This is a genomic window from Mesorhizobium sp. M0174 (genome assembly GCF_040322275.1).
In the GTDB taxonomy this organism is placed as follows: domain Bacteria; phylum Pseudomonadota; class Alphaproteobacteria; order Rhizobiales; family Rhizobiaceae; genus Mesorhizobium.
The window spans coordinates 1-101,525 of record NZ_JAMYTB010000016.1; the positions used below are offsets into that span (position 1 = coordinate 1).

Annotated in this window: 96 protein-coding genes and 11 pseudogenes; 34 read left to right on the forward strand and 73 right to left on the reverse strand. The window is 60.6% G+C overall.

Going from position 1 to position 101,525, the window contains the following annotated elements; all coding sequences use genetic code 11:
• Positions 1-278 precede the first annotated feature (278 nt).
• Positions 279-614 carry a DUF6455 family protein gene (locus NKJ13_RS23860; RefSeq protein WP_352778573.1) on the reverse strand — a complete coding sequence of 112 codons (336 nt, stop codon included), beginning with the start codon at positions 612-614 and terminating at the stop codon, positions 279-281.
• Positions 615-682: 68 nt separating this feature from the next.
• Positions 683-1,504: a universal stress protein gene (locus NKJ13_RS23865; RefSeq protein ID WP_352778576.1), complete on the reverse strand. Its 822-nt coding sequence runs from the start codon at positions 1,502-1,504 to the stop codon at positions 683-685.
• A 273-nt stretch (positions 1,505-1,777) separates the two neighbouring features.
• On the opposite strand from NKJ13_RS23865, the gene NKJ13_RS23870 reads away from it, so the two are divergent.
• The 7 genes and pseudogenes from NKJ13_RS23870 (at position 1,778) to NKJ13_RS23900 (ending at position 7,861) form a co-directional block, all read left to right on the forward strand.
• Positions 1,778-3,265: a PAS domain S-box protein gene (locus tag NKJ13_RS23870; protein ID WP_352778681.1), complete on the forward strand. Its 1,488-nt coding sequence runs from the start codon at positions 1,778-1,780 to the stop codon at positions 3,263-3,265.
• Complete coding sequence (fixJ, locus tag NKJ13_RS23875) at positions 3,255-3,869, forward strand: response regulator FixJ (RefSeq protein WP_352778578.1); 615 nt, start codon at positions 3,255-3,257, stop codon at positions 3,867-3,869. Before NKJ13_RS23870 ends, fixJ begins: the two co-directional genes overlap by 11 nt.
• A gap of 497 nt (positions 3,870-4,366) precedes the next feature.
• Positions 4,367-4,813 carry a pyridoxamine 5'-phosphate oxidase family protein gene (locus NKJ13_RS23880; RefSeq protein ID WP_352778682.1) on the forward strand — a complete coding sequence of 149 codons (447 nt, stop codon included), beginning with the start codon at positions 4,367-4,369 and terminating at the stop codon, positions 4,811-4,813.
• Positions 4,814-4,974: 161 nt separating this feature from the next.
• A complete protein-coding gene (gene trxC / locus NKJ13_RS23885; RefSeq protein WP_352778580.1) occupies positions 4,975-5,424 on the forward strand; it encodes a thioredoxin TrxC in 450 nt (149 codons plus the stop codon).
• A gap of 12 nt (positions 5,425-5,436) precedes the next feature.
• Positions 5,437-6,036: pseudogene (locus tag NKJ13_RS23890) on the forward strand (DUF4010 domain-containing protein); the annotation flags it as partial.
• A 206-nt stretch (positions 6,037-6,242) separates the two neighbouring features.
• A complete protein-coding gene (locus NKJ13_RS23895) occupies positions 6,243-6,833 on the forward strand; it encodes an NAD(P)H-dependent oxidoreductase (protein WP_352778581.1) in 591 nt (196 codons plus the stop codon).
• Between the two features lie 380 nt (positions 6,834-7,213).
• Complete coding sequence (locus NKJ13_RS23900) at positions 7,214-7,861, forward strand: helix-turn-helix domain-containing protein (protein WP_352778583.1); 648 nt, start codon at positions 7,214-7,216, stop codon at positions 7,859-7,861.
• A 234-nt stretch (positions 7,862-8,095) separates the two neighbouring features.
• On the opposite strand, the gene NKJ13_RS31635 is transcribed toward NKJ13_RS23900, so the two are convergent.
• Positions 8,096-8,746 carry a hypothetical protein gene (locus NKJ13_RS31635; protein ID WP_502901940.1) on the reverse strand — a complete coding sequence of 217 codons (651 nt, stop codon included), beginning with the start codon at positions 8,744-8,746 and terminating at the stop codon, positions 8,096-8,098.
• A 14-nt stretch (positions 8,747-8,760) separates the two neighbouring features.
• A complete protein-coding gene (locus tag NKJ13_RS31640; protein WP_502901941.1) occupies positions 8,761-8,937 on the reverse strand; it encodes a hypothetical protein in 177 nt (58 codons plus the stop codon).
• Positions 8,938-9,412: 475 nt separating this feature from the next.
• Here NKJ13_RS31640 and NKJ13_RS23910 point away from each other — a divergent pair, with 475 nt between their 5' ends.
• Together NKJ13_RS23910 and NKJ13_RS23915 are read left to right on the forward strand one after the other, a co-directional pair.
• Positions 9,413-9,748: a helix-turn-helix domain-containing protein gene (locus NKJ13_RS23910; protein ID WP_352778585.1), complete on the forward strand. Its 336-nt coding sequence runs from the start codon at positions 9,413-9,415 to the stop codon at positions 9,746-9,748.
• On the forward strand, positions 9,741-10,988 hold the full coding sequence (locus NKJ13_RS23915; protein WP_352778587.1) for a type II toxin-antitoxin system HipA family toxin: 1,248 nt from the start codon (positions 9,741-9,743) through the stop codon (positions 10,986-10,988). The genes NKJ13_RS23910 and NKJ13_RS23915 overlap by 8 nt, the downstream gene beginning before the upstream one ends.
• Here NKJ13_RS23915 and NKJ13_RS23920 read toward each other — a convergent pair.
• Together NKJ13_RS23920 and NKJ13_RS23925 are read right to left on the reverse strand one after the other, a co-directional pair.
• Positions 10,985-11,884 (reverse strand): LysR family transcriptional regulator, encoded by a 900-nt coding sequence (locus tag NKJ13_RS23920; protein ID WP_352778589.1) that lies wholly within the window; start codon positions 11,882-11,884, stop codon positions 10,985-10,987. The genes NKJ13_RS23915 and NKJ13_RS23920 overlap by 4 nt on opposite strands.
• 223 nt (positions 11,885-12,107) lie before the next feature.
• Positions 12,108-13,103: a class I SAM-dependent methyltransferase gene (locus tag NKJ13_RS23925; protein ID WP_352778591.1), complete on the reverse strand. Its 996-nt coding sequence runs from the start codon at positions 13,101-13,103 to the stop codon at positions 12,108-12,110.
• Between the two features lie 372 nt (positions 13,104-13,475).
• Here NKJ13_RS23925 and NKJ13_RS23930 point away from each other — a divergent pair, with 372 nt between their 5' ends.
• The 3 genes from NKJ13_RS23930 (at position 13,476) to NKJ13_RS23940 (ending at position 16,970) form a co-directional block, all read left to right on the forward strand.
• Positions 13,476-14,267, forward strand: coding sequence for a helix-turn-helix domain-containing protein (locus NKJ13_RS23930; RefSeq protein WP_352778593.1), 792 nt, complete (start codon positions 13,476-13,478; stop codon positions 14,265-14,267).
• A gap of 104 nt (positions 14,268-14,371) precedes the next feature.
• The gene (locus tag NKJ13_RS23935; RefSeq protein ID WP_352778595.1) at positions 14,372-15,571 is read left to right on the forward strand and encodes an MFS transporter; all 1,200 of its coding nucleotides are present in this window, start codon (positions 14,372-14,374) and stop codon (positions 15,569-15,571) included.
• A 1-nt stretch (position 15,572) separates the two neighbouring features.
• Positions 15,573-16,970, forward strand: a complete 1,398-nt coding sequence (locus tag NKJ13_RS23940) for a hypothetical protein (protein ID WP_352778597.1) — start codon at positions 15,573-15,575, stop codon at positions 16,968-16,970.
• 155 nt (positions 16,971-17,125) lie between these two features.
• Here the strand turns inward: NKJ13_RS23940 and NKJ13_RS23945 are convergent, their stop codons facing one another.
• From NKJ13_RS23945 to NKJ13_RS23955, 3 genes are all read right to left on the reverse strand, one after another.
• On the reverse strand, positions 17,126-18,532 hold the full coding sequence (locus tag NKJ13_RS23945; protein WP_352778599.1) for an argonaute/piwi family protein: 1,407 nt from the start codon (positions 18,530-18,532) through the stop codon (positions 17,126-17,128).
• 41 nt (positions 18,533-18,573) lie between these two features.
• Positions 18,574-20,394: an SIR2 family protein gene (locus NKJ13_RS23950; RefSeq protein ID WP_352778601.1), complete on the reverse strand. Its 1,821-nt coding sequence runs from the start codon at positions 20,392-20,394 to the stop codon at positions 18,574-18,576.
• 136 nt (positions 20,395-20,530) lie between these two features.
• Positions 20,531-22,354: a retron Ec67 family RNA-directed DNA polymerase/endonuclease gene (locus NKJ13_RS23955; RefSeq protein ID WP_352778604.1), complete on the reverse strand. Its 1,824-nt coding sequence runs from the start codon at positions 22,352-22,354 to the stop codon at positions 20,531-20,533.
• A gap of 641 nt (positions 22,355-22,995) precedes the next feature.
• Here NKJ13_RS23955 and NKJ13_RS23960 point away from each other — a divergent pair.
• Positions 22,996-23,409: pseudogene (locus tag NKJ13_RS23960) on the forward strand (hypothetical protein); the annotation flags it as partial.
• A gap of 78 nt (positions 23,410-23,487) precedes the next feature.
• On the opposite strand, the gene NKJ13_RS23965 reads toward NKJ13_RS23960, so the two are convergent.
• Together NKJ13_RS23965 and ligD are read right to left on the reverse strand one after the other, a co-directional pair.
• Entirely contained in the window at positions 23,488-25,101 is a 1,614-nt protein-coding gene (locus NKJ13_RS23965) for a DNA polymerase/3'-5' exonuclease PolX (RefSeq protein WP_352778606.1), read from the reverse strand.
• Positions 25,102-25,197: 96 nt separating this feature from the next.
• Complete coding sequence (gene ligD, locus NKJ13_RS23970; protein ID WP_352778608.1) at positions 25,198-27,093, reverse strand: DNA ligase D; 1,896 nt, start codon at positions 27,091-27,093, stop codon at positions 25,198-25,200.
• 456 nt (positions 27,094-27,549) lie between these two features.
• Here ligD and NKJ13_RS23975 point away from each other — a divergent pair.
• The 5 genes and pseudogenes from NKJ13_RS23975 to NKJ13_RS23995 all read left to right on the forward strand — a co-directional run.
• Positions 27,550-27,753, forward strand: a pseudogene (locus NKJ13_RS23975) (winged helix-turn-helix domain-containing protein); the annotation flags it as partial.
• Positions 27,754-27,927: 174 nt separating this feature from the next.
• Entirely contained in the window at positions 27,928-29,082 is a 1,155-nt protein-coding gene (locus tag NKJ13_RS23980) for a hypothetical protein (RefSeq protein ID WP_352778695.1), read from the forward strand.
• Entirely contained in the window at positions 29,072-29,689 is a 618-nt protein-coding gene (locus NKJ13_RS23985) for a class I SAM-dependent methyltransferase (RefSeq protein ID WP_352778610.1), read from the forward strand. Before NKJ13_RS23980 ends, NKJ13_RS23985 begins: the two co-directional genes overlap by 11 nt.
• Positions 29,690-29,844: 155 nt before the next feature.
• Entirely contained in the window at positions 29,845-30,543 is a 699-nt protein-coding gene (locus tag NKJ13_RS23990; RefSeq protein ID WP_352778612.1) for an SIR2 family protein, read from the forward strand.
• Positions 30,540-31,184, forward strand: a complete 645-nt coding sequence (locus NKJ13_RS23995) for a non-canonical purine NTP pyrophosphatase (RefSeq protein ID WP_352778614.1) — start codon at positions 30,540-30,542, stop codon at positions 31,182-31,184. Before NKJ13_RS23990 ends, NKJ13_RS23995 begins: the two co-directional genes overlap by 4 nt.
• Before the next feature lie 135 nt (positions 31,185-31,319).
• Here the strand turns inward: NKJ13_RS23995 and NKJ13_RS24000 are convergent, their stop codons facing one another.
• On the reverse strand, positions 31,320-32,420 hold the full coding sequence (locus NKJ13_RS24000; protein ID WP_352778615.1) for a GTP pyrophosphokinase: 1,101 nt from the start codon (positions 32,418-32,420) through the stop codon (positions 31,320-31,322).
• A 566-nt stretch (positions 32,421-32,986) separates the two neighbouring features.
• On the opposite strand from NKJ13_RS24000, the gene NKJ13_RS24005 reads away from it, so the two are divergent.
• On the forward strand, positions 32,987-33,490 hold the full coding sequence (locus NKJ13_RS24005) for a helix-turn-helix domain-containing protein (RefSeq protein ID WP_352778618.1): 504 nt from the start codon (positions 32,987-32,989) through the stop codon (positions 33,488-33,490).
• 15 nt (positions 33,491-33,505) lie between these two features.
• Here the strand turns inward: NKJ13_RS24005 and NKJ13_RS24010 are convergent, their stop codons facing one another.
• The 5 genes from NKJ13_RS24010 to NKJ13_RS24030 all read right to left on the reverse strand — a co-directional run bounded on the left by NKJ13_RS24010 (position 33,506) and on the right by NKJ13_RS24030 (position 37,727).
• On the reverse strand, positions 33,506-34,759 hold the full coding sequence (locus NKJ13_RS24010; protein ID WP_352778620.1) for a CapA family protein: 1,254 nt from the start codon (positions 34,757-34,759) through the stop codon (positions 33,506-33,508).
• Between the two features lie 78 nt (positions 34,760-34,837).
• Positions 34,838-35,668 carry a transporter substrate-binding domain-containing protein gene (locus NKJ13_RS24015; protein ID WP_352778684.1) on the reverse strand — a complete coding sequence of 277 codons (831 nt, stop codon included), beginning with the start codon at positions 35,666-35,668 and terminating at the stop codon, positions 34,838-34,840.
• Between the two features lie 68 nt (positions 35,669-35,736).
• Positions 35,737-36,486 (reverse strand): ABC transporter permease, encoded by a 750-nt coding sequence (locus NKJ13_RS24020; RefSeq protein ID WP_352778622.1) that lies wholly within the window; start codon positions 36,484-36,486, stop codon positions 35,737-35,739.
• A gap of 10 nt (positions 36,487-36,496) precedes the next feature.
• A complete protein-coding gene (locus tag NKJ13_RS24025; RefSeq protein WP_352778624.1) occupies positions 36,497-37,156 on the reverse strand; it encodes an ABC transporter permease subunit in 660 nt (219 codons plus the stop codon).
• 352 nt (positions 37,157-37,508) lie between these two features.
• Positions 37,509-37,727 (reverse strand): helix-turn-helix domain-containing protein, encoded by a 219-nt coding sequence (locus NKJ13_RS24030; RefSeq protein WP_352648079.1) that lies wholly within the window; start codon positions 37,725-37,727, stop codon positions 37,509-37,511.
• Positions 37,728-37,959: 232 nt separating this feature from the next.
• Here NKJ13_RS24030 and NKJ13_RS24035 point away from each other — a divergent pair, with 232 nt between their 5' ends.
• Complete coding sequence (locus NKJ13_RS24035; protein ID WP_352778626.1) at positions 37,960-38,931, forward strand: LysR family transcriptional regulator; 972 nt, start codon at positions 37,960-37,962, stop codon at positions 38,929-38,931.
• A 30-nt stretch (positions 38,932-38,961) separates the two neighbouring features.
• Here the strand turns inward: NKJ13_RS24035 and NKJ13_RS24040 are convergent, their stop codons facing one another.
• From NKJ13_RS24040 to trbB, 11 genes and pseudogenes are all read right to left on the reverse strand, one after another.
• Positions 38,962-39,186 (reverse strand): DUF2274 domain-containing protein, encoded by a 225-nt coding sequence (locus NKJ13_RS24040; RefSeq protein ID WP_352778627.1) that lies wholly within the window; start codon positions 39,184-39,186, stop codon positions 38,962-38,964.
• Position 39,187: 1 nt separating this feature from the next.
• Positions 39,188-40,342 carry a TraB/TrbI/VirB10 family type IV secretion system protein gene (locus NKJ13_RS24045; protein WP_352778629.1) on the reverse strand — a complete coding sequence of 385 codons (1,155 nt, stop codon included), beginning with the start codon at positions 40,340-40,342 and terminating at the stop codon, positions 39,188-39,190.
• Positions 40,339-41,394, reverse strand: a complete 1,056-nt coding sequence (gene trbG / locus NKJ13_RS24050) for a P-type conjugative transfer protein TrbG (protein WP_352778631.1) — start codon at positions 41,392-41,394, stop codon at positions 40,339-40,341. The genes NKJ13_RS24045 and trbG (NKJ13_RS24050) overlap by 4 nt, the downstream gene beginning before the upstream one ends.
• Positions 41,391-42,080: a conjugal transfer protein TrbF gene (gene trbF, locus NKJ13_RS24055; protein ID WP_352778633.1), complete on the reverse strand. Its 690-nt coding sequence runs from the start codon at positions 42,078-42,080 to the stop codon at positions 41,391-41,393. Before trbF (NKJ13_RS24055) ends, trbG (NKJ13_RS24050) begins: the two co-directional genes overlap by 4 nt.
• A gap of 4 nt (positions 42,081-42,084) precedes the next feature.
• Entirely contained in the window at positions 42,085-43,434 is a 1,350-nt protein-coding gene (gene trbL, locus NKJ13_RS24060; RefSeq protein ID WP_352778635.1) for a P-type conjugative transfer protein TrbL, read from the reverse strand.
• Between the two features lie 2 nt (positions 43,435-43,436).
• Positions 43,437-43,762, reverse strand: a pseudogene (trbK-alt, locus tag NKJ13_RS24065) (putative entry exclusion protein TrbK-alt).
• Between the two features lie 11 nt (positions 43,763-43,773).
• Positions 43,774-44,532, reverse strand: a complete 759-nt coding sequence (trbJ, locus tag NKJ13_RS24070; RefSeq protein WP_352778637.1) for a P-type conjugative transfer protein TrbJ — start codon at positions 44,530-44,532, stop codon at positions 43,774-43,776.
• On the reverse strand, positions 44,529-46,976 hold the full coding sequence (gene trbE, locus NKJ13_RS24075; protein WP_352778639.1) for a conjugal transfer protein TrbE: 2,448 nt from the start codon (positions 46,974-46,976) through the stop codon (positions 44,529-44,531). The genes trbJ (NKJ13_RS24070) and trbE (NKJ13_RS24075) overlap by 4 nt, the downstream gene beginning before the upstream one ends.
• Positions 46,977-46,986: 10 nt before the next feature.
• Complete coding sequence (locus tag NKJ13_RS24080; RefSeq protein ID WP_352479122.1) at positions 46,987-47,268, reverse strand: VirB3 family type IV secretion system protein; 282 nt, start codon at positions 47,266-47,268, stop codon at positions 46,987-46,989.
• Entirely contained in the window at positions 47,268-47,600 is a 333-nt protein-coding gene (locus NKJ13_RS24085) for a TrbC/VirB2 family type IV secretion system protein (RefSeq protein WP_352479121.1), read from the reverse strand. Before NKJ13_RS24085 ends, NKJ13_RS24080 begins: the two co-directional genes overlap by 1 nt.
• Positions 47,597-48,580, reverse strand: coding sequence for a P-type conjugative transfer ATPase TrbB (trbB, locus tag NKJ13_RS24090; protein ID WP_352778641.1), 984 nt, complete (start codon positions 48,578-48,580; stop codon positions 47,597-47,599). Before trbB ends, NKJ13_RS24085 begins: the two co-directional genes overlap by 4 nt.
• Before the next feature lie 440 nt (positions 48,581-49,020).
• On the opposite strand from trbB, the gene NKJ13_RS24095 reads away from it, so the two are divergent.
• Positions 49,021-49,356 carry a hypothetical protein gene (locus NKJ13_RS24095; protein ID WP_352778643.1) on the forward strand — a complete coding sequence of 112 codons (336 nt, stop codon included), beginning with the start codon at positions 49,021-49,023 and terminating at the stop codon, positions 49,354-49,356.
• A 198-nt stretch (positions 49,357-49,554) separates the two neighbouring features.
• On the opposite strand, the gene NKJ13_RS24100 is transcribed toward NKJ13_RS24095, so the two are convergent.
• From NKJ13_RS24100 to NKJ13_RS24160, 13 genes and pseudogenes are all read right to left on the reverse strand, one after another.
• On the reverse strand, positions 49,555-49,998 hold the full coding sequence (locus NKJ13_RS24100) for a CopG family transcriptional regulator (RefSeq protein WP_352778646.1): 444 nt from the start codon (positions 49,996-49,998) through the stop codon (positions 49,555-49,557).
• A 4-nt stretch (positions 49,999-50,002) separates the two neighbouring features.
• Positions 50,003-51,988: a conjugal transfer protein TraG gene (locus NKJ13_RS24105; protein WP_352778647.1), complete on the reverse strand. Its 1,986-nt coding sequence runs from the start codon at positions 51,986-51,988 to the stop codon at positions 50,003-50,005.
• A 22-nt stretch (positions 51,989-52,010) separates the two neighbouring features.
• Positions 52,011-53,750 carry a relaxase/mobilization nuclease domain-containing protein gene (locus tag NKJ13_RS24110; RefSeq protein WP_352778649.1) on the reverse strand — a complete coding sequence of 580 codons (1,740 nt, stop codon included), beginning with the start codon at positions 53,748-53,750 and terminating at the stop codon, positions 52,011-52,013.
• Positions 53,751-53,993: 243 nt separating this feature from the next.
• Entirely contained in the window at positions 53,994-54,731 is a 738-nt protein-coding gene (locus tag NKJ13_RS24115; RefSeq protein ID WP_352778686.1) for a lytic transglycosylase domain-containing protein, read from the reverse strand.
• Positions 54,732-54,734: 3 nt separating this feature from the next.
• Positions 54,735-55,070: a DUF736 domain-containing protein gene (locus NKJ13_RS24120; RefSeq protein ID WP_352479115.1), complete on the reverse strand. Its 336-nt coding sequence runs from the start codon at positions 55,068-55,070 to the stop codon at positions 54,735-54,737.
• A 91-nt stretch (positions 55,071-55,161) separates the two neighbouring features.
• On the reverse strand, positions 55,162-55,686 hold the full coding sequence (locus NKJ13_RS24125) for a S26 family signal peptidase (protein ID WP_352778651.1): 525 nt from the start codon (positions 55,684-55,686) through the stop codon (positions 55,162-55,164).
• Positions 55,683-56,201, reverse strand: coding sequence for a DUF2840 domain-containing protein (locus NKJ13_RS24130; RefSeq protein ID WP_352778688.1), 519 nt, complete (start codon positions 56,199-56,201; stop codon positions 55,683-55,685). Before NKJ13_RS24130 ends, NKJ13_RS24125 begins: the two co-directional genes overlap by 4 nt.
• Positions 56,202-56,293: 92 nt before the next feature.
• Entirely contained in the window at positions 56,294-56,575 is a 282-nt protein-coding gene (locus NKJ13_RS24135; RefSeq protein WP_352479114.1) for a helix-turn-helix transcriptional regulator, read from the reverse strand.
• A gap of 124 nt (positions 56,576-56,699) precedes the next feature.
• Positions 56,700-57,188, reverse strand: coding sequence for a DUF2285 domain-containing protein (locus NKJ13_RS24140; protein ID WP_352648042.1), 489 nt, complete (start codon positions 57,186-57,188; stop codon positions 56,700-56,702).
• Positions 57,124-57,462, reverse strand: coding sequence for a transcriptional regulator domain-containing protein (locus NKJ13_RS24145; RefSeq protein ID WP_352648040.1), 339 nt, complete (start codon positions 57,460-57,462; stop codon positions 57,124-57,126). The genes NKJ13_RS24140 and NKJ13_RS24145 overlap by 65 nt, the downstream gene beginning before the upstream one ends.
• A gap of 122 nt (positions 57,463-57,584) precedes the next feature.
• The gene (locus NKJ13_RS24150) at positions 57,585-57,845 is read right to left on the reverse strand and encodes a DNA -binding domain-containing protein (RefSeq protein ID WP_352648038.1); all 261 of its coding nucleotides are present in this window, start codon (positions 57,843-57,845) and stop codon (positions 57,585-57,587) included.
• A 182-nt stretch (positions 57,846-58,027) separates the two neighbouring features.
• Positions 58,028-58,354: a DUF736 domain-containing protein gene (locus tag NKJ13_RS24155; RefSeq protein ID WP_352479110.1), complete on the reverse strand. Its 327-nt coding sequence runs from the start codon at positions 58,352-58,354 to the stop codon at positions 58,028-58,030.
• 669 nt (positions 58,355-59,023) lie between these two features.
• Positions 59,024-59,327, reverse strand: a pseudogene (locus NKJ13_RS24160) (arginase family protein); the annotation flags it as partial.
• Between NKJ13_RS24160 and NKJ13_RS24165 the strand changes: the two are divergent.
• Positions 59,295-59,665: pseudogene (locus NKJ13_RS24165) on the forward strand (Lrp/AsnC family transcriptional regulator); the annotation flags it as partial. The pseudogenes NKJ13_RS24160 and NKJ13_RS24165 sit on opposite strands and share 33 nt — an antisense overlap.
• A 188-nt stretch (positions 59,666-59,853) precedes the next feature.
• Here NKJ13_RS24165 and NKJ13_RS24170 read toward each other — a convergent pair.
• From NKJ13_RS24170 to NKJ13_RS24200, 7 genes and pseudogenes are all read right to left on the reverse strand, one after another.
• On the reverse strand, positions 59,854-60,021 hold the full coding sequence (locus NKJ13_RS24170) for a hypothetical protein (protein ID WP_352648036.1): 168 nt from the start codon (positions 60,019-60,021) through the stop codon (positions 59,854-59,856).
• A gap of 354 nt (positions 60,022-60,375) precedes the next feature.
• A complete protein-coding gene (locus tag NKJ13_RS24175; protein ID WP_352778690.1) occupies positions 60,376-61,305 on the reverse strand; it encodes a DUF2493 domain-containing protein in 930 nt (309 codons plus the stop codon).
• Between the two features lie 346 nt (positions 61,306-61,651).
• The gene (locus NKJ13_RS24180; protein ID WP_352778653.1) at positions 61,652-62,704 is read right to left on the reverse strand and encodes a DUF7146 domain-containing protein; all 1,053 of its coding nucleotides are present in this window, start codon (positions 62,702-62,704) and stop codon (positions 61,652-61,654) included.
• 71 nt (positions 62,705-62,775) lie between these two features.
• Positions 62,776-64,887, reverse strand: coding sequence for a ParB/RepB/Spo0J family partition protein (locus tag NKJ13_RS24185; protein ID WP_352778655.1), 2,112 nt, complete (start codon positions 64,885-64,887; stop codon positions 62,776-62,778).
• A gap of 505 nt (positions 64,888-65,392) precedes the next feature.
• A pseudogene (locus NKJ13_RS31645) lies at positions 65,393-65,797 on the reverse strand (PHP domain-containing protein); the annotation flags it as partial.
• Positions 65,700-67,223, reverse strand: coding sequence for a DUF6504 family protein (locus NKJ13_RS24195; protein ID WP_352778658.1), 1,524 nt, complete (start codon positions 67,221-67,223; stop codon positions 65,700-65,702). The gene NKJ13_RS24195 and the pseudogene NKJ13_RS31645, both read right to left, overlap by 98 nt.
• On the reverse strand, positions 67,135-67,899 hold the full coding sequence (locus NKJ13_RS24200) for an ImuA family protein (protein WP_352756667.1): 765 nt from the start codon (positions 67,897-67,899) through the stop codon (positions 67,135-67,137). The genes NKJ13_RS24195 and NKJ13_RS24200 overlap by 89 nt, the downstream gene beginning before the upstream one ends.
• 624 nt (positions 67,900-68,523) lie before the next feature.
• Between NKJ13_RS24200 and NKJ13_RS24205 the strand changes: the two genes are divergently transcribed.
• The 7 genes from NKJ13_RS24205 to NKJ13_RS24235 all read left to right on the forward strand — a co-directional run bounded on the left by NKJ13_RS24205 (position 68,524) and on the right by NKJ13_RS24235 (position 72,224).
• Positions 68,524-69,003 carry a hypothetical protein gene (locus NKJ13_RS24205; RefSeq protein ID WP_352778659.1) on the forward strand — a complete coding sequence of 160 codons (480 nt, stop codon included), beginning with the start codon at positions 68,524-68,526 and terminating at the stop codon, positions 69,001-69,003.
• 117 nt (positions 69,004-69,120) lie between these two features.
• Positions 69,121-69,318 carry a hypothetical protein gene (locus tag NKJ13_RS24210; protein ID WP_352778661.1) on the forward strand — a complete coding sequence of 66 codons (198 nt, stop codon included), beginning with the start codon at positions 69,121-69,123 and terminating at the stop codon, positions 69,316-69,318.
• Positions 69,319-69,579: a hypothetical protein gene (locus tag NKJ13_RS24215; protein ID WP_352778663.1), complete on the forward strand. Its 261-nt coding sequence runs from the start codon at positions 69,319-69,321 to the stop codon at positions 69,577-69,579.
• Between the two features lie 3 nt (positions 69,580-69,582).
• A complete protein-coding gene (locus NKJ13_RS24220) occupies positions 69,583-69,834 on the forward strand; it encodes a hypothetical protein (RefSeq protein WP_352778664.1) in 252 nt (83 codons plus the stop codon).
• Between the two features lie 631 nt (positions 69,835-70,465).
• Complete coding sequence (locus tag NKJ13_RS24225; protein ID WP_352778691.1) at positions 70,466-70,717, forward strand: hypothetical protein; 252 nt, start codon at positions 70,466-70,468, stop codon at positions 70,715-70,717.
• 65 nt (positions 70,718-70,782) lie between these two features.
• Positions 70,783-71,034 (forward strand): helix-turn-helix domain-containing protein, encoded by a 252-nt coding sequence (locus NKJ13_RS24230; protein ID WP_352778666.1) that lies wholly within the window; start codon positions 70,783-70,785, stop codon positions 71,032-71,034.
• Positions 71,034-72,224, forward strand: a complete 1,191-nt coding sequence (locus tag NKJ13_RS24235) for a tyrosine-type recombinase/integrase (RefSeq protein WP_352778668.1) — start codon at positions 71,034-71,036, stop codon at positions 72,222-72,224. The genes NKJ13_RS24230 and NKJ13_RS24235 overlap by 1 nt, the downstream gene beginning before the upstream one ends.
• 708 nt (positions 72,225-72,932) lie before the next feature.
• On the opposite strand, the gene NKJ13_RS24240 is transcribed toward NKJ13_RS24235, so the two are convergent.
• The 6 genes and pseudogenes from NKJ13_RS24240 to NKJ13_RS24265 form a co-directional block, all read right to left on the reverse strand.
• Positions 72,933-75,134, reverse strand: coding sequence for a xanthine dehydrogenase family protein molybdopterin-binding subunit (locus NKJ13_RS24240; RefSeq protein WP_352778670.1), 2,202 nt, complete (start codon positions 75,132-75,134; stop codon positions 72,933-72,935).
• 3 nt (positions 75,135-75,137) lie between these two features.
• Positions 75,138-75,596: a (2Fe-2S)-binding protein gene (locus NKJ13_RS24245; RefSeq protein WP_352739852.1), complete on the reverse strand. Its 459-nt coding sequence runs from the start codon at positions 75,594-75,596 to the stop codon at positions 75,138-75,140.
• A gap of 237 nt (positions 75,597-75,833) precedes the next feature.
• Positions 75,834-76,142: pseudogene (locus tag NKJ13_RS24250) on the reverse strand (DUF4917 family protein); the annotation flags it as partial.
• A 637-nt stretch (positions 76,143-76,779) separates the two neighbouring features.
• Positions 76,780-78,195: a mannose-1-phosphate guanylyltransferase/mannose-6-phosphate isomerase gene (locus tag NKJ13_RS24255; protein WP_352778672.1), complete on the reverse strand. Its 1,416-nt coding sequence runs from the start codon at positions 78,193-78,195 to the stop codon at positions 76,780-76,782.
• A 242-nt stretch (positions 78,196-78,437) separates the two neighbouring features.
• Positions 78,438-79,427 carry a nodulation protein NodZ gene (locus NKJ13_RS24260; RefSeq protein ID WP_023680057.1) on the reverse strand — a complete coding sequence of 330 codons (990 nt, stop codon included), beginning with the start codon at positions 79,425-79,427 and terminating at the stop codon, positions 78,438-78,440.
• A 393-nt stretch (positions 79,428-79,820) separates the two neighbouring features.
• Complete coding sequence (locus NKJ13_RS24265; RefSeq protein WP_156937465.1) at positions 79,821-80,183, reverse strand: hypothetical protein; 363 nt, start codon at positions 80,181-80,183, stop codon at positions 79,821-79,823.
• Positions 80,184-80,227: 44 nt separating this feature from the next.
• On the opposite strand from NKJ13_RS24265, the gene NKJ13_RS24270 reads away from it, so the two are divergent.
• From NKJ13_RS24270 to gmd, 3 genes and pseudogenes are all read left to right on the forward strand, one after another.
• Positions 80,228-80,701 (forward strand): hypothetical protein, encoded by a 474-nt coding sequence (locus tag NKJ13_RS24270; protein ID WP_352467054.1) that lies wholly within the window; start codon positions 80,228-80,230, stop codon positions 80,699-80,701.
• A 370-nt stretch (positions 80,702-81,071) separates the two neighbouring features.
• Positions 81,072-81,375: pseudogene (locus NKJ13_RS24275) on the forward strand (nodulation factor ABC transporter ATP-binding protein NodI); the annotation flags it as partial.
• A 141-nt stretch (positions 81,376-81,516) separates the two neighbouring features.
• Entirely contained in the window at positions 81,517-82,587 is a 1,071-nt protein-coding gene (gmd, locus tag NKJ13_RS24280; protein ID WP_352489769.1) for a GDP-mannose 4,6-dehydratase, read from the forward strand.
• 124 nt (positions 82,588-82,711) lie between these two features.
• Here the strand turns inward: gmd and NKJ13_RS24285 are convergent.
• Positions 82,712-82,990, reverse strand: a pseudogene (locus NKJ13_RS24285) (integrase core domain-containing protein); the annotation flags it as partial.
• Positions 82,991-83,911: 921 nt separating this feature from the next.
• Between NKJ13_RS24285 and NKJ13_RS24290 the strand changes: the two are divergent.
• Entirely contained in the window at positions 83,912-84,184 is a 273-nt protein-coding gene (locus NKJ13_RS24290; protein WP_023680062.1) for a hypothetical protein, read from the forward strand.
• Positions 84,185-84,307: 123 nt separating this feature from the next.
• Positions 84,308-85,006, forward strand: a complete 699-nt coding sequence (locus NKJ13_RS24295; RefSeq protein ID WP_352509248.1) for a thermonuclease family protein — start codon at positions 84,308-84,310, stop codon at positions 85,004-85,006.
• Here the strand turns inward: NKJ13_RS24295 and NKJ13_RS24300 are convergent.
• From NKJ13_RS24300 to NKJ13_RS24390, 18 genes and pseudogenes are all read right to left on the reverse strand, one after another.
• Positions 85,003-85,125 carry a hypothetical protein gene (locus tag NKJ13_RS24300; RefSeq protein ID WP_502900516.1) on the reverse strand — a complete coding sequence of 41 codons (123 nt, stop codon included), beginning with the start codon at positions 85,123-85,125 and terminating at the stop codon, positions 85,003-85,005. The two genes, NKJ13_RS24295 and NKJ13_RS24300, sit on opposite strands and share 4 nt — an antisense overlap.
• 386 nt (positions 85,126-85,511) lie before the next feature.
• The gene (locus NKJ13_RS24310) at positions 85,512-86,546 is read right to left on the reverse strand and encodes a toll/interleukin-1 receptor domain-containing protein (protein WP_352509250.1); all 1,035 of its coding nucleotides are present in this window, start codon (positions 86,544-86,546) and stop codon (positions 85,512-85,514) included.
• Between the two features lie 91 nt (positions 86,547-86,637).
• Positions 86,638-87,744, reverse strand: a complete 1,107-nt coding sequence (locus NKJ13_RS24315) for a hypothetical protein (protein WP_352509253.1) — start codon at positions 87,742-87,744, stop codon at positions 86,638-86,640.
• A gap of 382 nt (positions 87,745-88,126) precedes the next feature.
• Complete coding sequence (locus tag NKJ13_RS24320; RefSeq protein WP_352509255.1) at positions 88,127-88,498, reverse strand: hypothetical protein; 372 nt, start codon at positions 88,496-88,498, stop codon at positions 88,127-88,129.
• Positions 88,476-88,942: pseudogene (locus NKJ13_RS24325) on the reverse strand (DUF4238 domain-containing protein). Before NKJ13_RS24325 ends, NKJ13_RS24320 begins: the two are co-directional and overlap by 23 nt.
• A gap of 65 nt (positions 88,943-89,007) precedes the next feature.
• Positions 89,008-90,885 carry a coiled-coil domain-containing protein gene (locus NKJ13_RS24330; protein WP_352778675.1) on the reverse strand — a complete coding sequence of 626 codons (1,878 nt, stop codon included), beginning with the start codon at positions 90,883-90,885 and terminating at the stop codon, positions 89,008-89,010.
• A gap of 1 nt (position 90,886) precedes the next feature.
• Positions 90,887-91,372, reverse strand: coding sequence for an ABC-three component system middle component 2 (locus tag NKJ13_RS24335; protein ID WP_199202885.1), 486 nt, complete (start codon positions 91,370-91,372; stop codon positions 90,887-90,889).
• Positions 91,369-92,373, reverse strand: a complete 1,005-nt coding sequence (locus tag NKJ13_RS24340) for an ABC-three component system protein (RefSeq protein ID WP_352509259.1) — start codon at positions 92,371-92,373, stop codon at positions 91,369-91,371. The genes NKJ13_RS24335 and NKJ13_RS24340 overlap by 4 nt, the downstream gene beginning before the upstream one ends.
• Before the next feature lie 387 nt (positions 92,374-92,760).
• Complete coding sequence (locus NKJ13_RS24345; RefSeq protein WP_023680069.1) at positions 92,761-93,033, reverse strand: DUF2274 domain-containing protein; 273 nt, start codon at positions 93,031-93,033, stop codon at positions 92,761-92,763.
• Between the two features lie 11 nt (positions 93,034-93,044).
• Positions 93,045-94,262, reverse strand: a complete 1,218-nt coding sequence (locus tag NKJ13_RS24350; protein ID WP_352778676.1) for a TraB/TrbI/VirB10 family type IV secretion system protein — start codon at positions 94,260-94,262, stop codon at positions 93,045-93,047.
• 10 nt (positions 94,263-94,272) lie between these two features.
• On the reverse strand, positions 94,273-95,301 hold the full coding sequence (gene trbG / locus NKJ13_RS24355; protein WP_352509261.1) for a P-type conjugative transfer protein TrbG: 1,029 nt from the start codon (positions 95,299-95,301) through the stop codon (positions 94,273-94,275).
• Complete coding sequence (trbF, locus tag NKJ13_RS24360; protein ID WP_352509262.1) at positions 95,291-96,022, reverse strand: conjugal transfer protein TrbF; 732 nt, start codon at positions 96,020-96,022, stop codon at positions 95,291-95,293. Before trbF (NKJ13_RS24360) ends, trbG (NKJ13_RS24355) begins: the two co-directional genes overlap by 11 nt.
• A complete protein-coding gene (gene trbL / locus NKJ13_RS24365) occupies positions 96,023-97,345 on the reverse strand; it encodes a P-type conjugative transfer protein TrbL (RefSeq protein ID WP_352509264.1) in 1,323 nt (440 codons plus the stop codon). It lies immediately after the preceding gene.
• Between the two features lie 36 nt (positions 97,346-97,381).
• On the reverse strand, positions 97,382-98,107 hold the full coding sequence (trbJ, locus tag NKJ13_RS24370; protein ID WP_352473678.1) for a P-type conjugative transfer protein TrbJ: 726 nt from the start codon (positions 98,105-98,107) through the stop codon (positions 97,382-97,384).
• On the reverse strand, positions 98,104-100,554 hold the full coding sequence (gene trbE, locus NKJ13_RS24375; protein ID WP_352516140.1) for a conjugal transfer protein TrbE: 2,451 nt from the start codon (positions 100,552-100,554) through the stop codon (positions 98,104-98,106). Before trbE (NKJ13_RS24375) ends, trbJ (NKJ13_RS24370) begins: the two co-directional genes overlap by 4 nt.
• Entirely contained in the window at positions 100,548-100,820 is a 273-nt protein-coding gene (locus NKJ13_RS24380) for a VirB3 family type IV secretion system protein (RefSeq protein ID WP_023680309.1), read from the reverse strand. Before NKJ13_RS24380 ends, trbE (NKJ13_RS24375) begins: the two co-directional genes overlap by 7 nt.
• Complete coding sequence (locus NKJ13_RS24385; protein WP_023680310.1) at positions 100,820-101,128, reverse strand: TrbC/VirB2 family type IV secretion system protein; 309 nt, start codon at positions 101,126-101,128, stop codon at positions 100,820-100,822. Before NKJ13_RS24385 ends, NKJ13_RS24380 begins: the two co-directional genes overlap by 1 nt.
• 11 nt (positions 101,129-101,139) lie before the next feature.
• A partial coding sequence (locus NKJ13_RS24390; protein WP_352778679.1) for an ATPase, T2SS/T4P/T4SS family occupies positions 101,140-101,525 on the reverse strand: 386 nt, incomplete at its 5' end.

The window sequence follows — 101,525 nt, forward strand, 5'->3', positions numbered from 1 at the left end:
CGAATAGGGCTTGGGCATGGCAAATCACCTCCTTAAGGAAGTGAATCACAAACCCGACGTTAGCGGAATCCTTCGCGATTCAACCTGAATGTCCGACGCTCTACCCGTTGAAACTGATGAAGATCAGGGCGCGGATGAGGGATGAAGACGTGATGCTGGGCGCATCGCTGGCCGAGGCGCCGTGAATGACAATCTCTTATGCGTCTCGTCTTGGTTTACCGTCATGAGGCGGCAGCACGCCGTTAGTGACGCAAACTGCCGTTTGGCCGGGGACGCTCCTATCGCTGACCGGCCGCATGCTGCAGCCGCGCGATCAGGTCGCGATTGCGGCAATAGTCTGGCGGATCGTCGGCTTGCTGCTGCTCGTCGAGCCAGGTCGAGCATTCGTCCTGGTGCCCGCAGGCGCGGCAGCGGTCCACCGCCCGATTGGTGATGGCTACATTGTCTGGAACGATCTTCAATTGTTTATCGACGCCCACCTTCCGCATCATGCGGCTCATCAAGGCGGTCCTGGCGTCAACTGAGATCAGGTAGTCGAGAAAAGTCATGTCGGTCACTCCCGTTTCCCGCAATATCATTGTCATCTCGGCGACCGCTGCATTGATCTTGGTCAACGGGCTATCTGCGGACGACGATCCTCGCGTGAATGCCGCAACTGGCGGACTTGCGATGCGGCTGGGGGTCAATACGACATGAAGCGGTTGATGCTGCTCTCTTCGATCAGCGTGCGCGTGACCCCACCGAACGCCCATTCGCGCAGGCGGCTGTGGCCATATGCGCCGGAAACGATCAGGTCGGCGTTGATTGAGCGCGCAAATGCCAACAGATGCTCACCGTCAGCGTCACCACGGATGAACTCGGTCCGCGCCATGATGCCGTGATGCTCAAGAAAGACTGCGACATCTGCGAGGCTGTCGCGAATGCCGTCGTCGCGCTCGCTGTCGATTGTGGCGATGACGACGTCGTTGGCTTTGGCCAGGAAGGGCAATGCGTCGGTCAGCGCCCGTCGCGCCTCCCTGGTGTCCTTCCAGGCGACCAGCACGGTTTTTGCCATAACATGTTCGATATGGCTTGCAGCGGCGAGTACTGGCCGGCCTGTGCCGAGCACAAGGCTACCGATATCAGCGGCGCGATAGACATCTTCTCCTTTGTCGCCGCTGTCGCCGCCGGTCACGATGAGGTCGGCCGCGCGGGCCGAAACGCTGAGGAAGCGCGCCGGGCTGCTGACGGCTTGCCCCCATTCGCTTGAGATCGAGGTAGGAACCAGCCTCTCGAAGTCGGCGCGCAGTTCGGCCAGCCGTCTTTCGATTTCCGTTCGCTGGATCTGCATGATCTCGCCTTCGTAGACCATACCGTCGCCAGTCGCGACCAGAGGCGGGACATCCGCAGCCGCGAGGCCGATAAGGTGAGCGCCGAAGCTTTCAGCAAGTTCAACCCCGAGGCTCACCATGGCCGCAGGAGGTGCATCGATGGCGAGGTTCACGGCAATTGATTTGTAGGACACTGGAGGCGCCTTTCGCTGGAGCAGCTGGATGCAGCATGAGGTGCATTGGCCTGCGGCGCCTCGATACGCGTCAAAGTGCATGACCAACCGGCTTGATCGCGACTATTTGGCATCATGGTTTTGCGTGTGCAGAAAGCGCGATGAATGATAACTAGACTGCGTTGCGGGTCCCCGATCAAAGGACTTGATTTGGACGACAGACAAACACGTGACTTGTCGACCGACGTTCGCGGCCAGGGGCAGACCACGGCCGAACACGACCGGCTGGCCCAGATGTTCGAGCAAGCCCCCGGTTTCATGACATTGATGCGTGAGCCGGGTCATGTCTTTGAGTTGACCAATGCCGCCTATCAGCGCCTGATCGGCCAAAGGCAAGTGATAGGAAAGTCGGTACGCGAGGCCCTGCCCGAGCTTGAAGGCCAGGGTTTCTACGAACTGCTGGACCAGGTGTACGAAACGGGCGAACCCTACAGAGGTCAGGGCGTGAAGGTCGCCCTTCGCAACAGCCATGACGAGCCGGTCGAAGAGCGCATCCTCGATTTCGTATATCAGCCCATCAAGGCCGACGACGGTCGCGTCACGGCTATTTTCGTCGAAGGCACCGATGTAAGCGAGCTTTCCTTTGCGAACGCCGCCCTCCGGTTGCGCGAAGACCATTTGCGTTCGATCCTGGCCACGGTGCCCGATGCAATGGTCGTCATCGATGAACAAGGCCTTATTCAATCCTTCAGCACGGCTGCTGAAACGCTGTTTGGTTACCAGTCGAGCGAAGTCATCGGTCAGAACGTCAATCTGCTGATGCCGTCGCCCTACCGCGAAGAGCATGACGCTTATCTGCACCGCTATCTATCGACCGGTGAGCGCCGCATCATCGGGCTCGGCCGCATCGTCACTGGAATGCGTAAGGATGGCTCAACCTTTCCGATGGAACTTGCCGTCGGTGAAATGCATCCTGGGACCGGCCGCTTCTTTACCGGCTTCTGCCGGGACTTGACCGAACGCTACAGAGCGGAAGCGAGAATACAGGAGCAGCAGCAGGAGCTTCTCCACATGGCGCGGTTTACCGCGCTGGGCGAAATGGCTTCGACACTGGCGCATGAGATCAATCAACCCCTCACGGCAATCACGAACTACCTCAAAGGCAGCCGCCGGCTTCTCGCAAAAAGCACAGAAGAGAACGCGCCGATGTTGAGGGAGGCCGTGGAAAAGGCAGCGGAACAGGCCTTGAGGGCCGGAGACGTCATTCGCCATCTTCGGGACTTCGTCGCAAGAGGCGAGAGCGAGCGTCAGGTCGAACGCCTTCCCACACTGATCGAGGAAGCCTCGTCCCTGGCCCTGGTCGGTGCAAGAGAAATTGATGTCCGCGTTACCTACAAACTCGATCCCGCCGCCGAACTGGTCTTGACCGACCGCATCCAGATTCAGCAGGTTCTGCTCAATCTGATGCGCAACGCGATAGAGGCCATGCAAGGCGTGCCACGCCGTGAGTTGCAAGTCATAACCGTGGCCCGCGACGACGGCATGGCAGAGGTAAGCGTGATCGACACAGGTATTGGTCTCGCGCCGGAAGTCTCCGCCCAGCTTTTCCAGCCATTTGTCACCACCAAAAAACAGGGCATGGGCGTCGGCCTCTCAATTTGCCGTACCATTGTCGAGTCGCATGGTGGCCACATCTGGGCCGAGGCAATGCCGACTGGAGGAACTGCGTTCCGGTTCACCTTGCGCATCGTGGAGAGAGAAGAGGTCGCCAATGGCCGGTAACCGTCTTGTGCACGTGGTCGACGATGACGTGGACGTTCGCAAATCGCTTGGTTTTCTCCTGGCGACGGCTGATTTCGCCGTGCGCCTGTATGAATCGGCGACAGCCCTTCTGGCTAACGCGACGAGCCATCTCGACGGCTGCATTGTGACGGACGTGCGCATGCCGGGCATTGACGGCATCGAGTTCCTGCGACAACTCCGGACCCGCGGGCATACGCTTCCGGTCATCGTTATGACGGGTCATGCCGATGTGGCGCTCGCTGTTCAGGCGATGAAGGAAGGTGCCGCCGACTTCATCGAAAAGCCGTTTGATGACGAGGTCTTGATCGAAGCGATCCGCTCCGCATTGGACAATCGTAATCGGGCGGAGGCAACACACCCACAAAGCGTGGAAATCCGCGATCGTCTGGCGGCCCTGTCGGAGCGAGAGCGACAAGTGCTGGACGGCCTTGTGTCCGGCCTGCCGAACAAGACGATTGCCTACGATCTTGGCATCAGCCCGCGCACAGTCGAGATCCATCGCGCCAATGTCATGAGCAAGATGGCCGCGAGCAGTCTGTCGCATCTCGTGCGCATGGCGTTGGTTGTGGAATCCAAACCTTAAAGCGCGTCACGGAGTGACGTCCCGTCGTTTAGCGGAACGCTATCCCGCACCCAGTCTCGCCAGTGGGTCGGGTGAACGTCGATGCGTACGCGGGTGGCGGCGTTCTTCCAGCCTTCTCGCTCCTTTATGCAAGGAAAGATAAGCGCATGTTCGCCGTCCTCGTCGAGGACGGCCAGTTCGAGTTCACGATCGAACGGAGCGCTTGAGATAGGCTTCCACATCATCCTCTATGATGGGTGGGAGCAGCAGGCCTCGCCTTGATCTGGATCATTTTCCGAATCCCCGCTCCGGCATGAACGCTGATAACTGATATGAGCGGCCATGCGAGTCACCGGCGAGCCCAGCCATGGTTGTCGATTCGTCTGTCGGCCGACCGACTTCCTTGATCGTGATCAATGACCTCTCTCGCGACAGGTTTACGATCCGCGATGCCGGATATCAGAGTCGGTGTAGCACCGACGCCGCCGTGCAGTCACGAAAAACAGGAGATCGCGCCGTTGCTGATCCGCACGCTTTCTGCTTTGGAATGTACAAAATTGCTGACGGCCAATCGGGTCGGTCACTTGGCATGCGCCAAGGATGGACAGCCCTACGTCGTGCCATTCTACTATGCCCACGCCGACAATCACCTTTATGCATTTTCCATGCCGGGCAAAAAGGTCGACTGGATGCGTGCCAATCCGCTGGTGTCCGTCCAGGTCGACGAACGCGGCCAAGGGCGGGCATGGAGAAGCGTGGTTGTCGATGGTGTCTATGAAGAACTGCCTGACCGGATCGGCTACAAGGTTCAGCGCGACCATGCGTGGTCGGTGTTGAGCAAACACGTCGACTGGTGGGAGCCTGGCGCTCTGAAGCCGGTTACGCCTCCTGTTTCGGACAGCACTCCGCATGTTTTCTTCAGGATCATTGTCAAGGAGGCGTCGGGTCGGGAAGCAAAGGAATAGCGTGCTTTCCCGTCCGAACACTGCGGGCACAGCCGCTGCGGATTGTGCCGGCAATCCGTTTTCATGCTAATCGTCCATCGCGCAAAAAAGATGGAAGTGCTGGCCAGCTTGGGGATAGGCATTCTCTGCGCACGTAGAAATGATACCAGTGGTGAAGGGCGATGGCGCAGGAAACTCTGGTGGTTTGCAGCAAATGCGGCGGGATCAATCGACTGCCGCCAGCGCGCGACGCTAAAAACGCAAAATGCGGAAAGTGCGGGAAAAAGCTGTTCTCAGGTCACCCCGAGGACGTCGACGCACGAACCTTCGATCGTCAGCTCAAGCGAGGCAGCCTTCCCGTTGTCGTGGATGTCTGGGCGCCATGGTGCGGCCCCTGCAAGATGATGGCGCCCGCATATGAAGCGGCAGCAAACGAACTGGAACCGCATGTTCGGCTGATCAAGCTCAACTCCGACAATGAGCAGGCCGTTTCAGCCAGGCTCGGCATTCGCGGCATCCCGACCATGATCCTGTTCTACGGCGGACATGAGGTTGCGCGCACATCCGGCGCAATGACGGCGGGGCAGATCGTCAGGTGGATCCGCGACCACCTGCCGATGGCCGGCGCCTGAAGTCCTCAAATCGTGGATCCGCTCATCGCCCGGCTCGGACTTGCACTGACCATAGGCTTGCTCATCGGACTGGAGCGCGGCTGGCGGGAATGGGACGCGCCCGATCGGTAGTAGCAGCCCTTTGCGTATTCACGCTCGGTGCATTGTCCGTCGCTGGCGATTACCGCGCCGCTTCGGCAGAGAGGAGCAGCACGCGCGGCCATCCTTGCTAGTCGCGAAATCCTGCACGCCCTCCTGAAGCGGCTGACCTGGATCGAGCTTCGTTCCGCGCTGATCCTAAGGGTGGCTTCAACCCATGGGAAGTCTGGTTCCTCACGGTTCTGATGGCGTCGATATCGTTCGCTGGCTATGTCGCCCTTTCGCGCCCTGTGGACCACCCGCGGCCTGCTTGTCAGCTCGCCCGCCGGCGCGATCGTCTCTTCCACCGCCGTAACCCTGACGCTGGCCCGCAACGCCGTGTTGGGAGGCAATCCTCTGCCGCTCGTTGGCGCGGCGTCGCTGGCCGCAATGGTTTCTTTGCTAGGCGTCTGCGCCGTGGTTCTGATCGTCGAGCCAAGCTTGATCGCTTCGGTTGGCATTCCCGCAATTGCCGCGGCGCTCTCCTTAGGCTCGTCGCCGCAATCGCCGGCACGGCACGATGTTGTTGCCCTCGACCTTCGGATAGCGCCGAGAACTAGCCTCTTTGATGCCGATCAAGGGCCAAAACGGACAGCCGCTTTATGAAACTCCGCGAAGGAGTACGCCATGATCAGCTTGAAGCGTCTCACCCCGAAATTCCGGCACGTCCGGTTGCTGCCAAGCCACCTCGGAGGTAACTCATGCCGCGGCGCATCTTGATTGTTGTCGGCCATCCCGATCCATCGCCGCACCGGCTCTGCCGTAGTCTCGCCAAGGCCTATGCCGAGGGTGCGGAACTGGCGGGGCATGTCGTCCGCCGGGTCGACCTCGCGGCACTCGATTTTCCAATGCTTCGGACGGTGGAGGAGTTCGAGCACGGCGCGATTCCCGACAGCCTAAAGGACGCCGCTGAAGCGATAGTCTGGGCGGAGCACATTGTATTTGTGTTTCCGCTGTGGCTCGGGACCGTGCCGGCTCTGCTCAAGGCTTTTCTGGAACAGGTGATGCGGCCGGGAACTGCCTTTACCTACCCTGACAAGGGTGGCGGCTTGCCCAGGAAACTGCTCCGCGGCCGCTCCGCTCGCGTCGTGGTCACGATGGGCATGCCTTCCGTTGTTTACCGGCTCTGGTTCCTCGGCCACGGCATTGCCGCCATGCGGCGCAGCATCCTTTATTTTGCCGGCATTAGCCCGGTACGCGAGACGTTGTTCGGCATGGTCGCGGGCGCCAGCGATACAACGCGGACAAAGTGGATCAAACAAATGCGCAAGCTCGGTGGGCTAGCCCTTTAGCCAATCAGGCACGGCAAAGTCGGCCGTGGTCGTCCAGGCAATGAGTGCAGATCGCTCAAGCCGCGCGACTTCACCGGGCGTTGTCCGGCCGCGGCAGCTCGGAGCAGTTTTTGTTGGGGGCCAAACAAGGTATCGGCCGGGCACCTACCTGACGGTGACCTCGGTGGAGCGCCCACGATGATACTGTCTCACCTCCGCTCACCCCAATTCGCGTGCTGGAACCATCGAGGCCGCGTCGGACGAGACACTATCAACTAAGCCTTTCCCCAGCCGCAGCATCACCTCTCCAGTGATACGTAGTTTCCCGTAGGGACATAACCGAATTTCGCGGCCTGCGAATTCGCGCGATTGCTGTGTTACGGATCAACCGGGAAACAGCCATGCACGCCCCATCGACCTCCAGAATTTCACTGCCGTCGCACCCCGTACAGTCGAGCCTGACTACAGCATTCGATCCGACGCCGCTAAAGCCGGTCAGCTTCTTTCCCTCCGGTTCGGAAATTTATGCGCAAGGTGAAAAGGCCGGCGCCTTCTATCAGGTCGAGTTTGGCGCCGTGCGAGTTTACCGCCTGCTTGCAGACGGTCGCAGGCAGATAAGCGCCTTCCATCTGGCCGGAGAGACATTCGGTTTCGAAGCCGACACCACCCATCATTTCTTCGCCGAAGCCATCAACGCCACGGGTGTCCGCGTCTTCCGCTTTGCCACTGGTGCGGATATCTCCCGCCAGCTGCTCCCGCTGGCTCTCAAGGGCCTGACGAGAGCGCAGGAACATCTCTTGGTCCTCGGCCGCCAAAATGCCATCGAACGCGTCGCCGCGTTCCTGGTCGACATGGGGGAGCGGCAGGGCGGGTTGCGGCAGATCGAACTGCCGATGTCGCGCATGGATATCGGCGATTATCTCGGCCTCACCATCGAGACCGTGTCGCGAGTTTTCACCCGGCTGAAGGACAACGGCATCATCCGCCTGCTCAATCTGCGCAGCATCGAGATCATCAAGCACGACGCGCTTCATGCGATGAGCGAGTGAGGCTACTTGGTCACTTGCCGCGCGTGGCAGACCGTAAGCGTTGCCGCTTCAAGCCCAAACGGTTGCGGAAGGGTCAGCCATAATACACAGGGACGGGATTTCAGTTCGAGCACACTGACATACCGACTTGCGGGGACCACCGCGGAAACTGGATGGTTGTCTTTGAGCCCGACGAATTGGATCTTTACATCGAGCATTGGGCACCAACCATCAGAAGTGAGCCGACCACCTGGATCAGCGCTGATGATTTTTTCGCCCGGCGGCAGCGTCCGTCGATCTTGTCGATCCTTCTACCCAGGCCAGGGTGCGGCTATGAACGCAAATGCGTTCTCTGGCTGAGGATTTGGATGACGGCAGCGGCATCGAATGTTCCCGGCAGTGCGGCAGCGCTTGGAGGATCGCCGGCGCGCGCGTAGACGTGGCCCAGTTCGAAGGTGATGACGCCACCGCCGATGAAAACGACCGCGCGGGCAGCACCGGGTCGATCAGCACATCGTATCTCAGATGCTCGGCGCCTGCCGCTGCCGCAGCAACGGGCCTCGCCGCGATTGCAAGCCTGAAGCTGCCGCTGCCATTGGCGCGCGCGCATTCCGAGGCGCCGCAGCGAGTGCTCATGACGAGGCCATCAAGCGTCGAAAACCCCATCGTCGTGGCGACGCTTCGTCCAGCGTCCATGGCGCACAGGCTGGCACCGCTGCCGAGATGGGCGAGGATCGCCCGGCCGCCGGCGGCCGGGCCGCAACGCTTGCGCAGCTTCGAAGCGATGTGGCTGTAGGAAAGGCCGTGAAAACCATAGTAAACATGCCCGCCTTGGTCAGCGCGCGTGGGAGGCCATAGATCTTGGCGAGCCGCGGTCGGGCCGAATGGAATCCCGTGTCGAAGCATCCGACCGGAAGCACTCACGGCAGGAGGTCGGCGGCCAGAGCGACGATCTCGACATTGATCCTTTGATGGATGGGCGCCAGCGGCTCCAGCAGGCGCAGTCGTCCTGAAGCCGGTTCGAGGCCGTCTCGTGCGGACCGACGATGCAGTTCTTCGCGGCCTCGTTCAGCTCCATCCCAGAAGAACTTGCCCATCACCGCGTCGACTCGGCCTTGACCGAGCCTGGCGGTTCGACTGCAACTGCATGGTCGTGCAGCGCGGGCAGATCAAGGGACCGACCCAGCAGGCCGCCATTGGCATGCGAGTTGGGCCCCTTCGCCGCGCGGCTTGCGGCGCGGTGGCACGGATCGCTTCTCCGCTTGCCATCTTTGGCGTCACGACGACGAGTCCGGCTTTGATCCACCGCAAATGTCTTTCCAATGGATGATAAGCGCGCCGATGCCCCGCGGATATCTCTCGTCAGTTGCTGCCCGACGCGATCACACGAACACCGCCCTGTATTTGGCCAGAACGGAATTCAAGCGAGCGCACAATCACCGCGCACGTGCTGGAATTGCTCCCGCCGCCCGCAAGCAGATTGCGCACTGGTAAGTTGTTTTTGAACCTGATTGGAAAAATTGTAGTCTTCGTGCTACATATTGACGTAATTTGTAGCGCGAAGGTATCAAAATGCCCACTCCCCACAACCCGCCAGCCGCCGTCAGACGCGCCCTGCGCAAGCTGGGAGCGGATATCCATGACGCGCGGCGGCGGCGGCGGCTTCCAATGGCGGTGGTGGCCGAGCGGGCCTTCACCTCGCGCTCGACATTGCAACGGGTCGAAGCTGGCGACACGAATGTCAGCATCGGCATATATGCCGGCGTTCTTCAGGCGCTCGGCCTGCTCGATGGCCTGAGCCAGATCGCTGATATCGCCAACGACACTGTCGGTCAGACGCTGGCGAGCGCCGATCTACCAAGGCACACGCACCTCAGGCGGCCGGCCAGGACGTCTCGCGATGGCTGACTTTGAGGTCCATATCGATCTTGGCGGCCACACCCGCCCTGTCGGCCTGGCGAGAAGCAATCGGGTCCGCGGTGCGGAAACGATCCTCTTCGAGTATGACGCTGCATGGCTCGACGACCCGGACCGGTTTTCCCTGGAGCCGGCTCTGGCTCTCACCCGTGGCGCCTTTGCTCCGCCTGCCGGGCTGGCTACGTTTGGCTCAATCGGCGACTCGGCGCCTGATACCTGGGGGCGACGCCTCATGCAGCGCGCCGAGCGGCGTCTCGCTGAACGTGAGAAACGTGCCGTTCGCTCTCTCACCGAGAGCGATTATCTTCTCGGCGTGGCGGATCAGACACGACTTGGCGCGCTCCGCTTCCGGTTGGTCGGCACCGAGCTATACCTGGCGCCGATCCGTGACGGGGTCCCTGCCCTCATCGAACTCGGCCGGCTGCTGCAAATCACCGAGCGAATTCTACGCGATGAGGAGACCGACGAAGATCTGCAAATGATCTTCGCACCAGGTTCTTCCCTAGGCGGAGCGCGGCCGAAGGCCTCGGTTATTGACCAACATGGCCACCTCGCGATCGCCAAGTTTCCAAAAGAGACGGACGACTACAGCATTGAGACCTGGGAGGAGATCGCGTTACGCCTGGCTGGCCAGGCAGGCATCGCCACGCCACGACACGAACTGATCGAAGTTGCCGGCAAGCCTGTGATGCTCTCGACGCGTTTCGACCGTAAAGCCGCGATCCGCGTTCCATTCCTGTCCGCCATGGCGATGATGGGTGCCCGGGACGGCGAGCGCGGCAGCTACCCTGAGATCGTCGATGTGCTCACCCAACATGGCGCGCAAGGAAAGACCGACGCGCGTGCCCTCTATCGCCGTGTCGCCTTCAACGTGCTGATTTCCAACGTCGACGATCACCTGCGCAATCACGGCTTCCTTTGGCTGGGAAAGGCAGGATGGTCGCTATCGCCTGCCTACGATCTCAATCCGGTCCCGACGGATCTCAAGCCGCGGGTTCTGACGACCAACATCGACCTTGATGAAGGCACGTGTTCGCTTGATCTTCTGGAGACCGCCGCCGGGTTCTTCGCGCTGACGCTCCCGCAGGCGCGAACGATCATCAAGGAGGTCGCCGTGGTGACGTCGACCTGGCGCGATGTTGCCAAGGCCGTGGGGGCGCGACCGGCGGAGATCAACCGGATGGCGAGCGCTTTCGAGCATGCCGATCTCAAAAGGGCTCTGGCGCTCTAGGCGCGTGCCGCGCGTTCCGGCCTTCGACTTGCTGCAGCCATGTTCCTGGCGAGCCCGACCAGGCGCAGGACAGCCCGCTTTGGATTCGATTCGAGCCAAACGCCCCTGATCGGGCTGACGCTGTTTTTCCCGCCAAGCGGTTTCCACAGGGCGGAATCGATGGCAGCGGTCCTGGCATAGCTCGCCTCGGCCAAAGTGACGCCTTGCCCCAGCTGCACCTGAAAGATGACGGTAGCCTGGTTGGCGCGGCATGTTTGAACGGCCGGGCCGCCGTCGGCCGTGATGCGTTCGAGCAAGCGCAGATCCAACGGCGGTCCGTCCAACCCGACCGGAACGAGCAGGCACATATCGGCAAGGTCAGCCCAGGTGAGGAAGGGCTTCTCGGCAAGACCATGAGACGACGGCAGGAGCACGAAGAGACGTTCTTGCCAAAACACTTCGCTGCTGCAGAATCCAGCCGAGCCAATATCGTGCGTGAATACGATGTCGAAGTGCCTGCGGCGAATGGCTGCCAGACATTGCCCGGATGGGACATCTTCAATGGTCAGGCTGACGTCCGGGTACTTGTCTCCGAAACGATCGATGAGGCGCTTAAGGAACTTACCTCCTTTCACCCAGCACAATCCAATCCGGAGCGTCTTGGCATCGTTGTTATCGCGGACCCGCTCAGCGAAGGCTTCCAGCAGCCCCTCGTAGTGAGCGCGCACAATTTCGATCCAGGTTCGGCCGGTCTCGGTCAAACGAACGCCGCGCACATTGCGTTCGAAGAGCTGCATTTCCAGAAGCTGTTCGAGCTTGACGACGTTGCGACTGACCGAGGATTCCTGCACCCTCAGGACTCTCGCCGCCTGACGCAGGCTGCCATGATCCATCGCCGCAAAGGCGTATGTCAGCAACTGGATGGCGTTCCCGTTCCGCGTCATGGCGCTTGAACTTCGTGGATATTTTCGCGGATGAGGCCTGCCTCACTACGAGGCGATCGGATCTGTTCACCGCAAGAGGTCGCGCTCTGCAGATCAACAGCCTCGTCCGGCAGCGCAGCAACTCGAAGGCAGGGCGAAGCGACAGGCACCGGTGATTGCATCGAAGCCTTGCGGCAATGGGCATCGCGTTGCGTCGTCAGAGCGCGACCTCTTTCATCACGATCGTCGAAGCCGGGAATATGCCGGCCTCATAGACGTATTCGTGCGGAATGGCGGGGCCTGGCATCTGTGACACGTATAGATCGAGATTTTCCTTGCTGTTGCTCGCCGCGAGACTGCAGAAATTGCCGCTGTTCCACGTCATGACGCAATGCTTGAACTGCGCGCGTACGGCGCGAGCCATCTCCTCCAAAGTGGCCTCGTTGTTGAACATGGTCCCCAATACGGCGGTCTTCTTTCTGTCAATCTCCTCCTGGGGGAAGTACCGCGCTTTGAAACCGTAGTCCTTCTGGTACTCGCGACGTTGGTAATCGCCTTCATCGACTGCCCGGAACTTCTCGACGAACACGAAGATGCCACCCTTCTTGAGGTGCTGGGTCACGAACTCGACCTGCTTCAGTCTGTTGGGCGAGTACATCTGAAAGGTCGTGTCCTCCAGGATAAGGTCGAAGCCTTGCGTGAACTTTGCCAGCCGCTGGTCGGATCCGAGAACGTCCTTGGTCAACCGGTGGAACGGCCCGATGAAGAACTCGGCATGGGGCGGTTCGCCATAGGCCATGAAGGATTTGTAGTTCTCGGGATTCGGGCTGCACGACAGCGAGACAATCTGCCCGCCGGAGAATTCGGACAGCGTCCTGGCCATCGTTCCTTCCGCCGTTCCAAGGCTGTATAGCGACAGCGGCGCGCCACGGGACCGGGCATATTTCAGCACCGCGTAGGCCATCCGGCACTCCTCTTCCAATCTGTAAGGAATGCTGCCGTGATAGTGCTGGTCAAAGAAGCCTTGCCGATTGGCGTGCAGATTTACCAGATCGCGCAGGAGTTCATCGCCAGGGAGAAGCCGGGCGTCGGCCACCGGCTTGCGGACGGGCATCCCGCTTTTGCCCGCGGCCGTTGAAGCAAAAAAGCCAGCAAGCTCATTGATCCGCGGACCTTGATCGCATTCGGCCAGGAAATCGTCGAGACCGCGCATTGGAATATGCCTCCCGCACCATTGCTTTGGTGAGATGCCAAGAGCTCGATGCGGAAACGCCACTAGTTTAAGAGAGGCCTAATGTTTCAAGCTTGTTCGAATCTTGGCGAGGCACTGGTAGGCTGGGAAAATACGGGCGGCTTTCATGCGATTGCCGTTTTTTACTAAAGTGACATCTTCGACCAATCCTGAGTTAGTTGTGATTTGTCCAGCAACCCATGGTTATGCACAACACGAGAGGGGCGGACTGCTTTTGGTACAAAGGTTGCTCTCTGCGTGGATACTCTTTGCCTCGACCCAAAAAAGTTACGCCGCTCACAGTATCAAACGTTTGCACACCAACATGAGAGTTGGGGAAACGTGCGGGCGGACTTGATCAAGAGGACTGGTCTGGGGCGCCAGGAAACGGGCATCTCCTTCCCGGGTCATATGTTTCTGATGAACCTGAAAGGCGTGGCGAGCCGCGGGGAAGACTTCATCGACGGGCGTCGTATCTCCTTTTCGCCCCGGCGCGCCGGTTCAATCATCCACATGCCTGCAGGCAGTGATTGGACGGGGTGGGACGAGGGAGATCCGACAGCCGCCTACTTGCTGGTATCCATTGAGAAGGGGTTCGCTGACGAAGCGTTGGGGGGCATGGCGTGCCATCGTTCTGGCGATCTGCCCCCTTCGATCGGATTTCGCGACACCACCGTCGAGATGGCTTTGCAGCGGATCGTCATCGAACTTAAGCAGCCCGACCGGATCAGCGTGACAATGGTTGAGAGCCAGGCCATGCAACTGCTCGTTCAAATGGTCAGGCTGAACGGCAGCCATCATGAGCCGGCAAAAGGCGGCTTGTCGTCCTTCGATCTCAGACGTGCCATCGCGATGATCGAATCCTCGCCCGACGAAATACCGTCTCTGGCTGCCCTGGCAAAAGAGGTCGGGGTGAGCCGGTTCCATTTCAGCAGGGCCTTCAAGCAGTCGACGGGCATGACGCCCCATGCGTTCATCGCACAGCGTCGTCTGGACCGCTCAGCCGAGATGCTGCGATCGACCAACATGTCCGCGACAGAGATCGCGCTGGAATGCGGGTTCGGCAGCTCAAGCCATTTCACGATCGCTTTCAAGCGGGCCTTCGGCCTCAGTCCGATCGATTTTCGACGCCGGTGCAGGATTTGAATCAACACCTCCGCTCTTTGGAGCAATATCTGAAAAACCGAGCATGATTGTTAAGCGGGATTCCCCGAAAAGGCTATGACGAGGGGCCATTGGATGGACCGCCCGTGTCAGATGCAATTCGAATTGCCAGCGATAAAAGACCGGGCACCCAGACACGGGTGATGCTTGGGTTTCTGGCCAGTACCTTCTCGGCTGCTGTCGGCCGCAACGGCTATTACATCGCTTCCGCCTGGACACTCGTCGAAGCCGGCCGGGGCAGCGCAGGCGTTGCGATACTGCTGGCGATCGTCAGTGTCGCGGAATTCGTCACGAGCCCTCTGGCGGGCCTGGCTTCGGATCGCTTCGACCGACGACAGCTGAACATTGCGGCGGACCTTGGCCGCTTTGCCATCGTGCTCGGCACAGCTTGCGCGCTTTCCTACCTGGACGTGTTTGTAACCCTTTGCCTGTCGGCCGTCGCCTTTGCATTTTGCGACCGGATCGCGCTGACTGCTTCGCAGGCCATGATCCCGCTCCTGGCGCGTGGCACCGATCTTGTGAACACAAATTCCGCCGTCTTTTTCATCATGCAGTTCGGCAGTCTCGGAGCCGCATTGCTTGCCGGACCCTTGCTGGACGGGCATCCCCCTGCCCCGGCTTTCGCCGTACTTGCCTTGTTCTTCCTGGTTTCGGCGGGCTCGCTCTCCACCGTGCCGCCAAGCTCGGCGCCGCAGCGCGCCACGGCGACCAGAGGTCTGGCGCCAAACGTCGATAACGACCTGTGTCGTCTCTTTGCCGCCTACGCGCTTCTCTATGGAGGCGCAGTGCTCGTCACGGCAATGGCATCGAGCTTCGTGTTCGAAGAGCAGAGGGGGACTGCGGCGGATTTTGGTCACCTAGAGACGGCATGGTCGGCAGGTTCCCTGATCGGCGCAGTTCTTCTCATCAGGCTGACACGAGGGATAAGTGCTCCTATACTTCATCTCATGCTTTTGGGCTCAACCGCGCTCGCGCTGATGTCGTTGATAGCTCTGCGCGCGCCGTGGACACTTATTTGCTTCACCATGCTCGGGTGTCTCTACAATCTGGGCCGCGTGAGCATTGAGGTCACATTGCAGTCGTCTGTCCCCAATAGTGTGTTGGGCAGGGCAAAAGGCGCCATGCACGGTCTCGCCGTCGCGCTGGGCTTGCTGATGTTCTGCATCATTACCGGTTTGGGCGGCAATGTCTCTCCTTCGACGATTTTCTTCAGTTTCGGAGTGGCGCTCCTTATCAGCATTCCCGCATTGAGCCTCGGCATCGCGCAGCGAAAGGGTGAATCGTGAGGTGGACGAGCTAGCAGCAGACGCAGACGCCAAGCAGGCCGTGCTCGGTGCGTTCGCCGCGCTCTACCCGTGGATGCGATCCCATTATTCCCGCCCAGTCCGGGACTATGCGTCTCGCGTGTTCAAGGCGCCAGCTCTGAAGTCTGAACCGGAAGTTCGCAGCCGCTCGCTTGCCAAACTGCTGGGCACGATCAGGAACGCTGGAGAGCGGAACGGACTGTCGATCGAAGCCGTCGCACAAATCTGCCGGGAGTTCGAAAAACGCCGCGTGTTGCAGACCGGTCCACATTTGTTTCTGCTCCTGGAGCCGGAAGCCTATTACACACATGTCTTCAGCCTGCTGGGCCTCTCGGCGCAGGCTTGCTCGACCTACGTTTCCTATGCCGTCTCAACGGTAAGCCTCGTTGAGAGGCCGCGCAAAGGGCCAGGCTGGTTCAACGTTGACGGAGTGCCGACGAACGTCTTCGGTCTCAGCCGAAGCCGGATGATTGGATACAGCCTTCTGACCGGGCCGGGATCCTACCGGTTTGAGCTGATGCCGACGGAGCCGAACGCGGGAGACGCCCTCACTCAGCTTCGCGGCCTTCTGCCACGGACGCCGTTCGAGCGGCCGGCGCATGCCATCAAGGCAGCCAACCTGATGCTCTGGCCGAAACTGTTTGGAAGCAGCTTTGCCTTCCTGCAGATCGACGACGAGGATGTTGCCGATTTGGTGGCGGACCATCTTTCAGACGCAGGCTCCTGGCTGCGGACAAGGCTGCTGGAACACCCCAAGATCGCATCCAACATCCTTACTGGTCTCGATGGGCTGGCCGCCGGTCCATGGAGCGGCTGGCTAGCACGCGGTACCGATTTTTTCTGGTTCTACGAAAACGGCAAACGCCTGCCGCTGCGGTTGGTTGGCGGAGACCTCGTCCAGCCCGCGACCGGAATGAAGGTGGCCCGCTTCACGGTGCCCGACATTGTCGAACGGCTGGCAGACCGCAGCCTCATCCCCAATCTTCTGCTGATGTTTCTCGTTCTGTCGATCCTGCCTGGCGTGCGAGCGCTGGGAGGCAGTTATCAGCCGCTTTACTACCCCTTGATGCGCTACGTCATCTGCATGGCGCTTGAGGACGCAGGCGTGGATGAGGATCTTCGGCGGGCTCTGGCAGCCGACGACGTGCCGGGAGCTTGGGGACATCGAGTCATCGAGTGCTATGATGATCCCTTCAAACAGTTCCTGGATGGCGAAACCGGCGTGACAAGGGGCCTCCTCGACCGCTTCGGCGATACTCCCTTTGCCAAGGCATGTGGAAGCATGACCAGCTTCGTGACGGACCCGTCGTGGCAGGAACTTCACAGGCGGCTACGGCAAGGAATGGTGGCGCCTACCGATGCGGAATGGGCCTTTGCCTGAATTGACTCTTGCTTGTTCACACCACTTTACGACGTTCCCATTCTCATCACAAATTGGGTCGCCCGCTGCTAAGCCAGAGTTCTGACGGTTAGCAGAAGCCATCCGAGGCCGATACGCTCGCGCCGGTTCCTGGATAGGCGCATATCACGGCGCGGTCACATGAACAGGCGATACGGATAGACATTTCGCGGCAAGTCAGCGACGTTCGCTATCGTGCGGGCCAGTTTCTGCGAATAGCGAATGCTTACCGGCACAGGGTCGTAGAGCGCGTCGTTGTTCCAATCCATCTTCGTAAGGGCCAACGCCTCGTGGGCTATGAGTTCAAGCGGCCCACTCCCGGCATGACGGATCAGCTGCAGTGGCCGGGGAATGCTCTTCTTGCCCTGATAGTAGTCGCCCTTGGTCGAAACATCGGGAGCATTTCCCGCCACCCATACCAAGGCGGAATTGCCCGTGCGGACCACCATTGTCCCGCGCGGCACGGGAAATCCCGACGGCTTTGACGGAGGCTTCTCCGCGCCCGACTTGATCAGCCAGACGCCGCGCCAGCACGATGCCGAACTGACCTCGATACACTCTACTTCCGCCACACCGGCGAGCGCATCGAATGCGCCTTCGATCTCGCCTTCCTTGAACGCGGTCGTCTTATGAATAACCATGCGTCTTGGCAGGTTGCCGCCGTTGCGGCCTTGATAGAGCTCCAGGCTGCGGGCGAGGACGGCGCGCATGTCGTCGCGGCTGAGAAAGGGGTTTCTGCGGGCTTCGGTGACGTCCGCCACCGGGTCCCGCGCCTCGAACGCAACGAACTGCATGCCGCCGCCGTCCATGTCGAAGACCTGCGAACAGCACGTCACATAATGTGCGTCTTGCTGATCGCCGCGTAGGGCATAGGCCAACCCGATGTAGGCGGTGTCGGCCGGTACGCCTTTTAGCGGCGCCAGCTTCCACGGCGTGCCCGCAGCCTTAACGTACAGTGCGGTCGAAAGACGCCACGCCAGCGATGCCTTGTAGCTGAAGGTGAAGACGCGGTCGTTCAGGACCTGAGTCGGAATATTATACTTGGCGCCTAAGGCCTTCAGCACGTCGTGTGCGTCAAAGAATTTTCCGCGTGTCGCCGTGTCCCAGCTGTCGGGAAAGTGGACCAGCACAACTTCGAACTCATTGCGAACGGCGTCGAGGCGGCGGAGCGCGGCATCCATGGCAAGGTAGAGGCGATGCTGTGCGTCGCCGTCGCCCGGCAATTGGTCTAGGCGTTCAGGCCACTTGATGTGCGCGCTTGCGGGCGCGGCCTCAAGAGCCACGCGGAACAGGCGCTCGAAACCTGGATATTCCGGCACATATTCCGTTCGGTCGGTAGCCCGATGCACGTCGCGCAAAAGCTTCATTAGGTCGCCGCGACGATGGAAAGCACCCCCCGGGCCGACTGTTGCGATGCGCACACGAGAGGTATAGCCGCTGAAGGAGCCCTTCGAATATGGCCCATAATTCACGAGTCCCCGCAGCGGGTGGACATCGACTTGAGTGGGTTCGGATGGCGAAAAGGACAGATCCGGCTCGTCCAACAGGGTGAATGGCGGCAGCTCGGTCAGGGCTGAGTTCGCCATCATTTGCTCCTGTCGAAGTAGGTGTGGTGGTGCGACGGCCGGCTGTACCCTGTAATGGGTGACACCTTGAACACGGCATCAATGCCCGTGCCGTCTTCGAGCCCGAAGGCGCTTCGCGCCGTCCCTCCTGTTTCGGTAAGAAGCTGCGCCCAGGCTCCAATAATGCTGGCCCAGCTCTTGTTAAAGCGCGGAGCCCAGCGTTCGCGACGCCAGTCTCCGGCGGGATCACCCCGGAGTTCGACCTGTATACCTACTTCAGCCGGGGCCTGGTTGGCGGAGAAATCCTCGGAGCCAACCGATTGGGGAGTGTCCTGACGGGGTAGCTGGACGAACGTGTAGGGCTCGAAGCCACACCACCACCTGCCGTCCACCTGTTCCAGTTTGAGGTGGACACCCTCCCGAAAGGGGAAACCAAGCCCGGGCACTGCGCCGACGAGATTAGTGCCGTACGCGTCGCGCAACCGCGATAGGGTTTGTTGCTGGCGCCGCGTTCGCTCAGGATCGTCGCCGTCGCGCGGTGTGGCGACGACGAGCGAATGACCTGAACGCCTGTAGCGCGGGATTAGCGGGCGCTGTCGGGCCAGAGATCGCACGAGTGTGTCGTACAGCAAGCCCATGGCCCAGCTATCGGCGGCCGGATCGAGGTCGATCGTTCCAGCGAGCGATGGGCCGAGCGGAGCCAAGGCGTCCACGAGCTCCTGATCCCGCCCAAACACCGCCAACTCCCTCCCCAACGCGGCCGCCGTCGCTCGATAACCTTTCGCCTTGAAGATCTCTCGCACCTCTGCCGACGTGGTTGCGCGGGTCAGCATGATGCGCCTCGCCGCCGTCGGCATCGATTGGAGCAGAATTGCCGAATAGCGCAGTACCGGGAATGCCCGGGCCTTGGCATTCGGAATCTGGACGGGTACGAGGCGCGGCGTAGGTCGCCCTTCCATCACGTGATCGTAGAGCGCGTGCGGCAGATCCGTTATCTTGACAATCTCGGCGACCAACTCGTCGAACGTCGTGCATTCGATAACCGAAACGTCGACCCCTGCCGTCTGCGCGCGATCCAGAAATTCGGTGACGGCTGGGAGCAGGCGGCTCGCTGATGAGGCAACCCAATAGAGTCCGTTCGGGAACGGAGAGGGTGCAGCCAGGACGTCGTTCAGCGCCTCTAGGATCGAGGTGTCGCGCCCGCTGTAACCGACGAACAGCATTCCGAACCGCTTTCCAGCCTCCACCAGCACGTGTCGCATGCGGGCGTCCTGCTGCTCCAGCTCTGATCCGGTGTTCTTGATCGCGATCGACTGGTAGTCCCCATGAAGTTTCGCGATTAGCGGCCAGTCGGATTCGTCGAGGCAACGCGTCGCACGGTCGGCAGAATCGATCGCCGCCACAGTGGGCCGTCTCTGGTCTGCGGTCGGCAGGATTGCGTTCGCGGTGAGTGCCGCGTCTTCCGCAAGCGGGTCAAAATTGGTCGTGAAGATGCAGTCGGTCTTGCCCGCCGCCATCAGGCTGGCAAGCACCTTGTGCCCGAAGCATGGCACACCCTTAGCGATCGCATCCGCAATATACTGTCGACGGTGGCGAGGCTGGGGATAGACCGCCTCGAAAGCGGCGGCATATTCCATGGGATCTCCGTCCGGCGGCAGCCGCGACGTCCGGCGAAAGAAATTATCGATCCGCTCAATCCAGATGGGGTCGGCCGTATCGATTTCCCGTTTTGAAAGGTTTGTCTCGCGACAGAAGATTCGGGCCTTGAAGTCACGGATCATCGCATAGCCGGTAGGAATCCCGGATGCCGCCGACGCGCCGGCGCCGAGAAACCATGCCACCGTATTCGGTCGTAGGGCGAAGGCTGTCGCGAACTGAGCGAGGGACATGGTTGGGACAGAACTGATTGGGTGCTCCTTCGACGGTGTGGGAGTTATGCTACTCGATTTGACAGGAGTTTGGCAGCCGCCGCCAAGATCAGTCGGCGATTAGATTGCTGTTAATTGCTACTTTGCGCCCAGCAACGGACAGTCTGGAAACGGCCCCAGTTCTGCCTGCGGTCGGTGCAGACGGGATAACCGATCCGACCCTCTTCTTATAGTCCTCAATCACCTCGACAACAGCGTTCAGCACCGGTTCAAATCCGCCGAAGTTGATGGTGGCCTTGTTCACGGCTACCACCTTGCTCGCGAAAGTCTTTTTGGAGATGTGAGTCGCCCCGTCCGTTTCTTTCAGCTTTATATCGAATTTCTTACCCTCGTAGGGCTTGTCCAGCAGGGCTTGTTCGAAGAGTTTCTCAATGGGGGTATCGGCCCCTCCAATCTTCGGAATGGGTATCACGTAGAGGTTGGACTCCAAGAAGTACCAACTGTCCGATCCATCGACCTTCTTTTTCGTGACGTGCTGTACGTGCTTAAATAGGTCTTTCGAGCCTTCGTCCGAATCGACCACCATGATGACAGGATGTTTGCCGCCACTCTTGAAGCCCTTAATGCGGGCCGAATACATCCTTGCCAGTTTAGTAAGATCGCCGCAGCCTCCGCCCAACTGCTGAACAGCGGCCGAGCTACGGGTGTATTTGAAGAGTTTGATTTTCAGTTCGCCCGCTGGACTGGTGAGGGCTGGATACTTGCCTGCGAGATTGTGAAGCGCGGACTTGATGTAGATATTGTCCGTGACGCCTTCACAGAGAACGACAGGTCGTTCAGCGCCGTATAGGTCGGCATAATTCAGGAAGCGCTCAAAGAGCTTGAAACTCGCCCACACCTTCTGTGGAGGCGCCTTGGTCTGCTCGTCCTTTTCGTCGGGAACCTGACGTACCTTCGGTCCTCGCCCGCGGACTTGGTGGATAAAGGCCAGTCGTCCACGGAGCTTGGCAAGCGAGAAAGGCCGTTTGGTCCCATTGACCTTCACGTGGCATGAGCCGTCCATAAACAGGTGATGGCACATAGCCGCGACGGTCGCATAATAGTCCGAAGCGATGTTGACCTTCTGGTTGACGACAACCCCGGTCACATCCTGCCGCGAGTAATAGTACTGCATACGCGTTTTGGCGTGATTTAGCTCGAATCCAGCCCGAGCTATCGTCTTCACAAGCTTGGGGCCGGCCTCCCAGAGGTTGATGCTGCCATTCACACGGCGTCCGATTGCTGACGGGAAGAGCTGTTCGCTGGTCGAGAACGTAATGTCGTCCGCATAGCGTGTGTAGGTGCAGTGGTTTTGCCTCGCCAGCTCATTAAGGCGAATGTCCATGACGCTGGCGATCAAATTGGAGATGACAGGCGAGCACGGGCTCCCTTGGGGCAGCTGGTTGTCGAAAGATGCAATCTGCGTTAGGACGGCCGCGACCTTGCGCTTGAGCGCAAAGTCCTTGTGCTTAGTGAAAAAGCCGAAGACCCGCCCAAAATTGATCGCTGGAAAGAAGTCCTTGAGATCGGCGTTAAAGACGTATCGCTGATCCCGGTGATTTTCGCCGTTGGTGATGATGGAGAGCTTTTTCTTGAATCCATGGGCGAGAATGCAATTGCGTTTCTTGACCCGGCTCGCCTCTAGCTCCTGTTCGATCAGCAGCAAATCCTTAGCAAGACGCTTTTGAACAGCCTTCAAGGTCTTGTGCGGGGCACGAATGATCCGGTCGCCGCCCGATTTTTTGGGGACGGTAAACTCATCGTATTTGGAAGCATCGCTGAGTTTATACAGGGCATAGGAGATGTGCGCCGGTTTGAGGTCGAGAATTCGCGCAACATCGGTCAGAGTGTCCGCTTTTTTGTACTGCTCCAGTTTAAGCGAAACGATTGTCATGGGAGGGGCGGCTTGCGGATACTCCTATGCGATGTAGCATAATGGACCATAACGTATCGCCCTCGTCGCATTCTCCGGGAAGCACTAGACCCGTCTTGCTTTCACCTGTGAGGAACCCCCACAGAAAAATCTATCCGCAAGCCGTCGTTCAAAGATCAGATCGGAAATGGTGACGCAAGGGGGTGCGACCCCAGTCCACAAGTAGTTAAGAATCTCCGGCGAGAACGCGACTGTGAGGCACGGCTAAAGTATCGAAAGCGCTATTTCTTAGTAGCTCGGAGAACAGTCGGAATGCGGCGGTAAGCCGACAGCAAGTGTGGCTCATCTCAGCGTCAGCTTCTTGGGCAAAGGCAATGTCTGCCTAGCGACCAAATTGCCGTGGACTTCTGTTGCCGAAACTTTGACTTTTGCGTCTGCTTTCGGAAAACCACAAACAGGCTAGCGGCGCCCGAGACGGGGGTCGAAAAAGTTAACAAGGCAAATTTTGCCTTAGAGGGGGACCAGAATGGCATCTGTGGACGCCCCTTCGGACGCAAGCGATTTTTTTGGCGGTAGGCACGATGTCGGATGCTGCCATCTGTCCGGCCTCCTGATGCAGGTCTGAGGGCGCCGAGAATGATGTGCAGGTGGTATTCGGGATCGTATCCAAAGCACTGCAGAATATCGAAGGCCTGCGCGTAATCCCCCGTGAAATCGAGGACATTCTGACGATCTCGACGGCCGAACGGCACCGCTGGTTGAAAGATGGTCGCTTGCAGAGCGCCGGGACGAAAACGGTGAAACTCCGCGGGCGGGCAAGGAACATCACCTTTCACGTGTTCGACCCGCAGCACGTGGAGGATGTGCTTGACCGCGACCTGGTTACGGTCTGGCGCGAACAGGACGCAGCGACAGCTGCAGAGAATAGGCGGCGAGCCGCGGGGAAGGCCGCTATGAAACGTGCTCAAAGAAGCGGCCGCGGAACTGCAGCTTCAGCTGGCTATGGCCCCGATGAGAACTCGCACTCCAGTTTGCGCGGCTGGGAAGATTTTGAGAATGACGGACTCCTGCGCTGATAGGCCGGGCACAAGCAGGTTAGGACGTTTGCCTGCGCCGTGCGAGTTGCGCAAGGAGGGCCGTCAAACGCATCGCGTTCAGGACCCGCTTCGCAGGGACACCGCCCTTGCGCGCCATCTCGACGCCCAATGCATGTGGTCGAGCTCGCGGATCGAATGAGCGTCCGGATTGATGCTGAAGATGCAGCCCTGATCGAGTGCCTTTTGATGCCAGCGCCAGTCGAGGTCGAGTCGCCACGGATGTGCGTTGATTTCGACAGCGACGCCGTGTTTCGCACACGCTTTGAGGACTTTGTCGACGTCGAGATCATAACCGGGCCGGCGCAACAGCTGGCGACCGGTCATGTGCCCGAGGATTGTCGTCCGAGGATTTCCGATCGCCTCAATGATACGCTCCGTCTGTTCCTTCTTGGGCAACTTGAAGCGGCTGTGCACGCTCACGACGACGAAATCGAACTGCTCCAAGATATGATTCGGGTAATCGAGCGAGCCATCTGCCAGGATGTCCGCCTCGATGCCCTTCAGTATGCGAAATTTTCCATTGTATGCCTTGTTCAGCCGGTCAGCTTCGTGGTGCTGTTCAGCAATCTCCTGCAACGAAAGGCCGCCTGCGTAGTGAGCGGACTGCGAATGATCGGCGACACCATAGTATTCGAAACCGCGCTTGCGCGTGGCTTCAGCCATTGCCTCAAGCGTTTCGGTGCCATCGGATGCGGTCGTGTGAGAATGCAGGACGCCATGCAGATCTTCATCCCGAATGAGGGCGGGTAGCTTCTGCTTTGCCGCTCGCTCAATCTCGCCCCTGCCTTCGCGCAATTCAGGCTCGATAAACTGCAAGTCTAGAGCTTGGTAGATTTCTTCTTCTGTCGCTGACGCGATCAGCTTTCTCCGGCGATGAAGCCCGTCGGCGTTTAGGGTGAATCCCTTGTCGGCCGCGAACGTCTTCAGTTGCTCAAGGTGGTCTGCCGAACCGGTTGCTTCGAGCAGGCTCGCGCCAAAGTGCTTCCTGTCCGTGACAACAAGCCTGAGGGTCGTATCCTCGATTCCAGTCGATTTTCTGCCCTGCGCTACCAGGGCGAAGTCGGAGACGAGTTCGCAACCGCGCCGGAAGTCACCTGCAATTTCGACGCGCGAAAGCTCTGGATGCTCTTGCTTCACCGATATGACCGCATGTTCGAGAAGGGCGGCGGCCTTGTGCAGGTGAAGTTGCGTTTCGCCGCTTCGCACAATGGCCAGGTTCTGCAGGAGCTTTGTCTGAAGCGCGGCGCCGAGGCCTTTGACTGGGCGTATGCGGTCTTCTCTTGCTGCGGCCTCGAGCTCCGCCAGCGAGTTCACGCCGAGCGCCTGATGAAGCTTCAGTATCTTATCAGGACGAAGCCCGGGTATGGCAAACAGCTCCATCACGCCCGTTGGAACATCCTCGCGCAGCTTCTCAAGGCTCGGGTGCGTGCCGGTTTGGTAAAGCTTGGTCACGATGTCTGCGATCGCGTCACCGATCCCCGGGATCTTGGTGAGGGCGCGGGCGGCGATGATCCGATCAAGCGGCTGCGACAGCGCCGTCAGACTGTCTGCCGCGCGCAAGTATGCCTTTATGCGATAGGGATTGTCGCCGCGCATAGACGCCCGTTGTGCGTATTCCCTCAAAAGACTGGCGACGGTCCTCGGATTGATTTTTGCCATGGCTTCAGCCAAACGGAGGCCGATCTCCGCAGGTTCCAATCAGGCAAGGCCATGAGCGCCGCGTTGCCCTTTAAATCCCGGCTTTACTGCCTCTTCCCGCGTCGGACGCTACAGATTGGGCAAGGATTGGTCAGCGCGACCCCATCCAGCCAGAGCTTTGGAGGCTGCGCGTTTCTCTAATTCAGGAGCATCGCCCACGTGGAAATGAGAGGGCGCATCTATTGTCTTCATCTCCGCCCACGTGATCGGTGCCGCGACAGGAGCGCCCGGACGTGATCTTGCGCTGTAGGGCATGATCGCGGTCGCCCCGCGCTGATTGCGTAGATAGTCCACAAAGATGCGACCCTTGCGGCGCGCCTTTGACAACACGGCCGTGAAATGGGCCGGATCGCTCCGGGCGACCGCCTGCGCCAGGCGAGACGCGAAGTCCTTCACCTCTGGCCACTCCGCGTCAGGGGTGAGCGGCGCGATGACGTGCACTCCTTTGCCTCCTGTCAGCATCGGGAAAGTCGTAAGTCCCAACGATTTGAGGATAGCGCGGAACTGAAAGGCAGCGGCGCGGACGGCCTCAAAATCGAGGCCTTCATCGGGGTCGAGGTCGAACACGAGGCGGTCGGCCTTTTCGACATCCTCGATCCGAGCTCCCCATCCATGCAGCTCAATCGTTCCCATCTGGACGCAAGTCATCAGCCCGTCGGCATCGTCGACATAGAGATATGGTTCCTCGTGCCCGTCCTTCTCCGTGATGCCGACGTGGTGGACTTTGTCGCCAAAGCTGCCGGCGTCGTGTTTCTGGAAGAAGCACTTCTTCGCGCGGCCCTGTGGGCATCGAACCAGACTGATCGGCCGGCTGCCAACCCAAGGAAGCATGATCGCCGCGACCGCTGCGTAATGGTCGGCGAGCTGTCCCTTGGTGATGTTGGACTCCGGATAGATGACGCGGTCACGGTTACTTATCGCGATGGCGGTTGTCGCAGACGCGGCGAGATCGCCTGCATGACGTTCCGTCTCGAGCACGACCGCCTCCGGCTTCTTGTCTTCGCGGAGACCAAGATAGCTCGGATGTCGTAACGTCCCTTCATTTGTCATTTCGGTGAAGGCAATCTCAGCGACCAGTTTCGGACGGAGCCAGTGTGCGCCGCGCACTTCGGCGCGGGGTGCGTCGACGGTCGCAGCCTTCTGCTCAAGCGGCGCCATGATCTTCAAGAGACGAAGAAGTTCAGCGGTATCGAAGCCGGTGCCGACTTTCCCGGCGTAACGCAGCTTGCCGCCGTCATGAACGCCAAGGATCAAGGACCGAAACGCGCGGACCTTGTCGGACGGCGTCCAGCCGACAATCACAAATTCCTGCCGCCTGATGCATTTGATCTTCAGCCAGCTTGCGCCGCGGGCCGCCACATAACTCGAATCCGCGAGCTTTGAGATGACGCCCTCAAGGCCGGCTGCGCAGAAGCGATCGAGCAGTTCTTCTCCGCGGCCGAGGATATGGTCGGAGTAACGAAGGACCGGATTTTCCGCAGGCAAGATCGCCTCCAGCTTCGCCTTGCGCTCAAGAAGAGAAAGCCTTGTCAGATCCTCGCCGTCGAGCTGCAGCAGATCGAACGCATAAAAGTCGATAGTCGCCGGGGCACCCTTCAATGCATTCTGAAGCGCCTGGAAGTTAGATCTTCCTTCCGCATCGACAATCACGGCCTCGCCGTCAATCAGGGCGGAGCGCACCTTCAGCTTGCGAGCCTCGGAGAGGATCGAGGGAAAACGGCTAGACCAGTCCAGACCAGACCGTGTGTAGGCTCGCGCGTCGCCACCGCCGACGGCAACGAGAATACGATAGCCGTCGTATTTCATCTCATGGATCCAACGATCGCCGGCAGGGACCGTGTCCAGGAGCGTTGCGAGCTGGATCGGCCGGAAAGCGGGCGGCGCTATGACCTCGTCACGAGCGGGCGACTTCGCTTGACTAGCGGTCGACCCATTGATTGCCTTATGCGACGTTGGCTTGACCACTCTGACCTAAACCATACTCGGAGACGAAATAGCGTTATCCGTCCAACGCGCGACTACTTCTTTAGTTTCGCTGCAGGCCGTATTGAGCTTTTCGCGATCATTGCCGACCCGCTTGATCAGCGCCTCGGCCTGAGGCCTTGCTTCCTACCTCCGGCCCTTCCATTTCCCGATTTGCGCGCACAGCTGACTGGCAATAATCAAGAGCAGGAACGTGCCCTCAAATGCCGCCGTAGCGTATCCGCTTTCTGCCATCCCGATACTGCGGGGGTGGTTCCGCTTAGAGGGCGACGCCAAACACCACGGAAATGAACGTGCCGACTTGAAAAAAACCTGATGCGACGAGGTAGTCGAGAATTTCGGTGGATTGCGTTCGTCGTTAGTGTTTGTGCACGTCAAAATTGCTATTAATAATCGCAGTTTCGGGGACGATGTGCGCGCTTGGAAGATGTAACTTACTTGTGGGTCGCGGAGACCGTTCTTCGGAAACACGGACGCCCCCTGAAGGCGCGTGCCCTCGTAAACTATGGGATTGACGACGGACTCTTTCCGGCAACAGGACTTAGCCGTACCCCTCAGAAGTCGATGCAGGCTCGCCTAAGCATCGACATCCTAAATAACACCACGTCGATCTTCGTCCGGACAAGCCGGGGACGGTTCTTTCTCAGAGATTTGCTCCCATCGAATCGCGCGGACGAACCGACGGAATTGCAGGTCTACACTGCAGAACGACATGCACCGAGGCCTTCCGCTGAGATGGTTCTGTGCGTGCCCCGTCGAGTGTGTGAGCGCTTTCTTGATTTTCAGGGCATAGGGCACATCGGCGTGGAAAATCCCTTGGAAAACCTGCGGGATGATCAGTTTGAATACATTGCCCGAGCGCTGGCGGAGACCGATGACGCCGCAAAACAAGTTATTACGTACACGATCATCCAGCACCAGTCGAAAATCTTGTCGTTTCGAAGGGGTCTCTACAATCGGGCGGCCAACTTCTTACGAGGTGCCCACTGCGTTGGCTTCGGGGGACATGTCAACGAAGCCGACCGTGACCTCTTTTCCCGACATGATCTGGGCATACGTCAGAACGCAGCCAGAGAAATTTCGGAGGAGCTGCTCCTGCCGAACGGGCGACCCCAGATCGATCCGGCTTCCTTACAGTTCTTAGGGATACTCAACGACGACTCGTCCGACGTCGGGGTACGGCATATGGCAGTCGTGCTGCGTTATTGGGTAGAAGACTGGTCGAATTGGCGTTCCGTCACTAGGGGCGAAGCTTCTATAAACAAGTTGCGTTGGCTCGACACGGCCGGCGAGACGATCAATCTCTCCGAGTTCGAATACTGGTCCCAGTTGGTCATTAGATCGTTCTTCGCGAGTTCGATGAGGATGGTGCCTAGTTACAAAATCCAACGAAAGTTGATCTTTCGGGAGCCACATGTCCTTTGCGTCGTGGGCTCGATAGGCTCCGGGAAATCCGCTACCGGCCGTATGTTTGCCGAGCAGTTCGGATACGAGACGGTGAATTCGGGCGCTATTCTGGCAGGTTTGTTGGGCATTCCTCCCATACCCGAAACCACGCGTGCGGAATTTCAGAAAAGGGCGGAAGAATTCATTTCCGATCCCGACGGTCCTTTAAGGCTTGGTGCGGCTCTCGCAACAGCCGCCAGCGTCTCCAGGGCTGAACGGGTTCTCATAGACGGAATCCGACATCCGGAAACGCTTGAGGCGCTCAGGTCGAACGCGAAGAAGCCGGTCGCACTTCTTTATGTCTACACCCCACCGGACGTAGCATATGAAATGTACCGCGACCGGGAAGGACACGAGGAGCAATCGATTACCTTCGCCGACTTTATAAAACTCTACACCGCGCCCGTCGAAAGCCGGATTCGGTACCTGGTTGGCGATGCCGATATCATCACGTTCAATTGGCTCGGCTTGCAAGCGTACGAGCGCGCTATCTCGAGCTTAGTGGAGGAACTCCATGCTGACTGAAGTCGATGGAGGGTATGATCAGGGCTACCGGGCAGTGGAGAATTTCTGGGGCACAGCACCCGCGAGCTTGGTCGCTGCCTTTCTTCGCACCCAGAATCCAGCCGGCTTTCGCGTTCTTGACGTGGGCGCAGGTGAGGGAAAGAACTCCGCCGCTTTCACGTTGGCCGGGGCATGTGTCGATGCTCTCGAATGTTCTGCCGCAGCGATTCAGAACGGACGCAAGTTGTTTCAGGGCGAACCCGTCAACTGGATCCAAGCGGACGCGATGGAGTATGCGTACCCATCATGCTCCTACGACATCATTATCTGCTACGGGCTGATCCACTGCCTTCCAACGGAAGCCGCAGCTCGCGAGCTAATACTCAAGCTTCAAAACTCCCTCAAGCGGGGAGGCACGATCTTCGTTGTGGCCTTTAACAACGGCAGTCATGATCTTTCGGCGCATCCAGGATTCAAGCCGTTGTTATTAAGCCACGATTGGTTCATTCAGCAGTTCGAAGGCTGGCGGATCGACGTCGCATCAGACTCGATACTTTTCGAGACCCACCCTCATAACAAGATCCCACATCATCATTCCTTGACCCGGTTGAGTGCGGTGAAACCATGACGGCCACTGCTCTTAAGGCAACCGTTCCAGCCGAATTAGTTAAACTCTATCGCCAGGGAAGAGTTATACCATTCGTTGGCGCAGGCGCTTCCATGTCATTGGAATGGAAGTCTCCAGACGGGCTTGTCAGGTGTCGCGGCCCGTCATGGAGCGAAATGGTCGACGAAGCCTGCCGTCTGCTCGGCTACGAAGACCCAGAGCTTCTCCGCTATCGCGGAACCGACCTCCAGATCCTTGAGTTCTTCGAGCAGAAGCGGGGAAATTTTGCGCCGTTGACTAACTGGCTCGTGAGGCGGCTCGATGTTCCGGACGATGCGATCAAGCACTCTCAGATCCATGCAGCGCTGGCCTCGCTGATCAATTCGGCAAGGTTCTACACGACCAACTACGATGACCTGGTGGAGCGTTCGCTCAAGCTTGCAGGGCGAGACGTAAAAGTCATCGCTAGCGAGAGGGACATGGGAATGGGAGACAGGATGGTCGAGGTTGTAAAGTTTCACGGCGACTTCGACAATCCTGACGCGATGGTGTTCTCTGAAGGCCACTATTATAAGCGGCTGAGACTGGACGGCCCGCTCGATCTCAAGCTACGTTCCGACCTCTTGAATCGCGTCGCCCTGTTCGTCGGATACAGTTTCAGGGATCTCAACATCGGCTTCCTTTTCGACATGTTGAACGAGATGCTGAAATCGCTTCCGGGTAGCGACACCGGGAAGCGCGCGTATATAGTGGTCAATAATCCGTCTGACTTCGAATATACGCTTTTTAGAAAGCGTAACATGGAGATCATCCCGACATATGGAGATGATCGCACTGCGAGCTTGGCCGACGTCCTAGAACAGATCGCATCATGAGAAGGCGAACCATATATTATGCCACGCGCAGCACCTTCAAGAACGAAGAGCTCGATATAATTTCGCGTGAGCAGACGTTTGTAGACCCCAGAAGGATGGATCGGAGCATCGGCGAGCTGATTGAATTTAAGGTCTCCCGCATTCCCACGGAGGAACCCCTCGAGATCGATCTCAGCGCAATGGTCCGGCACAAGGCGAGATCTGCATACAGGGCCATCTTAGCCCCCTGTATCGTCGAACATGCCGGCCTTATTCTCGAAAAGAACCAGCACGGAGGCTTTCCTGGCGGGCTGACGCAGCCGATGTGGGACGCTCTTGAGCCGGAGGGCTTTCTCGCACGAACCGGGTGCGCAGGCGAGCGCGCCGTTGCGCGTGCCGTCGTCGGTTATTGCGACGGGAAACAGACTTATACGTTCGTAGGTGAGACGACTGGGACTATCGCACGCGCGCCCCGGGGATCGCGGGAGTTTTACTGGGACGTCGTTTTCTGCCCCGACAACGGCGGCGGGATGACCTACGCCGAGATGAGCGATCAGCCTGACGGCCTCCAAAAGAAACTTGCCATGTCGCAGTCTACGAAAGCCATCAGCGCTTTCGCAAGCTTTCTAGCGACACAGAACGGTAACGGCCTCTTTGATTGAGTTGAACCTAGGGGCGCGCCGTCGCTGTCTTTCCGAGACCTGAGATCGTAAGCGGAATAACTGCTATTCGCACATATTTCCCAGAAGCAAAAGCTCGCTTGCGGCCCGCAGCAGACGTGGCTCAGGGTAAGTCGGCTATCCTTCGTTTTGCGGATCATCGGACGCACGCCAAGTGTCGAAATTCTCGCGCGCGACGTTAGTCAACATTCCGGCGAACGCGTCGGGATCAGCAGCGTACAGCGCGTGCCGCATCTCTGTGAACGCATTGAACTTGTCGCTCCGGCCGCTCTCCAAGAGGTGGGCCTTGTAGCGCCTCACGAGCCCAATCCTCGATCGAAGATAGTAGTTGAATTTGCCTCGGCTGATCTTGGGCTGCCGCTCGATTACCTCTGCGGTGAAGCCGTCGAGTCTACTGGGCTCGAAGTCTACATCGGGGAAGAAGTGGCGAGCGATACGCAGTAGCCTAAAGGCGTTTAGGGGAGCGTATTGCCCGCGCTCGATGTCATCATTCGACCTAGGCAGCTCGGCGAGGGCGCCGTCCGGGGCAGGTTCCGTGACTTCCGCCTCGGGCTCTGCATCGGCCTTCTCTATTTCGCTTGCCGTTGCGTCGCGAACCTGGCGGAACTCGCGGTCAGCAAGCTCAAATAAGGCGGCAAGCGTGTTGATACGACGCTTCAGCGAGGCGGGGATCGATTTCTTGTATTTGATCTTGTGGTCGAGCGTGCTCCACGAATCCTGGATAATCGTTCGGATTTGGAGTTCAAAGCGATATGGAGCGAACAACTGATATTCGGGCATCGCGGCGCGAGCGCCGTCGAGCCTGAGGTCGAGGTGCAGGCCCTTGTAGCCGAACGAGTTCTCGGTCCTCTCAATCTCGGCCGTCTTGTCGGTCACGTCGATCACGTTGAAGTGCTCACGGACCAGTTCGCCCACCGGCTCGATCTCGTCGTCGTACAGGCATACGAGGCGCAAGCCGATCAGGTCGGTGATGCTATCCTTGATTTCGTAGGCCGTTTGGCTCTTTTCGAGAGCTTCCAGATACTTGCGTGTGAATTTCTTGATCGATTCCTCGCGATCCTTGATGCGACCGGTGGCCGCCACCACCTGATCGCCGTGGGCGAGTAGCGAACTCAGGAGCGTTAGGAATGCTCTTTTTGCCTGCTCAAGGCGCTGAGCAGTGTCGTTGTAGTAGTCGCGGAATGCGGCCTTTTCGGCCTCGAAATCGAGTGATGACATGCTGATTGCCCCCCGGCCGTATCAAAGCTCGAAGCGAGCCGCGAGCCAAGCACTTTCTAGAAACCCTGGAGCGAACTCGGCCAGTGTGTCCGCCTTCTGAATGCTACAATCGAAACCGGACAGTCAGGAAGCGGCCCCCAAGCAGGCGTAAGTCGGTTGCTGCCCCCCACTCAACGCGTTTATGACGAGCTCGCTGACTGACAGGCAAGCGTAAGGATCTATGAGCCAACGCCCCCTCACCTTTCGACCGGCGAGCATGCATCCGCTTTTGTTATGGCCGCCTCAATAGCCCGCAAAGTACTGCACCACCGCGTTCAGCGACACAGTTGCTTTGCCAGCAAGCTCCTGCTGCGACTAACCAAGCAAAGGCAGCGGCGACTCGAATCTGTAGTGAATTGACCACCCCCCACAATGGCAGGCGGATACCTTTTCGCCATGTATTCCCTCTACATTACACATTATAAGGCGTATTAGAGGCTGTTGATGTCAGATAGCGCCCGACACAAGAAGCCGCAGCCGACAGACTCCTTGTTCGAGGATAACCCCGTGGGGCACCGAAAGCATTGTTGAAATCGAAACGCTCCGACTTCGTCCAGACCTGTGCAACGCCTGATAGCGAGGGGAGCCCTCACCCCGCCGATCAGCATGTCGGAAAACAGATCGCGACGGTCCGCGTCCAGTCGGACGTCTCGCAGGCACAGCTCGCCCGGTCGATAGGCATCAGCTTCCAGCAGCTTCAGAAATACGAGAACGCCAGGAACCGCGTCAGCGCATCCATGCTCTACGAGATCGCCAGCTCATTGGGCGTCCCCGTAAGTCGCTTCTTCGAGGGTTTGCCCGGTAATGACCAGAATCGCGTGGAAGCGAGGCCGCTGCCCGTTGATGAACGTCTGGACTTTATCGCCAGCGCGGAAGGCCGGCGCCTGATCGAAGGGCTGATGAAACTTCCTCCCCGGGTGCGTGGCCGGGTCTCAGCCCTGATCACCGCTTTCGGCGAAGAACTCGCACCGGCCGACGCGAACAGCGAAACGGCTGGCGAATACTCGCCGGCCCAGCGCAAGACGGCCTGACAGCCATCGGACTTGTCAGCCGTACTTTCGTGCAGCGGGCATAATGATGCGGCCGGTGCACCCTGATACCGCGATATCGGTACCGAAAACCCGCGAACGGGCTGCAAATCCATCAAGAATATCTCGCGCTGAGTTCCCGGTTGCGGCCGTGGGAACCAGTCTGCCCGTTGGCGATCCGATAGACTGAGCGTCCACGCCAATGACAACAGGGAGAAGCTCTACACCTTGAAGGCCTCCGCTCACGTCATAGCGGCATGCGGCGACGATGCTTTGCCAGACTTCCGGCGGGTCCCATTCGTTCTCGTCGGCATGCACGTGGAAAAGGAAGTTGCCGAGGCCGTAGAAGATCGGCGCGCCGTTGTAGATTTCCAGCGCCTGAAGCACGGGGGCACCGTGGCTGACGAAGAGCTCCGCGCCGGCGTCGATGGAGGACCGGGCGAAGGTCCGCACCCAACGCGGCACGTCCTGCCAACCTGGTTCCCAATGGTGATGGTGCAGATAGGCGACAACGAAATCGCCTTGTGCCGCTGCCTGCCGGATAGCGGACAAATGGATCGTCGCGCTCTGAGAGTCGACTTCGACGATGCGACCGAAGCTGGCAGCTTGCGCAAACACCGTGCCGTAGAAATTGATCTCTTTGCCGCTCGCGACCTCCGGCGGATCTTCCGGCTGCGCATAGTTAGCGAGCTCGAAGGGGGAACTTTGCAGATGCTCTCCAAGTCTCGCCAGCCTGCGGAAATGTCCGTCCGGCACTCCGAACTTTCGGACGGTCTTCAGCCGGTTGACGCCAGCACGCGCCGGACGAAAAGCGGTAGCATTCTCTGCATACATGTTGGCCGGCCCTGGGCCTGCATCGATGGCAAGAAGCGTGACGTCGCGCGCCCCAAGCCGGCGGCGACCCGGTTTGGCTGCGTCCGCCTCGTCCGCCCCAATCCCGGCGTGGAGGAAACAACGCGCTTCCACCTCTTCCAGTGTATTGAGCACGCCGCTCGGGCCGAGGTCGAAAGCGTGGTTGTTTGCCAGGGCAAGCGCGTTGAAGCCGATTGCCTGCAACGCATCCAACACTTCGACTTTGGAATAGCCGAAGTACTTGCCCTTGGTCGGCCAACCGCCGTGCTTGCCGAGGATCGTCGACTCGAAGTTGGTGAATACGAGGTCGCCCTGCCCCAGGAAGCGGACGATTTCGGCGAACCGTTCGTCCTGGATATTGCGGATATCGTGCTGGATGAGGGATTGGCCGGTTACGACCGCGCAAAAATGGTCTTTCATGGGAGCTCGCCTTTTGGATTTGGATGTCGGGCGCCGGGACGCGGTCAGCGCCACACGTTGTCGAAGCCGGTGGCGCCGCTATTTCGCGACGGCTGGTGCGATGTCGGTCTTGAACCATTTGATACTCAGCGCCGTGAGCGTCCCATCCTTGGTGGCCGCGTCGATGGCCGCGTTGAACTTGGCGAGCAATTCGGTATCGCCTTTGCGCATGCCGGCGCCGACACCAGGGCCCCATAGGCCGCCCTTCAGTTCCGGGCCGAAGAACACCGCGATCGACCCAGCCGGCGTCTCCAGGAAATCCCGCCATGTGAAAAAGTCGGCAAGCCCGCCGTCGACCCGTCCGGCGGCGAGGTCGAGCTTCAGATTGTCCAGGCTGTCATAGCTGCGGATGGTCACGACATCGCCGAAGAGATCTTTTAGCACCGCCTCCGAGTTCGACGAACGCAGGACCCCGATGGCCTTGCCGCTCAGTGTCGTTCTAACGTGCTCGATGGCCGCTTTTTCCTTTTCCCCGACTGTCGAGAGGTTGACCCTCTGCTTGGTGTCGCCGGCGTCGAGCCCCAGTTCCTTGCGCACGACGAACTGGTTAAAGCCGCCGGCATAGGGAACCGAGAACGCGATCGACTGCTTGCGCTTCTCGGTGATCGCCATGCCCGACATGATGACGTCGAACTTGCCGACGACCAGGGCCGGAATTATGCCGTCCCAGTCCTGCGCAACAAAGCTGCATTTGATGTTGATGCGGCGACACAGCTCGCGTCCGACATCGACGTCGTAGCCATAGAGCTCGCCATTGGCATCGGTTCCGTCCCATGGCGGCGAAGCCCCTTCGGTGGCAATCGATAGCGCGCGCTCGCCCTCGGCCCGGACGGGGAAGACTGATATAAATGATGCGAGCAAAACAGTCATGGCAAAGGGTATGCGCATAAGGCACCTCTTTCGTTTTGGTTGGTGGGAATGCAGCGAAAGCTGCACGGTCACGGCGTGGGTGTCGTGATCTCGGGTTCGCATAGCGCTGGCTTTGGTCGCAGCCTGCGTCGTGCGCCAGGAGGGCGGTCGGTCGAGAGCCGCCGTTCCAGAAACTGAGTTAATTTCACCGCAACCGACGTAAGCGACAGATAGATCGCACCGGCGATGATGAAGATTTCGAAAGGGGCGAAGGTGGCCGACACCATCTGCCTCGCCATGCCGGTGATCTCCAGAAGGGTTACGGTGCTTGCCAGAGACGAACCCTTGATCATGCCCACGACTTCGTTCCCGTAAGCCGGCAGCGAGATCCTGAACGCGATCGGAAAGGTGACAAGGCGGGCGGTTTGCAGGCGTTTCAGGCCGAGAGCCGCGGCGGCCTCGATAAGACCCTTGGGCACGGACTGCAGACCTCGACACAGGATCTCAGTCGTATGCGCCGCGCTGTTCAGCGAGAATGTAAACAGGGCGCACCAGAAAGGATCCCGCAGGACCACCCAAAAGACGCTTGCCCGTACCGCCTCGATCTGGCTTAGGCCATAGTAGAGCAGGAAGAGTTGAACGAGCATGGGTGTGCCGCGAAAGACATAGGTGTAGCCCAGCACCGCGAGCGACAGGCTAGGACGCGCGAAGGCGCGGATGAACGCCAGCGGCACCGACAATAGAAATCCCGCCATCAGCGACAGCGCGGTCAGCGTCAAGGTGAGCCCCACGCCAGAGGAGAGCACCACCACTGAATCGAGCATCAACCGGAGGTTCACGGCGGCTCCCCTAGCGACCGAAAGCGGGGTAACGCCGCTCGGCGAACCGGATCGACACCAGCGTCATTGTTGTGAGGGTGAGATAGAGCGCTGACGCTGCGAGATAGAAGGTCAGCGGTGCGCGCAGGGATCCGGCACCGATAAAGGCAACGCGCATGATGTCGGTCAGGCCGACAATGGACACCAGAGCGGTATCCTTGAAAAGCGAAATCCAGAGATTGCCATAAGCTGGCAGTGCCAGCCGCAGCATCTGCGGACCGATGATGAACGCCCAACGCTGCCAAGCATTCAGCCCCAGCGACTTCGCCGCTTCGGTCTGCCCCGCCGGCACGGCGGCAATCGCACCCCGGAACACTTCGGTCGCATAACCACTGAACACGACCGAGAGCGCGATCACCCCTGCGGTGAACGCATTCACCTCCACGTAGCGGCCGGCCACCATGCTGGCGAACGTGGTGCCTCCAAAGTAGATGAGCAGGATAATCACAAGCTCCGGGACACCACGGACCACAGTCGTGTAGGCCGTCACAACCCTGCTTAGCCGCGGGGCCGCCGCACCTTTGAAGATGGCCAGCAGCAGCCCGAATGCTGTTCCCAAGGAACCGCTGAGAAGTGCAAGGCTCAGGGTTACCACGAAGGCAGCAGCAAACTGAAAAGCAAAACCGCCCATTGGATTCGTCCATTGGTTGCACTTCGCAATGTACGGCGCGTTTTCGGCGCAATACTTTCGGTGGATGGCCTACGGTTGCAGAATCGCCTTAGGGATTGGCCGCAATTAAATTCTCGGATTTGGCCTAAACTATCGGCTATTTCGTTTTGCTCAATCTATAATTTAAAAAATTTTTGCCATAACGAACGATTATACACGCCCTCACTCGGTTACTCCGGCAAAACTAGGTTGGCAGAATTGAGCCCCGCTCTGCGCGAATCTTGGCGCTCTAGCCTCTGAAAAGTTCGGATGACCGGCTGACTTCGCCAAGCCCATTCCGAAGGCGAACGAGCCCCCTCGCGGCAAGGGTCAATCAGAGATCATCATCAGGCTTGACGAGTTCGATGTGGCCGACGCCGAGGGCTTGAGCCAGTTCATAAAGGGTGATCACAGTCGGATTCCTCCGACCCCTTTCTAGGCCGCTGAGATATTGCTGACTGAAGCCGGAACGCGCCTCAACTTCTTCCTGGGTCAGACCCTTCTCTCGACGCAGGCGGGCGAAGTTCCGGCCGACCAATTTGCGCATATCCATGCGCTGGAAGATCGCGGCTTACATACTTTGAGTTTATCAACTATAATATGTAAACGGCTGATCTGAGGAGGATTTGCATCGCCTCGGTACCAAGGTCCGAGAAGGTATCTTCTCAGAAATTGCGCGCCATTTCATGTCCAAGGCCGGCCGCATAAATGGGGTCTCTGCTCCGTCTGCCCATTCAATCCACTTCGGGGCTGACATAACCGCTTTCAAGAGGGGTTCGGAAAGGATGGAGTTGCTGCAAGGCGGCCTGAAGCTCAGGCAGTTACAGGTCTTCCGCGAAGTGCTGCGGACCGGTTCTACAAGGCGGGCGGCGATGGCCCTCGGGATAAGCCAGCCTGCGGTCAGCCAGCATGTGAAGCAGCTCGAGGCAACACTTGGCATCAGACTCTTCAAAAGGTCCTCGAACCGTATCGTTCCGTTGCAGGAAGCCTGGGAACTGCTGCGAAACGTTGATCTCGCCATAACGTCCCTGGATCGACTGGAATCGTCGATCTTCGCGATGAAGAACGATGAAAAGCAGCGGATTGCCATTGCCGCGCCCTCCGTCTTCGGTTTCGTGACCCTGCCCAAAGTTGTGGCGATCATTCACTCGCAGACCGCGTCCAATGTCCGATCGATTTCGGGAAGCTACGATCAGATCGGGGAGCACATACTTGCCGGGCGGGCGGATCTCGGGATCTCAAGGCTGCCCCTCGATCCGCGCCTGTTTGAATGGGCGCCGCTGGGCTCGGCACGCAACGTATGCATCTTTCATCCCGATCATCGTTTCGCAAGGCAGGCGCGCATCGAGGCCCAGGACCTCGCAGGCGAAACAATCGTCGATATCGATCCTCAATTTGCCGCCCATCAAATGAACTTCAATGCCTTGCGCTTCGCCGGCGTCGAACCAGACATACTGGTGGAATTCGACTGCAACGGTCACGAAGCGGGGTATGTTTCGGCGGGCCTTGGTATCTCCATCACCAACGAGATCATCGCGCGCGAGTATGCGGCGTTTCGCCTGGGCGTAAAACCGGTCGAGCCGTCCGCCATCTATCACTACGTTGCGATCTGGCAGAAGGGCAGGACCTTCACCAACGCATTGAATGTTTCGCTTGAAGCGATCATCTCAGTCTTTGCCGCGATGTCTCCCGAAGCGGCGTCGCGTTCAAAAACAACTTCAGCCTCTGTTCCGGAAACAGTGGCCCCGCTGATGTAGGCGATCCCCTGCTTTGCGTCTTGGCCGGAATCAGATCTTGCGCTCCTGCTTCGCCCTGGCAAAGCCTCGATCCGTCGCAATGAAACGCTCAAGCATTGGCACGATCAGGCGCAGAGGGTCGGCCAATGCCTGACCCGATTCATGCCCGAGTATCTCGGCATATCTGGACAGGTCGCGATGCAGTCGCGCCGGCAATTCGAGCGTGACTTTAACCGGCTTGTCATCGGAAATCGGCCCGAGTTTCAGCTTGGCCATCTCAACCTCCATAGGGTTCGAGAACGAGATCGCGGGTGACGACCACGCGCACGGTAAAGCCCGGCCTTATTGTCAGCGTCGGCGCGATATTGAGCTGGCGCTGAACGATTTGCTGGCCGACCTGGCTGAGGCTGTCGGAGGCACCGCTGCGAAGAGCCCGCAGGATGTCGCTCTCCTGGCCTGAAGAGCCCGCCTCCGCCCCGACACTCAGAATGGTGGTGAGCGCAGCCGCCTTGAACAATTCAGCCCAATGGTAGTCGAGGCCGTCCTCAAGGCCGGCATAGCCTTGGGCATCAGCACCAGGCTGTCGCTCAAGAACGATGGAGCGGCCGTTTGGAAAGATCAGTCTACTCCAGACCAGCAGCACACGGCGCTGGCCGAAGCCGATCCCATTGTCGTACTGGCCAATGACCCGCGTGCCTTGTGGAATCAAAAGCGTCCTTCCGGTCGGACTGTCATAGATGCTCTCCGTCACCTGCGCGGTGATCTGACCGGGCAGATCGGAGCGGATGCCGGTTATGAGTGCGGCGGGGATGACGGCCCCGGCCTGAAGCACAAAGGGCGACGCGGGAGGCATGACATGATCCGGCGCTACGGTGCGCCGATCGGCGGCCGCATTGAGGAAGGCCAGCTGACGATCCTGCGCAGCCGACTGGCCGGGCTGATCGGCAATGTCAGGGCCAGCCATGTTTTGGGAACCTGCTCCTCCAAGCGTTTCGGCCACCGCCGAGGCCGCCCGATCTGTCTGGAAGAAAACACGGGACGTTCGGGCAGCCTCGTCTTCTGCCCGCCGACGTTGCTCAGCCTCGTCGACCGTGGCGGGTGCGATGGTCGGCGGCACCACCGGCTGCCCCTTGTTCTGGGCATCGAGCATCGGCCGACCAAGATCACCTGGCAAAGGCGGCCCAAGAACGGGGCCGGTGTAGTCGCGCGGCAGGCTGGCCAGTCCGTCGGCGGGTTGCCTGTTGGAAGTCGAGTAGAGCTCGTCGCCACGCGGGCCTGTTTCACTCGTCTGAAGCGCGTAGATCAGCGCGCCGCCGACGCCAAGCGATCCGACCAGGCTGATGCCAGCGAGCACCTTGCGCGACAGGCGGGTTACGCGCGGCGGCTCAGCGCGAAGCTGCATGGGTGCAGCACCGGGTTCGTTCTCGTTCACGACTCCTCTCCTCCCCTTTGCCGGAGTGCGCTTGTGTCGCTCGGCGTTGGACTGACGCTTGACGTCCTAGTTACCCTCCTGGTCCCGTCGGTGCGGACGAGCCTGACGGTCTGCTGCCGCTTGCCGCTGCCAAGCCGCAATTCGGCCGCGCCGAAGAGACGGTCGACGATCAGCGTGTTCTGGTAAACGCGGCTGTTGGCGATCTCAGCCTCACCGTCCGGGCCGATGACGAAGATGGGCGGCATCTCGCCTTGCACGATCCCGCGTGGAAACTCGACATAGACGCGCCTGCCGTCGTCATAGACGCTGACCGGCCTCCAAGGCGGCGTGTCGCCTGTAAGGCCGTAGCGGTAATTGCGTGCGCTAACGTCGGGAATAACCGGCGTCGCGGGGATCGGCCGCGATTGTCCGGCCGGCGGCGCGGGATAGGCCCAGGCCACGGCGGGCATATACGGCTTCTCGCCCGATCGCAGCTCGATCATGTAGCTACGCCGGTCGGTGGTGATGACGAGATTGGTGCTGATGTCTGGGCGCGAAGGCTTGACCAGCACATGAACGCGCCGGGTGACCCCCGCTCCGCTTTCAGTGTCGCCGATGATCCAGCGCGCGGTGTCGCCAGCCGCGATCGGACCTTCACCAGTCAGGCTTTCGCCAGGCTCGAGCGCAATGTCCGTTATCTGTCCGGGGGCGGCATAGACCTGATAAAGTGCTCCGTCACTCCAAGGGTATATCTGAATGGCGTTGTAATAGCCTTCTCGCCGTGGCTGGACCCGCGCGGCCGCGTTGGCGTTCTCGATGCGTGCCGCCGGGGTGCCACCGGCCGCGCCACCATGTGCCGGGACCCAGCCCGGTGGAACGTGTAACGATTTGGGCTTCTCATCGGGAGTGGCAGCCGGAGCAGCTGGCAAAGGCGGCACGGAGGCATCGTAGCGGATCTGCGGCGGTTTCTGAGATGTGGCGCAGCCGCCGAGGACGGAACCAGAAAGCAACACCGCAACAAGGGCGGACCACCCAGACGGACATGTTGCGACACCATGCAAAGGTCCATTCATTGGTTCATCTCCCGCGACCAGTTGATGGCGTTGACGTAGATGCCAAGCGGATTTGCCCGAAGCCGGTCGACGTCGCGAGGCGGCTGGATCACGGTTGTCAGGATGGCGGTCCATCGTTCGGTGGTGGAGAGCTGTCCGTTTTCATAGTGGCGCTCCGCCCAGGCGACGCGAAAGGAATCCGCAGAGGCGCGAATGACCGACGAGACATCGACCGAGACTTGCTGCTTGCCGACCCTCGAGAAGGGGTCATTGATGCGGGCATACTCGTTGAGCGCCGCGGCCCCCTCGTCAGTGGTCCACTCATAAGCGCGCAGCCAGTTTTGGCGCACGACAATTGGATCGGCCGGGATTGAGCGGACCTGTTCGATGAAGCGGGCGAGATGCCAGGCCACTTGCGGGTCGGTCGGCTTATAGTCCGAATTGGCGGGCGCGAGTGCCTGCGCCTGTCCGAGCGTGTCGACCTGCACCACCCAAGGGACTACGGTCCCTCGCAATAACTGCGACACAAGCGCGGCGGCCATGCCGGCCGATAGGATCAGCGATCCGAAGGCCATATAGCGCCAGTTTCTGGCCTGCACGCGAGCCGCGCCGATGCGTTCGTCCCAGACCTGCGCGGCCTTCTGGTACGGAGTCTCGGGTTGAGGTGTCTTGCCGTAATGGACGGCCGGCCGTCGAAAAATGTTCATGGGGTCAATTGCCTTCGGAGAGAGAAACGGAACTGCCGCTGCCGTGGGCATCGCCAGCGCGGACGGCGTGGGCCGCGGTCTGCACGCCGTGCGACAGGCGCTGGGACCGCTGCATGCGTTTGGCCCAGTCAGGGGTATTGTGTGCCGGCTCGCCCAGCCCGGCGGCGCGGGAGACGGAAGGGCCGCTTGCGCGTTCGGCATTGCCTGCGACCGTTCCCGCTGTCGCGGTTTCACCGATCCCCGCCGTGGCGGACCGTGGACCAGCGGCGGAGGTCGATTGGACAGATTCACTGGCACGTGCGGCGGCACGCCTGAGCGGCGAGTCATTTTGCGAAACACCTGCGCTTGCGAGGCCGCCCAAGCCGGAAATGGCAGCCGTGGCACCACCTTGGCCAGACAGGCCTGCATGCGAGCCGCCGCCACGCGCGGTGGAGGTCCCTGCGGACAAAGCTGCCGACCCGCCGCGTGCCGCCAGGCTTGCGGCGGCGCCGGTGGCAAGCACCATGCCGCCTGCTGCGAGACCTGTGCCGACGGCGGCACCCGCACCGAGCTGCGGCCCGCCGGAGACGATGCCGTTGGCAATGCCCGGGCCGAAGATGCCGAGACCGAGGAGTGACAAGGCAGCCAGCACGATCGCCATGGCCTGATCGATGGTGGGGTTTTCGCCACCAAAGCCTTGAGTGAACTCGCCGAACAGCGTCGAGCCGATCCCGATCACCACAGCCAGCACCAGCACCTTGATGCCCGACGAGATGACGTTGCCGAGCACGCGCTCGGCCATGAAGGCTGTCTTGCCGAAGAGGCCGAAGGGGATCAGCACAAATCCGGCGAGCGTCGACAGCTTGAATTCGATCAGCGTGACGAAGAGCTGCACCGCGAGGATGAAGAAGGCGAGCAGGACCAGCGCCCAGGCAAACAGCAGACAGACGATCTGGATGAAATTTTCGAAGAAGGAGACCCAGCCCATCAGACCGGAGATGGATTCAAGCAACGGTCGTCCTGCGTCGAGCCCGGTTTGTGCCACTTTGCCGGGTCGCAGCAGATCCTGAGCCGAAAACCCTGTGCCACTCGCCTTCAGGCCAAGACCGGAGAAGCTCTCGAAGACGATGCGGGCAAGGCTGTTCCAGTTGGAAATCAGGTAGGCGAAGACGCCAACGAACAGCGTCTTCTTGACGAGGCGCGCCAGGATGTCGTCATCGGCCCCCCAGCTCCAGAAGAGAGCGGCGAGCGTCACGTCGATTACGATCAAGGTGGTGGCGATGAAGGCGACCTCGCCGCCAAGCAGGCCGAAACCGCTGTCGATATAGCGGGTGAAAGTACCAAGGAATTGGTCGATGATGCCGGTGCTGCCCATGCCTATCGCGCCTCCGGCTTAGTCGGCGCTGGCGACTGCGGCGTGAGCGGCTCGGAGGTCAAGCTCCCAGATCGTGCCTTGAACCCGAGGAAGCGATCGCGCTGCTCTGCCCACAAGCGCATGCAATCGTTGTCACGCAAGGCAGCCTCCCCGAGCCCCTGGCAGTGGCGAAGACTCTTACGCAGTGGATCCGGCGCCTTCAGTGCCGGCACGGCAGCTGCCGTGCCGACGGACTTTCCTGCTTCCGGGTCACCTCCAGCGCGGTCGCCGTTACGGCGAGCGTGACGAAGATGACGGCGACGATGCGCGCCACAATCTTGCCGTCCATGGTCCCAAGCCTCAGCGGTTGAACATCTGGGCATTGCCGGCCTGGTAGCCGGAGCCTGGGGTCAGGAAGCGGCGGCGCTGTTCGCGACCCTGTTCGGCGGCCGCGGCACGTTCCGCATCGGTCAATGCCTGAGCGCGGCCGTTGGCGGCGACAACGGCCGTGAGGTCGGCGAGCTGCTGGGCCTGCAGCGCGAGGAGTTGGTTACCTGCTTGCGCCGCCTGCAGCGCTCCTGTCGCGGATTGGCTTGAACTGACCAGGGCCGCCATTTGCGTGCGATTGGTCTCGATGTTTCCGACGACGCCTGCCTGGACGCGCATCGCATCCTGAAGACCGCCAACCGTGTTGCGCCAGCGCGAGCGCGCATCGGCAACGAGCGCCTCATCCGAGGCCGAGAGCGAGACGCTGCCGTATTTCTGCTGGAACATCTGGTCGACCTTCTGGACGTTGAAGGCGATGTTCTGCGCCTGGTTGAGTAGCTGCTGAGTGCGCTGCACCGACTGCTGCAATTGCTGAAGCGATGAGAACGGCAAGCTTGCGAGGTTGCGGCCCTGGTTGATCAGCATCTGCGCCTGATTTTGCAACGAAGTGATCTGGTTGGTGATCTGCTGGAGCGATCTAGCTGCCGTCAGCACATTCTGCGTGTAGTTCGATGGATCAAACACGATCAAGGCATGCGCTGGAGTCGCCACCAACGGCGCGACCATCAGCGGCGACGCAACCATGACGGCGGCAAACAGAAGGGCGCGCGAGCGATAAAGACAGGTGTTCATGATCGAGGTTCCTTTTCGGCTCCGGGGATGAGGTTTGGAATGAGATCGGCGGCCCAGCCAACGTTTCGCGCACGCAACCAAGCGGCGAGAAAGTCGTCGCGACCGTATTCGGCATCGATGCTGGCGATGAGGGCCTGGTCCGTCTTGGACGACGCGGCGCAGAGCGCGAGGCCGATCTCGGACAGGCCAAGTTCGAAGAGGCGGTTGCCGCGCCGGGACTGGCAGTAATAGTCGCGCTTGGGTGTCGCGCGTGCCAGGATTTCTATCTGGCGGTCGTTGAGTCCGAAGCGGCGATAGATGGCCGTGATCTGCGGCTCGATCGCGCGCTCGTTCGGCAACAGCAGCCGGGTTGGGCAGCTCTCGATGATCGCAGGTGCGATTGCCGAATTGTCGATATCGGACAAGGACTGGGTCGCAAAGACAACGCTGGCATTCTTCTTGCGCAGCGTCTTCAGCCACTCGCGCAGCTGGCCCGCGAAGCCCTCATCATCGAGCGCCAGCCAACCTTCGTCGATGATGAGCAGCGTCGGCCGTCCGTCGAGGCGGTCACCGATGCGATGGAACAGATAAGACAGCACGGCTGGCGCGGCTCCCGTGCCGATCAGGCCCTCGATTTCGAACGCCTGGACGGATGCCGCGCCAAGATGTTCGGTTTCCGCGTCGAGCAGTCGGCCATAGGGGCCACCAATGCAGTATGAGCGCAGAGCCTGCTTTAAGGCCCTCGCCTGCAACAGCACGCTCAGGCCGGTGATGGTACGCTCGGCGATCGGCGCCGAGGCAAGCGATGTCAGCGCGGTCCAGATATGCTCCTTGGCATCGGGGGTAATGGGAACGGCTTCGCGCGCCAGGATCGCAACAATCCAGTCAGCCGCCCAGGCGCGCTCATAGGTATCGTGGATGCGGGCGAGCGGCTGCAGGGAGACGGAGGCCTGCGCGCCTTCGGTGAGCCCCCCACCGAGATCGTGCCAGTCACCGCCCATGGCCAGTGTCGCGGCGCGGATCGAGCCGCCAAAGTCGAAGGTGAAGACCTGGCTTTGCGGGTAGCGGCGGAACTGCAAGGCCATCAGCGCGAGCAGCACGGACTTGCCGGCGCCGGTGGGGCCGACCACCAAAGTGTGGCCGACGTCGCCGACGTGCAGAGACAACCGGAACGGGGTCGAGCCTTCGGTCTTGCCATAGAGCAAGGGCGGGCCACCGAAATGCTCGTCCCGTTCCGGCCCCGCCCACATGGCAGAGAGGGGAATCATGTGGGCGAGATTGAGCGTCGACAGGGGCGGCTGGCGGACGTTGGCGTAGGCATGTCCAGGCAATGAGCCCAACCAGGCGTCGACGGCGTTGACAGTTTCGACCACGGCCGTGAAGTCGCGACCCTGGATGACCTTTTCGGCAAGCCGCAGTTTCTCGTCGGCTGCTCGCGGATCGGCATCCCAGACCACGATGGTGGCGGTCACATAGGCCATGCCCGACATATCGGCGCCGAGTTCCTGCAAGGCCATGTCGGCGTCGGCAGCCTTGTTGGAGGCGTCCGTGTCCATAAGCACGGACGCCTCGTTGGTCATGACCTCCTTCAGCATCGCTGCGATGCTCTTGCGCTTGGCGAACCATTGCCGCCGGATCTTGGTCAGCAGCTTCGCGGCGTCGACCTTGTCGAGAAGGATGGCGCGTGTGGTCCACCGATACGGAAAAGCCAGTCGGTTGAGATCGTCGAGCAGGCCTGGGGTCGTCACGGTCGGAAAGCCGACAATGGTCAGCACCCGAAGATGCTGGTCACCGAGGCGTGGTTCGAGCCCACCTGTCAGGGGCGTGTCCGCGAGCAGTGCATCGAGATAGACCGGACACTCCGGGATGCGCACGCGATGACGCTTCGTTGAAACGGTCGAATGCAGATATGTCAGCGTCTGGCTGTCGTCGAGCCAATGGCATTCCGGCATGAAGCCATCGAGCAGCTGGAGCACGCGCTCGCTGCGGTCGACAAAGGCGCGCAGGACTTCCTGCGAATCCACGCCGGACTGTTCGCGCCCCTCGTAAAGCCACCCTTCCGTGCGCGCTGCTTCCTCGGCAGGCGGCAAATAAACGAGGGTGAGGAAGTAGCTCGATACGAAATGGATGCCGCCCTCCTCGAAGTCGGCCTTGCGCTCAGCATCGACCAGACCTGACGCCGGATCCGGAAACTGGCTTTCGGGATAGGTTGCCGCCTCGTGCCGTTGAGCCTCGACGAAGATGCACCAGCCCGAGCCAAGGCGACGGAAGGCGTTGTTGATGCGCGAGGCGACCGCGACCAGTTCGGCCGCGACGGCGGAGTCGAGATCAGGCCCGCGAAACTTCGCAGTCCGCTGCAAGCTGCCATCCTTGTTGAGCACGACGCCCTGTGCGACAAGGGCAGCCCAGGGTAGATAGTCGGCGAGGCGGCTGGCGCTGCGGCGAAATTCGGCAAGATTCATCATCGCGGCGTCCTCAAACCGACAGGTGACCGGGCATGCGCAGATGCCGGCGGCCAACTTCGAAAAAGAGTGGATCGCGTCTGGCGGCCCATACCGCAGTGGCGTGGCCAAGCGCCCAGATGACGAGACCGACCAGCCAGAGGCGCAGGCCGAGGCCGACCGCGCCGGCGAGGGTGCCGTTCAGGATCGCAATGGAGCGCGGTGCGCCCCCGAGCAGAATGTGCTCGGTTAGCGCCTTGTGCACGGGCACGGCCCATCCCGGAATTGCGTCGAGCTGTTCGAAAGCGGTTGCCATCAGATCAATGCTCCGCCGCCAAACGAGAAGAACGACAGGAAGAAGCTGGACGCCGCGAAGGCGATCGACAAACCAAAGACAATCTGGATCAACCGCCGAAAACCGCCCGAAGTATCGCCGAAGGCAAGCGTGAGGCCCGTCACGATGATGATGATGACGGCTATGATCTTGGAGACAGGACCCTCGATTGATTGCAGGATCTTTTCGAGTGGCTGTTCCCACGGCATCGATGAGCCAGACGCATGGGCGGCCGGAGCGACGATGACACTGATGGCTAGGGTTGTGGCGGTGGCAACGGCATTGCGGTAGGCGCGTGAAATGACGGCGGTCATGAATTGTCTCCTGTGACGGTAGGTTCGGCTTGAATGATGCGATAATCGCCGTCGGGGCCGAGACCCTCGACGCGTGCGAGTTCGGCAAGCCGCCGGGCTGAGCCGCGTCCGGCGAGCACCGCGATGAGGTCGATGGTTTCGGCAATCAGCGCGCGGGGTACGGTGATGACGGCTTCCTGGATGAGTTGCTCGAGACGGCGTAGCGCACCAAGGGCGGAACCGGCATGGATGGTGCCGATGCCGCCGGGGTGGCCTGTGCCCCAAGCCTTGAGCAGGTCGAGAGCCTCCGGGCCGCGGACTTCGCCGATCGGGATGCGATCGGGCCGCAGGCGCAGCGACGAGCGAACGAGGTCCGAGAGCGTGGCGACACCGTCCTTGGTCCGCATGGCGACAAGGTTAGGGGCCGCGCATTGCAGTTCGCGCGTGTCCTCGATGATGACGACGCGATCAGATCCTTTAGCGACCTCGGCGAGCAAGGCGTTGGTGAGCGTCGTCTTGCCCGTGGATGTTCCGCCGGCAACGATGATGTTGGCACGGCTGGCGACGGCGGCGCGCAACGTTGCTGCCTGTTCCGTCGTCATGATGCCTGCCGCCACGTAGTGCGTGAGCGTGAAGACGGCGACGGCAGGTTTCCGGATTGCGAAGGCTGGCGCGGCGACGACGGGCGGCAGCAGCCCTTCGAACCGCTCTCCAGTTTCTGGTAACTCCGCCGACACGCGTGGCGAGCGGCCGTGCACTTCCGCGCCGACATGATGGGCGACCAGTCGCACAATGCGCTCGCCGTCGGCGACTGAGATCATCTCGTCAGTCTCGGCCAGGCCTTCCGCGAACCGATCGACCCAGATCCGGCCGTCCGGATTCAACATCACTTCGACGATTTTGGGATCGTCCAGGAATTGGCCGATGGCAGGCCCTAGCGCCGTTCGCAGCATACGCGAGCTGCGCGCTCGTCCTTCGGTCTCGTTGTGCGAAGCAGCCATTTTGTCCCCGTTTCGGTCGGGAACAATTCAGACGGTCCCCGGTCGGGGATGATTAAGAGAGTGGTATTTTGCGCCGCTGCAACAAGTATATCGGCGCGTCGTAGTATGGCGTGTAAATACAGGAGAACGGCGGGCTGCCCTTGCCTCATTCGGCAACGACCCGGTGATCGTCCTAGGGAATCGCAGGTGCCGATGTGCGATGGGCGAAAGCAGCATGGCCGAGGTCTGGAAGCAGTTGGACAAAGTCGGACCAACCGCGATCGCTTCAACCATAATGGCTGTAAGGCCGCTGTGAGGTCATCCATCCTGACATGAATGCGCGAACCGTTGTGTTACGGTGCCATGGTGCTTAGGAGACCTGATCTAGCCTGCCCGGATGGAAGAGGAGGTTCGCCACGATCAACCGCCGCGTCCTGCTCACCCGTTCGGGCAGCGCCGTCTTGGCCTCGACTGTTGGGACAAAGGCCCTCGCCGCAGACCCGCCACGTGGGGACAGAGAGCCGTCCAACCAGCTGGGAGCGCTGATTGAGGCGCACAAGAAAGCATACACAGCCTTCGGCAAGGCCGTCCGCGAAACGGGCGGCAACAGCCAGGATCGTGACAGAGCTAGCCGAACGGAGGAAACGGCGCTGCTGGCTATCTGTGCCTATGCTGCAGTCAGGGAAAGCGATCGCTTGTCCAAAGCCGGATATCTTCTAGAGATCGAGGCGCGTGGTGAGCTTGACCTGCCTGAGCATGTGCAGGCTCTTCTCCGCTCGACGATGTGGAACGGATAGGGAAGCCTGGGGCGACTAGATCACTCGAAGAGCGCCGGCTGACGTCGTTTCGGAGCGTTTCCTGCACGAGTTCGCAGCTGACCTTCTGGCCTCATTTGAGGTCCCTCAAGCCGGCGCGGTCGACGGCTGACGACTCCTCTCTCGCATTTGAATACCTGCACCAGCGCTGGCGAGAGGCGGCAGGGCGAATGCCAAACGCTAAGACTGCGTTGCAACGTCGTCACCGGGATTCATGTCTTCGGAAATCTCGTGCACCAGTTTCGGTCCCTTCGCCAGGCGCCTGCCCAGGGCCGTGACGAAGGAATCGTACCGTTCGGCGGCCTTGGCGCGCGCAGCCTGCGCGGCGGGCTCCGGCAAGGCCGGCGTTGTCGCGAGCCAGAAGCGGACGAACACGGCCAGGGTCTCGACTGCGATGCCGATATCGCGTTCCTGCCGTGCCAGGCGCCGATCGACCTGGTCGAGGCGTTTGGCAATTGCCGCCTCGCGACGCTCATCAGCATCCGGCGAGAGGAACGAGGCGATCGCGGCCTCCGCGATCATGGATTGGGGCTGATCGCGCCGCGCCGCATAGTCGCCAAGCATCGCCATGATCCTCTGGTCGAGATAGACGGAGATCTGCACTTTCCTTTTGCGAGCCGTCATGCGCTTACAGCTCCATTCCATCATCGGGGTCGAGTGAGACCTGCCGCGCCATGCCCTGCATGAGCCGGGCCAGGCGTCGATTGCGGATGGCATCATCGTCCCCGTCGTCGGCGGGCTCGATCTCGAACTCATTGTCGATTGAGACTGCTTTTTCCACGGCCCCTGCCCGCTCGAGCTCGGGTTGCAGGCGTCGCACTGATTCCGATGGATCCCCATCGCTGTTTCCGCTCACAGCGGAAGCATCGGCGAGCTCAGGTCGGGTCGATGGCGGCAGCTGGCTCCAGTCGCCACGATCGGTTGCTGCAGTCCTATCCAACTCTGGCGTCGGCAGGATGCGCTCGCGAAAGCGCGCATCTTCGTAGTAGCGCACCTTCTTCGCCCTGATTGGCGGCGCCCCCGCCACCATCACGATCTCATCGGCTGGCGGAAGCTGCATGATCTCGCCGGGGGTGAGGAGCTGGCGTGCGGTCTCCTGGCGCGACACCATGAGATGTCCGAGCCAGGGCGAGAGCCGATGGCCGGCATAGTTCTTCATTGCACGCATCTCGGTTGCCGTGCCGAGCGCGTCCGAGACCCGCTTGGCGGTCCTTTCATCGTTGGTGGCGAAGCTGACGCGCACGTGACAGTTGTCGAGGATGGAGTTGTTTGGACCGTAAGCCTTCTCGATCTGATTGAGCGACTGCGCGATGAGAAAGCCCTTCAGTCCATACCCGGCCATGAAGGCAAGCGCGCTCTCGAAGAAGTCGAGGCGGCCAAGGGCGGGAAACTCGTCCAGCATCAACAGCAGCCGGTGGCGGTTTGACTTTGTGTGGAGATCCTCAGTGAGACGACGGCCGATCTGATTGAGGATAAGGCGAATGAGCGGTTTGGTGCGACTGATGTCCGAAGGCGGAACGACGAGATACAGCGTTGCCGGTCGCTTCCCGCCGACGATGTCGGCGATGCGCCAGTCGCAATGGCGGGTCGCCTCGGCGACGACCGGATCGCGATAGAGACCGAGGAAGGACATCGCTGTGGAAAGGACGCCTGAGCGTTCGTTGTCGGATTTGTTGAGCAGTTCGCGCGCCGCACTGGCGATGACCGGATGCGGGCCAGCCCCTCCGAGATGCGCGGTCTTCATCATGGTCGCAAGCGTCGATTCGATCGGGCGCTTTGGATCGGAGAGGAAGGCGGCGACGCCGGCGAGCGTCTTGTCCTGCTCTGCATAGAGAACATGGAGGATCGCTCCGACCAGCAGCGCGTGACTTGTCTTTTCCCAATGATTGCGCTTCTCCAGGCTGCCTTCCGGGTCGACCAGAATGTCGGCGATGTTCTGGGCGTCTCGGACCTCCCATTCGCCGCGGCGGACTTCCAGAAGCGGGTTGTAGGCGGACGATTGCGAGTTGGTCGGATCGAAGAGCAGCACGCGGCCGTGCAGAGCGCGGAAGCCGGCGGTGAGTTGCCAGTTTTCTCCCTTGATGTCGTGAACGATTGCCGAGCCCGGCCAGGCAAGCAGGGAGGGCACCACCAGGCCGACGCCTTTCCCCGATCGGGTTGGGGCGAAGCACAGCACATGCTCAGGACCATCGTGGCGCAGATAGTGGCGGTCATAGCGACCCAGCACCACCCCATCGCTGCCGAGGAGACCCGCAGCCTCCACCTCCCGCCGGTCGGCCCAGCGCGCCGAGCCATAGGTCTGCACGTTCTTGACTTCGCGCGCCCGCCACACCGACATGCCGATCGCGACGATGATCGAAAGGAACCCGCCGGACACGGCAATCAAGCCGCCCTCCAGGAAGATATCCGGAGCGTAGGCGTCATAAAAATACCACCACCACAACAGCGCCGGTGGATAATAGACCGGCAGCCCGCCGACATCGAACCAGGGCGGGCCAAGCTGCGCCTGGAACCCAAGCTTCCATGCGGTCCATTGCGTCGCAGCCCATACTGTTAGCAGGACGATCAGGAAAACAGTGAGGATCTGACCCCAGAGGATTTTGGTGGCCGACATCGCTTGATCCTTTCTTTAACTATCACAGGCCGAGAGCCCGCTTGCGGCCAAAGCTCCACTCGACCCCTCCACCATCGCGGGCAACGCCGGAGACATGTTGGCCGAGATGCTTTTCGAGAGAGGGTGTCCAGGGAACCAGCTGGAAACCGAGTCCATCATCGATCATGGCGAAGCGGCCGGAGGCGAGCGTGAAACGTTGGCGATAGGTGCCGGCCACATAGCCACCGCCTGTAACTGGGTTGAAGGGCTTCCCTGTGTCGATCGCGAGCTTGTCGCCGATCGTCTCCAGTTCCTTGCGGCGGAGCGTGTCGAGCAGGTTACTCGTGAAGACGACCCGCCTTCCCTGCCGCTCTGCCAGCCCCCGACTGACAAGGTGTTCGGCGCGCCGGGTCAAGGCATCGCGGACCTCGGCACCGAAACCGGTCTCGGCTAGGGCCACAGGCTCGCGAGCGATGGCCTGGCGGTCGAGCCAAGTCGCACCTGACGCAACAATTTGTTCATCGACGGCAAAATCGGAGCGCACGGCGAGCGCTGCCCGACGCAGGCCGCGCGCATCATCGAAATGGCGCAGCTCGACGATGGATCCCGGCGCGCTGTCGCCAGCAGATTCCAGGTCGGACAGTTTGATGTGATGGGTGCGTCCGTCGACTCCGTCAACCACGGCATAGGCTGTGCCGATCAGCTCGTCGTCGAGCCCACGGTCGACCAGCCGGCCGACAACGGGCGTGTCGAGGCGTTCTGCTGCCAGGACGTAACTGGCCGGACCGCGCTCGATGTGTTGCGCGCTGAGCGCGCGGTGCATGCGCTTGATGATGTCGCCGCGCTCTCCGAGTTCGCGCAATGTCGTCTCGGCCTTGTCGTCGATCAGCCATTGGCCGGGGCCAAGCTGATCGGCGAGACCGAGTGTTTCAAGCTTGCGCAGGCGGCCGACCTTCATCGCATGGAAAGCGTCCGGTTGCCTGTCGGCCTGTGGGGCAAGATCGATGAAGCCGGTGTGGCGGGCATCGCGAGCGAGTTGGCGGTCAAGTTGCGTCCACCGCTCGGACTCGACCTGACGTTCGAGCGCGCGGCGGATATCGAGATCAGTGCGCAGCCCCAATTCCTGGGTGATGAGGTCGCGCGCCCGGTCGCGCATCCCTTGCCTAATGTAATCCCGCGAGATGACCAGATCCTGGCCATCGTCACGAACCCCACGCACGATCAGGTGGACATGCGGATGCGCGGTGTTCCAGTGATCGACCCCAACCCATTCGAGCCGCGTGGCAAGATCCTTCTCCATCTGCCCGACAAGATCGCGGGCAAAGGACTTGAGGTCCGTCATGTCGAGAGCGTCGTCGGGCGAAACGATGAAGCGGAAATGGTGCCGATCCTCCGCGGTGCGCGCGGCGAAGGCCGCAGCATCTGCATCTTCCGTCCTCGGCCCAAACAGCCGACCCTTCTCCCCGTCCCGGGTTACCCCCTCGCGTCGCAGGTAGCCGAGGTGTGCGCCAAGCACGCCAGCGCGCACGGAATGGCGGACAACGCGAGCTTTGACCACCGCGCCGCGCGACCGCGATGTGATGAAGCGATTGGCTTGGATGCTCGCACGCTGACCGTGACCAAAACGGGAGCGGTTGCTGGACACAATCCTGCCCGAGCGCGAGATGCCGCCGCCGGCCTTTTTCGCCGCGGCTAGCGCCTGGGCGATGAACGGCCTGGCCTGCTGGGCGCGCGTCGAGCGCATCCGGCCAGGGCGGATGCGGAACTCGCGCTCATTGTCCATGGCGATATTCCGCAACGTTGAAAAGAGCAGGCAAATACAATGATTTGATGTTGCCGCACACATTGCCCCGAATGTGGACAATGTGCACAAGGCGCCAGAAGATCGAGCAGAAACAACTACCCAACCGAGGCGCAATGTGCGCGCTTTTATCTTGCCATCGCTCGGTTGTGTGCGCGGTCTCCAGCCCTGGCGCCCGCCATGGCGCGCTAGAGTCCGCATCAGCACCAAAGATGGTGTACCGGTTCATGGCTCAGCCCTCTCGCCCGCTTGCGTCACGAACAGGCCGGCCGACCGAGGTGCGGCATTGGATGTGGCCGAGTCTTCGACCGTCCGGGAATCTGCTGCAGGCTTTCCTGCCGGCAGCAGGGCGAAAAGCGGTGCTGTCCTCCATCCTGATGACTTAGGGCGCGCCGGGCCAGTCGCTGTCGTAGCAGTGTCGCTGCCAATGGCGGACGCGACGGCTGTCACATAGGCGTGCGTTTCCCGCGGCAGAGGCCGACCCTGCAATGATGCCTCATAGCGCCCCGGGCCTGCATTGTAGGCAGCAATCCACCCGGGCGATCCATAGCGATCCAGGAGTTCGCGGATGTAAGCGGATCCCGCGACGATGTTGTCGCGCGCATCGTATGGATTGCTGCCGAGCCGATATCGAACCCGCAGTTCGGCCCAGGTTGCCGGTACGATCTGCATCAGGCCCATGGCGCCTTTTGGCGAGGTGGCGCGTTGGTCGCCAGCACTTTCCGCGCAAAGGACCGCACGGATCCAGGCGGGCGGAAGCCTAAAACGCCTCGCCGCGTCCGCGATATGGGCCTCGTAGTTGCGCGCCGCCGGCGTGCCGGCTGTGGCACTCTTCGCCACTGCAATCGTAGTACCGGCGGATAGCACGCAGAGCCCGGCAAGCAGGACGAGCGCGTTGGGCCAACCGACGCGAAGCAATGCTGAAGGGTCTAGATGGTTCGTCGACCGACGGCGCGCGGACATCACTCAATCCTTCTCTGCGCGGTCACGCGGACGCGACCACATCAATGCCCAGGAGGTTTTGTCCTCGCCGTCCTGAAACAGGTTGGCGCGAATGGGCTGCGCGAAGGTCGGGTCGTCAATTTGCAGCGACACGAACTCACCGGCCTTTTCGCCGGAGCGTTTCCAACCGGCGCCGATCGCAGGGCCGTCTTCGCCGCCGGCGTGCACGCGATAGTCGGGCGCGTTTTCGACGTCGCTCGCTTCGGCCTCGACGATTGCGATGTCGAGGTCGAGTCTGAGCGTACGGATGCGCCCGCAGTAGCCAGTCTGATTGCGCGTGAATTGTCCGATCTGTGGCATGTACTTTGTCCTTTCGAGGATGTTCGGCGGTGATGTCGGGGACGACCTGAAAGGGCCGTCGGTGGCGCGCTCACCGCGCTCGCGCGCGCCATTAAAAGCGGCCGTCGCCTTGCTCGTCGGTCCACAGCGGGACCGCGCGGCCGATGATGTGGTCGGTGGAAACGAGGCCGAAGTAGCGGCCGTCGAGGCTGTCGCGGACCTGCCGGTTCATCAGGAACACAGACGCAGCCGGAACAGAGTGACAGCCTTGCCAACTTGGCAGATCACGGCCGGCGCGATCTCGCTCAAGCGCGGCGCCAACGTCACGGCCGTCGACGGAGATAGCGAGCTTGATCCGGCATACTGTCTGACCAGAAACTGCAAGGATGCGTTTGAGCAGCAGCACGCCTTTCGGCAGATAGGCCCGCTCGGCAAGGAACTCTGCCAGCGGTTCAGGCGGACGTACGGCGACAAGGTCGCCAACCGAAAACTTGCCGCCCCCGTCGATTCGGTAGAAGCCGATCGGCACGCTGGGTGACGCGTTCCAGATAAACCTGGGCGCTGGTGCCGTGAGACCTGGGAGGAACACGCCGGCGCTGGCCAGCGCCATTGCCAGGATGATTGTCGACCGCCTCATGGCCGCACCCTTTTCCGAAGGAGGTAGGCGCAATGCAGATCAAGCGTGTAGGCGCGCGGCTCTTGCCCGGCCGTCATCCGGTGGTGGACGTGCCGCCAGTGATCGGGCGAGACCGTTTCCGGATCGATCCCGAGACGCTCGACGGCGTCAATCATCTGCAGCACCTGTTCGACGCTCGGCCAACCTTGCATCGTCAGCAGGATGTCGCCGCCGGGTCGCACGAAAGGCAGCGTCTGGCAGGCTTGGCCGGGTGCAACGGCATGCACGATATCGAGACGGGAGATGATCGTGCCGAAGTCGTTCGATGCCCATCGCACGAAGGCAAAAATGGCGCCGGGGCGAAACCAAAGGACACGCCGGCGCCGGTCGAGGATCTGCTCTCGATCGACGGACCCGAAGCGGATCCAGAACTCGATTTTCTTCGCGATCCATGTCAGTTCGACACGGGTGAGGCTGCCGTTCTGCAACGCGTCGCCCGCAGACCCGGTCGAATCCAGGGCCGTGGTATCGGTCATTGTGTGGTCCTGCTCTTTTTGGGAATCAGCCTGATGACGACAAGCAATTGTCCATTGCGCGATCGGCCGCACTGTCTGCGCGGTCCCGCAAATCACCGTCCGGGCCGTCCGGTGAGGATCGCAGGCATCGGCAAATGGCGCTTAGCGGGAAGGACTGAGCCGCGTGGGTCCGAAGTCGAGATCACAGCCCCGCGCTCGGCCCACGCCTGCAGGTCGTCAAGGGCATAGACGACGCGGCCACCGAGTTTGCGATAGGCGGGACCGGTGCCATAGGTGCGATGCTTTTCGAGCGTACGCGATGACAGGCTGAGGAATTCGGCTGCTTCCTTGGTGCGAAGAAAGCGCGGCGGCAAAACGGCTAGATCTGATCGCATGGATGGGCCTCCGTGGGGCTAATGGGAACCGCTGGCGTTCAGCGGCGGATGACGATCACGGTGGCGGAAAGCGGGCTTCGCAGGGGATGGGGAAGATTGGGGGGCGTGATATTTCCACCCCGGGCTAGTGTCGTGTGCGGTGGCGCAGGAGTTGCAGATAGCCTCCGCCGATCATGGCGGCACTGCCTTTGACGAGACCAATGACGGCGTCACGCAGGGATGACGTCTTCCACGGATTGGCGCCTACACGCTCAATTCCGTAACAGGCGGTCGCAATGTCGCGATAGCTGGCGCCGTTCGTGCGGCCATCGGCCGCCTGCATCATCAAGCGCAGGCGACGACGCTGCTGAACGGTTACGCGCGTGTCTGGCGGCACAGGTCGCCGGTGATAGGCCCGCCAGAAACGGACGAGAGCCTCGACGCGTCCCAGCGTTTGAGAATCCAGCGGGATCACCGCCGCCAGCGAATGGTCGCCCTCGCTGCCGGGAAGGAGCAGAATCTGGGTGGCTATCCCGTTGTCATGAATAGCGTGAAATCCCTGCGGGCTCTCACGATGCCTTTCGACTCCGCTGAGCGTCGCGGGGCCGATCGGCAGGCAGTCGGGTGATGACATGAGAGCCAACACCGCGGGATCCACCAGAGGCGACCACAAGACGTCTTGCGCCAGGGCCGAAAGGTCGGGCCGTGCCGGGAAATCGCAACCCCCAGCGTTTCTGGGCCTCAGCGGGAAATGGCTCCCTTTCCGTTCTCGAATGAACAAGGCCCAGGTAGGCGCGATGATAGGCATCTGAGCGGCGTAGACATTCCCAAGCGAGCCCTTCGATTGGCAAGCTGTCGAAGAAGTCGTAGCTGTTGTTGTCCCGCCAACGCGACGTGTTCGGCTTCATCGTGCATCTCCTCGCGAAAGGCCAAGTCGTGCTCGAATCGATTCCGGACTCTGGTGGTTGGCGAAACGTCACGGGGAGGCATCGGGTGATGCCTTTTCAGCATCACCGGCCGGCAATGCTCGCTAATCGTCAGTCTGACGCAGAAGGTATCGGTAGCCCGTACGCGTCATCCATCGTGCTCGAGCGAGATGGCTGTCATAGACGCTCCGGGCACGTTGCGAGTCCTTGGTCGGATCAATCCCGAAGAGCACCTTGACCACCTCGCGCCAATCGGCGCCGTCAGCGTCAGCGTCGAACAGACGCATGTAGAGCTTCACATGGCTGCGATCGTAGTCGGTGAGTTCATCGCCAGTCGGCGCGGTCTCCTCAAATGGCTCAATCATGGCTGCCCTCCCCCGGCAAACGGCCGAGATTCAAGTCCGAATCCTATAGGTCTGGTTTCGCCGGCACAGGAGGCTCGTAGTGCATCACGCGATGCTGTCTCGGCATCGCCCCCGATGAGCCAGCCAAGGCTGCTTCAAAATGGGAGCCCGCCCGATCGGGTCGGGCGGGCTTCTCGGGCGCCCTATTCGGCGTTGCGGCGGCTCGGACGGGACCAGATCAGGCTGTGGCCCTCGCCCTCCTCGTCATCGAAGAGGTTGGCGAAGATCGGGGCGTTGAAACTCGGATCGTCGAGCTTGAGGCCGAGATAATTGCGACCTTCGTTGGACTGCTTGGCCCAGGCGGCGCCGATCTCGGCTCGGCCGACGAAGACCCGGTGGCTGGGGGCGTTGTCGCCGTTGGCGCGGGTTTCGGGAACGATGCGAACGCCGCGGGCCTGGACGCTGAGGGTGACGATGTCGCCCGTAAACTCGTTGTTGCCGGACTTCTTGAAGGTGCCGATGGTAGCCATGATAGTTCTCCTTGATCCTGTTTGTTTCGAGCCACACCATTGTGGTCTCGATGGTGATCGAAAGGTCGGAGGCGATCGCCGGCGCACCCAGGGGCCGAAGCGAAGCGGAGGACGGTGCGGGAGAGACTTTGTTGTACCGCGAGGAATGACGGCGAAGCCGGCAGGGGAAAAAAGTCGCGACGTGCCGTTGCGTCACAGGCGATCGAGGCAAAGCCGTCTTTCGACCAGAAACACCAATCGAAGAGACCGCTATCGGTGTGATTGTGACAACAGGCGGGTAAGGAGATATGGCTGCCGGGATCCGACTTCTTGGAGGAGAACGACGTGACGCTCGATCAGTGCCAAAGGCCTATGCTGCCAGCACTGCTGATCGCATTTCCCTGTGACAAGCCGCGCTCCTAGCCCTCGATGCCATCCTGTCGTCGGATGGGATCGAGGTGGCGGACATGGGTCGGGCCGGCGCGGGCAAGTTGTTGACCGACTGAACGCTGCGATGAGGCAGCGCACCCCGATTAAGCTGGAGCAACTCCAACCGGGCGAAAGGGCTGAAGCTTGCCTACAGGACACTGCTTCCAGGAGTTTGCCTCACGCCGCGGGTTGCAGGGCCGCCCTCAGCAGCATGCCGAACAGGTCGCGTGGCTCGTCGGGATCGGCTAAGAGGTCGCGCACGCCCGGTTCGGCGGCGCGGCGGGCGAGCCCCGACACGGTCCCGGCCGAGATCGAATGATCCCCGCCGAGGAAATCGGCATGGCGTCCGCACTCGCCGCGCAGGCGGCCTCGATGTCCAGGCGGATATCTCGAGCAGCGCCTTCAGCGCCAGGTTTTCATGGACGATGCGCCTTACCGGAATTGCCTGGACGGTGCCCATATCCTCAACAGCGTGGCCAAGATCTGACAGCGTCTCAGCAAGCCCCGCGGTTCTCAGGGCGCTCGCGGCAGCGTGTCTGATCTCGCCGATCTCGGCCTCTCGCACGCCACGGTCAGGGCGCTTATGGAGCGGCTGGAACGGTCCGGCGACATCATCGGCCACACGGTGGTGCTGCGCGCCGACGCAGGTCGATCAGCGCATGCGCGGTATCATGCTCATTGAGATTGAGCGCCATGCCGCCGCCCGCGTGGTCCTGGCACTGGGCGGCTTCCGGAAGTCTCGACCATCCATACCACCAATTATCGATGAGATCTGGTGGTTGAACTCGGCACGGCCTCGCTGACCGATTTCGATGCCGTGCTGCGCCGCATACGCTGCTAGCCGGCATAACGGGCAGCGAAACGCGCCTGCTCCTGGCCACGCAGCGCACGACGCGGGCACGAAGACCTAGCTGTTGCGGGAAGGCGCTGATTTTGGCGTTCTTCATAGGCGGCCGGGTTGTTCATCTTCCCGGTCGCTCGGCCTGTAGCAGCCCCGCCAGATTTGGCCAGTGACATGGAGGTGCGGAGCAATTCGTCGAGGCACGTCTGAGTTTGACGTCGCCTCGCTTGTCGGTGCGTCCCAGGCGGGTTCATTCAGCATAGGGGTCGATTTCGCCGGCGATCTCCGAGATGTCTCCGTCGTAGTCGTCGATTGGCGCTACGGAGAGTGTGCCGTCCCCTGCGCGGAAGATGACGATGCTGACCATCAGGCTGGTGGCGAGGCTGAACGCCAAGGCGTTTGCTTCTGCGAGGGACATCTTTTCGGCTCCTGTTTGGAAGCGGGGATCGATCCCCGCGTGACAGGCGCCCGATGTGTCCGGCCGAGGGCCACAATCACCGGAGAGGCGAAGCCGAAGCGGCGGCACGCCTTGCGTAGTCCGACCCTTTACGGGTTGATGGCATCAGGTCCTCGGACCGGACCAAGGAATTGCGCTGATGAACGCGAGGATCGGTTCGTGCTTTCAATTTCAGAAGCCGGTAAGACCTGAAGTTCGAGCCGTGCTGGCCCGCAGTCGTCGCCATCGTGCCGGCAGCGCCATGGCCCGACCGCCGTCCGGAACGAACACACCAGTAGACGAGTATGGCGCTGGCGTTGGCCTCGGCCGTCCATCTCATGCGGCGCCGAATTTCAGGACCGGGATGCCGAGCTTGCGTGCCTTGTCGGCGAGGTTGTCCTGAATGCCCGTGCCAGGGAAATGAACGACGCCGATCGGCAAAGTGTCGAGCATTGCATCGTTGCGCTTGAACGGAGCGGCCTTGGCATGCCTGGTCCAGTCAGGCTTGAAGGCGATCTGTGGCACCTTGCGATTGTGAGCCCATCTGGCCGCGATCAACTCTGCCCCCTTGGGCGATCCGCCGTGGAGCAGGACCATATCCGGATGCTTACCATGGACCTGGTCAAGCTTGGCCCAGATCAGGCGATGATCATTGAAGTCGAGCCCGCCGGTGACGGCGACCTTCGGCCCGGGGGGCAGAAGCGCATGGGTATTGGCGTGCCTCTTGGCGGCAAGGAAATCGCGACTGTCGATCATGGCCGCTGTGAGATAGCGGTGGTTGACGACGGAGCCCGAACGCGGTCGCCAGGTGGAATGCGTGTGACGCTCGAAATGTTCGGCGGCCTGGTCGCGCATCAGTTCGAACGCGTTGCGTCGTTCTATAAGCGTCTGGCCCAGCGCGATGAGGCGCTCGAGCTCTGTGGACTTGACCTCTGAACCGTCCTGTTCGCCCTGCAGCCTTTGCTGGGCGAGCTCGTTGGCGTCGAGGTCGCGTTCGATCCGGGCAACGGCGCGATGGAAGAGATTGACCGTCCCCCAGAGCAGTTCCTCGAGCTCCGGTTCGAGGCGCGTATCGGACAGCGCCACCACGAGGGCGTCGAAAATGTCGGCCATGCTGGCTGCGATGACACAGCCTTCGGGAAGCGGACGCGGATCGGGTTCGTCCTCGAAGGGTCGGTAGCCGTAGAGCTGGAGTTCCTGCAGGACGTGATCGCTTGGAGAGAATGGGAGTTGCGGTTCAAAGTCGGTATCGTGCTGGCTGCCCATGGCGGCTTCCTCAGGTGGACCGGTCGCGCCTATCGCGGCCTTCATGGCGACGAAGGCGGCGGCGGTCCGGACTTGCACCCGCAGCGCCAGCGCAGGGCCGTAACGGAGTGGAGGATGGCGAGCCCGGCTATTTTGTTTCGCGCTGGAAAGGCCTGATACGGGGTCCCCGCGGGGTGCCGCGGGGTGCAAAGGCCGCCGGAAAATAGCCGGGCGCAGCCATTGCCGGTCCGGGCCGGCCGGTGCCCGATCGCCCGTTGGAAGGCCGCAGGGCTCGTCCTCTCCAGCTCGGTCCCGCATAGGCATGTTAAGAGTCCGCAACAACGCTGAGCCCCGTTCTCTTTCTCGGTCAGGCTGCGGGCGACATGAAACGTGCCACATCCTGGGGTGGCATCTGAACCCGCAAAGTCGCCCTCAGAGCATCAAGACCGAGCAGGCGCAGATCCTCGTTGAAGTCGCCGAGTTGCGGTGTCAGCACCCTGGCCTCAATCCCGGCCGCGTTGGCGCGTTCGACGAGCGCCGCCATTGCTCCATCCCCGGCCGGATCATTGTCGCGAACGATATAGAGCCGCCGCAGCGTGGCAGGAAAGACGATGGCCGCCAGATGCGCTGCCGACAGGGCTGAGATCGCCGGCAAGGAGGGCAGCGCTGAACGTTGCGACAACATGGTCTCGATGCCTTCACCGGCCGCCATCACGTCACTTTCGACACCAAAGCGGACCGCGTGCCCAAGCAGTTCGCCCATGGCTCGCCGCGGCGTGTCGATCGGAGCCCGGCCTAGGCGGGCCTCGCTAAAACCGCCCGGATCGAGCCATGTGCGGTGTGCGCCGGTGAGCTTGCCATTGAGGTCGGTCACCGTCGCGATCATCGCGGGCCAAAGCTCGGTTGGCCCCTCATCGTCGGGACGGTAGTAACAGCGCGGATGAAAGCGGAGACTTTTAGTTTCGTGCAAGGCCGTTATTCCGCGTGCACGCAAATATGTCTCCACAAGCGTGCGCGGAATCGGCTGTGACATTGAGACCAGCCGCCGCGCCGCTTCCGTGGAGCCTGCCGAAGCGGACGCCGCTCGGACTGGTTCTTTTGCATCGTGCGTTGGCTTGGGCATCGACAAGAAGCGACGCGCCTCCTCGGCAACGTCCTTGAAGCCCGCCACGCCAAGGGATTCGGAAATGACGTCGAGGAGGTCGCCATGTTCGCCGGTGGCGGCATCGGTCCATTTGCCGGCCGCGCCTCTGCCGGATTCGCTACCTTGCAAACGCACGAACATGGAGCGACCGGGCGCGTTGCGCACATCGCCGACAAGCCAGTAACGACCCGCGCGGTGACCCTTCGGAAGATAGTGGCGGCATACGGCCTCGGCCTGTGCGGCCAGCCGTCGCGCAAGATCAGCGGCATGGTGCATTGCGGACTCCCAAACGAAAAACGGGCCCGCCGTTGCCGACGGGCCCTCGGGTCTACGTGTTGCTCCTTTGGCTATTCGGCCGCGACCGCTTGCGTATCGATCTCGGCGGCTTCATCTTCGATCTGTAGCTCGGTTTCCGCCATAGCCTTTTCGCCGCCGCACTCCGCCATTTCCTCCACATACTGGTCGATCGAACTGCCGATCACGGTCGAGGAGGGTTCAGTGAGAGCCACGACTGGGCGACCGGGCGTACGCAGTGGCTCCGGTAACCATCCTGAAGCCGCGAGCAATTCCTGCGCCTTCTCGGCCATGTCGCCCTTCTTCAGATGCTCGATTCGATCGCCGGCACGCGTGCCCCTCGCTTCGCGAACAGACGCGAGAATACGAGCCTTGGTGACGCGGCCAAGATAGGTGTCGACGGTTGGAACCCACCCGGCCGCAACCATATCGAGATCGACGGCCTGCGCGAGCTGGTCGGCATGCGCCAACGCACGCGGCCGACGATTGTAAGCCTCGTACATCGCGTTGACCGACAGCGACACACAATGTGCAAACAAGGCCTGACGGCTGTCGCTGTCGAATGCCAGCAAAGCATCCCACAATTCGCCAGGCTCTCTTGGAAGCACCGCAACCCAGGACTGGTGGCGGGCGTCGACTGCCGACGCCATGCTACTATCGTTCAAGCCCGGCGCTTGCGTGCCGAAACTGACGATCTTCAGATCCAGTTCCAGGCACGTATCGGAGCCGTAGCGATAGAACGCGCGTAGCGTGAGGGCATGGAGCGCGGCGACGAATGCGACATCAGGCTGCTCGCCGAGCGCGTGGCGCAGGGCAAGCGTGCGATGGGCAGTCAGCTCGGTCATCAAGCGGTCCGGGATTGGCTTTAAGCCGTCGTCCTCCTCTTGCTCCATCACGGTCTCGATAGCAGCGCTCGAACGATCGACTTCGTGCTCCGGTCGCGCTGCGACGGCGTCAGTTTCGCCATCGGCTTCCGTTTCGACCGGACGTTCGTCTTCGGGCCGAACATACCCGCGCTCGACCTTGAGGTTGCCCGATGCATCGATGCTGACGAAGGCACCGGCGCGCCCGATTTCCTCTGGATCGAAGACCTCAGGCCTTTCGTCAAGCGCACCGATTGCGGTTTCGATCTCGCCGAGCCGTTCGTCGACCTCTTCGGGAAGTTCATCGGCATCGGCGTAAGTCTGCTCCAGCGCGTCCAACTCGGCTTGGAGCGCGTCGCGGGCGGCCTGCTCCGGCTCGGTGAGAGCGGGCTGCTCGCCACGGAGGCGGCGCAGACCGTAGGTGTGGCCGTAGGGAAAGTCAGGAGCGACATCGATCCACTTCCAACCCTCCGCCGAAATTGCCTCAGCCTGTAGCCGGAGCTTCTCGGCAACCAGCGCTTCCAAGAGCCCGACATCCTGCAGCCAACCGCCGTCGTCGCCTTGGAAGAGGTCACGCATGACGACGCCCCCGGCTTCGGTATAGGCGTCGAGCCCGACATATTGCGCACGCTTGTCAGCAGCACGCACTGCGGCTTCTGTCAGCATGCGGCGGATGACGTGCGGATCCTTGTTGTAACTCTGGGTAAGACGTTCGAAGACCTGCTCCTGCCGTTCGTGATCGCCATTAACGGTGAACGCCATGAGTTGGTCGAGGGTCATGCCGTCATCAGCATAGACATCGAGGAGTTTTGGCGAGACCGCTGCGAGGCGAAGCCGTTGTTTCACGACCGCCAACGAGACGAACTGGCTGGCGGCGATTTCCTCTTCCGACATGCCCTTCTCGCGCAAGGCCAGAAAGGCGCGGAACTGATCCAAGGGATGAAGCGAAGCGCGCTGTGTATTCTCGGCGAGCGAGTCTTCTTCAGCCAAGCCGCCTTCGCGAACAATGCAGGGCACCGACGCGTTCCTCGCAAGCCGCTTCTGCTTCACAAGGAGCTCGAGAGCGCGATACCGGCGCCCGCCGGCCGGAATTTCGAACATGCCGGTCTCATTGCCCTCCGCATCGCGCACAGGTCTGACGGTAATGCTCTGTAGCAGCGTTCGCCGGGCGATATCCTCCGCCAGCTCCTCGATGGATACGCCGGCCTTGATCCGCCGGACGTTCGCCTGGGAGATGACGAGCTGATTGAAGGGGATGTCGCGCGACGACGACAGGGTGATTTTCTTCGAAGCAGTAGCCATTGAGATGCACTCCGCGACGGGCGGGCCGAAAGCCTCTCTCTCAGCCTCCAACCCGTCATGAAGCTACGGCCCACCTCTCACTCTGAGATGCGAGCCGCAGAACCGGACAGCAGGAAAGCTGCGGGACCGGAAGGCGTGAATCGCTATCAGCCCACGCGGCCGAGCAGCTTCTTTGCCTTGGCCTCGAGATCGAGCCGCGCGTCCTGATGTGTTTTATCGCGCGCCACCGCGGTGATGCCTTGCGACGTGACGGCTCGTGGAACAGCACATCGTTGGTGACGACTGTCGGCACGCCGGCCTGTCCGGCAAGGTTGGACAGATCGTGCAGCCGCAAAGCGTCATTGGGACGGCGGCGCAACGTCAACGCCAGATAGGCCCGATCATCAAATGCCTCGCACAGTCGCCGCAGCCAGAGCGAGCATGTATCGTCAGCTTGATCGGGAATGAACACGGCAACAAGGCCTTCGCCATACGCGACAAGGTCTGCCCAATGCAGCACGCATTTCGCCTTGCCGCCACGCTTCTTGCCCAGCGACAGCAACCGGCAAAGCCGGGAGTAGGATGCGCGGTCGGTTGGATAAACCAGGATGGAGACTTCTTCAGCTAGATCCAGCCGACACCCGACGATCAGCCTGACACCTGTTGCCTTCGCCGCTTCATGCGCGCGGACAATGCCGGCCAGGCTGTTGCTATCACAGATGGCAAGTGCGGGCATGTCCATGATGGCGGCCTGCGCAAACAATTCCTCGCAGGAGCTGGCGCCGCGCAAAAAGGAAAATGCGAGGTGCATTGCAGTTCGACGTAGGATGCAGTCATCCGAAGATGCCGTGCAGGAACCAGCGATGCGAGCCGGTCGCTTCATCCTCGCCGTCGCCGGCGCGATAGATCCAGAACCGCTCGCCGGCTTCATCCTCGACCTGGAAGTAGTCGCGCACGGCGGCAAGCTCGGCGTCGCGCTTCCACCACTCGCCGAAAACTCGCTCAGGGCCATCGGCGCGCTTGACCCTTCGACGGATGCCTCTCCAGGTAAAGCTGGCCGGCGGATGATCCGGCAGCAGCGCAATGGCCTCGATCGGTTCCGGCACGGCAAACAAACGCGCCGGGCGCGGCCAATGGTCCGGCCATGCCTCGCCGGTTTCCACCGAGGCCGGAGCCACACGCCGCAACGATCGCTCCGGCACGTCGCTGGCAACTGGCGCAAACCGGTAGAGCTTCTCCTCGCCGACACGATTGCCGAGTATGTCGATCAGATCCGAGATGTCGGCGTCCCGTTGCTCGATGAGTGACGAGATAGTCTGCTTAGGTGTCAATGGTTCAGCCAAGGGCGCGGACAGCCGCATCAACTCGATGCCGAAGCCCGGATCGACCGTCTCGATCTTGTCGCATAACAAACGCGTCAGTCTCTTCACATCGCGGACCGGCAAGGCCGTGCTGACGCGAATGGCCTCGACGCGGTTGTCGACGCGGTAGAGCAGCAGGTCGAGCCGCCGCGCGCGGAGCCCCTTGGTCTCCAGTTCGGCACATAGCGCCTGAACAAGCTTGCCAACATAGCGGGCGATCGTCTCGGCCGCACCGATGGGCTCGCCAAAGCCGCGCTTGACCTCGACCACATCGGCTGCCCGTACGGGCTCAATCGGTTCGGCAAGGCACCCGGCAGCCTGGTCAAGGCGGCGGCCGAGTTCCGGCCCGAAGCGCAGCGTCAGTGGCGCGCGCGGCTGCTTCAGAAGCTCGCCTACCCGGTCGAACCCCAAAACCCGCAGACCGCTGACGATTGCATTGGGCAAACGCAGTGCCGCGATGGGCAGAGGAAGGATCGCATCGTAGGTTGAATTGACGGCGACCACGCTGACGGTCTGCTTGACGTAGCGCGCAATAGCGTGAGCGGCACCCCAGCTATCGGCTATCGCGGCCCGCGCCGAGAAGCCGACACGGCCGAGGCGTTCGACCATATCGGTCAGCATCAATTGTTCACCGCCATGAAGGTGGTCGGCGCCCGTGGTCTCCAAGACCAATCCGTCCGGAGGACCTGTCGCGACGATTGGCGCGTAGCGCCGCAATGCCCATAGCGCTAGTCGCTCCAATGCCTCCGCGTCGGCTTGGGGTGCGGCATCCATGACCGCCAGCCCCTGCACGAGGGCCTGCGCTTTCGTAGCCGGCATTCCGACGCGCAAGCCCGCTTCCACTGCCGCGCGATCGACTGCGGTCACGAGGCGACGATTGCCTTGCCGCCCGACCAGCACCAAGGGCCTATCCGGTGGCGGCGAGACGTCGCCCAATTTCCTTCTGAGCCGATCTGTCGACCAGCTTGGAAGGAAGAGCGAGACGACCCTTTGCATCACAAGCCTCCACTTCGATATCCAGCGTTTCCCCTCCACGAGACCTGATCAGTTCAAGTTGCCATCGCGCCCGGCCAATACCCGGCACGGGGAGCGGCCTCGATGGCAAGACAGAAACTCGCCAGCGGCTGACCGAAGCCGTCGGCTGTCCGAAATCGGCAGCTTCAGTCTGTCGGCGCCAGCGACGGATGGCGATCCCCATGGCGCCCGAGCCTTCAGCTGCAAGCTGCAAGCGGCGCGAGGCCGTCATCGACAGCCGGGCAACCTCGGCAACCACAGCCCCAAGCCCGACATGCCTCAAACCTTCCTCGAAGCAGGCGAGCAGGGATTTATCGTCACCGGCTTCGACGTAGATCACGCGGTCCGGGTGAAGTCCGACCTGGGCGATTGCCGGCGCGAAGAGATCTTGACGCGTCACACACCACAGCACCTTGCCCTGCGCCCTGGCTGCAATTCCTGCAGCAAAAAGCGATGCAGCAGCGCCATCGATGGCACCATTGCCGCCGCCGGCAACCTCATGGAGAGCACCAAGCGCCACGCCGCCCCCGGGCAGATGGTTGTCGATGGCCGCGACACCGAACGGGAGCACCGCACGCGCGCGCGTGTTCCCGCCTTCGAGATGCGCAATGCGATCTCGGAGATCGGAAATGGCAGCGATTGGCGTCGATGCACTCATTTGTTTCCTGAACGCGAAATGCTGACGAATGTTCCTCATTTGTTCTCTTCCTAATAAAGAGTCAATGGTATGGCGGGGTGGCGCTGTTTGTCGCGACCGCCCGCCGGTGGCACCGATGAGTGTCGTTTGCCGACAGGACAATGCGGTCGAAGGCCACCTGTCCTGTTGGACGTCCGCGCCGGCGACTGCCGGCGCCCTAAGGAGAACGGCGCATAAACCGCAGTCCTGCGCGCGTCCGCAAATGCAGACATTGTCACGCGCAGACGGAGGAAATTCGCCGCCGCCGCGGGCGGTTAACAGGACAGCCGTAGGAGCGTCAGCATAGCGCCGGCGGCAGCACTGGACGCGGGACCGACTGTCCCGTCCGCGGAAGGTGCAACGCCCGAGGAACTGGCACGTGGTGTCGCGGCAGCCGAAGCAGTCTTCGCGCGGGCCGGAATTACGGCTTTGCAAGGCGCGGAAGGTTTGTTCGCGCTGGACAGGTGGGACATCAAAGGCTCTCCGGAAGACGACAAGCCAACCGAGCACGAGGACCAGGCTGCTTCGGTTTGGATGGAAGCCGACGAGGCTGCGACGGCGGCATGTTGTGCGGGCTGGCCGGAAGACAGAGTTCCGCGCCATCAGATGATGGAACTGATCGACGTTCCCCAAACGAGATTGCAAGCTGAGGCGCTTCCGGACACGTGGCCGGCGCGCAAGCAGCTCTATCCTGATGTTGTCACCCGGTTGGAGACCACGACCGGGCCGGACCGCCAGATCGATTTCAATAATGCCTTCGTTCTTGGTTGGGTGCCTGAGCGGCCGACGCTGGATCGGGTTGAGCCGCTTTCGGAAGATGGCGGCCGTATCCTCTTCTTCACCAGCGATATCGCCCAGGTTGGGGAAATGGCTCGCAGGGCGCTTAAGGACTGGACGATCGAGATTGACCGGGATCCCTATGATGCCCACGTTTTCGACCCTGCAGCCGCCGATGACGGTGACGAATTGCGCATGGCAGCGTGGCGCGATTTCGATGGTTCCTTGCTGATGGAGACGCCGCCCGCAAATCCTGCAATCGCACTGACCTTAGCAATGATGCGCGGCCAGTCGATGCGTTTCGAATAGTGCTGAACGGGATAACACGGGTCGCCATCGTCTATCTATCTGCTCGGCCCCCTTCGGGTCGCACGGCCAGATGGCCGAATTGCTGACGAGGCCACACCGCATCTGAGGAGAGAGACCATGTCAGAAAAACCACCTTATATGCCGACGGGCATTGGAATGGGCATGATGAGCGACGACGAGACCAAGGTCGGCGTTCTGATATTCGAAACGGCGGAAGGTAATTTCGACTTCGCCGTTAATCTCCACGCGGTCGATGTCCTCACCAAGGTAATCAATAAGATCGAGATGCATCTCCGCTCCGGCAGGACGCACTGAGTGTCCGACGATGTGTCAGATCAGAAAAAGCCGAAGCTGATCGTTGTCGTGGCGTTCGACCGCGGCGAGGACGGCGAACTGTTCACAGCATACGGCCCGACCGACCAGCAGAGCGAGGACCGCGCGATCCGTACAGCAAAGGCGCTGGCTTCAAACCACGTCGGTGTCATAGCACGGAGTCGCGACGCCAACGCGGCGCTTGGCGACTATGGACCGCCGACAGTGCTGTTCACCAACGGCGACGTGCCGGACATGGAGTGAAGAATGATAGATCCGCCCAGGCACCTGGACGACCATGATTACGCAGACCGCGCGCTAGACTGTCAGGAGGCCATAGAGCCCGGCTTTCAGGCAATCATTGATAGCATGTTGGAGGTAGGCTGGACCCGGGGTGAGACACTGCGGGCGCTAAAGCGACTCATTGCAGCCGACAACATGACGCAGAAAGAGAATGCCAAGACTGAAGTCGAACTCGCTATTGCGCGTGCCATGGTACGCGCCGGAAAGCCGCTCTAGGCGGTCAACTCCGAAGCGATTGCTTCTTAACTGGTGACACTGACGGAGACGGTTGCTGACAGGACGATACGGTCGGCGGCGGCGACTGCCGGCGCTCAACGGAAAAACGGCGTATAAACCGCAGTTCTGCGCGCGTCCGCAACAGCGGATATTGTCGCGCGTAGGACGGAGGAAATTCGCCCCCGTCGCGGGCGGTGAACAGGACAGCCGTAGGAGTGTCAGCATGGCGCCGGCCGCAGGACGGGACGCGGGACCGACTGTCCCCGCCCACGGCGGTCCGTATGCTATGCAAGATAGCCAACTGCTCGTCTCTGGCTAAGCGACAATGGCGAATGCAATCCCAAAACGAAGATCAGCGGTCGATGCGCCTGAGCGAAGCCTCGTTCGCGAGCGGTGGGCAAGCATTCTGACGTCAACCGTTCCGATTTGCACGCCATTGCCGCCGTTTTCCGAACCCTACGTAGGGGACATCTTCCTAACAGCGATGTGCATTCGTAAGAAAAGGTCGCATTCCAAATTGGCGCGGCGCGGGATGTCTGGCTTGGTGGATCCGCGGACGAACGGTGTGACCAGCGTAACCGACTCGCCAGACTTCACCCCACTGCCGGTTGTACTTTTCGGGTTGACGGCTGTGAAGGCTGACGCGATTTCTTATCCTCCACGTGGTCTCTCTCGCGAGGAAGCAGCGCGCTACGTTGGCGTTGGACCGACGCTATTTGACGAGATGGTCGGCGATGGCCGCATGCCGAGACCTAAGCATATCAATAGCCGCACCATCTGGGACCGTGTAGCCCTCGATATCGCTTTTACCTCGTTGCCGGAGAAGGACAGCGGTCTCCAAGAGCTGTTGGAACGAAGCAAACGGGATGGAGGAAAAAGATGATAGCTACGCCAGTTGCGTATACGCTGTAGACGTAGTATGGCTGTGACTTGTGCGGAAGGCATGATGTGGACGAGAACGAGAAACTTGCGCAAGAAGTGAAAGCCTGGCGGGTCAAAGGCGGGATTACTGCGGAAGCCGCCGCCAAGGTTCTTGGAATACCGAAGCGCACGTTTGAAGGCATAGAGCAAGGCAGAGGATTCCCTTACCCTGTGCTCCTGCGCGTTGCCATGGAAAGCAAAACTCTTTCGCTACAGGCGATGCTGGAGGACTCTCCGCGCGTCGAGCGCCGGCGGCAGAAGCCCGAAAGGAGCGTTTGATGGCTAGGCCTTTCAAGGACGCCCGCTACCCTGGGGTCTCTTCGCGCCTCAAAAGAGGGAAGTTGGTTTATCGCTACCGGGCAAAGGGCATGCCCGAAATTCGCCTCCCCGGTCAACCCGGCGAACCGGAATTCGAAGCCGCCTATGAAAGGGCGACACAAGGACAGGGCCTGAAGGCAATTATTATAGACCTGCCTGGTCGGGCGTTGCCAAAGACATTCGGTCATGCTGCGCGGCGACTTGAAGCGACGATGGAGTGGCTGGACTTTGACGAAGCGACGCAGCAGAAGAATGCTCGGCTTATTGAGCGCTTTCTAAAGATGCAGGTCGATCCTGCCTATCCGCTGACTTGGCGCGATACGCCAGTAGAGCATCTTGATGCCGACCATCTGCGTGCGATTGTCGAAGCCGTTTTTGCCGCCAACCGGACGGTTGCCAAGCATCTGCTGGTCGCAATCAAGAAGCTCCTGTGGGTGGCGATTGAGATTGAGAAATGGATCAAACCGCAGGACGATCCCTCGCTGTCGATCCGCGTCCGCATTCCTAAGTCGACCGCCAATCCCGCGTGGCCGGTGCCCATTCGTGAAAAGTTCGAAGCGCGCCATCCGATCGGCTCCGCGCCGCGCACTTGTTACGCGCTCGCCTTCTGGCTCGGCAACCGACGCGGCGACATCGCTTCTTTGGAATGGGACGACTTGGTCTCAGAAGAGATCGAATTGTTCGATGGCTCTCTAGAGGTGATCGAGGCGTTCGATTTCCGGCAGAAGAAGAATCGCAACCGTCACGGCGGACGCGAGATGTTCATTCCCATCGTTGACAAGCTGGCTCAAGCATTGGCGCCACTCGATCGTTCGAAAGGCGGAACGGTACTAAAGAATGCCTATGGACGTGCGTTCGCGGAAAAGAGCCTCACCGGCATGATGGCACATTGGAACAAACAGGCCGGCATTCCGGAGGGTTACACCCTGCACGGGCTACGCCGCACCTTCGGCACGTATCTCGCCGAATGCAACATCCAAGCGCGCGCCATCATGGAGGCGATGGGGCATTCTTCAATGACGGTGACGGATGGATATGTCCGAGAGGCCAACAAGAAGCGAATGGCTGTCGACATGGTCCGAGCCATCAACGAGCGTGAGGCCAAACGCGATGCGATGAAGCAGCGAGCGGCTCTGCGCGTCGTCAAGTAAGTGAGACCAACCGACCATGCGCGGGCGGCATATCAGCCGCCCTTCCTCTGGGCCCATAATGGGCCCAAAACGTTTTGGGCCGAAGCATATTTTTGCCAATAAAATCAATGGTTATGGTGGGCCCGGAGGGTATTCAGAAAGCCATAAAAATCAATTGGTAAGAGATCAGTGGGACTTCAGAGCATTCAAATCTTTTCCAATATTTTTCAATGTTGTTGTCCCACTCAGAAGTGCCTCAGTCCACCAAGCCGACGCACTGAACGCCTCACTCGGAAGGGAGGTTTGCGCAAGGTGAAAGGAAGATCGCGTCGGTGTGCAGCCTTCCTGAGAAAGGTCGCGGTAGAGCCAACTGCTGACGCTCAGCGCGAAGACATCAATGTCCTGTTATGGGGCCGTCAGAGGACCGGCCGCTTCTCGCGCCCAGAAAGCGATAGCAGACATGCAATAGGTGGTACAAAAGTCTCTAGCGTGACCCTTTCGAGACATTTTCGTGCGGCATTTGCGTCTCGAAAGCGGTTCTTCAGTGCTACCAGCACCAACGACCGTCTGCGGTCGTTCAGAACACGGGTTACCGTCTTTAAACCGGATAGTGGACCGGGCAGCCGCCGGAAAATTGATCGAATGGAGGTGATCGCCTGTCAGGAGGCGTTCAAAAACGACCTACGACCGCGATCTTCATCGCGGCCGTTTTCATGGTGTCATTCCCGGCTATGCTGACAAGTTCTTTATGATCGGCAGCTTGCGGATCGTCTTGCCCGTCGCCGCCCGTAGCGCGTTGGCGACGGCCGGGCCGATCGGCGGCACACCCGGCTCGCCAACGCCCGTGGGCGGCTCGTCGGACGGCACAATGTGCACCTCGACGCGCGGCATCTGCTCGATCCTGAGCGGCATATAGGTGTCGTAGTTCTCTTGGTCTACGACACCGCCCGTCAGGGTCAGCTCCTCCTGGAGGATCGCGCCTAGCCCGAAGCCGATACCGCCCTCCATCTGAGCGCGGATCTGGTCAGGATTTATCGCGGTGCCGCAATCTACCGCGCAGACGACGCGGTCGACTTTGAAATCATTTCCATCGTTGAAGGTGATCTCCACCACCTCGGCGACATAGGTCGAGAGGCTTTCATGCAGGGCCACGCCGCGGAAACGGCCTTCCGGCAGAGGCTTGTCCCAGCCTGCCTTCTCAGCAGCCAATTTCAGCACGCCGGCATGCCGTGAATGGTGACCGAGCATCGACAAGCGGAAGTCGACCGGATCACGGTTCGCAGCGGCGGCGAGCTCATCAATCAGGGTTTCCATTGCGTAAGCGGTGTGGGTGGAGCCTACCGAACGCCACCACAGCACTGGGATGTTCACGTCCGTGGTGGTCAGCTCGACCTTCAGGTTCGGGATCGCATAGGGCAGGTTGGTGGCGCCCTCCACGGAGGTCGGATCGATGCCGTTCTCGATCATCGCCGCAAAGGGCGAACCGCCCGCGATCGATTGGCCCACGATGTGGTCATGGAGAGCGACGACATTGCCTTCCTTGTCGAGCCCCGCTTTGACTGCGTGCACATAGGCCGGCCGGTACCGCCCACCCCGCATGTCGTTCTCGCGGGTCCACTGCACCTTCACTGGCTTGCCGGGTCCCAGTGCACGCGCTGTGGAAACAGCTTCGATAATGAGATCTGCGTCCGAGACCGCTCGGCGGCCGAAGCTGCCGCCGGTCTTCATCACGTGCAGCCTCACCTTGTCCGGCGTGGTGCCGCCTACTTGAGCGGCAGCCGCCTGATAAAGGTCGGGCATCTGGTGTCCGCCCCAGACGTCGATGGTGCCGTCTTCGTTGATTCGGGCGGCCGCGTTGAGTGGCTCGATCGAAGCATGGACAAGATAGGGGAATTCGTAGTGCCCTTGGATGACTTTCTCAGCACTGGCCAACGCTGCTGGAGTGTTACCGTCGTCGCGCGCGGTGGCCGCGCCCGGATCGTCTGCTGCCTTAGTGTATTCGGCCATGATCTCGGCCGTGCCGCGCCTTTCGGCCTTCTCTTCGTTCCAGGTCACCTCCACGAGATCGCGGCCCTTGAGCGCCGTCCACATGTCCCTGCCGACCACGGCAATGCCGCGCGGCGTCTGGACGACATCGACAATGCCGTCGAGTGCCTTGGCCTTGGAGACGTCGAAGCTCTCGATCTCAGCGCCGAACTTCGGCGGATGGATCATAACGGCCGTATTGAGTCCATCCATCTTGAGGTCGATCGTGTAGGTCTGCGCGCCATTGGTCTTGCCGGCGGAATCGTAGCGCTTGAGGCTGTCCGATCCGATCTGGGCCCACTTGTCGCGCGGCTTTAGCGGCACGTCGTCGGGAACCGGCATTCCCGCTGCGGCTTCAGCCAGCTCACCGAAGCGCGCCTGCATCCCTGAGGCGTGCGACACGACCCCGGAAGCGACTGTGATCTCGGCGGCTGGCACGTCCCACCGCTGCGCCGCGGCCGCCACCAGCATGGCCCGTGCGGCAGCACCCGCCTTGCGGTAGCGCTCCCACGACGAGCTCATCGACGTGGAGCCACCGGTTCCCTGCGCGGCCCCGCCCCAGGCGAGATTGCCGTAGAGCGCGGTATTGCCATATCCGCCGACCACGTGGACCTGCGCCCAGGCGCCGTCGAGCTCTTCCATAACCAGGGTGGCGATGCCGAAATAGGAGCCTTGTCCCATCTCGAACTGCGACGAGTGGATGACGATTCGGTTCTCCGGTGTGATCTCGACATAGGTCTGGAAGGGGTTCGCCTGGACCGCTGCAGGCGTCGTTTGTGCGTTGGCGGGCGCGGCCATCATTAGCCGGTAGCCCACGGCGAGGCCCGCGGTGGTGACGGCCGTGCCGAGGAGGAACTGGCGGCGCGTGGGCCCCACGGCATTATGCTTCGGGAGAAACTGCAACATGCCTCAAGTCTCCAGCCGGTTGGCGGTCTCGTGGATGGCCGCGCGGATGCGATGATAGGTGGCGCAGCGGCAGAGATTGCCGCTCATCGCCGAATCAATATCATCGTCCGTCGGCTTCGGCGTCGCTGTCAGGAGGGCCACGGCCGACATGATCTGGCCAGACTGGCAATAGCCGCATTGAGGTACGTCGAACTCGGCCCACACGGCCTGGACCGTTTCGCCGATCTTGCCCGACACGCCCTCAATGGTGGTGATCGAGGCTCCTTCGATGTCGCCGACTGCGGTCTGGCACGAGCGCGTCGGCATGCCGTTAACGTGAACCGTGCAAGCGCCGCACTGGGCAAGGCCGCAACCGAATTTCGTTCCTGTGAGTCCGATGCCGTCACGGATCGCCCAGAGCAGCGGCATCTCTGGATCGACGTCGAGTGTTCGCGCCTCGCCATTGAGGGTAAAAGCGACCATGGCTTGCTCTCCTTGTCCTGAGCTGGCTATCTCGTTGCGCCTCCGCCCGGCTAGGAACCGGACTCTTCTTGCTGAGGCATAGCGACCACAGACTAGGATCGCGCAGCTCGAGCAACAAGCCGCTAGCTGGCAATCGCGAGATCGTGAAGTGGCTCGTGTCGAAAGGCTGGAGGCAACTGAATGTCATTTTTGGGCCGACCGGCCGGTCAGTTTCCGGCTCGATGACCTGGTTGGCAGTCATTCCGCTTCTAAGCCTAAACCCCAGACATGAACTGTAGCAGCATCATAAAAGACGACATCAAGCGGCGGTTTTTCGTTGCGCTGCACCGCTAGCTCGTTCGCGTGGTTCATGATCCGCTGGTTATCCGCGGATGCTGGTTCACCATAGAGAAACTTGCCACGCGCTATGCGGTTAAGGATGTGGTCGTCATTCGTGGCGAGCGAATGGCCGAAAATGAAGAAGCAATGGCTGGCGGTCTTCACATTCGCGGTGAACTGCTTGAAGCCTTGGTACAGGTAGGCATTGTGACGGATCTTCGCCTTCTTCTGGGCGCTGGTGGGCTGATGAAGGGCGGCTTAGGGTCATGATTTCCCGCTGCAATGACCGATGAGTCACAGACGCTGCATTTCGCGCTAGACCGCAACTGCGGTATTCTCGATCATACGCTCAGCCATCCTATTCGCACCTCGTTGCCGCCGTTCGCCGCACCTATCGATCGGAGGCCTTCCAGCCTCGCGATAGCCGCGCTATGTGGCTGCACACAACCTGACGACGAACAGGAGCAAGATTGGACATAGAAGCCAGCACAAGATCGCCCTCCCCCGGTCCTTGCTCGTTTTCATGCGAAAACAATCGAACTGAGTGCTGCGGGGATAGCGAGGTCGATTTGGCCCACTTCAGAGCGAAGTCGGCCATAAGCCATTGATATAATTTTGGTGGGCCCTGAGGGTGCTTGGAAAGCCAGAAATATCAAAGGCTATTCGACAGTGGGACTGTGTTGCGTTACTATGCTCTCCGGTCTTTTCCGGTTGATTTGTCCCACCCCTGATGCCGATTGCGGTCATTCGCCGCTGACTTGGTCAATTCCCGATTCCACAAGCATCCGGTCCTGAGTGGGCAGACGGGCTTCCTAGTGGTAATTAGTCAGCGACACGTTGACCGTTCTCGTCACGCGGGTGAAATCTACGTTCGACCATATACGTCGTCGAAGCGAACGATATCATCCTCGCCGAGATAATCGCCGCTCTGCACTTCAATGATCACCAGGTCAATTCTGCCTGGGTTCTCCAGCCGATGCTTATGACCGCAGGGGATGTAGGCTGATTCGTTTGTCGCCAGGAACAACTCCTGCTCGCCATTGACGATTTTCGCGGAGCCGCTGACCACGACCCAGTGCTCCGAACGATGATAGTGCATCTGCAGGCTCAGCCGCCGACCGGGCTTCACCTCGATGCGTTTGATCTTGAAGCGCTCGCCTTCCTCAAGAACCGTGTAGGTACCCCACGGCCGGTGTACCGTGCTGTGGACCAGGTGAGCTTCATGTCCTGAAGCCTTGAGGCCCTCGAACAGCTTCTTGACGTCCTGAACGCGGTCGCGGGATGCGACGAGCAAAGCGTCCGGGGAATCGACGATCACCAGATCGCTGACACCGACCGTGCCGATGACGCGCTTGTCGGAGCTCACATAGCTGCCGGTCGTGTCGACCATATGCACATCGCCGCGTATCCTGTTCCCGCTTTGGTCGGGGGCGATCAAATCGGCCATTGCGTTCCAGGATCCGATGTCGTTCCAATCCATGTCGCAGGCAACCACGGCAAGTTTGTTCGTCTTCTCCATGACAGCGTGGTCGAGCGAGATTCGCGGGGCGGAGCCGAAATGCTCAGGCGCGAGTTCGATTTTGGCAAAGCCTTCGCCTTGACTGAAGCGGCCGTTCTCGTAGCTGTCGGAGACGGCCTGGATCACCGCGGGGCAATGCGATGCCATCTCGTCGAGCATGGTTTGTGCGCTAAAGCAGAAAATGCCGGCGTTCCAGAAGAAGCGCTTGGACGCGACATAGGCTTTGGCTGTGTCCAGATCCGGTTTTTCAACGAAACGGACGACTTTCTCACCATCCGCTTCGATATAGCCGAATGCCGTGTCCGGTCTGGTTGGGGTGATGCCCAATGTGGCGATCCGCCCGAGCTTCGCATGTTCGATGGCCCGGCACATGACGTCTAAAAATGCAGGCAGGTTGCCAACCATGTGATCGGCTGGGAAGACGCATAGAATCGCGTCAGGGCCTTGCGTCGCCTTGGCATGGATGGCGGCTGCCGCAACGGCTGCGGCCGTATCCCGGCCTTCAGGCTCGAGCAGAAAGGTGCGTGGCAGGACCACGGACTCTAGTTCGTCGAAGTCGTCCTTGGTAAGGAAGAGGTGTTCCCCAGATGTCACGGCGACGAGTTCCACTACGCCCTTTATCGAACCGGCGCGCAACACAGTGTGCTGCATCAGTGAATGCCCGTCTGCCACTTTGAGGAAAGGTTTAGGGTGCGATTGCCTTGAGGCGGGCCATAGCCGCGATCCGGCTCCGCCGCTGATGATGACGGGAACCACTTTCATATAACAACCTCGATTTCGTCTCTGGAGTGATTGCCCGCGCCCTTTCGAGCGTTAGCGTCACGATCGCCGTCGCTCTGGCTTGGTCTGCGGCCTCCGAGTAACAGCGAAGTTCTGGCGCGTTGCCGAACGGCCTCAGATGACGACGCTATCGGTATCGTACGACGCTTCCATGGCCTCGATGAGAAATGGACATTCAACTATGTCTGTTGGTTGCATCCGCCGAATTGTGCAGGTGACGGGTCTTAACTGAGACCAGAGATTCTTTGGCTGTCTTCTATCAAAATCAAACGACTTGGCTCCTTCAGATCGAACTCAATTACGCGTGGTACGAAAAGGCGTGCATATCGTGTAAAGGCGCTCGTCGGAGGAAACCGAATTACAGTATCGCAGCGCCCGAGAAGATACATCTCAACGAGGGCGGAAATTGCGCCGTCCATCCCAAGTGCTGCAGTGTGTAAGGGGCCGTCTTGATCGGATCGGAAATGCTTGGGGACGGTGAGAAGATCGGGAAACCTGGCCGACAGGTGATCCAGGATTTGCGCGCTGTCCGTGCACAAGAACAGCCGCACAGGCTTGGGGTGCGGTAACGCTTTAGCCTTATCAACCGCAGTGCACACTTGTCGAACGGCGAACTCCGGATCGGCCCAGTAGGGCGCATGGTCCATGATGTCTTCACCGTTACCATGTCGAACATGAACCCCGATGATGCTGTGCCCCTCAAAACATTCTTGGTAAATGGCATTTATGCGTGTTTGAATTTCAGACCGAGGCTTGACACTCTGGAAGACCTGCCGCTCGGCATCCTCATCGCAGCGCCACATCAAGCAAGCGTCACACACTACTGTGTTCGCTTCGACATCGTGTTCGGCCTGAAAGAGCTCGCCCAACTCGTCGCGCTCTTGGAAAATCTGCTCATCTGGGCGGTAAAGGCAGTCGATCGCTGGCCTATTCCACCACTCCGGGAAGAATGGACCCGGGAAGGAAAAGTCGTTGATCCGGTCGTCGCAAATAGCCGGTACGCCAGCGATGTCATTGATCGGTTCGAAGAACACCGGAAAGGCATTTGTGAAGGGTTGGTCGAGATAGCAGGACCCGCGCCAGTCGACGGCTAGCGTTCGTCCCGACCGCTGAGCGTAGCGCCAAGCGGCCGCCAGCGACCATAGACAATCACCGAACCCCGTACGCCTCTGAGAGACGACGAACCTGCGCTTTACTAATCCACTGACCTGCATTTTCGGAAATTTCGTTTCAGAGACGAGGTTGCATCTGGCTTGGGATCTCTTAATCGATACTAGTCGACCGTTACGCCGGGCGATTTGGTAGAGGCTGCGCGTGGGGCAGAAGAGCTCCCTCTGCACTGCCTATCCTTATCTCTGTGACGCTCGCAAATCTTGACGCCGGGTACTCCCGCTTCCGGTTAAATTCAGCGTTCTCTAATGCGCCGGGCGACATCTGTAAAATTGATTGCGTGGATGTGGCCCATCCATGTGTTGGATACTAAGGCGTTCCTTGACGATGGGCCTCTGCTGACGCGAGGCCGCGCTTTGCTAAGCGAAACAGCCGTTCGAGGCAGTCCACAAAGTCCCTTTTTCAAGTCCAATTCTTAACTGCCTCAACGTAACATGTCATTTGCGGGCGTTTCCTGAAGGACGGATGTGCAGGACCCGCCAGCCGTCGAATGTCAGGCGCAGGCCATCCACGTCATTTATGGCCATCATGGCGTCCGGTCCCATCGAAAGATGCGACACGGCGCCCTCTGACGCTTTCAAGTGCGCCAACATGGCGCAACTCGTGTCGACCGGATAGCTTTCGATCCGGCCGGACTGAGCGACTGGCACGCGATGCTGTGCGACGACGGCCGAGAGAGGAATTTTGGCGTCTGCAGCCATGTGGAGGATCGTTCCGACGGTTCTGCGGGTTCTCGGTGTCGGAGCCGACACCTGTGCGAACCCGCTCTCGTCCGTTTTCGACAGGCCCTTGAGGTTCATGACCCTGTTGTTCGCCGAGATCACCCGCCAGTTCAGCGATCCAGGTGAAGATCGGCACGCCTGTCGATGCGGCGATCATCGCCTCGGCCAGCGAAGATGATGAAGAGGGCCATTGGGTCAAGTACAAGCGCCGACCAGCGTTTCATTGCTTCAAAGCCCATTTCGGTGCCTACGCCGATACGGCCCTTGTCGAGGAGATCGCCGTCACGGCGCCCACACCGAGGACGGCAACGCCGTTCCTGATGCTCTGCCCGACAATCCCGGCGAAGTGTTTGCCGACAGCGCCTACCGAGGCAATCATCTCGGCGACGCGGTGCGCGCCAAGGGTGGAAGGCCGCGCATCGTCGCAACCGCTGTGGGGGCGCGACGAGGCCGAAAGCTCGACGCCTGGAACCAACCGATCCACAGAATTTGTACTCGGATCGAGAAGATCTTCGGCACCTGTAGCCGGATGCGATGGCGAGGGCTGGCAAAGGCGGCCGTTCAAATTCGCCGCACTGCGATCGCCTACAGTATGAAACACAGTTTGATGGTCGCCTCGTCCCCCCATCGTTGAAGCCCAGCTACCGTTTTCGGGCTAGCGCGCCCGAAATTCCTTGGAGGTCAATACCAATGCCCTACCCGGCTTTTCGCCGCCGTCTCAAATGTGCGGTTCGCCCAAAGCCCCCGACTGCCACGAACTTTGTCTTCGCGCGGAGCGAAACCTCGCGCCCACGACTTTGTGCCGCCGATGTGCCCGCGCTGCCCTGTCAAACAATCCATTTTATGGATGCACCTCATCCAAACAATCGATTTCACTGATCAAAACAATTTCCATTAGAAGACGCTGAAGCAGGCAATGATTAAGATTACTTGGTTAGCGCAAGAGAGCGGTAAGGTGGAGTTGTCGGCTTGGACCCACATGCCCGCCATTTTATCTGGGAGAATGGCTACGTGCCCTGTTGGCGCAGGGCAAGACGATTCTACTGGCCACCCACTTCGTGGAAGAAGCGGAGCGGCTATGCAACCGACCTGCGTGCTTGAGAACGGACGTGCGTCCTCACTCGCTGATTGATGAGCAAATCGGGTGCGACGTGATTGAAATCTATGTCGCTCACCCCGTGAGCTGAGTTCGGCACTCAGGCCGCATGTGCGACTTAGGCAGGTTAGCGGCGAGACTCTGTTTTGCTATGCCTCCAAGCAGGAGCAGGTGTGCTCGCTGGCTGACACTGTCAATGACGAGCTCCGCGCCGCATCTGTCGAAATCCTACCATAGGGTATGGGGCGGGCCGCAGTTTGCTGGCGGTGTGGCGAGCCGGAGTCGAAACTTCAACTACCATAGAGCAGGAAGAAAATGGGTGAGAACAGGAAAGTTGCTCTGGTTACGGGCATAACGGGACAGGATGGTGCCTATCTCACGCGTCTTCTGCTGGAAAAAGGCTACGTCGTTCATGGGATTAAGCGACGTTCCTCTTCCTTCAACACGGGTCGCATCGAAGACATCTACCAAGACCCGCACGATCCCGATCCGCGCCTAATTTTGCATTACGGTGACCTCACTGATGCGACTAATCTCATCCGAGTAGTTCAGGAATCCCAGCCAGACGAGATTTACAACTTGGCCGCTCAGAGCCATGTCCAGGTGTCGTTCGAAACGCCGGAATACACAGCAAACGCCGACGGTATCGGAACATTGCGACTTCTTGAGGCGATCCGCCTCCTCGGTCTGAAGGACAAGACCCGCTTCTATCAGGCCTCGACTTCAGAGCTCTACGGCCTCGTGCAATCCGTACCGCAGAACGAAACAACGCCCTTTTATCCGCGCAGCCCTTACGCCGCCGCCAAGCTCTACGCCTACTGGATCGTGGTCAACTATCGCGAGGCCTATGGTATCCATGCTTCCAACGGCATTCTCTTCAATCATGAAAGCCCACTGCGCGGCGAAACTTTTGTGACGCGCAAGATCACCCGCGCCGCCGCTGCTATCTACCTCGGCAAGCAGGACAAGCTTTATCTCGGCAATCTCGATGCTCAACGCGATTGGGGCCATGCGCGTGAGTACGTGCGTGGTATGTGGATGATGATGCAGCAGGAACAACCGGATGATTACGTGCTGGCGACGGGCAAGACGACCCCTGTCCGCCAATTCGTCGAATGGGTTTTCGAAGATGTCGGCGTCGAGCTCGAATGGCGTGGTGAGGGAGTCGACGAAAAGGGCTATGATGTCGAGACCGGCAGATGCCTAGTCCAGGTAGACCCACGCTACTTCCGCCCCACGGAAGTCGATCTTCTCCTGGGCGATGCCACCAAGGCGAAGGAGAAGCTCGGCTGGGTGCATGAGACATCCGTGCGCGAGCTCGCCGCGGAAATGGTGCGGGAAGACCTCAAGGTCATGCAGACATCGGTAATCATGAAGGAAGCATAATGTACGATCTGAAGGGAAAAGCAGTGTGGGTCGCGGGCCACAAGCATGGTGGGCAGGGCTGTTGTAGGCCGCCTCGCGTCTGAAGACTGCAAAGTTATGGCCGCCCTGACGTTTCCCCCAAATTTTATCCAGTCGTGAGTTCGTTTCCGGGGGTGGATTTGCCCTGATGGCCGGTGGACGCGACGGGTGCTGGCGCGGAGCGTTTCACGTTGCGCAGCGCGAGCGACCGTCGCGGGTTGAAGGTCGATGCACATTCGTTGGGTGTCTGCCATCCGATGTGCGAGTGCGGACGCGCGCCGTTGTAATCGGCGCGCCATACATTGAGCCTCGCGCGGGCCTGGGCCAGGGACGTGAACCGCGTCTCGTTGAGGAGTTCATCGCGAAGGGGGCCGTTGAAGCTCTCGCGTTAGGGTCCTAGCCAACCTCCGACTGTGAACTCGCGGAAGCGATTTACGGCAAGCGCACACAGCAGCTCGTCCACGGCGTTCGTACATGAAGTTTGGAAACCTATAATACTGGTACACACCTCCATGGGGGAACATTATCTCCAATATCTCAGCGATTACCGGATAGCTATCTGCCTTCACCTACCTCGGCCTAGTGCAGAATCTTGGCCGAATGAACTCGGCGCTCTTGCTGCACACCAATGGTCCGTCCCGCGCGAAGTGCGATCATACCGCCGCAGCTTACCTTCAATCCGGCACTGGCGAGGATCTAGATCCAAGCCGACGGCGCCGGGCATCAAATAAAAAGCCGCCGACCGAAGCCAGCGGGCTTGATTGGGATGGCCCGCGCGGACGGTCAAGGCTGCGCCGGCCGACCATGGCGGAGGGACCACCTCGGTCAACGGCACGGCCCGATGACGGCGTGCCGATGTACCACAACATACGGCGAGATAGAGCCTTCCGGCGTCGCGGAAAAAAAGCCCGCCGGTTTTGAGCCAGCGGGCAAGTTCTGGAGTGGCTGAGATCAACCCAGCATCAGTCAACGACCGGCGGAAGGGTTGGTTGCAGTGGATGCCAGCTAGCCGCAGCATGCTGTGAATCGTAGCAAAGTGAAAAACAAAACTCTGGACTTCTAGGTCGGACTCGCCCCAATATTTGTTTGGGGGATTCACATGAAAATTGGAGCACTCATCGCAAGTGCAGCCCTGTGCGTCAGCGGCTGCTCTACGAGCGCTGTCGTGTCGGACAGCGATCTCACGGCAATGAATACCGTTGCGCTATGTCACGTTCTCGCCAGCAGCACGGACGAACAGTATCGTAGCAGGGTAGCGGCCCTTCTAGTGCGCAGGGGCGCAACAGCAGAGAGGTGCACCAGGCTTGTGCAAACCGACAATGCTGTCGCGACAGGCATAGCGATCGCGGCTGTCGGCGGCGCAGCTGTGGGTGTCGCTGCCAACAACGGCTATGGAGGCGGAACATATTACCGGCCACCGCCACCACAAACCTATGGCGTCGCGTGGGACCAATTCTATGGCCAGAACTACAGCGTTATCTGGCGCTGCCGCGACCGGTCCACCGGGCGGTTCCTTGACGATTACTATTGCGCCGGCCTGCCCATGGTCGACAGCGCATGGCCGGGCTGGTCGGCGTAGCGGATGAGCAGGCCATACCGCAAATATCGATCCAATCGGTGGCAGAGACCCACCGGTGCCAAGCTGTGGCGGCGCCAACTTGCGAGCGTGCCGGCAATGCTCGGTCTTACGGCAGCGGCGGCGGTGGCCGCCTTCCTGGCGCCGTCGGGCGCGCAACGTAGCGACGATGCATCAAAGGCCAGCCCACGAAGGGCGGCGCCCGCCTCGCTTACCGGTGTCGCTTCCGTCATTGACGGCGATACGATCGAAATCCACGGCCAGCGCGTCCGCTTCAACGGCATCGACGCGCCAGAGAGCCGGCAGCTGTGCCGCGATGCGAATGGCGCCGAGTATCCTTGCGGCCGGCGATCGGCCGAAGCGCTGGACACTTTCCTGGCCGCGTCGAGGCCGCTCGAATGCACATTCGTGACGTGGGACCGCTACCACCGCTTTGTCGGCGATTGTCGGCGCGCCGACGGCGCGGGCGTGGCCGCCTGGATGGTCGAGCACGGCCAGGCGCTGGATTGGCCTAACTACAGCCAGGGCGCCTATGCGGGGCAGCAGGCGCAAGCCCAAGCCTCAAAGATCGGCCTGTGGGCCGGGACGTTTCAGGCACCCTGGGAATGGCGCGCTGCGCACGCCGACGCCGCGGCGCCGTCGAGTCGCCCGCTGGGCATCATCAGCCGTAAGCTGGTCGCGCAGAGCGGCTATTCTTGCGAGCCGCGGAGAACGTGCAAGCAGATCGGTTCCTGCGATGAAGCCAACTGGTACCTGCAAAACTGCTCATGGGGCGGAAAACTCGATCGCGATAAGGATGGGATCCCATGCGAAACACTCTGCTAGCTGAAATGTAACGGAGTAAGCGCGCCACGGCCGTGGGTCGCCTGGTTGAAGACGCCGAAAAGCTGGACGATGTTGGTGATGTCGGTCTCGATGAAGACCTCGAGCTTGTCGTGCAGCATCCCCTTCTTGCCGAGAAGATAGCGGATTTTCGCCTTGCGGGTGGGCTTGCCTTGGGCGTGCGGTCACACTGGGGGTCGGCGCCTTCGACCTCGCCCTCTTCGGCCAAACCTCCAGGATTTCCGTGAATATCTCCCGCGCACTGGTGCAAAAGTGGCGTGCGGCGTCAGGGTTGATTGGGTTCAACGCAAAGATCGCACCCCTCCATCGGTCGCACAGGTCGTCGGAGAGCCCTGTAAGATATGAATGCCGGTGTCGTCCGCCGGGATGTCGCCAGCGGAATCGTGCCGTCTACCCTCGCTGAGGAGTTCAGGATGCCCGGCAGGGGATGCGCTCCCTGAAAAACGCCTAGCGCGACGGGGGCTTTATCATATCGGTCGCGCCGAAATTAGTTCAGGTTGTCTTCCCAGAACTCCAGGTCGTCCGTGTCCATCGTGTTGCCGGAGCTCTCGTGCTCCTTTACAAAGTCTGCCGCCTCCTCGCTTTCGAGGAATTCGTCGAGCGCCCTAACGGCCGCCTGCACCTTTTTCAGCTTCTTGCCTCGCCATAAATACGCATGCGGCGGATCGGGGTCCATGATGTTGTATTGGATCGCCATTTCGGCATTCGATTTCTGGTCGCTATCGTACCAGACAATGGGGACGGCCTTCCCATAGAGGTCCATGATGAGATTGCGGTAAAAGTAAATGCTGACTCGTGGTCGAAGGTCGACGATCGTTTTCAGGATTTCCTTGAACCGGGCCTCGGCATCGACGCTGGTTTTCTTGGACATGATGGCCTTGACTGCAACAGGGTCCTTCGCGGCCTTGAGCTCTTCGATCGTTTCGCTCGCCTCGTCATACACATCTTGGAGGCCTGCCAGTTCCTGTTTCAGCTCCGCGAGCTCGTCTTGTAGGGCCTTATGTTCGGAGGCGGACACGTTGGTTGCGGGAGCTAGGTTCTTCAATAATTTCTTCAGGTCGACCTTCCACGCCGCCCGCTTCTTGTCCCAGTCATGCTCAGTCCGCGGTTCAAGTGCGGTTCCAGTCCCCTGAATCATTTGGCGTAGATCGACGAGCTTTGCATCGTTGTCGATGCTCCACCCCTGCTTCAGCCCTAGCGTACCAGAGACAGCGCTGAACCTGATCGGCGGCACTACGATGGGGAGCGCTTTCAACGATTTCGCCCAGGTGGCGCCAAGTTCCATCAGGCAGAACCAACTCTCCATGTAACACGGTGTCATCATTAGGATGACGAGCTTCGGGCTCTGTATCTGCTTCTTCATGTAATCGTTGAAGTCATCTCCAAATGGGATGTTTTGGCCGTCGACGCTGGAGCAGAAGATCGATTTGGCGGGCACGCCGATAGCCTCTTTCAGGAAGGCAACGAACTTATTGGCAAGCGCAGCGTCGGCCACTGCGTGGCTGATGAAGATGTCGGTCATTGAGGCCCCCGATAGAGGTCGGCAAGTTATCTGCGCCGGGCTCCCAAATGCAAGTGCCGCCAGCGTTCCGCTGCCCCCTTGTCAGAGCATTTCAGTTTTCGAGCTTGGGTGCGACGCGATTGGCATCCGCCCATTCGGCGAGTGCATTGCTCAGGAAGAGACGCGCATACTCGCGTTCTTCATCTTTTCCGGTGACGCGCGAGAAAGCGAGCGAAATTCCGTCGTTCCGGACGTGGCGGTCCACAGTGAACGGATGGGGCTGGAGCCGATCCCGCGCCCATTCCTTCATGTCTTCGATATGGGTGTCAGCAAAGAAAAAGCAGGCGGCCGACATAGCCCGTCTCAGCTTGTCCATCCGCCTCGCGGCTTCGCCGATGTACCTGACCGCCTTGGCGGCCTCCTTGCGCTGCAACAAGCCAATAGTCGCCTCCATGGCCTTTTCTTCGTCGTCGCAGCCGTCGAAGGAAAGAAGCCACTGTTCGTAGCGCCTGACTTCGGTCAGGAACTTGCAGCTTGCGCCAACCAGCGTGTCACCGCGCATGCTTCCGAAGTAGCTGTTCCGCGCGAGCTTCTTCGGGAGCCGGGGATCGAACTCGGCAGCCTCGTTGTCGACCATTTCCGTCAGGACGTATTCGCCGCCGGCCTTGCGGACCTGCCGCAGGGCTCTGTGGATCGTCGGCGCGTCCTTCCGGAAGTCATGGAAGATGCCTTCGATCTCGGTTGCGATCGGCTTCAGGGCTTCTAACTCCCGCAGCATGCTGGGAACGTGCGTCAGCCGCGCCATCAGGAAGTCTTCCTGATGCCTCCGCTCGTCGTCCTGCTTCTTTTTTGAGAACGCGGCATGCTTGACCTCCGCTGAGGCGCAGTCGTGGCCGATCACCGCGATGCACTGGCGGTTGAAGATAAAGACGAAGGAGCCTTCGAGAAATTTCTCCCGCCGCTGGCACATCGGACAGGGAATGTAGTCGCCCTCGGGCCGTTTCTTTCGATCCACAGCGAACGTGTGGATGATTTCGAATGGCTCATTCTTGTTCACGCGACCCCAGTAGAGTCCGGGGAAAGTTTCAGGCTGATAGGACTGCTTGACGTGTTCTATGAACTGGTCCCGCAGATGATAAGGAGCCTCACGGTAGGTTGCGTGGCCAGTGTATTCCTCAGGAAACGTGTACTCTATTACATTGCGAGCGGATGCTTCCATGGTTGGGTTCTCGTCCCTGTTGTTGCCATCGTCTCCTCCCTGGCAGGTTGCGACTCATGCGAGTCTTGCCGTGAATATAGAAGATTCGCGGTTGTAAACGGAGTCCGAAAACACGTTTTCTGTCAGTAGACGGTGGAACTTGGGGATTAATGGCAATGGATGGGAAGCCGCCGTCAATCATCGTAGATTGGGAACAAACACGTCCTTGATTGAAAAAGGCAGCTGGCCTGTCTAACGATTCATCACCCTCCACCCCTCGCCTGTCGTTCCAACGCCGCGCCGAGGTCCCGGCCTGGGACATAAAGCTCTGTCCTGGTGCGAACCTTGCCCGACCCGTCGCGAGCATAGAGCTACTTGGTCGCATATCGAGTAATGCTCGTATTCAGTGCGGCGACGTGGTCGCGGCGATGATCTCGCTGGGGGGCTGTTTGACGAAAAGCCCGACCAAAGCGAGCTCGGGCGAGATCGTGAACATAACGATCGTATTTTGGAGGCCGGACCCCGGCGAGTAAGGTCTCGGCTTTCCGTCAACCCAATCTAGGATTACCGGATCGTCGGATGCCGCATAGGTGCAGCCAGGCGCGGCCGAGACGAAGGACCAGCTCCTGCGAGCCAGTTGCTCAACAGCCGTCGGGACCGATTCGAGCTCCAATCCAAACAGGTAAGTCTGATCGATCGCAACCTTACGTTCGCCTCGATCGATGAGGTCCTTCATATCCTCGTAGTTGATGTCATCGCGGACTAAGGGCGCCATTCGCTCGCGCCTGCTTCACCGAATCGTCGAAGCGATCCTTATCCTGCAGCATCATTTTCATAATGCCGTTGACGACTTTCAGATCAAAATTTTCGGTCATTGACCTGAACCGTGGATTACGCACGGCCACGTTCCCCATCAGAAGCATAACAGAAGAAAAATGCGCCTCCGATGGGAAGCTGATCGCCTCTATCATCTCGGCCAGATGCACTGAGATTTCACCCTCGATCTCGGCCATCCCGTCCTCGACGTGGTTAGGGTCATAGCCCTCGACATCGATCCGGAAGAAGTGGCGCCGACTGCCGACTTCCGGACCAAGGTCTCGAACGATTTTCTCGTCGACTGATCGTAGCAGAAGACCTTGGCTTTCCGCTTGTCACAGCCGACGCTGAAATTCCGCAGATAGAACTGAGGGGTGAAGTGGTGGTTTGCCTTCTCTGCCATTATTGCCCGCAATGCTTGCAGACCCGTGGAGGCCTGCTCCAGGGATCTGGCGATCCGGAACCGGCTCAAAACAGTCCGCGTTTGCCCGCGTTGCCGTGCTCGCCTGCGAACACATGCTCAAGCACCCCGTCCGGAAGTGGGAACGGCGGATCCTGGTTTTCGATGATTATGAACTGCGCCTCGTCGCAGCGTTCTATCAGATAGTTGTAGAAGTGCACGTTTAGACCTGCCGCGGCTACGGTAGCTTCGTCAGAGCTGAGTTCCTTGTGCTTTGACTTCAGCGGGTCGCGGTAGCTGAGAAGCGGGCTGTCGAGGACGAGAATACCCGGATGCGGCAACTCGCGTTTCCGGCAGACATCCATGACCCCAATCTTGAACGCTGCGTTGAGCAGCGCCCTTACACCCTTGCCGTTGGCGTTACGCTGCTTTCCGTTTAGGAGGATATCATGCGTCTGCTCGTGGAAAGTGATACGCGGATCCCCCGGATACTTCCACTTCCTGAAGATGTCCTCCACCGCAGCTGCGAGTTCATCTCCAACGACCGTCCCGACACCGACCGCGACGCTTCCCTTGGCGACCCCTTTCGTCTTGAACTTCAACAGCTCGGCCTGGCGGACCCGAAGTCCGCTGATGCGCCTCTCAACGGACGTTGCGTCATGGAGCTTCTTTCGGGCCACATCGATCCCCTCATACTGGTCGCGTGTCTTGACGGCGGCTTCCCGTGCGGTCTCGATCTGCTCATCTTTCACTTCGATGTCGCCGGAAAGGGAGGCGATCCGCCTCCGCATTCCGATCGCTTCGGCCTGAAGTGAAGTGATCGCCTTCGTCAGCCCGGCGCTTTCGGCTCGGACTTTGCGCAATTCTGCCGAAACGGCCTTCTGGGAAGTTTCGACAGCCTCGAAGCCGTGTTCGACATGCTGATGCTCGGGATCAGCACCACACAGGACGCAAGGACGCTTCGCTCCGGCCACAAGGGCCGCGGCCCCCTCCTCCAGCATCATAAGCCTGCGGATATCGCTGGCAAAGCTTGTTGCGAGCAGTTCGAACCGTTCAATGGTCAGGACCGCCTCGTCCGCCCTCTCCGTCAGTTCATCGCGCTCGGACACCAGTCGTCGACGTTCCATGGAGAGCGCGTCGAGAGCGGAATGTCCTGCAGCCAGGTTCGATCTGAAGGTTTTCAACGTCGCATCTAGCCGCTCGGCCTGTTCGTCGAGGTTCAAGATCGTCAAGTCTTCGACATCGGGATACATGGCGGCGAGTTCTGCGACCGCCGTGTTCAGCATCTCCTCAACGATTTCAATACGACCAGCGTTCGTCTGTCTCTGCTGCTTGGTATCCGGCACTTTCACCATCGACTTGTCGTCGACACCTGTGAGGATGAACTTCAGGACGTTCTTGTTGAAGGTGTCGCTACTCTGGCGGTCGACGACGATTGGGCTTTCCTCCGCGATCATCGGGGTCTCTTCCGTGAACAGGTAGCTGGCGAAATGCCGGATCGTGAACGTCGCCTTGTCGCCGGTCTGAGTCCTGGCAATTTCCGTGTCGCCGACGCCGAGTTCTCCAAGCAGGAAAGTCGAGAGGCTCTCCTTCTTGGTCGTGTGGTTTTCGGCCAGCGTGCGGTCACTTTTCCGGCCGAGTGCCTGCTCGAACTCACCCTCGAAAAGGTCGTACCCGCCTTTTGACAGCGAACGGGCGAGAGTGATCCGCCCGCTTTTTGGCACATCAATTTCTAACCAGCATCTGTCGTATGCGACGGCCTCGGCCAGGCCCGGCAGGGCGGACCCTCCTCCGAACATGTAGTCGAGCGCCTTGACGGCGAAGGATTTGCCAGCCTGCGAACCGCCCCAGACCACCGTTAGTCCCGGCGCGAAGTCGAGGTAGACGGCCAGTCTATCCGGCCCGGTGAAGGCGAGGCGCCGCAAGATGAACCGGGACGGTGACATGTCAGACGCCAGCCTGGGAGGTGCCATGCCCGAAACTATCGGTCCATTCCCCGATGTTACCGACGACCATGGACCTGAATCCGGCCTTTGACAGTTCGCGCACCTGTCCGGCCACCCAGCTGGCGCAGATCTTCAGGTCTTCAGAGTAGGGGGATTCGAGCAACTCGACATACGAAGCGGCTTCCTCGGAGGCTCGCCACGCGAATCCCTCATCGTCGGCGACCTTCTCCAAGAGATGGCATTTGCGCATAAGGTCGAGCCCTGCCTCCACAATGCCGCGCCGGACGAGCAGCTCGCCCTTCCGGCTGCTGACCGCGGCGTGAAGCGACATCGGTCCGCCGACGTCGGAGGCGTGGACGACGACGTGATCGTAAAGGACAACCTCGCTGAGGTCGGCGGTCATCGGCCGCAGATGCTCGAGCACGACCACGGCACGAATCCCGGCCTCGAGCGGCGTATGATACAGGTCTGAAATGCTCGCGCTCATGGGCTCCATCTGATCCTTCCGTCCGAAACGAGGTGATGGCACGTACCCTGCTTCACGGGAGGCCGGGCCAAGGTACCCAGAATTCCTGCAGGCGCCGCCCCCGTGTGTTTCATCACCGCGTCGATCCTCGCCAAAGGCGATGGGTGCGCCTCGTTATAGACCTCGATCAGTAAATGGTAGATGTCGTTCTTGAATACGTCGACCGATCTGGCCGCCGTATTGTCGCGGTGGAAGTCGCGGAACGCGCACGCCTGATAATAGCGCTGTCTCTGGATCCTAAGGTGCTCCCCGAATTTAGGGTCCGTAAAGACGTCCTCCAGCGTCGCGAAGTCCAATCCGGCCGATCCCGCATAGACTTCCTGAAGCTGCGTCAGATACGTCAGCTCTATGTCGCTGATTTCATCGGGCGTTTCGCCTTCGGGCGCTTCGCCAGGCGGCAGGCCCAGCACCTGGACAAGAGCCGGAAGCGCGGCGGGATCCTTGACCAGTTTCGGCGCCGTCAGGCACTCGACCGCCGTGAAGTCGTAGCGCTCGATCGAGGCCCGGATTTCGGACGTGAGTTCGACGGGATTTCTGGCGGTTATCCTCATCCGGCAATGCTTGTCCCAAGCCTCCAGCAGCGCCTTCCCTATTCGGGACGGGTTCTGCAGCAGCGTAGTCAACGAGCCGTCGATGCCTCGCGGCGAAACGAAGATGTACCGTCGCGGCAGCGTCGCGTAGGCGCCGGCCGCATGATGGTGGAAGACCTTGCCCAGCTCCGTCATAGCCTCGCCGATCCGAAGCTTCGAGCCGCGTGTCTTCCGCTTGCACTGGTAAAGGTCCCACGCGCCATCATGGCGGGCGCGCGAGAGAAATCCTATCACGTCCCGGCCCTTGTCATTGGCCGCACCAACGCGCTCGACTTCGACGTAGTCTTTCGATTTCCGTTCGGCGTATATCTCGACGAACTCTTCGAGTTCGTTGTCCTCGAGTTCGACGATGCGCGTTGCTGGCTTCGTCACGTCCGCCCCTGAATCGATCCCTTTGCCTGAGTATCGCATCGGCGCGCCGCGTCGACAACGCTCAAACCGGCATCGATCTGAAGACATTGTTGGATGGTTTCGCCGACGACATCATTCGCGCGACGTCAAATTTCCGTGCTCTTTCCGGATAGTGGGATAGCCGCTTCCCACCCTGTCATGGACAGTTCATCAACCTGAACGGACCGGCAGCTTTGAAAAGATTGCCTAGACGGCCTGAACGACTGAAATGAGGCGCAGAGCCGGCATTGGTTCGGGGCAGATCAGCTCGTCTATTGTGCCCGATGTTTCGGCTTGCCGCCGGCAAATTGCTTCAATGCATTTGCCCGCCTAGAAAGGTGCCCCCTCGGACTCACTGATCGCTGTCACTTATTCGGACCCTGAAATTGCCTGCCGCCGCGATTTCTCTGACTTGTCGACGACAGGGAGCCCTTCCTTTCTGGCCTTGGCAAACGCTCGATCGCTCTCCAGGAACTCCGCCAGCATGAACGGGATCAGTTCCGCTACCGATTCGGACTCGCCATAGGTCTGACGATAAAGGGCCGCATAGTCCTTCAGTGCTTGGTTCAGGTCTGCACTTACGCTTATGGTGATCTTCGAAGGTGTCCGATCCGGAAGTTTGCCGAGTTTCAGATTGGTCATGATGACTCCAGTCAATTCGGGTACGGCCGTAGCACAAGATCCTTGTGCACGATGACGCGCAGTGGCCAACCAGGGCGGACGGTGATCGTGGGCTGAATATTGAGGTTCTTCTCGGTGATGCGCTGGCCAGCTTGACTAACGTTCTGCTGAGCGGATTCGCGGATTGCTTTGACCAGGTCGCTTTCGTCTTGCCCGAGGCTCAGCTCCGTGCCGACCCCCAGCAACGTGGCCAGCGCAACGCCTTTCATCAGCTGCCAGGTGTGGAAATCCACCTTGTCCTCAAGCCCGGCATAGCCGGCGGTGTCCGTCGCCGGCAGATTGTCGATTTCGATCGAAGAGCCGTCGGGCAGCAGTATCCGTTGCCAGACCAGCAGCGCGCGCCTTTGTCCAAAGGCAACAACGCTGTCATAGGTGCCAATCAGGCGAGAGCCTTGCGGAATGAGCAAGGTGCTGCCGGTGACTGTGTCGTGCACATTCTCGGTGACCTGTGCGACGACGAGGCCGGGCAAGTCGGAATTGATGCCAGTGATCAGGCTCGCTGCGATGACGCTGCCGGCCATCAGCTGATACGGCGAAGCCGGCGTCTGCAGTGCATGCAGATTGTAGATTCCACTTGTGTTCCGCTGGCTGACCAAATCGAGCTTGCGCTGTTGATTGTTTTGGTCGTCCTCGGCCGGTGCAACGGAAGCTGAATCGCGTGCGGCATCGGATTGTGGAGCCGTTCCATCAAAGGGTGGACGCCCGCCCTGCCCGTTGCCGGCGGCATCCGCTTGCCGGGGTCGATTTTCGATCCGGAAGAAGACTTGCGATTCGCGCGCCTCGATCGCCTGCTGTGCAAGGCGCTGCTCCTCCGCCGAAACCTCCTGGCCCGGCGCGATGCCCAGCTGGCGTTGGTGCTCAAGGATGGGGCGGCCGAGGTCGCCGGGCAGCGGTGGTCCAAGCACCGGAGGCTTGGGCTTGATCCCGGAATAGTCCTTAGGCAGCCTTTCAATTGCCTCCGCGGTTGGCTTCCGCTCAGTGTTGTAAAGCTCTTCAGCCTGCTCTTTGATGCGCAGCGCCGGTCCCTGCAGCGCCATCATGGTGACGCCTAGAACGGTCCCGGAACCAACAGCAGCAATGGCGACAATAATGCCGCGCTTGAAGCGCACAGCGCGGCGAGGCGAGGCCCGCAGCTGCAGCTGTTCTGGATCGAGTTTCGGTGAAGCATCGGAGCGGGAAGTATCCGTCATGGGCCGTCCCTCACCTGCTGGAACGCGAAAAGAGCAATTTCCGCAGCGGCGCTTGCCTGCCGTCGGTCCTCGTGATGCGCACCACCTGTTGCTGCTTGGCGCCGAGGCGCAGTTCGGCCGCGGCGAAGAGGCGATCGACAATGTAATAGTTGCCGCGTATGCGGTAGTTGACGAGCTGGTTGTCCCCGTCAGCACCGACGATGAAGAGCGGCGGGGCCTCGCCCTGATCGATGCGGCGCGGAAACTCGATGTAGACCTTGCTGCCATCATCGAACGCGCGCGTCGGCCTCCAGGGCGGCATGTCGCCGGTAATCGAATAGCGGAAGCGAATATTTTCGAGAGCCACATTCGACGCCACTGGCATAGCAGCCTCGGCCTGCGCATCGCGCCGGCGTAGCGCGATAATCTGGTCCTCGCTGTAGGTCCAGGAGATTGCCGCCATGGCGGTCTTATCCGTGCTTTGAAGCTGCAAGTGATAGCTTCGCCGGTCCGTGGTGATCACCAGATTGGTGGCAAGTCCTGGCGCGAAGGGCTTCACCAGCACATGGGTGCGCTGGTCATCGCCGGAGCCACTGACGGTGTCGCCAATTACCCAGCGCACTGTATCGCCGGCCGACACGGATTGGAGTTTCTCGCCTGACTGCAGAGCGATATCGCTGACGCGCTCCGGTGCGGCATAGAGCTGGTAGAGCAAGCCTTCGGCAAAGGGGTAAACCTGCACCGCATTCACATAGCCATATTTGGTGGGTTGCTGCGTCGCCGCCTTGTTGGCATCGGCGACACGTTCTTCAGGCGAGCGCCTGTCTTCAGCAGCCTTGCCCGGCTCGGGCTGCAACTGGCCGGGCAGCGGTAGCGGTTTCGGCACTTCCACGACTTTGATGGGCTTCTCCGGCGCCTTCTCGATTGCCGCCGGTTGGAACTTGGCAGCATCATAGGAAATCTGAGGTGGCGGCACCGGCTTCGAGGCACAGGCGGAGATGACCGCAGCCGACGTCGACAGGACCAGCGCAGTGCGGAGCGACGAGAGTCTATTTATCATTGGCGGGCTCCTTTGGGGGAACGGAAGTCTGCGCGGCACTGTCGAGCTCGCGCGACCAGTCGATGGCATTGATGAAGACGCCGAGCGGGTTTTTGCGCAGCTGATCGGTATTGTTCGGCGGCCGGATCACAATGGTGAGGATCCCGGTCCAACGCGTTGTGCTGGCGAGGCTGCCGCGCTCAAAGACCTGCTCGGTCCATTTGACTTGATAGGAGCTGTCGGACGCTCGAACCACGCTCGTCACCTGCACCGAGACGCTGCGCGTCCCGATCTTGCCGAACGGGTCGTTGGCCTTAGCGTACTCGTTGAGAAAGAGGGCTCCACGGTCGGTGGCAAAGTCGTAGGCCGACAGCCAATTCTGCCGCACTAGCACCGCATCGGTGGAAACAGAGCGGACATTCTGGATGAAGCGGCCGAGATGCCAGGCGATCTGGGCATCGGTGGGCTCGTAGTCCCGGATTGCTGGAGCGACGGCGCGCGCCTCGCCGAAACGATCAACCTCGACGACATAGGGCACGACGCGGCCCTGCATCGACTGCCACAAGAGTCCACCAGAGAGCCCGGTGGCCAGAGCGAGGCAGCCAAAGGCCATCAGGCGCCAGTTCCTTGCCTGCACGCGCGCAGTGCCGATGCGCTCGTCCCAAAGTTGGGCGGCCTTCTGGTATGGTGTGACGGGGTGGGGCGTCTTCCCGTAACGTTGAACTGGTCGCTTGAAGAGCATCTAGTCTTCCTTATCGTTGAGAGAGGGGTTGGCGCCGCTTCCACCCCGATCGCCATCGCGGACGGCCTGCGTGGCGGCGTGGCGATGGGCGCGCGCGGTCTGTTCGGAACGCAAGCGCCTCGCCCACGCCGGCGCGGCATTGGCACCTGACGCGGCAGGGTTTCCGGTCATTGATGCGGTCGGCGTGCCGCCCGTCGCGGTCCAGGCGGCATCGCGGCCGGCATCGGCGCTGCGCCGGAATGGTTCTGTTGCAGATCGCATTCCCCGCATCGCGGCGCCGCCAGCTGCGCCGGCAACGCCCTGCAGTCCAGCCGCTACGCCGGAGAGGCCGGACTCGGGCGATGTTGCACGCCCCATCTGCCAAGCTGTGGAAGCAGCCGATCCCATGGCCGTGCCGGCTCGAACGGCGGCGAGACCGCCGCCGGTTGCCATGCGCGCGCCGGCAAGCGCCGCACCTCCGGCAACGAGAGTTGATCCGGCGGCCGCCGCGGTGGTTCCGAGTGCGGCTCCCGCGCCAAGCTGCGGCGCGCCCGAGACAAGACCCGAGGCAATTCCCGGCCCGAAAATGCCGAGCCCAAGCAGCGCCAACGCGCCCAGTACCTGTGACATGGCCGCGGCCAAGTCCGGCTCCTTGCCTTGCAGGGCGGAAGCGAACTCGCCGAAGAGCGTGGAGCCGATGCCGACGATGACGGCAAGCACCATCACCTTAATGCCCGACGAGATCACATTGCCGAGCACGCGCTCGGCCAGAAACGCCGAGCGGTTCCAGAGCGCGAAGGGCACCAGAACAAAGCCGGCCAATGTGGTGAGTTTGAACTCCAGGATGGTGATGAAAAGCTGGATGGAAAGGATGAAGAAGGCGATGAGGACCAGGAACCAGGCGAGAAGCAGCACGAAGATGGTCAGCGCGTTGCCAAAAATCTCGGGAAAGCCGACTAGCTGGCTCGCTTGATTGAGCAGCGGCCAGGCGCCCTCGAAGCCGGCCGCGGCAATGCGGCCTGGCCGCAGGAGACTGTCGGCGGACAAATTGCCGGACGAAGCGTTGATGCCGAGCCCGGCAAAGGAGCGGTAGATAATGTCGGCAAGGCTTCTGAAATTGTTCAGGATGAACGCGAAGGCGCCGACATAGAGCACCTTTCGGACGAGCCGACCGAGAATATTGGGTTCGCCGCCGAACGCCCAGACCAGGCCCGCCAGCGTGATGTCAATGCCGATCAGGATGGTGGTGAGAAAGGCGACGTCGCCCGAAAGCAGACCGAACCCGCTATCAATATAGCGGGTAAAAGTCTCCATGAAGCGATCAATGACGCCGAGGTCATTCATGTCGCCGCCTTCCTCGTTGTCTTGAAGAACTGCTGATCAGTTGCCGGGATAGGCCGTACCGGTGCCCAGGAAACGCTTCGTCGTCTCGCGGGCGGCTTCCTCAGACTGCGCCTTGCGGGCAGCATCTTCGGCTTCAGCCCGGAACTGGGTCGCGAGCAGCGTCTGGATCTGCATCTGCTGCTTGGTCGAAAGCGCGATCAGCTGATTGGTGGCCTGGCTTGCCTCAAGGGCACCTGCCGCGCCCTGACTGCGGTTGACGAGATCGGTAAGCAGGTCGCCGTCGGCCCGCACGTTCTCCACGATCTGCGACTGCGCGCTCATGGTTTGGCGGAACGCCTGCATGGCGTTTTGCCAGCGCTCGCGCGCGGCGCTCGCCACATCGTTGACCTCGATTGTGGCGTCGTAGCTTTCCGGATATTGCACACGCCACTGGTTCTGAAGCTTGTCGAGATCGAAGCTCAGGCCGCTGGCCTGGGTCATCAGGCCGTCGATCCGTTGGAGCGAACCTGTGAGCTGGCCCACGGAAGAAAAATCCAGGCGCTGAAGGTGCCGCGCCATGTTCTGCAGCATCGTCGCCTGGTTCTGAAGCGACTGGATCTGGTTGTTTATCTGCTCCAGGGAACGTGCCGCTGTCAGCACGTTCTGCGCATAATTCGACGGATCGAACACGATCAGGGCGTGGGCCGGCTGAACGTAGTCGGCCATTGGTTTTGCGATCAGGGAAACGGTGATCAGGCTGGTGAGAAGGCGGCGCCGCATCATGACGATTGCTCCTTGTCTGGTTGAGGGAATTGCTGGAGAAGCTCGGCAGCCCAATCGAGGCCGCGCGCACTCAGGAACCGGGAGGCAAAGCTGTCCTGCCCGTGCTCTGACAGGACGCTGTCGATCAAAGCTTGCGTGGCCGGATCAGAGGCGCCGCAGAGCGCAAGAGCGATCGGGCCGAGCCCGAGCTCGAAGAGGCGGTTGCCGCGGCGTGACTGCAGATAATACTGGCGCTTCGGTGTGGCACGGGCGACCAATTCGATTTGCCGCTCGTTCAGGCCGAAGCACTCATAGGCTGCCCGCACCTGCGGTTCCACGGCACGGTCATTGGGAAGAAAAATGCGCTGTGGGCAGCTCTCGATGATTGCCGGCGCGATCGACGAGGCAGCGATGTCTGCAAGTGACTGCGTGGCGAAAATCACGGAGACGTTCTTCTTTCGCAGCACCTTCAGCCATTCGCGGATGCGGGCGGCAAAGAGAGGGTTGTCGAGATAGACCCACGCCTCGTCGAGCATCAGCAGCGTCGGCCGTCCGTCGAACCGCTCCTCGAGACGATGGAACAGATAGGTGAGCACCGGGAGCACAGCGCCTTGGCTGTGCATCAGCTCTTCGGTCTCGAAACACTGCACATCCGACAAAGCCAGCCGATCTTCATCGGCATCGAGCAGCCGGCCGAAGGGACCGTCGAGCGTGTAGGGCATCAACGCGGCCTTGAGCCCATTGGACTGAAGCAGAACCGACAGGCCCGTCAGCGTGCGTTCCTGCACCGGCGCAGTCGCAAGGCTGATGAGTGCCGACCAGATCGCCTCCTTTACCTCCGGCGTAACGCTGACATTCTCATGGGCAACGAGGCCGGCTATCCATTCCGCCGCCCAGCTGCGAGTAGTCTGGTCGCCGATATTGCTCAGTGGCTGGAAGGCAAGCGCACCATCCGCGCCCAGCGCGTGGTGTTCTCCGCCCATGGCCAGTGTTGCCGCACGAGCCGAATTGCCCTTGTCGAAGACATAGACCTGCGCCCCGGCATAGCGTCGAAACTGCAGAGCGACTAGCGCGAGCAGAACCGACTTGCCGGCACCGGTCGGACCAACGATCAGCATGTGACCGACATCGTCGACATGGGTGGAAAGCCGAAACGGGGTGGACCCGCTGGTCTCGGCAACAAGAAGCGACGGTGCTTCGATCCGGGTGACTTTCGCGAGATGCTCGTTTGTCGCCGGACCGGCCCAAACCGACGATAGCGGCATGAGATGGGCAAGGTTCAATGTATGAATGAGCGGCTGGCGAACGTTGGCATAGACATGGCCGGGCAATGAGCCGAGCCACGCCTCGACCGCATTGATGCTTTCACGGATCGTGGTGAAGCCGAGCCCATTGACTATGCGCTCAACCGCTCGGAGCTTTTCCGCGGCGGCCTGCCGGTCCTGGTCCCATACCGTCACCGTTGTGGTGAGATAGCCGAAGCCGACGTGATCGCCGCCCAATGCCTGAAGGGCGGCATCCGCATCGAGCGCCTTGTTGTCGGCGTCACTATCGACGAGAGGGACGGGTTCGTTGGTCACGACCTCGCGCAGGATGGCTGCGACCGATTTGCGCTTGGCAAACCACTGACGGCGCAACCGGGTCAGTGTCTTTGTGGCTTCCGTCTTGTCGAGCGGGATGAAGCGCGTCATCCAGCGGTAGGCGAAATCCTGATGGTTGAGCGCGTCGAGGATCCCTGGCCGGGTGACGTTCGGGAAACCAAGGATGGTGAGGGTGCACAGATGCTGCTCACCCAGCATCGGCTCCAGGCCGCCGGTAAGCGGCGCGTCAACCAGAACACCGTCGAGATACATTGGCGTTTCCGGCATGGCGACCGGATGTTGGTAGGTCGAGATTGTGCCGTGCAGATAGGTTAGCGTCTCGGCATCATCGAGGGCGCGCACTTCCGGCATGAAGCCGGACAGCAAATCCAGGACGCGGTCGGTCTCGTCGCGAAACCACGCCAGCTCCTGGCGCCAGTCTCTAGCCCCTCCCGAGTGATGCGAGTCGACCAGTGCGCTTTCCGCCCGCGCCTGGCCATCTGGCGCCGGCATGAAGACCAAGGTCAGATGATAGCGACTCTCGAAGTGCGCGACCTTGCCCTCGAAGGCCGCGCGCCGTTCCTCATCGACCAGCCATGAGGCAGCATCGGGAAAAGCCGAGCTCGGATAGCCCAGCGCTTCAACGCGCTCGGCCTCGAAAAACAACCCCCATCCGGAGCCCAACCTTCGTAGCGCATTGTTGGCTCGTGCGCAGATGCCGACCAATTCGGCTTCGGTCGCGCTTTCAAGGTCGGGGCCACGGAACCGGAAGGTTCGCTGGAAGCTACCGTCTTTATTGAGCACGATGCCGGGCGCGACCAAAGCGGCCCAGGGCAGATGATCGGCCAGCCGATCGGCTTTGCCGCGATACTCCGAAAGGTTCAGCATGCAAGCCACCCCTTCAGGCGAAGATGACGGACAAGCACGCTGGCGAAGTCCGGATCGCGGCGAGCGGCAAAGACCGCGAGCGTGTGGCCGGCGATCCAGAGCGCCAGTCCGGCGATCCACTGCTGCAGGCCAAGGCCTATTGCCGCGGCCACCGTGCCGTTGAGGATCGCCACCGCTCGCGGCGCGCCGCCCAGCAGGATCGGCTCAGTCAATGCCCTGTGAACGGGGACTTCGAAACCCTCGATATGCTGCTCTCCGGTGGCCATCAGACGAGTGCCCCGCCGCCGAAGGAGAAGAAGGAGAGAAAGAAGCTCGATGCCGCGAAGGCGATCGACAGGCCGAAGACAATCTGGATCAGCCGGCGAAAACCGCCTGCCGTGTCGCCGAAAGCAAGGGTCAGGCCGGTGGTGATGATGATGATCACCGCGACGATCTTGGCGACCGGTCCCTGGACCGACTCAAGGATCTGCTGCAGCGGCTGTTCCCAAGGCATGCCGGAGCCCGCTGCGTGGGCCGGGACGGTGAGAAGAAACGCGAGCGCGGTGGACGAAAGGAAGCGAAGCTTCTTGAGCATGAGGTGACCTTTCAAAACTGCTGGAGTTGCGGAAGCGTGAGCGGGGTAACGGCGTAATCACCGCTGCTGTCGAGACCGGTGACCTCAGCGATCGCGTCAATGCGGCGCGAGGATCCGCGCCCAGCGATGAAGACGATCAGATCTACCGCATCAGCGATGAGGCGGCGGGGAACGGTGACGACGGCTTCCTGGGCGAGCTGCTCGATACGGTAGAGAGCGGAGCGCGCCGAATTGGCGTGAACCGTTGCGATGCCGCCGGGATGCCCGGTGTTCCATGCCTTCAGCATGTCCAGGGCTTCCGCGCCCCTGACTTCGCCCACGATGATGCGGTCGGGTCTGAGCCGCAGGGTCGAGCGCACGAGATCGGCGAGCGTGACCGACCCCCGCCTCGTCCTCA

Excerpts from the sequence above, each read along its gene's own strand:
- NKJ13_RS23870 (WP_352778681.1), top strand. The coding sequence starts at position 1,778 with ATGTTCGAGCAAGCCCCCGGTTTCATGACATTGATGCGTGAGCCGGGT.
- fixJ (WP_352778578.1), top strand. The coding sequence starts at position 3,255 with ATGGCCGGTAACCGTCTTGTGCACGTGGTCGACGATGACGTGGACGTT.
- trxC (WP_352778580.1), top strand. The coding sequence starts at position 4,975 with ATGGCGCAGGAAACTCTGGTGGTTTGCAGCAAATGCGGCGGGATCAAT.
- NKJ13_RS23895 (WP_352778581.1), top strand. The coding sequence starts at position 6,243 with ATGCCGCGGCGCATCTTGATTGTTGTCGGCCATCCCGATCCATCGCCG.
- NKJ13_RS23900 (WP_352778583.1), top strand. The coding sequence starts at position 7,214 with ATGCACGCCCCATCGACCTCCAGAATTTCACTGCCGTCGCACCCCGTA.
- NKJ13_RS31635 (WP_502901940.1), bottom strand. The coding sequence starts at position 8,746 with ATGCTTCGACACGGGATTCCATTCGGCCCGACCGCGGCTCGCCAAGAT.
- NKJ13_RS31640 (WP_502901941.1), bottom strand. The coding sequence starts at position 8,937 with ATGGGCAAGTTCTTCTGGGATGGAGCTGAACGAGGCCGCGAAGAACTG.
- NKJ13_RS23910 (WP_352778585.1), top strand. The coding sequence starts at position 9,413 with ATGCCCACTCCCCACAACCCGCCAGCCGCCGTCAGACGCGCCCTGCGC.
- NKJ13_RS23915 (WP_352778587.1), top strand. The coding sequence starts at position 9,741 with ATGGCTGACTTTGAGGTCCATATCGATCTTGGCGGCCACACCCGCCCT.
- NKJ13_RS23925 (WP_352778591.1), bottom strand. The coding sequence starts at position 13,103 with ATGCGCGGTCTCGACGATTTCCTGGCCGAATGCGATCAAGGTCCGCGG.
- NKJ13_RS23955 (WP_352778604.1), bottom strand. The coding sequence starts at position 22,354 with ATGACAATCGTTTCGCTTAAACTGGAGCAGTACAAAAAAGCGGACACT.
- NKJ13_RS23985 (WP_352778610.1), top strand. The coding sequence starts at position 29,072 with ATGCTGACTGAAGTCGATGGAGGGTATGATCAGGGCTACCGGGCAGTG.
- NKJ13_RS23990 (WP_352778612.1), top strand. The coding sequence starts at position 29,845 with ATGGTCGACGAAGCCTGCCGTCTGCTCGGCTACGAAGACCCAGAGCTT.
- NKJ13_RS23995 (WP_352778614.1), top strand. The coding sequence starts at position 30,540 with ATGAGAAGGCGAACCATATATTATGCCACGCGCAGCACCTTCAAGAAC.
- NKJ13_RS24000 (WP_352778615.1), bottom strand. The coding sequence starts at position 32,420 with ATGTCATCACTCGATTTCGAGGCCGAAAAGGCCGCATTCCGCGACTAC.
- NKJ13_RS24010 (WP_352778620.1), bottom strand. The coding sequence starts at position 34,759 with ATGAAAGACCATTTTTGCGCGGTCGTAACCGGCCAATCCCTCATCCAG.
- NKJ13_RS24015 (WP_352778684.1), bottom strand. The coding sequence starts at position 35,668 with ATGACTGTTTTGCTCGCATCATTTATATCAGTCTTCCCCGTCCGGGCC.
- NKJ13_RS24025 (WP_352778624.1), bottom strand. The coding sequence starts at position 37,156 with ATGGGCGGTTTTGCTTTTCAGTTTGCTGCTGCCTTCGTGGTAACCCTG.
- NKJ13_RS24030 (WP_352648079.1), bottom strand. The coding sequence starts at position 37,727 with ATGGATATGCGCAAATTGGTCGGCCGGAACTTCGCCCGCCTGCGTCGA.
- NKJ13_RS24035 (WP_352778626.1), top strand. The coding sequence starts at position 37,960 with ATGGAGTTGCTGCAAGGCGGCCTGAAGCTCAGGCAGTTACAGGTCTTC.
- NKJ13_RS24040 (WP_352778627.1), bottom strand. The coding sequence starts at position 39,186 with ATGGCCAAGCTGAAACTCGGGCCGATTTCCGATGACAAGCCGGTTAAA.
- trbG (WP_352778631.1), bottom strand. The coding sequence starts at position 41,394 with ATGAATGGACCTTTGCATGGTGTCGCAACATGTCCGTCTGGGTGGTCC.
- trbF (WP_352778633.1), bottom strand. The coding sequence starts at position 42,080 with ATGAACATTTTTCGACGGCCGGCCGTCCATTACGGCAAGACACCTCAA.
- trbL (WP_352778635.1), bottom strand. The coding sequence starts at position 43,434 with ATGGGCAGCACCGGCATCATCGACCAATTCCTTGGTACTTTCACCCGC.
- trbJ (WP_352778637.1), bottom strand. The coding sequence starts at position 44,532 with ATGAACACCTGTCTTTATCGCTCGCGCGCCCTTCTGTTTGCCGCCGTC.
- trbE (WP_352778639.1), bottom strand. The coding sequence starts at position 46,976 with ATGATGAATCTTGCCGAATTTCGCCGCAGCGCCAGCCGCCTCGCCGAC.
- NKJ13_RS24080 (WP_352479122.1), bottom strand. The coding sequence starts at position 47,268 with ATGGCAACCGCTTTCGAACAGCTCGACGCAATTCCGGGATGGGCCGTG.
- NKJ13_RS24085 (WP_352479121.1), bottom strand. The coding sequence starts at position 47,600 with ATGACCGCCGTCATTTCACGCGCCTACCGCAATGCCGTTGCCACCGCC.
- trbB (WP_352778641.1), bottom strand. The coding sequence starts at position 48,580 with ATGGCTGCTTCGCACAACGAGACCGAAGGACGAGCGCGCAGCTCGCGT.
- NKJ13_RS24100 (WP_352778646.1), bottom strand. The coding sequence starts at position 49,998 with ATGACGGCTCGCAAAAGGAAAGTGCAGATCTCCGTCTATCTCGACCAG.
- NKJ13_RS24105 (WP_352778647.1), bottom strand. The coding sequence starts at position 51,988 with ATGTCGGCCACCAAAATCCTCTGGGGTCAGATCCTCACTGTTTTCCTG.
- NKJ13_RS24110 (WP_352778649.1), bottom strand. The coding sequence starts at position 53,750 with ATGGACAATGAGCGCGAGTTCCGCATCCGCCCTGGCCGGATGCGCTCG.
- NKJ13_RS24115 (WP_352778686.1), bottom strand. The coding sequence starts at position 54,731 with ATGTCCGCGCGCCGTCGGTCGACGAACCATCTAGACCCTTCAGCATTG.
- NKJ13_RS24120 (WP_352479115.1), bottom strand. The coding sequence starts at position 55,070 with ATGCCACAGATCGGACAATTCACGCGCAATCAGACTGGCTACTGCGGG.
- NKJ13_RS24125 (WP_352778651.1), bottom strand. The coding sequence starts at position 55,686 with ATGAGGCGGTCGACAATCATCCTGGCAATGGCGCTGGCCAGCGCCGGC.
- NKJ13_RS24130 (WP_352778688.1), bottom strand. The coding sequence starts at position 56,201 with ATGACCGATACCACGGCCCTGGATTCGACCGGGTCTGCGGGCGACGCG.
- NKJ13_RS24135 (WP_352479114.1), bottom strand. The coding sequence starts at position 56,575 with ATGCGATCAGATCTAGCCGTTTTGCCGCCGCGCTTTCTTCGCACCAAG.
- NKJ13_RS24140 (WP_352648042.1), bottom strand. The coding sequence starts at position 57,188 with ATGTCATCACCCGACTGCCTGCCGATCGGCCCCGCGACGCTCAGCGGA.
- NKJ13_RS24145 (WP_352648040.1), bottom strand. The coding sequence starts at position 57,462 with ATGAAGCCGAACACGTCGCGTTGGCGGGACAACAACAGCTACGACTTC.
- NKJ13_RS24150 (WP_352648038.1), bottom strand. The coding sequence starts at position 57,845 with ATGATTGAGCCATTTGAGGAGACCGCGCCGACTGGCGATGAACTCACC.
- NKJ13_RS24155 (WP_352479110.1), bottom strand. The coding sequence starts at position 58,354 with ATGGCTACCATCGGCACCTTCAAGAAGTCCGGCAACAACGAGTTTACG.
- NKJ13_RS24170 (WP_352648036.1), bottom strand. The coding sequence starts at position 60,021 with ATGTCCCTCGCAGAAGCAAACGCCTTGGCGTTCAGCCTCGCCACCAGC.
- NKJ13_RS24175 (WP_352778690.1), bottom strand. The coding sequence starts at position 61,305 with ATGGGCAGCCAGCACGATACCGACTTTGAACCGCAACTCCCATTCTCT.
- NKJ13_RS24180 (WP_352778653.1), bottom strand. The coding sequence starts at position 62,704 with ATGCACCATGCCGCTGATCTTGCGCGACGGCTGGCCGCACAGGCCGAG.
- NKJ13_RS24185 (WP_352778655.1), bottom strand. The coding sequence starts at position 64,887 with ATGGCTACTGCTTCGAAGAAAATCACCCTGTCGTCGTCGCGCGACATC.
- NKJ13_RS24195 (WP_352778658.1), bottom strand. The coding sequence starts at position 67,223 with ATGCAAAGGGTCGTCTCGCTCTTCCTTCCAAGCTGGTCGACAGATCGG.
- NKJ13_RS24200 (WP_352756667.1), bottom strand. The coding sequence starts at position 67,899 with ATGAGTGCATCGACGCCAATCGCTGCCATTTCCGATCTCCGAGATCGC.
- NKJ13_RS24205 (WP_352778659.1), top strand. The coding sequence starts at position 68,524 with ATGATGGAACTGATCGACGTTCCCCAAACGAGATTGCAAGCTGAGGCG.
- NKJ13_RS24210 (WP_352778661.1), top strand. The coding sequence starts at position 69,121 with ATGTCAGAAAAACCACCTTATATGCCGACGGGCATTGGAATGGGCATG.
- NKJ13_RS24220 (WP_352778664.1), top strand. The coding sequence starts at position 69,583 with ATGATAGATCCGCCCAGGCACCTGGACGACCATGATTACGCAGACCGC.
- NKJ13_RS24235 (WP_352778668.1), top strand. The coding sequence starts at position 71,034 with ATGGCTAGGCCTTTCAAGGACGCCCGCTACCCTGGGGTCTCTTCGCGC.
- NKJ13_RS24240 (WP_352778670.1), bottom strand. The coding sequence starts at position 75,134 with ATGTTGCAGTTTCTCCCGAAGCATAATGCCGTGGGGCCCACGCGCCGC.
- NKJ13_RS24245 (WP_352739852.1), bottom strand. The coding sequence starts at position 75,596 with ATGGTCGCTTTTACCCTCAATGGCGAGGCGCGAACACTCGACGTCGAT.
- NKJ13_RS24255 (WP_352778672.1), bottom strand. The coding sequence starts at position 78,195 with ATGAAAGTGGTTCCCGTCATCATCAGCGGCGGAGCCGGATCGCGGCTA.
- NKJ13_RS24260 (WP_023680057.1), bottom strand. The coding sequence starts at position 79,427 with ATGCAGGTCAGTGGATTAGTAAAGCGCAGGTTCGTCGTCTCTCAGAGG.
- NKJ13_RS24265 (WP_156937465.1), bottom strand. The coding sequence starts at position 80,183 with ATGAACCTCAAGGGCCTGTCGAAAACGGACGAGAGCGGGTTCGCACAG.
- gmd (WP_352489769.1), top strand. The coding sequence starts at position 81,517 with ATGGGTGAGAACAGGAAAGTTGCTCTGGTTACGGGCATAACGGGACAG.
- NKJ13_RS24300 (WP_502900516.1), bottom strand. The coding sequence starts at position 85,125 with ATGCTGCACGACAAGCTCGAGGTCTTCATCGAGACCGACATCACCAAC.
- NKJ13_RS24310 (WP_352509250.1), bottom strand. The coding sequence starts at position 86,546 with ATGACCGACATCTTCATCAGCCACGCAGTGGCCGACGCTGCGCTTGCC.
- NKJ13_RS24315 (WP_352509253.1), bottom strand. The coding sequence starts at position 87,744 with ATGGAAGCATCCGCTCGCAATGTAATAGAGTACACGTTTCCTGAGGAA.
- NKJ13_RS24320 (WP_352509255.1), bottom strand. The coding sequence starts at position 88,498 with ATGGCGCCCTTAGTCCGCGATGACATCAACTACGAGGATATGAAGGAC.
- NKJ13_RS24330 (WP_352778675.1), bottom strand. The coding sequence starts at position 90,885 with ATGTCACCGTCCCGGTTCATCTTGCGGCGCCTCGCCTTCACCGGGCCG.
- NKJ13_RS24335 (WP_199202885.1), bottom strand. The coding sequence starts at position 91,372 with ATGAGCGCGAGCATTTCAGACCTGTATCATACGCCGCTCGAGGCCGGG.
- NKJ13_RS24345 (WP_023680069.1), bottom strand. The coding sequence starts at position 93,033 with ATGACCAATCTGAAACTCGGCAAACTTCCGGATCGGACACCTTCGAAG.
- NKJ13_RS24350 (WP_352778676.1), bottom strand. The coding sequence starts at position 94,262 with ATGACGGATACTTCCCGCTCCGATGCTTCACCGAAACTCGATCCAGAA.
- trbG (WP_352509261.1), bottom strand. The coding sequence starts at position 95,301 with ATGATAAATAGACTCTCGTCGCTCCGCACTGCGCTGGTCCTGTCGACG.
- trbF (WP_352509262.1), bottom strand. The coding sequence starts at position 96,022 with ATGCTCTTCAAGCGACCAGTTCAACGTTACGGGAAGACGCCCCACCCC.
- trbL (WP_352509264.1), bottom strand. The coding sequence starts at position 97,345 with ATGAATGACCTCGGCGTCATTGATCGCTTCATGGAGACTTTTACCCGC.
- trbJ (WP_352473678.1), bottom strand. The coding sequence starts at position 98,107 with ATGATGCGGCGCCGCCTTCTCACCAGCCTGATCACCGTTTCCCTGATC.
- trbE (WP_352516140.1), bottom strand. The coding sequence starts at position 100,554 with ATGCTGAACCTTTCGGAGTATCGCGGCAAAGCCGATCGGCTGGCCGAT.
- NKJ13_RS24380 (WP_023680309.1), bottom strand. The coding sequence starts at position 100,820 with ATGGCCACCGGAGAGCAGCATATCGAGGGTTTCGAAGTCCCCGTTCAC.
- NKJ13_RS24385 (WP_023680310.1), bottom strand. The coding sequence starts at position 101,128 with ATGCTCAAGAAGCTTCGCTTCCTTTCGTCCACCGCGCTCGCGTTTCTT.